The following is a 110,793-nucleotide window of genomic DNA, read 5'->3' on the forward strand; positions in this document are numbered from 1 at the left end:
AGGATCTTGGTGGTGATCGGCGACGGGCCGCGGCACCACATGGGCATGTCGACCTTGGTGAACTCCGAAAAATCGGTCGCCGGACCATCGACGACACCGGCTTTCACACCGGCCATTTTCATGGTGTTGGTGATGACGCCGCCCCAGCAGGCGTGGCGGGTATCACCGCAACGGTCGATGAGGACGATATCGCCCGGACGCACGAGCTGCGTCAGGTAATGAAGCATGGTCGAATCCGCGTTCGGAATGCGCAGGGTGACGGCGGTGCCCGCCACGCGCTTGCCCGGAAGGACGGCCCGGATTTCAGGATCGACGAAGCCGGAATGAAGCACGTGACCGATCGTTGCGACTTCGACCTTTTCTAGAAGCTCGATGATGTCGGCGCCGATCTGTTCCGGCATGGGGTTGACGATAAACATCAGGTCTTTCTCCGATCAGAGAACATGGTGGTTCGCCACCGGCACGTTGGCACGCACCTTGGCCGAATAGTCGAAGTCGAGGGCGGCCCCCGCAGTTCCGACACTGTCGGAGCATTGCGCGACGATGTGGCCCCAGGGGTCGATGACCATCGAATGACCCCAGCAGGCCTTCTTGCCGCCCGCATGGGTGCCGATCTGGCCGACAGCGAGGAAATAGGTCTGGGTTTCGACGGCGCGGGCGCGAGCCAGCACTTCCCAGTGGTCCTTGCCTGTCATCAGCGTAAAGGCGGCCGGCAGAACGATGACGTCTGCACCCTTGTCCCGCAGGGCGCGAAACAGTTCCGGAAAGCGGATATCGTAGCAGATGCCGCAACCGACCGTCTTGTCGCCAACCTTGTAGGTCACGACCTCTTCGCCGCGGGCAACGGAATCGGATTCGCGGTAGCTGATGCCGTTCGGCGTATCGACGTCGAACAGGTGAATCTTGCGGTACCGGGCAATCTGCTTGCCATCAGGACCAAAAACGAGCGTCGAATTATAGAAGCGGTTGCCTTCCTTCTCGACGATGGAGCCGGCATGCAGCGTGATCGCGTGCTTTCTGGCCAGATCCGAAAGCAGCGTATAAATCTCGCCGCCGGGGAATTCCTCCCCGCTCTCATGCATTTCCTGAGGATTATCTCCAAGAAATGCGAAGTATTCCGGAAGAACGACAAGATCAGGATTATCCGACTTGACTGCCTTCTCAATTAAATCGGCAGCAATCTTAAGATTTTCCGCCTTGTCGTTCTGGGTATTCATTTGAACAAGTGAGACTTTCACGTTGCTCTCCTCTCATGTTGCGAGGAGAATTAAGGACGGGAACTGTTTTCCTGACAAACGGAAAAACTCTATCGAAACCCATAAGATAAGCTTATAGATTAATCATTTTGCGATGCAGCATAAAAATTAAGCTGCAACGGTCATCCATTGCGTGGTGGTTTCACTGACGATTTCCGTCGCCATGTCGGCGATGGCGCGGGCAATCGCGTTGTCGCCACGCTCCTGATAAACCGTGTGGAAAGTGAGGGGCGGCACCGGCGGCGTGATGTCGAGAATGCGCGCTTCGCCCGATTTGATGATGCCGTCCACCAAAACGCGCGGCAGCGCCCCCACGCCAACGGCCGTGGCCACAAGACGTGTCATGATCGACAGCGAATTGGAATTATAGATGCGGCTATCGGACAAGCCGTGGGAATCGAGAAGCGCGCGCAATGCCTGGTGCGGCTGCGACCCGGTCGAGAAGGTAAGCAGCGGAAAATGCGCGATATCTTCCAGAGTGACGCCGGTTTCCGGCAGCGGCAACTCAACCGCGCCGACCCAACAGGATTCGAAGGTGCAGAGCGGCGAGTTGTAAATATCCGCGGCCATGATCGGCCCCATGATGAAACCGACATCCACCTCGCCGTTCTGGATGCGCTGGGAGAGTTTCAGGCTGGTATCGATGGTCAGATCGAGGCTGACACCGGGATATTGCTCGTTCATGCGGCGGATGAGAAGCGGCAGCCAGGCATAAACGATCGTATCGGCTGCACCGATGCGCACCGTGCCCCTCAGCGCCTCCCGGTTACTGACGATCTGCCGGAACTCGCCGGTGAGGTTGACGATCTTTTCGGCATGTTGCAGTGCCAGACGACCGGCAGGCGTCAGGTTGACGCAGCGCACATCGCGGGTGAACAGCACCACACCCAACTCACGCTCGAGGGCGGCGATGCGGTTGGAGACCGACGCCTGGGTCGTGTGCAAACGTTCCGCGGCTGCCGAAAAGCTGCTCAATCGGGCAGCCCAGAGGAAAGTTTCGAGAAATCGCGTATTCATGAGGTGACATCTTCTCGCACGGCTTCGCGATCCAGCCCTGAGTCTCTGGCTTCGTCTTGCCCTTGGCCTTTGTGGTTCAGGGGCAGTATGTCCGATGCGCGCGCCCATAGGCAAGCGATCAAAGCCCGCACCTCCCTTTCTCACGGGATTGCGCCGGCGTCGTTTGCAGAGCGGAAGAATAGCCTTGAGGCGGCGGGATGACGGGAGCCAACAGACGCCCGCCATCCCTGATTGATTTTAGTGCCCGCCCGGTTCGGTTGGTACCGGCGTATTGAGAAGCTGCTGCTCCCAGAGATAGGCGATGCCGCTGCCGCCGAAATGCTGGATGAGAATTTCGGTCAGTTCCTCGACGTGCTCGGTGCGCGCCCAATCGCGCTGCCATTCGCCGGCGAGTGCCATCACCGTCATCACATTCGCGCCGGCCGCGATCATGCGCTGGATGGCAACCTCATGAGACTCCTTCGAAATTCCGCCCGATGCATCGGTGATCACGGTCACGTCCCAGCCTTCGCCGGCGGCCTGGATGACCGGCATTGCGACGCAGACCTCGGTCCACAGGCCGGCAATGATCAGCTGCTTACGGCCGGTCGCCTTGACGACGTTGACCACATTCTCGTCCTGCCAGGTGTTCACCCAGGTGCGATCGATGACTTCCTGGCCGGGGAACACGTCGGTGATCTGCTTGAAGAGAAGTCCGCCGCGCGCCGCGATCACGCTGGTGAGAACGGTCGGAACATTGAAGGCTTTTGCCAGCTTCGCCAGCGCGGTCGTGAGGTTGACCACAGCCTGCGGATCGTGGCTGTTGAGGTTTGCGAGCTGATAGGGCTGATGATCGATCAGAACGAGGACGGAATCTTCAGGGCGGAGAAGTGAATCGAGGCCGTTACGGAAGGTCATGGGTTCATCCTGTGTTGGCTGTTTATTGAAGCGCGCTTGCGCAAAAGGACATGCGACCCGTCTGGGGCGGTGCCGCGGGACGAAACTTGTCATTGCTGTTTATGATGCGGTAGTCCTTGTCCCTGCCAAGCTGTGTCGCAGAATGGGGAACGCTGAGTGGATATCGAAGATATCAGGACATTCGTCGAAGTTGCCGATGCGGGAGGCGTCACCCCGGCCGCATTGCGGCTTGGCATCTCCAAGTCGGTGGTCAGCCGGCGGCTTGTGCGGCTGGAAGCGGAGCTTGGTGTCCAGCTTCTGGCCCGATCCACACGCGGCGCTTCCCTGACAGAGGCGGGCGCAACCTTCCGGGACTATGCGGCTAGGATTTCAGCCGAAATCGATGCGGCGAGGGATACCGTTCTTCCGGCTGGCGAACTCCGCGGCCGCCTGCGGATTGCTGCGCCGCTCTCTTTCGGCCCTACGCATTTCGCGCTGGTGATTGCGCAGATGGCGCGCCGTTATCCTCAACTCCAGATCCAGACCTGTTACACTGATCGTTTCGTGGATCTGATCGCAGAAGGATATGATTGCGCAATCCGGGTTGGCAACCTTCCAGACTCCAACCTTGTCGCCAGACGCGTCGGCCCCCTCTACGGAATTTTCGTCGCCAGCCCCGACTATATCGAGGTTCATGGTTCTCCCGAAACACCGGAGGAACTCGTAACCCATCAGGCTCTCATGCAGGGAACGGAAAGCTGGCAGATAATGGATGGAGACAAGGTGGTAACCGTTCGCCCACAGGGCCGCTTCAAGGCCGATAACGGCGCCGCCCTCGCCGTCGCAGCAGCGGCCGGATTGGGCATCGCCGTGCTGCCTGAAGACCTGATCAAGGATTATCTGGACTCAGGCAAGCTGGTGCAGGTCATGAAACGCCACCCCCCGCCGCCGGCGGGAATATTCGTCGTCAGACCGCCCGGGCAGCATCCTTCAAGAAAGATCCGGGTGCTGACCGAAATGCTGATCGAGTGCTTCGACCATGGCCCGGCGAGGGCATTCCGCTCCAATGCCGGGGGAAGCCCCCCGGCCGTTACCTGACCGGCACATTTTCAGAACCGGGCCGCGCTATCTGTCACACAGCCACTGGCTTTGGAAGAACCAGATCCGCGACCGTATATGTGTGAAACTCGCTCTTGGAGACGGTGTCCAGTTTCCGGAATTTTTCGACGAATTGCGGATCGGAAAAGAACTCGTCGACATTGCCGGTTCCCTGAATGGCCTCGACATTGACGACAGTCTGCCCGTCCGTGCTTTTCGCGAGGCTGCTCCAGAGGAACCCTTCCTTTCGTTCAGAAACATAGTGGACGACATCCTGAATGATGGCGAAGGCTTCGTCCTGCTTTCCCGGATGGGCATGAATGACGTTGACAACGAATGTCGTGGGGGCGGGAGAGCCCGCAAAAGCGGCGATAGGTTTCGTTTCCATGAATTATCTCCTTTTGAAGCGCCGGGCCATTTCAGCCGCGACGACCTCTAGATATCGGAGGAAAAATACCGGATAAATGAGCTTCTATTCTCAACATACCGGACAAAAATTCTTTAATTGCGGAATCATGGACAAGCTCGGAACCCTCGGCATATTCATTCAGGTGGCAGAAGCGGGAAGTTTCGTGGCCGCCGGACATCGTCTCGGCATCTCCGGATCCGCCGTTGGGAAAGCCATTGCACGTCTGGAGGAGGAGCTGGGCGTAAGGCTGTTCAATCGCTCAACCCGCAGCATGGCCCTGACCGAGGACGGAAGTTTCTTCCTTGATACCTGCCGGCGCATCCAGTCCGAATATGAGACCGTCCAGGCACAGCTGTCGAGATCGCAGGCGGTCCCGCGCGGGCAGCTTCGCGTGAGCCTTCCGCTGGCAGGCATGCTTCTGATGCCGACGATATCCGCCTTCATGGAGGCATATCCCGAAATCAGCCTCGACCTCGATTTTACCGATCGTCTGGTTGATGTCATCGAGGAGGGATTCGACGCCGTCATCCGAACGGGAGAGATCAGGGACACACGGCTGATGAGCCGCAAGCTCGGCACGTTCAGACACAGCATCGTGGCCGCGCCTGACTACCTCGAGGCCCATGGACGCCCGGAGATTCCGGAAGATCTTGTCCGGCACCGCTGTCTCCACCATCGCTTCGCCAATTCCGGAAAGCTCGAGCCTTGGCCACTGGTTCGCGAAGGGCGGGAAATCAGGATCGATCTGCCGGTCGCCACCGTTGCGAGCACGCTGGAACCCCTGATCTATCTTGCGGAACGATCATTCGGGATAACATGCCTGCCCTCATTCGCCGTGGCCTCCGAAATCGCTCAGGGGAAACTGGTATCATTGCTGGACGACTATATGGCAGACACAGGCACCTTCCGTGTCCTCTGGCCGACCAATCGATATCTTTCTCCAAAAGTCAGAGCATTTGTGGACTACATGGCCGCCAATCTTTTCGCCCGGTAATTACACCGACAGTAAGGGTGACCGGCACCGGATCGACAATATACGGAGGTCAGGATCAGCGTGCCGCGACCTTTTCCTGCAAAAGCCGGATGGCAAGATGCTGGAGCAGAATGATCGTCTTGGCATCGCGAATATCGCCGTGGCCGATCATCCGCATCGCCTCGGGCAAGGCGATTTCCAGCACGTCGATGTCTTCGCCCTCGTCCGCTGAACCACCACCTGCCCCGACCTTATGTTTCTCGGCATATTCGCCGTAGAAAAAGGCCAGATATTCCGTGACCGATCCGGGGCTCATATAGATATCGAACAGATGCGTAAGTTCGGAAACCTCATAACCGGTTTCCTCCATCAATTCCGCACGCATCCGCGTTGCCGGGTCAGCACCCTCCAGCAGCCCCGCCGGTGTCTCGATCAACGATTCCAGACCGCCATTCAAAAGCACCGGCAACCGGAACTGACGGGTCAGCAGGACAGTGTCGCTTGCCGGATTGTAAAGCAGGCATGTCGCACCGTTGCCGCGATCATATGCTTCCCGGGTCTGCCGTTGCCAGCTTCCGTCCCTTAGCCTGAGTTCATACTCATACTTGGTCAGCCGCCCCCAGTCATCTGCCAATACGCGTTCGGAAATAGGGCGGTACACACTGCCATTCATCAAATCACCTCGTTTTCATCTGTCTTTTCAAAGGCCGTGCAACCGGCCTTCGACATGCGTGCGCGTTTCGCCGCCAACCCATATCTGGCCGGCATCATCGCGCGTCAGGTAAATGCGGCCCCGGCGGCCAAGGCTCGTCCCCTGCGCCGCGACATAGTCCTCACCAGCCACGCCCGTCGCGAACAACCATTGCGCCAAAGACGCGTTGAGGCTTCCGGTAACGGGATCTTCGACGATGACGCCCAGATGATCGCTGAAGAAGGCGCGAACTTCAAATGCGGTTTCTCCGCCTTCCGCGTGAGGGCCAACCACACCGATATCGATGTGGCGGGACCAACTGCGGGCCGGCTTGATGCCAAGCACCTTTTCGGCCGATGCCAGCCTGAGTCCCAGCCAGCCGGGGCCATTGTCGACCCAGGCGGCATCGATGATGTCGCTAGCCTCGATCCCCAGGAGTTGTCGCGCCTCTTCCAGTTCGGCCGGCGTCGGTGCGCCGGAACGGATCAGCGGCGGAGCGGCAAAGGAAAGCCGTCCATGCGAGCGCCGGATCGTGACGAGCCCCGCGCCGCATTCCTGAACAATGGCGGCTTCATTCCTGGGCATGCCATTGGCGCAGAGCCAGGCATGGCAACTGCCCAGTGTGGGATGTCCGGCAAAGGGCAACTCCCTGTCCAGCGAGAATATCCTGACCCGGTAATCGGCCTGTGGGTGGGTGGGTCGCAGCAGAAAGGTGGTTTCGGAAAGGTTGAACCATCGCGTCAATCGCTGCATTTCATCCGTCGATAAAACATCGGCACCGCTGACGACCGCCAGCGGATTGCCGGAAAGCGGCCCGGAGCCGAATACATCAATCATATGGATATCAAAGGTCATGACACGGTTCTTTCGGTTAGGATCGATTGGCAATGGGGACGGGCGGCCTGTCAATGCTGCCAGAGAGGCGATTTCAGCCCCGCGGCGGCAAATACCGATGGCCGCCCGCCCGCCGTAAAGTGTGGATTTCAATCAGCCTCGTCATAGCCTATGTTACACTTACTGTTTATTGAAATAGTGTATCGTGACACTTTTACCGAAGGTGCGAGCGTGCTGCTGCAATCCCCGTGGACTCCCCGTCTTGCAGACATTGAGGCGAATGCCGCAGAACGGCTGGTGCTTGCTCTTGCCGACGACATCATCGAGGGGCGGCTGACAGGCGGCGACCGCCTGCCCGCCCATCGCGATCTCGCGTGGAAACTGGGGGTGGGCCTTGGCACCGTGACAAAAGCCTATTCCGTTCTCGAACGGCGCGGGCTGACACGCAGCGTCAAGGGCCGGGGAACATTCGTGGCGCTGCAGGAGGCGCACAGGGATCGGCAGTTCGACCTCTCCTCCAATGCGCCACCGGCCATGCTCAACGCCCGCATTCTGGCGAAGACGCTAACGGGGATCGCGCGCAGGATCGATGCGGATCACATCAATCTTTATGCTCCACCCGCCGGACATCTGGAACACCGCCGCCTTCTGGCCCGCTGGCTCGAAACGCTGGGTCTGACCGTCGATCCGTCACATCTGGCGCTGACGAGCGGCGCCCGTCAGGCGCTGGCCCTGGCTTTCGATCTCGCCTGCGGCCCAATGGGCCTGCTCCTGACCGAACGCATTACCTATCCCGGTGCGATCGCACTGGCCCGGCGTAACGGATACCGGATGCAGGGTGTTGAAATCGATGCCGAAGGCATGGTGCCGGAGGCGCTTGCCACAGCGCTCGCCAGCACGACCTCGCGTGACGGCACAGCAGTCTATCTGACGCCGACGCTGCACAATCCGACAACCGTCACCATGGGCGCGGCGCGGCGGCAGGCCATTGCGGATATCTGCCGCCGGGCGGGCGTATGGATCATCGAGGACGGTGTTTATGCGGCATCGGCCGAGGCCTTGCCGCCGCTCGCCTCATTGGCTCCTGACATCTCGTTTCATGTGAACGGGCTCTCCAAGTCCCTTGGCCCCGGCTTGCAGATCGGCGTGCTTGCATTGCCGGCCGGGCTACACGACACCGCCGAAGACCTTCTGCAGGACATGCCGATGGCCCCATCCGCACTCTCCTGCGCGGTGGTTGAGGATTGGCTGATCTCCGGCATCATCTCGTCAATCCAGCGGGATTTACGCCACGAGGCGAGGCGGCGCTCCAGCCTGGCCGTTTCGCTGCTCGGCACGAACCGGCTTGGCTCGCATCCCGATGCGTACAACGTCTGGCTGCCGATGGAACGCGACGACGCCCATCGTTTCGCATTCGCCGCTGCGGCGATGCGCATCAAGCTGACCCCTCCGGAATCCATGCTGGTGAACCCCGACGATCAGGCGAGCGGTATTCGGCTCTGCCTCGGCGGCCCGTCATTCGATGATCTCACGGAGGCGCTGACGCTTCTGGCGGGGCTGCTGAAACGTTGGCCCTGAGGCCATCGGCAAATAAACGACAATAAGAAAACTGCATGGAAGCGACCGTATATGATGAGTGATCACCCGCCTGTGCCGGACCAGAATGCTTGGAACCCCTGGAGCCCTGCCGAACTCTCCCGGCGACTTAACGGCGTATCGCGGCCATGGTGCGTTGTCGGCGGCTGGGCGCTCGATCTTTGGCAGGGGAGCAAGACACGCGAGCATGACGATCTCGAATTCACGATCCTGCGTGAAGATTTCGCTATCTTTCGCCGGAAACTGGGTGACATGGAGTTCTATACCGTCAACGATGGCCTTATCGAACCGCTGCCGGCGGATCAGCATCCGGCTCCCGAGATTTTCCAGATATGGTGCTTCGATCGCCCTGCCGGGTGCTGGCGTGCCGATATGATGATCGAGCCGGGAACGAATGACACCTGGGTTTACAAGCGAAATCCGGAAATGACGCGGCCGCGGATCGAAATGGTGTCGCTGACCGCAGACGGCATTCCTTATCTCAATCCCTCCGCCGTGCTTCTGTTCAAAGCGAAGCACAGGCGCCCCAAGGACGAGGACGATTTCGCAAGAGCCCAGCCAAAGCTACCTCTTTCGGAACGCCTTTGGCTGCGAGACTGCCTCGACCGCCTCCACCCGGGTCACGATTGGGCACATGCAATGCGGCAGCCGGGCACGGACGGCTCGATATTCTGAAAGAAAACGGCGAATGGTCCGCTGCCGCACCTGCCGCCGTCGACCGCAGCGTCCTCGACCATATCGACAGCCTGATCGATGTTTATGAAGACCGCCGCATGAGCGCCGCTGATGCCGCCGGGGCGGCAAAAAAGCGACCGTGAGATTCCACCTGAAGAATATCTACGCGAAGCTTGGCGTCAGCCGGCGCGGCATGGCCGTCTCCGTCAGCAAACATCTCAAGCTGACCGACCGCGAATGATACCGACATTTCCCCGTCGGGAAGCAGGATGAGGAGGGTTCCAATCGCGACGCCTCACCGCTTTCCCTCACCAAATTTCTCAATCGTGAAATCCAGAAAACTCCGAAGCTTGGGCGTCATCTGTCGATCCGACGCATAAAGTGCATGTAAGGCACGCGGCGGCGGTTCATAGTCAGGAAGGAGGCGGACCAGCTTTCCTGCCGACAGTTCATTGGCAACAAGCTCGTATGGCTGAAAAAGGACCCCCATGCCGGAGAGCGCCGCAGCGCGCAGCGCTTCGCCGCTATTGGCGCAAAAGCGGCCTGTGATTGCAACCGTCACGGGCCCTTCCGGCCCAATGAAGGACCAATGGGTGCGAAGCGACGAATGCGAAAAGATCAGGCATTCATGCTCGGTCAGGTCCTGCGGGGTCTGAAGGCGGCTCGCGAAGGCCATATAGGCAGGCGCAGCACAAAGAACGAGGCGATAGGGCGCAAGCCGCTTCGCGATAAGACTGCTGTCGGGAAGATCACCTGCACGAAAGATCACATCGAAACCCTCCTCGACCAGATCTACATTTCGGTTGGTGAGGTTGATATCCACCGATACCTCCGGGTGCCGCCTGAGATATTCTGAAAGTTCCGGTGCAAGCGCGTGACAGCCAAAGGTGACGGGAGCGCTGATGCGAATCCTTCCCCGGGGCTCCGACCGCGTCTCCGCCATCAGCGCTTCCGCCAAATCCATTTCCGCAAGAATGTTTTTCGCCCGCTCGTAAAACACTTGCCCACTGTCGGTAAGGCTTTGCCGGCGCGTCGTCCGGGTCAGCAACTTCACGCCCAATCCGTCCTCCAAGGCGCGTATCTGCTTTCCGGCCAGTTGCGACGACATCCCCAGTTCCTGCGCTGCCGAAGAGATGGACCCAGCTTCAACAGCCTTTACGAAGACTTTCATAGCAGCAAGCCTGTCCATTAAAAATGATCCGTTTCAATTATTGAAATTATATAGTTATATTATCCATTATGTTTCATGATTACAATATGCCTGACGCTGTCCTCATCCGGCGTCTCACAAAGTCAGCATCACCTAGAAGAAAAGGCATAAGACCATGCAGACTGCCCCTGATACAACAAGCGCCGCCACCCGCTCCGGCGCGCAGCAACCAACCGTCGTCCTTGTGCACGGAGCATGGGCCGACGGATCAAGCTGGAGCCGGCTCATCTCCCTGCTTCAGGCAAAAGGTGTGAATGTCGTAGCCGTTCAGAACCCGCTGACCTCCCTGGCAGACGACATTGCGACCACTCGGCGCGCGCTTGACAAACTGCAAGGCTCGGTCGTGCTTGTCGGCTGGTCATATGGCGGAGCCGTGATCACCGAAGCCGGTCAGAACGACAATGTGAAAGCACTCGTTTATGTGGCGGCCTTCGCACTCTCCGAAGGCATGTCGGTCAACGAAACGGCCAAAGACTATCCGCCCCCTTCCGGCTTCAACCACGTGCAGGCAGACAAGGATGGCTTCCTGACCCTGACCCTGGAAGGGGTGCAACAGCACCTTGCCCAAGACGTCGCGCTTGAACAAACCGAGGTGATATTCGCCACGCAGCATCCGACCCACGCCGGGAATTTCGACGGCAAGGTGTCCGTCGCCGCTTGGACCACGAAGCCTTCCTGGTACGTGGTGTGCGAGCAGGATCGCATGATCCAGCCAGAACTTCAGACCGCAATGGCACAGAAGATTTCCGCAAACGTGACTACTCTGCAAGCCGGGCACGCTCCGCACATATCCCGCACGACGGAAGTCGCGGAGGTCATCTTCGAGGCGATTGCCAACGTCGCCAAATGAAGTGCAGTACTCAAAGCCTGCCCGGAAACGGTGCAGGCTTTGTTTGTACCCGGCAGAATTGCCGGCGCAATCGAGCGCTCAATCGGCTCGACGACACCCTGATGGAAGGGGCCGAGCCCCTGACGGGCACAATGCCATTGTTGCGCTCCTCGCATATCAGCGCAAAGCCGTGACCGCGACGCGCATTCTATTGCTCAATAAATCAGCCGGGAAGAGCGGTTGTTGCCGGCATGTCCTGCTGCGGCCATCGCTGCAGTGCCTCACGTCCGGCCTCGGTCAGGCCGTAGACCCCTCGATCGAGCCGTTCGAACCAGCCATAAACATTCGCAAGCAGGATCTTCCCGGCATCCGGTATGCTGGACCTGACCTGTCGCACGTGCATCGGCCCCGATGCCAGCGCCAAGGCACAGCCAAGCGCCTGCTGGCGGTACGCGGTCATGATCGGCGCCCGTGTGCTCCCGCCTGCTGTCGGATCGCCGCGACGCTTCAGGTGTTCACGCATGAGCCGCGACCGCCGTTTCGGATTGGTTCGCGGCATCGGCGATATCGAACCAACGATCATGCTGACCTCGCCGGTATCGGCGATACCGAGCATGCCGATCCCGAGCCTGCGGCAAAGATCGCGGTAACGCCTGTCGGCCTCGCGGCCTTTACCCTTGGCCGAGACCCGAGCCGCGATCCAGACTTCATCGGCGATAGCCGCGCGATCGACGGCCTGCAAGATGAGTTCCAGATTGAAACTCAGTTTCAGTTCGCAAATCACGACAACCGGCGGATCGCCGTCGCTCAGGCCAACGAGGTCGCAACCGCCAACTTCGCCTTTGACGGTGTATCCCGCCTTTTCAAGAAAGCCTTTGATGGGCAGATAAAGCGATGTTTCCATGTGCCTGCAGGTTCAAATGAATATCCGTCCCCAGATACATCGATACACCTGCAAAGGACAACCTTTGGCGCGCGGTTACAGCTTGTCGGCAACCTGTTCGTCAGACCTGATCCAGCGAAAGGGTCAGGTCGGCGATAAGATCGTCGGGATGTTCGATCCCGATTGACAGCCGGATCGTCGAATCGAGAACGCCAATCCGCTGGCGGACATCGGCAGGAACGCCCGAATGCGTCATCGTTGCGGGATGAGACGCAAGAGACTCCGTACCGCCAAGGCTTACCGCGAGTTTGAATATGTTGAGCGCATTGAGGAATTTGAAAGATGCGGCCTGCCCACCGACGATATCGAACGAGAAGGTCGATCCCGCGCCGGAACATTGAGCGGCAAACACCTTGCCGACCGCGGATACCGGATCGCTGAACGACAGGTAATGGATTTTCTCGACCTTGGGATGCGCGTTCAGGAATTCCGCCACGACCCTGGCGTTGCTGTCCGCCCGCTCCATCCGGATTTGCAGCGTCTCAAGGGAACGTCCGAGCATCCAGCACGAATGGGGATCGAGCTGCGTGCCGATTGCTCCACGCAATGCCTTCACCTGTTTCATGACATCCTTCCGACCGAGCGCGGCCCCGGCAATAAGGTCGGAGTGCCCGCCGACATATTTCGTCAGCGAGTAAAGCGAGATATCCGCGCCATGTTCGATGGGCCGCTGGAACACGGGGCCAAGAAGCGTATTATCGCAGGCGATGATTGGCCTGTGCCCCTGCTTTTCGCCAATCACGCCGGCAACCCGGCTCATCATCGCGATGTCGACAATGCTGTTTGTCGGATTGGCGGGGGTCTCGATGAGGATGACGGACACCCTGCCTTTCGCCATCGCCTCCTCCGCCGCGGCCATCACCGAGGACTCGCTGACACCGTCGGCGAAACCTACGGCCGATACGCCGAAATTATGAAAGGTTTTCGCCAGCAGTGTTTCCGTGCCGCCATATAGGGGCTGGGAATGGAGCACGGTGTCGCCGGGACGGACGAAGGCGAAAAGCGTCGTCGAAATGGCGGACATGCCGGAGGAGAAGAGCGCACAGCTCTCCGTGCGTTCATAAACGGCAAGACGATCCTCGACGATCTCGCTGTTCGGGTGGTTGAAACGCGAATAGACGAGGCCCGCCCCCCTGCCCTCGGGCGGCTCCTTGCGCCCGGAGACATAATCGAAGAAGTCGCGCCCGTCCTCTGCCGACTTGAAGACGAAGGTCGATGTCAGGAACACAGGAGGCTTTACGGCGCCCTCGGACAATTCCGGATCATAGCCGTAGTTGAGCATCTGGGTTTCGGGATGAAGGGCGTGGTTGCCAATATGGGTTTTGGACGGATGCGGCGCGGTCATTTCCGATGATCCCTCAGCTGGCGTTTAACTGTCTGCAGGTTACACGCATTGAAACCAAAATACCTTGCATTCTGAGGCGCTGATATGTCTGATGAAGCAATATATTGCGGAGAATGGTCATTTATGTCGCAGAAAATTGCAGATCCGATCGACAGGCGGATCATCAGGGAATTGTCTGCGGATGCGCGGATCACCAATAACGAACTCGCAGAACGGGTCGGACTGTCGGCATCCGCGTGTCTGCGGCGGCTTCGACGCCTGGAGGAAATGGGTGTTATCAAAGGGTATTCCGCGATCATCGATCCGGCAATCGAGGGATGGACCATGACCGCCCTTGCTTCCGTCCGCCTCAGCCGCCAGCACGATGACGAAATCCGGATGTTCGAGGCGGCGGTTCTTGACTGGGACGAGGTTCTCGAATGTCACCTGGTCACGGGCACGAGGGATTATATGCTCAAGGTCATGTGCGGCGGGCTGGAGGATTACGAGCGTTTCATCAAGGACAAGATCGCAAAGCTTAAATGTGTCGACACCATCGAGACCAGCTTTGTCATGAATACGATCAAGGCGCGGCGCATCTGAGCTTCGCGCCCGAGGCGGCAATCCCAGCTCTCAACCATCTCGACCTGCGTCTGAGAGGCCGAGATCGCCCTTGTTTCGTTATGCTCGGCTGCGCGTCGAGCATGCCGGTTCCGGCCCGCTGCCCATCGGCGCTAGTCGTTGCTGATTGCTTCTAGCCAGAGGCCGACGGCGACCGCGCCCGCATCGGGATGTCCGACAGCCCGCTCGCCAAGATAGCTTGCCCGCCCGAGCCGCGGCATCATGGACGCTGTCGCCTCGGCGCCCGCGACGCCCGCCGCCGTGGCGGATCGCCAGGCCTCTTCCGTCGAAGCTCCCGCGGCGAGTTTATCCCGGAACGTTTCGGCCGCGGGATGAAGCGCATCTATCATCGTGCGGTCTCCCGGCTTGGCACCACCGAGTTCCGAGACTGCGGCAACGGCCGCCGTAAATGCTTCCGCCATCTGCCGGGCCGTCGGCTGTTCAATCCCGGCAAGATGACGCGAAGCGCGCATCAGGCCCTTGGCGTAAAAGGGGCCTGAGCTTCCGCCGATCGCCTTCCGCATGGCGTTTGCCATCGCCATCAAGCCGTCGGAAACATCTCCGAAGCTCGTCTTCGGCAGCGCAAGGATTGCTTCGGCACCCCGGACCATGCTTGTGCCGAGGTCACCGTCGCCCGTAACACTGTCCAGCTGCGTCAGTTTGGGCTCCGCCGCGATCATGGCTTCGGCAACCAGCCCTGCGGCGGACCGTAGTCGTTCGCCGGCTGCCGTTGTCTTGCCTTCCGCAGTCATGATCTGCTCGACGCCCGCCGAAGGCAAAACCCGCTCGCGGTTCACCGCGCCGCCGCGCGGCCATGCACCGGCATCGGTCGGGGCATCCATGAGATTGAGCGCTGCGTCATCCACATGCAGGACCGACAAAGAAAAACCCGGCATGTCCAGGGCGGAGAGAAAGGTTCCGGCCCATACCCGCTCCACCACCACGCCCTTTGCTTCAAGGTGCGCGACCGCGGATCGCGCCACGACCGCAAGTTCCATTGGCGGCGTTGCTCCCAGCCCGTTGACCAGAAGAGCAACCCGGTCTCCGCTCTTTAGCTTGCCATCGGCTTCGATCGTTTCGAGGACCAGCTGCACAAGCTCGTCCGCCGATGCGACAGGCATCCGCCGGACGCCCTGCTCGCCATGAATTCCGAGCCCGACTTCGATTTCAGCCTCGCCAAGAACGAAGCCCGGCCTGCCGACGGCAGGGAGCGTGCAGGAACCCAGCGATACTCCCATGGAGGATAATCTTCCGGCGGCTTCCCGCGCGATCCTCGCCACCTCATCAAGGGGAAGACCCTGCTCCGCAGCCGCCCCGGCAAGCTTGTGAACGAACACCGTACCCGCAATACCCCGGCGGCGATCGGCGGGAACCGTGTCCTTCAACGCAACGTCATCGGCAACGACCACGATCTCGACCGGAATTCCTTCAGCCCTTGCCAGCTCGGCCGCCAATCCGAAATTCAACCGGTCGCCCGTGTAGTTCTTGACGATAACCACAGCCCCGGCGGGTCCGGCCGCCGCCCTGATACCGGCAAGAACCGCATCGGTGCTCGGCGAGGTGAAGACATCGCCTGCCACCGCAACGGTCAGCATGCCCGCGCCGACATAGCCCGCATGCGCTGGCTCATGACCACTGCCTCCGCCCGACAGGACCGCCACCTTGCGCTTTTCCGCCTCCGGAAGGCCAGACCGGATAACGACGTTCTCATCTGCAAGCAGGATCGTCGCAGGGCTGAGGGCCACCACGCCTTCGAGCATATCCCGCACGACGGTGGCTGGATCGTTGATGAGCTTCTTCATGCCTTACTCCTCGATGCGGTTCGTCAACTGGCGGGGGACGCACATGTGCCCTGCTGACCGTGAACAAGCACGATCTGCCGGCCAAATTCAAGTTCCCGCAATTTGAACGCGGGGTACTGGAACGCATCTCTTGCGAGGGAAACACAGGTGCATTTCCGCCATTGCCTCTCGCGACGGAGGCGCTATCATGACTGTTCTTCAGGACGGTAAGCTTTGGGAGGAGCGATACGTGAGACGGATGTGGCCAGACGAACTCGCCTTTTTGCTGGACGATGCCGAAGAGGTTGACCTGCATATTCCATTGGCAGCACATGACGATGGTTCGCCCGGAAAAACGATATCCAGAAAGGCCTTGAAAACCCGTATCAGCCAGCAGGATTTTGAAAAGATCTGGCCTCTCGCAGAGGCTCGCTACAGGCTGAACGGCCGGTTCTCGGGTAAAGCGATCACGCTGATCGCCAACAACCCCCATTACCAGCAATGGCATCCCTCCGACGGTGGCAGCGATGAGAGTGTGTCCGCTAGCGGCCAGAAATACACCACGTCCTATGTGATCGTGCACTTTCTTCTGGACGACGTTAGCGAACCCGTCGAAGCCTGAAGCCCGGGGAGCCGGATCTGCCCGGCATTGCCCGAGCCGCCTCGCCTGCCATAGGCAGGCGTTACGCCGATGCAAATCCGTTGGCCATCAGAGCCCGTAAAAGCGTTCACCGTTCAGGGCCCAGATATTCTGTTGATCGGCTCGGGTCAGGGAAGACATCGCCTCGCCGAGAGTTTCAATCCACGCGGAATAATCGGCGACAAGGTTGACGACCGGCCAGTCGCTTCCAAAAATAAGGCGCTCTGGCCCGAAGATATCGATAACGGCCTCGATATAGGGCCGCAGGCGTTCGGGGCTCCAGTCGGGACCGTCTTCGGTGACGATGCCGGAGAGTTTGCAATGGACGTGTTTAAGGTCGCGGAAATTTTCCATGTCGCGCCTCCACGGCTCCAGCGCGCCGCCGGCAATATCGGGCTTGGCCATGTGGTCGATGACGACCGGAAGATCGGGATAACGTTCGATGAATCTGAGCGTATGAGGAATGTGCCTCGGCTTGATCAGGGCATCGAACCGCAGGCCAAACGCCTGCATTGCCCGAATGGCGGGGTCGAGTTCGGGTTTGAGAATCCAGTCGTCCTCCGGCAGGTTTTCAAGATAGGGGCGAATGCCCTTGAGCCTGTTGTGACGGGCCCATGTCCCAAGGCGGGCAACGATCTCGGGATCCATAAGGTCGAGCCAGGCAACGACGCCTTTGATGAAGTCGTGACCTTCGGCCAGCCCGAGAAGATAGCCGATCTCATGATGGGACGCGGCGGCCGCCACGACGACCACGCCCTCGACGCCGTTTTTCGCCATCAGCGGCAGGGCGTCGCGCGGTCCGTAATCGCCATAGAGAATTTTGCGTTCGGGGCTGAGCCAGTGCGAATAGTCCGGCTCCATGGCCAGCGTCCAGAAATGCATGTGGCAATCGATGCGGCGCATAGTCATCCTCCAATCGTCGCTCTTCCGAATTTACTGTGACAGCGCCAGCGCGTCGAAGCGGGGCCACGCGTCCTCCGGCGCCGGCGTGGCAAAAATCTCCGCGTTTCGCCTGAGACTGGAAGGCTTGGCGGTGCCGATCAGCACGCTTGCCGTCAGCGGGTTCCGCAACGGGAAGTGCATGGCGGCGGCGGCGAGCGTCGTTCCCGCCTGCGTCGCCACGGCCTCCATCGCCCGCACCTTGTCCATGATATCGGGCGGGGCCTCGGTATAGTTGAACGTCGCGCCCGGCTGCGCGCCGGTTGCGAGGATGCCGGAATTGAACACGCCGCCGATGATCAGCTTCGTGCCGGCCTTTCGGCAGCGATCGAGAAGTTCCGGCTCGGCCGAACGGTCCAGCAATGTGTATCGGCCGGCCAGCAGGATCGCGTCGAGCGAAAACCGGTCGATGAGGTTAAGGCAGGCCGGAACCTCATTGACGCCAAGCCCAATCGCCTTGACCGCGCCAGAGGATTTCAGCTCTGTCAGCGCCCTCGCCCCGCTTTCGAGGAACGAGGCGAAATGGCGCGCATAACCCTGCTCACCCAGCGTCGTGACCTCAAGGTCGTGGATGTAGAGAATATCGATCGCGTTCAGCCCAAGCCGCGTCAGGCTGTCCTCATAGGAGCGCATGATGCCGTCATAGCTATAATCGTGGACTTGCGCGAAGGGCAGCGGCCGCACGAAGCCGTATTCGGGAACCTCGCTTTCCGGCACCGGTTTCAGGACCCGGCCGACCTTGCTCGACAAAACGAACGACCCCTTGGGCTTGCCGCGCAGGAAATCGCCCAGCCGCCGCTCGGAAAGGCCGTGACCGTAATGGGGTGCGGTATCGAAATAACGGATACCGGCCGCCCATGCCGCCTCCAGCGTTGCCATCGCATCCTCGTGGGACACCTCGCGGTAGAGATTACCGATGCCGGCCGCGCCAAATGACAGGGTGCTGAGGCTTAAGCCCGTGGAACCGAGTTCGCGGCTGTTCATGCCCTTGCCTCCTCGCGGTCGAGTTGACGGGCGACGGCGCGCGCAACGCCGCGAAGCTCGCCCAGCCCTTTCATCCGGCCGATATAGGAATAGCCGGGATTGGTCTTCTTGCCGATATCGTCGCCAAGCAGATGGCCGTGATCGGGCCGGAAGGGAATGGAAGCGCGGCCCTCCCCGGCAGCGGCCCGGCGGCGCTCTTCGCGCAGCAGCACCTCGATGACCGTCACCATGTCGGCATCGCCATCCAGATGATCGTCCTCGAAGAACGAACCGTCCGCCTCGACGGTGACGTTGCGCAGATGCGCGAAATTGATGCGCGGTGCGAATTCCGCCGCCATCGCCGCCAGATCATTGTCGGGGCGCGAGCCGTAGGAGCCGGTGCAGAGCGTGATGCCGTTATGGGGGCTGTCGACGGCGGCAAGGATGTTGCGCACATCCTGCGGCGTGGAGACGACGCGCGGTAATCCGAACAGCGAGAATGGCGGGTCGTCGGGGTGAATGCCGAGCAGCACGCCGTATTCCTCGGCAACCGGCACGACTTCCTTCAGGAAGGCGACCAGGTTACCCTGCATGGTGGCCGCGTCGATACCTTTGAAACTATCCAGCAACGCCATGATGGAGGCGCGCGTCTGCACCAGCGCCCCACCCGGCAGGCCGGCGATGATATTGCGTTCAAGCAGCAGCTTTTCATCCTCGCCCATTGCCGCAGCCCGCGCCTCGGCCCTGGCCAAGACAGCGGGATCGTAGTCATCCGCCGCCTTGGGACGTTGCAGGATGAACACGTCATAAGCGACGAAATCCGTCATCTCGAAACGTAGCGCCAGCCCGGTGCCACGACGGGTGCGCCAGCGCAGGTCGGTACGGGTCCAGTCCACCACCGGCATGAAATTGTAGCAGACGACCGGGATGCCTGCCCGGCCGAGATTGGCGAGCGTATCCTTCCACCGGGCGATGGCCTTCGGTGCGTCTGCGTCGCCGCGCTTGACGCATTGCTCCATCGGGATGGATTCGCAGACAGACCACGAAAGTCCGGCGGCTTCGATCATCGCCTTGCGGCGGGCGATATCCTCCGCCGGCCAGGACGTGCCATCAGGGATTTCGTGAAGCGCCGTTACGACGCCGGATGCGCCTGTCTGGCGAACGTGCTCGAGCGTGATCGGGTCGGTTTCGCCGTACCAGCGCCATGTCTCCTGCATTTTTCTCTCCTCAACCTGTCATCATTCCGATGGCGTTCAGCGCGCCTTTCGTCCGGATTGCGTGATAAGCGGCCGTCAGGGCCGCAACGAATTCCGGTTCGGCCCGGCATTGCCCGCCGAACACCCGGTCGAAACTGAGAAACCGCTCGATCACCGCTTCGGCGGGCAGGACATCCTGATCGGGAGCCGCCCAGCCGTTGAAGACGGGGTCCTGAATGACGATCGGCTCGCCCGCCTCGTTGCGGGCGGCGCAGGACCGGATCCATAGCGCAAGCGCCATCATCACCGCACCATGTGCGCGCCTGTCGCCGCGAAGCTCCATCAGCGGCGCAAGAATACGTTGCGGCACCTTCTGCGACGCATCCGAAGCGATCTGCACCGCCCGATGCCGCAAGGCGGGATTGGCGAAGCGGCCCCGCAGGCCCGCGGCATAATCCGCGCCGCTGACGAGCGGCGACAGTGTGGTCGCGACCTCCCGCCAGTAGCGGTCGATGAAGGTCCGCACCCGCGCCTGCGCATAGACGTCGGCAACGGTCGCAAGCCCGGCGACCTGGCCGATGGCGGCAATGGCCGTATGGGCGCCGTTCAGCATTCTGAGCTTCATATGCTCGTAAGGTACGACATCTTCGACGAATTCGACACCGGATGCCTCCAGTTGCGGGCGGCCATGCGGAAAGCGATCCTCGATCACCCAGCGAAAATACGGCTCGGCAACGACCGGCCAGGCATCCATGATGCCAAGGCCATGGGCGACCGCAAGCCGGTCGACACCCGTCGTGGCCGGCACGATACGATCGACCATCACGCAGGGGCATGAAACATTGCGGGCGACATGATCCGCCAGATCGGGGTCGTTTATTCTCGCAAATTCCACCAGCAGTGTTTGCAGCACCTGGCCATTGGAAGGAAGGTTGTCGCAGGACAGCAGCGTCAGCGGCACCGACCCCTCGGCGCGGCGGCGGCGGACCGCCGACAGCAGGAAACCGTATATCGAACGCGGTGCTTCCGGGTTTTCGAGATCGTGGCGGATGTCGGGATGGTCGCGCATGAGCGTCCCTTCCGACAGGTTGGCGAGGTAACCCTTCTCCGTCACCGTCAGCGTCACGATCCGCACCTGCGGGTCGCACAGCCGGTCGACAAGCCGGGCGGGGTTTTCCGGCGCGACCAGCATTTCGAGGATGGAGCCGATGACACGAAACCTCTCGTCCCGGCCGTCGCGTTCGCAATAGGTATAAAGATTGTCCTGCGGTCCGATGGCGTCGCGGGTGTCGGGGCTGCGCAGCGACGCGGCGACGATGCCCCATCCCGTTTCACCACGATTAAGGCAATCATCAACGAACACCGCCTGATGGGCGCGATGAAAGGCGCCGACACCCAGATGCACGATGCCGGGCGTGACGCCGGCGCGGTCATAGGCCGGCAAGGCGATGGCGGCCGGCAGGGCGGGAAGGGCAGCCTGACAAAGACGGGAATTCGACATGGCACAAACTTTCAATCGAGGTGAAAAACCGGTTCCATGAAGGCCCACCACTCGCCGCTTCTGCGCGTGTCGAGCGGCTTCTGGCACGGTTTGGTCAAATTGTACCAACGCTGGGAGACGGGATCGGCGTCAATGCTGCGAGCAGCTTCGGCATAATCGTCGCCGTCATAATCGAAAGCGCCGAACAACAGGTTTTCCGGCTCCTTCAGGAAAATCGTGAAGTCGCGGATGCCGTTTGCCGATATCACCGCCAGCACCTCCGGCCAGACCTCGGCGTGAAGCTTCCGGTATTCCTCCACCATATGGTCCTGCAACCCGATCACCATTCCGTAGCGCATGCCTGTTTCCTCAGCCGAATTGCAGCCCGCCATTCATGTCGAGCACCACGCCCGTCATGAAGCCGGAGAGCGGCGAGGCAAGGAAGCGCACGGCATGGGCCACCTCCTCCGGCTCGCATAGCCGGCCCACAGGAATGGCGGCGAGCTGCCGGTTTCTGTCTTCCTCGGAAAGCTGTTCCATGATCATCGGCGACACGACGAAGGCGGGCGCGACGGCGTTGGCGGTAACACCCGAAGATGCAAGCTCCCTCGCCACCGAGAAGGTGAGCCCCGCCAGAGCGGCCTTGGAAACCGCATAGGCGGTGCCGGCCGTCAGCCCGCCCGATTTCGCGGCATAGGAGCCGATATTGACGATCCGGCCCCACCGGTTCGCCTGCATGGCCGGAGCGACCGTTTGGCTAAGAAGGAAAGCGGCGTCGAGATTGACGGCCATCAGCCGCCGCCATTCCTCGAGCGTTGTCGCGGCCAGCTTGTGGGGTGACAGAATACCCGCATTGTTGACGAGAATATCGATACGCCCGTGACGCGCCAGCACATCCTGTACCGCAGCGACGGCACCTTCGGGATCGGCGAGATCGGCAGCGACGGGCTCGCATTCGGCGCCGAGACGTGCCACAGCCGCCGCATCGCGGTCAAAGGCCAGCACATGCGCGCCGGCGGCGGTCAATGCCGTGACGATCGCGCTGCCGATACCGCCGGCCGCGCCCGTGACCAGGGCCACCTTGTTCTTCAGCTCCATGAATTTTCTTCCTATACGATTAAGCCGTCAGGTTTTTCCGTTGTTCTTCCGACATGCGTTCGACAGCCACGAAGATCATGTCCAGATGGGTTATCAACGCCTGCTCGGCGCATGCCGGGTCGCCGCGATCAAGCGCATCGACCACCGCGAGATGTTCGCGAATAACATCGGGCAAACGCTCCGCCGTCTGCCAGGACCGCTGGAACCTCGTCAGCGGAACCTTGGCGGCAAGGATCGCCTGCCAGACGCCCTCGCGGCCGGCAAAGGTGCCGAGCAGATGATGGAACGCTTCATCGGCCCGGAAAAATCCGTCTCCATCTCCAGCGGCGATGAAACGCTCCTGTTCGGCCACAATATCCCGCATGGCGCGGCTCATCTCCGGCTTCCAGAGCGTTGCGACCTCGCGCAGCAGGGCAATTTCCAGGGAGCGGCGAATGAAGTGACTGTCCTGAAGTCCGACAAGGCGGATCGGCGCGACAAAACTGCCGACCTGCGGATAAACGTCCACCAGCCCCTCCTCCGAGAGCCTCTGAATGGCAGCGCGCACCGGCGTGCGCGACACCGAAAACTGGCGGCAGATCGAATTCTCACTGATCTGGCTTCCCGGCGCCAACCGCACATCGACGATTGCCTGCCTTAATACCGCGTGCACCTGATCGGTCGCGGAGCGGTGGCGATCCAGCACCAGATCCAGACCTTCGAGCCCTGTCTCGCCGAGCGTGGTGCCCGGACCGCCGGGCCATGACGCAGCATTGGAAGGAAGTTTCATATGATGCCCTCGAATTGAACGGAAGATTCCATTTGCAGCTTGGATACAAGTATTATAGTGTCCCAGCCACGATGGCAAGTGGGCAACGGAAATTCCACCCTGGCCATCGCGTCGCGCACAAAACGCGCACCTTGGAGGAGGTTTACGGGAATGATGAAAACAGGAATGACACGCGCCCTTTGCGGCCTTTTGCTTTCCGGCATGATCGGGAGCGGCGCCGCCGGACTGGCCCATGCGCAGGACGATACGTCGATTGCGCTGGTGCCGGGTGGGCCTCACCCTTATTTTGCCGCCTGGGAACAGGCGGGAGCCGATGCGGCCAGGGATTTCAAGCTCAAGGCTGCGGACTACAAGGTGCCGCAAAAGTGGGAACTTTCGCAGCAGAACCAGCTTCTGGAAAGCTCGCTCGCCCAAGGCTACAACGGTTTTGTCATATTCCCCGGCGACCCGGTCGGCTCGGTCTCCACGGTGGACGAACTGTCGTCCAATGATGCGCCTGTCGTCGCCGCCGGCGGCTGCTTCAAAGATCCGTCGGCAGCAGCCTTCTGCCTCGGCACCGATACCGGTAACTCCGCTTATCTCGGCACGAAGGAGTTGATCCGCGTGATGGGCTCCGGCAAGAAGCGCATCCTGCATCTGACCGGCTTTCTCGTCGATCCCAACACCCAGCTTCGCATCGACGCCGTGAAGAAGGCCGCGGACGAATCCGGCAATGAGGTCGTTCAGGTCATCGCCGATATCGACGCCCCCGAGCCGGCCGAAGAAAAGATCAACGCTTATCTGGCCGCCCATTCGGGCGAGGTCGATGGTATCATCGCCTCGGCGTGGGTGCCTTCGGTGGTTGCCGCCAATTCCCTGCGCAGGATAGGCGACAAGCGCATCCGCATGGTCGCCATCGACCATGACGAGGTCGTTCTGAAGGCGATCAAGGACGGTTTCCTCGACGGAACGATGATCCAGAATCCCTATGGTCAGGGTTATGTCGGCTCCTTCGCTGTCGACAAGCTGCGCTTGGGCTGCAAGGTAAAGGAGAACGCACCGTTCAAGTCGAATGCGCTGACGGCCAGGTTCATCGATTCCGGCACCGCCTTCATCGATGCGGCCAAGGTCGACACTTATGTCGATACGATGCGCGAAGGAACGAAAGCCCTGCTCGCCAATTTCGAGGCGACTTACCTCGATTGCAAGTGAGCAACCCGATAACGGACGGGAGAGGCAACAACGCCTCTCCCGTCCCGCCCGGTATCGCATAACGGCCTGCCCGTTTCGGGGGCAGGCCGTGCGCATCGCGAGAATTTCGAGGAACGTTCCATGTCGTCGCATGACATACCAGCCGCCGCGGAAGACATTCACAAACGCCGCCCTTCTCTTAGCGCGGGCATGCCGCTCAGCCGCATCTTCGTATCAAACGAGTTCGGCCTGATCCTGCTCATCGTCGTCTTCGCTATCGTCTTCGGCCTGACAGCCAAGGGATTTCTCAGTCCTTTCAACCTGTTCACACTTGGGCGCAGCGCCGCCATCAACATCATGATCGGCCTGTCGATGATGACGGTCATCGTTACCGGAGGGCTGAGCCTTGCGGTGGGCGCGATCGGGGTCTGCGCGGCCATGCTCTGCGGTTATGCGATCGAGGTGCTGCAACTGCACTGGACCGTTTCGCTGATCTGCGCGATGGCGCTGGGCGCCGGCCTCGGCTTCATCAACGGCTTTGCCGTGGTGCGCACCGGCCTTCACAGTTTCATCATCACGCTTGCGACCATGAGCATCTTCTTCGGGACGATGATTTTCCTCACCCGCGCCGAGGCCTATCGCAACCTGCCGTCGCTGTTTGGCAGCTTCGGCAAGATGAAAATCCTCGGCTATGTCTCGCCGCTGCTCATCGTCACGCTTGTCGTCGCGATGGTTCTCGTCTGGCTCTATCGCCGCAGCGTGCTCGGCCGGGAGATGCTGGCCGCCGGCGCGCGGCCGGAAGCGGCGGAGCTTTCCGGCATCCGCGTGGGCCGGATCACGGTTCTTTGTCACATGCTGTCCGGTGCGCTCGCGGCAATCGCGGCGCTGATGCTGGTGTCGCGCAATGGCGCGGCCATTCCCTCCATGGCGGGACAACTCGGACAGGACTGGCTTCTGCCGGCTTTCCTCGGTCCGGTGCTCGGCGGCGCGCTGCTCAATGGCGGCAAGGCGCCGGTACTTGGCACCTGCCTCGGCGCGACGCTCGTCACATTGCTGACCAGCGGCCTGCTGTTGCTCCAGCTGGGTGAATTCTGGGTGCAATCCTTCCTTGGCCTGCTATTGCTGGTCGCCGTCTTCATGGACAAGGCGCGCCGCAGCTATCTCGCTTACCGCAATCTCGTGTGAGGAGACCGTCGTGAAAAGTTCATTTCTTTTCCGTCTCACCAGGGCCGACTGGTTCGGGCCGCTTCTGGCCGTGCTGATCACGGTTGCGGTCATCCGCAGCTTCAGCCCGAACTTTCTTTCGGCCTTCAATATCCAGATCCTGCTGCTGGCCGTCGCCATCAACGTGCTGATCGCCTTCTCGCAGATGATCATCATCGCCATCGGCCAGATGAACCTGTCGGTGGGCGCCATCGGCGGACTTTCCGCCGTCGCCTTTGCCGGCATGGTCGAAGTATGGGGCGTGCCCGCGCCCTATGCCGCGATTGCCGCGTTGCTGGCGGGCATGGCCTGCGGCGTGCTGAACGGTGTGCTGATTTCCGTCACCGGCATTTCGGCCTTTGTCATCACGCTAGCGACGCTATCGATCTATAAGGGCATCAATCTGGGCATCACCCGCGCACAGCCGTTCTACGGCATTCCCGAAAGCGTGAAGGAACTGGGCACGGCCACCTTGATCGGCCCGGTGCCGATGCTGCTTCTTCCGACCCTGATCGCCGCCGGCGTGTTGTGGTTCCTGCTCGCACGTCTGCCCGCCGGCCGCTTCATCCTTGCCGTGGGCGGCAACGAACACGCGGCCTCCCTTTCTGGCATATCCGTGCGCCGTACCGTGATCCTCGCACATGCCATTTCCGGCATACTTGCGGCCAGCGCCGGCATGTTGCTGGTGGCGCGGCTGCAGATCGGCCAGCCATCGATCGGGGATGACTGGCTGATCCTGTCCTTCGCCGCGCCCGTCATTGGCGGGGCGGTTCTGGCCGGCGGCCATGTCAGCGTCGCGGCAACCTTTCTCGGGGTCGTCATCGTGGCGCTGATAACACAGGCGCTGGTGCTGTTTTCCATCGATCCATTTCTGGTGCAGGTGGTGCTTGGATTGCTGATCCTCGCCGCCGTCGGCGTTAACCGGCTGCGTCAGGTGCGGCTTGCAGGCCGGAGGGCGTAACATGAACATTTCCCCCATTTTCGAGGCGCGCCGCATCGAGAAAGTCTTCCCCGGTGTGCGGGCGCTCGATGGCGTTTCGCTGTCGCTGCTGCCGGGCTCCATCCACGCACTGCTGGGTGAGAACGGCGCCGGCAAATCGACCCTGATCAAGGTGATCACCGGCGTTCACCGCCCGACCGCCGGACAGCTTCTGCTCGGCGGCGAGGAGGTCCATTTCTCCAGCACCCATGACGCCATCGCCAAGGGTATCGGCGTGGTGCATCAGGAGCGCAACCTCATTCCACGTTTTTCCGTCGCGGAAAACATCCATCTGGAGCGGCTCGGCAGCCACGCATTGCGGCCGATCAACTATGCCGAACTTAATCGCAAGGCGCGCCGCTGGCTCGACGAATTGCAGTTCGATATCGATCCGGCAACCCCGGTTTCCGAATTGTCCGTCGCGAAGATGCAGCTTGTCGAGATCGCCAAGGCGCTCTCGCTGCAAAGCCGCGTGCTGTTGCTGGACGAGCCGACCGCCTCGCTGACATCAGGCGAGACGGATACGCTCTTCACCATTTTGAGGCGTCTGCGCGACAACGGCGTCAGCCTTGTTTTCGTCAGCCACAAGCTGGAGGAAGTGCAGGAGATTTGCGACCGGGTGACGGTGCTGCGCGACGGCGTCAACGCCTGCGAAAGCCGCCCGATGCAGGGGCTGGGCCGGCAGGATCTGGTCCGGCTGATGATCGGGCGCGGTGAAAACAGCGGGAGCTGGCGCAAACGTGATGTCGGCGGAAATCCGGTGGCGCTGCAACTGCGCAATGTCGCCACCGCGATCGGCCATCGCGGCATCGACCTTTCCGTCCGCAAGGGCGAAATCCTCGGTCTCTATGGCCTCATCGGCGCCGGGCGCACCGAACTGGCCAAGGCGATCATGGGCCAGATCGCGGTCACCGGCGGAGACGTGCTGATCAACGGCGAGCCGACCCGCATCACCTCCGTCGCCGATGCGATCCATCGTTACGGCCTCGGTTATGTCAGCGAAGACCGCAAGAAGGAGGGGCTGGTTCTGCCCCACTCCGTTCTCGCCAATGCGGGCATCGTCATCTGGCGCAAGCTTGCGGGTTTTCTGGGCGATCTTTCCGACGCCAGCGTGCAACGATCCGTCCTCCCCTTTCTGGAACGGCTTGAGGTCAAGACGCCGAGCCTCGCGCAGACCGTCGGCAATCTTTCCGGCGGCAACCAGCAGAAAATCAGCGTCGCCAAATGGCTGGCGGCGGGGGTGAATATCCTGATTGTCGACGAGCCCTCGGTGGGCATCGACATCAAGACCAAAGCCTATCTGCACGATCTGCTGCGCGATCTCGCCAATCAGGGCACGGCCGTGGTGGTGATTACCAGCGATATGCCAGAGATGGTGGCACTCGCCGACCGGATCGTCGTCATGAATGACTACCGCGTTCAGGGCGAGGTCGAGAATACCGGCACTTACGACACAATGAGCTATGCGATCATGAGCCTCATCCATCGCGAAAAGGAAGCCGAGCCAGCCTAAGACCAGAGTCCCGGATCAGCGCCGGGAGTCCAGATCGCAGCCTTCGTCAAGCAATCCCATCACCCGGTGACGCCTGGCCCGATGACGCGGCGCTGTTCCATAAAATCTTTGACTCTTGCCAATGCCTACGTCCATCGCCCTATTCACGGCATTCCAGCTCAAACGCTGCTCCCCGAGACGTCATACGAGCATTTCCGACAACAACTTTTCGGAGAGTAAATCTACTATTGAGAGTATCTTTCTGATGCCGTAACCTCACGCAGAAATTGTGCTGGTCTCGCCTGCAATCGGTCAGGCGCAAAGAGGAGGTTATCATGCCCGCTTTAGCCCATGGACTTTTTCCGGTTGCCAGACCTCCGCAATTAAGGACGAAAGCGGATGCTCAACCTCCGGCCCTGCCCGCGGCCTGGCAATGCACCGCCCTTCTGCATTCCTTCAGCCCGCCACCGCGCAACGACCCGCAAACCACACCATTTTACCAGATGTGCATTGCGCATATCAGCTTCATCGCCAATCAGGTCATGTCCATCTGCGTGGTGGGGCTCGACTACGGTACCTGGTGGTACAGGATCACCCCGCAGGGCACACAGCTATCCACCAACAAAGGCGCGACCTGGACCGTGGTCGACATGGGCTGGACGCTGCCGACGCAGAACTGGCTGAACAATCAGCCATCCTACTTCCAGACCGGTTACCTGAACTGGATGGAGGCCCAGGAAGTCGACTGGTGGAAACAGCCGGTTCCCGGTTCGAACGCAACGACATGGATGTGGTTCGACACGGCTTCGCAATTGCCGTTCCGCCTGATGTTCGGCGCCCCGCCATCGTCTCCGGCCATGGGAGATCCCGGCCAACTTGCCTTTTTCCAGAATTTCTCCTTCACCTATTTCCCGAGCTTTGCGCCGGCCTCATCGCCAAATGTCGATACCTGGGTCGACCCCGTGATTGCCGGTTTCCAACCCGGCAACCCGAACAACCAGAAACTGGTCGTCTGGAATTCCTGCTTCTTCATGACAACCTATATGACCCCGGTCGATTCCAAGAGCATGCCTTTACCGACCGTCGTTCTGTATCAGTGGAAACCGAATGAGGGTTACCGTGTGGCGTCCGATCGCGGGCAGGCCACCATCATGTCCTATGAATATAATCCGAGCGCCGGGTTTCAGGATCAGGTGGCCATGCTTTATGGCGTCGCTCCATCCGGAACCACGCCGCCTCCGCTTGCCGGCAGCGGCTATATTTACAACGAGACCTTCTTCCTTTCGCGCGGCTATCCTTTCCCGATCGTCTGGTCATGCGACAATATCGGGCTTGGGCAGGAGCCTCCGGACTGGGCGCGCATTCCCGCCGTGGACGGCACCATCCATGCTTCGATCCACAACAACCCGGCCCTTTCACCCGGACAGACGACCAATATCATCTCGGTCCTCTTCCCGCCGACGAAGGAATATCCACAAGGGCGGTATCTCTGGACATGGTATAGCCCGTTTCCAGGATCGGACGGCACGCGCAGCCGGCCGGTCACCTTCATGGAATCCGCATCGACCATCGCCGAGGGCGGCACCAGCCTCGCTCTCGCCGATTATTACGACTATCAGGAATCACCCGTCTGGTTCCCGCCCGAATTCTTCGACCTTCCGGCGCTCTGCTTGGCTAAACCCAAACCGGGAGCACTAAAGGCGAGCCCGCCGAAAGGTGCCGCAATTCGCGGGACCGGATCAAAATGAGTGTCTCTGTTTCCCTTTCAACCAAAGGCTTGTTTCAGGCAGCGGCAAGGGCGGGCGGATCTCTGATATTTGCCCTTGCCTGCTTCTTTGTCGGCGCAACCGCCAGCGCGCAGGAAATCTATTCCGAGGACAAAAATTTTCCGGAGATCGGCAGCTTCAATCTGCAGAATGTCAGCTGGATGACTTTGTCGCCTGCGGGCGATCAGCTTTACATGGTGCAGAGAGGCCCGCCTGCGGTCTCAATCTGGACGCTCGATGGCCGGCTCGTTTCGTCATGGTCGACGGAGTGGCTCGGCGAGCCGCATTCCCTGACCTTTCAAAAAGCCGCACAGGGGAAAATATTTGCCTGGATTACCGATATGGCGCCGCCCAATACAGCCGGCGGCGCATTTGGACATTGCATCAAGAAATTCACGCCGGACGGCAATTATCTCGGCAGCATCGGCGTCTGCGGCGCCAACAGTCAAGGCAGTGGTCTGGATCCGGTGCAGTTCGACAAGGTCACGGATGTCGCCTTTGACGGCAACGGTTTGATGTGGGTCACGGACGGCGACGTTGGCGGATTGAACAACCGCGTCCTTTCGCTTGATCCCGAAACCGGCAAGGTTCTGCAGGTCTGGTCGGCACCGGGCAACAAGGCCGGATCCGGCCCCGGACAATTTAATCTGCCGCACGCCATCACAACGGATCGCTGCAACCGGGTTTTTGTCGCCGACGCGCTCAATAACCGCGTCCAGATCTTTGAGCAGAACGGAAGATTCCTCCAGCAATTGCAATGTTTCGGCACTCTCGGCGTCTACGGCCTGGCTCTCGGCAATGACACGGCAACATCCGCTCAGCTTTTTGTTTCCAGCAGCACAACGACCTTCACTGGCGCGGGCAACGTACAGATTTTCCCGGTCAGCACCGATTGCAAGGCACCTTTACCCGTCGAAAAAGGATGTCAGGGCGCAGCGAACATAGCCATTTCCCTGCCACAGGGAACATCCGGATCGGCCCTTCACAATATTGCGGCTACCCGAGACGGCGAAGCGTTTTTTATCGCTCCTCTGGGCGGCAACCTGCCGCCCGAGAAATGGATCCGCAATTAACCCGATAGTTGGTTCCAAATAAATCTGGCACCCGTCGGATCGACAGAGGGCCCATGCAAAGTTTTGGTTGACCTCTTCGACGGCAAGGCCACAATTAAAAGCCAAGACGGAGGGAAAATAATGGATCAACCACGCCGATGGCGGCATATGGCAAGCGCGCCGAAAAATGGCGATCGCATTCTCGTTACAATCCGCTCGTCCGAACAAGGGCCGTCGCAGGTAGACCTTGCGTATTGGTCGAAGGGTGACCAGTACGGTTCAGAAGGCTGGCGTGCTTCTGACTCGTCGCCGGGGCGGATCATCGCGTATTCGGAGCCGGAATTGAAGTGTTGGATGCCGATGCCCACGGCCGATATCGATAGCCCATCGATGCCCACCCCCTGGGAAGGCGACGACGACCGGGAGCTCGATGGGTCTGGCATCTGAGGTTTCCTGCCGTACCATATCCGGATGGGCGCGCTTGTTTTCTGAAGTTTTCAGAATGTCCCATGTGAGCTCGTTAATTTTTGAAGCTGCACGGCGTAACGTGTATGCCGCCGCTCAGGGCGCCGATCTCGACAACGGGAGAAGGCTCCCTGTCCAATGGCGAAGAAGCAGAACAGCCCCGGCAATACCAGGGCTGTTCGATCAAACAGGCCGGAGGAATTCTGCCTCCGCTAGAACGCGTATTTGAAACCGGAAATGCGCTCAAGGTCGTCAAAAAGAGCGCGCCAGGCAACCGGATCATCCGCATAAGATGCGGTATGGGCCTCAACAGGATTGCCACGCAGTTCCAGAAAGCCGCCGGGACCGTAATAACCGCCGGGCCGCGCATTCGGCAGGGTCGCGGCCATGAGCGTGGACCAGGCACCTTTTTCCGACGTCTGCAGGAGAGGATACGTCAAAATACCGGCGATCTTGGTGCTAAAGGTCGTGGCAGCGAAGAGATTGGTCCTTGCGCCACCGGGATGGCTGATGGTCGAGAGCAGCCGGTCGCCGCCACGTCGCTGCAGCTCCCGGGCGAACAGGACATTGGCAAGTTTCGTCTTGGCATAGACGCGCATCGGGACGTAATTCGTTTTATTCTCGAAATCGGTTATCGGCCCTGGCTTGAACATTTTATGTGTGCCGGATGCAACCGTCACGACGCGGGGACGGGCCGCCTGCAGCAGCGCAGGCAAGAGCAGGCCGGTCAGCCGATAGGGTCCGAAGACGTTTGTCGCGAACTGCAATTCATGGCCATCTACGCTAACCTCGCGCTTGGGAAGGCCCATGATACCGGCATTGTTGATCAACATGTCGATCGGGCGACTGTCTTCAAGCTGGCTTTCGGCAAAGCTTTGCACGGACCCGGGATCGGAAAGATCCAGCATACCGGAGCGGACTTGAGCGGTTGGAATGACCTCGCGAATTCTCCTGGCTGCATCCTCGCACTTTGCTTCGTTGCGCGCCGCAATCGTCACCTCCGCACCGGCGCGGGCTAGTTCCAGTGCCGTATACCAACCAATACCGCTGTTGCCGCCGGTAACGATAACGCGCTTCCCCGCCTGCGACGGAATGTCGACAGGGGTCCAAACCTTACTCATCTTCAAATGCTCTCTCTGGGTTAACGTATTGCGGCTATCCGCATCATTGTGTACGTTGCGACAAATATAGTTCATAATGTCAATATTGAGCATACAGGCGTCTGGGTCAAGGGCAACGGCGACTTATGTTGACAAAAAGCATGAAATTCGTCACGAAGGCGCATGGCACCGAAAATCACCCCAGAAGAAGCGGCGACGCGTCGTGACACGATCCTGCAGGCTGCACGATGGTGCTTCTTGAATTTCGGGTATTCCAAGACATCATTGGACGATATCGCCAAGCGCGCCGGCCTATCCCGGACACTGCTCTACAGGATTTTCAGCGACAAGGAGGATATTTACACGGCCGTGTTCCGCCACTGGCTTATCTCACGGCATCCGCGTGCGCGCGAGGCTGCAGCAACGACCGGAACGCCCCAGGAACGCCTGTTTGAAGTGTGCCGCATCATGATGATCGAACCATGGGCCGACATGACGGGTGCGCCCATGGCGGGAGAATTTTTCGAGGTATGCGAGCGTCTCGATCCGGAGGTCGATGCGCTTCACCGCACGGTAGCACATGAGTGCATCGCGGCGATACTGGACCATGATAAAGCGGCCGAAGTATTCCTGTTGGCGTTGGATGGGCAAATCGGAGATGAACCGACTGTTCCCGTCCTTGAACAACGCGTAAGACTGCTGGTGGACAATTTTGTTCGCGGCTAACGCCTGTCTTCAACCCGAGCAGTAACACGAGTTCAGACGCGCTCTTCAAGCAGGCTGAGAACATCTCGCCCGCCATAGAAAATACCAAGAATGTGGATCATGTCGCCTTACACAATAAAGGCAACGCTCACGCGTCAGCGATAGCCGATAACGCGCAGCCTGGAAACCGTGCCTTGCCGCAGCCTCCCACGCTCGGGAAGAACGGGATCAGGCGAACGCTGTGACCTTCAACTTTCAGGGAACGCTATCCTGCCCTTCGATCGCCACGGGCCCTTATGCGGCGCTCAAGTCGTCCAGCTCCGTCCAAAGGGGATAGTGATCTGAGCCTTTTGCCGTTTTGTCAGCCCAGCAGCGTCTTACCTTTCCTGCCTGCGATGCGGAAACGAAACAATGATCGATGCGGCCCCCTTGCGGATGGGTGCTGCCCTCACCTTCCTGGTTTCCCCCGGCAACCCAGGCATCGGCAAGCCCGTCGCGATTGACGAGGCGGCCGTATTGGCCCGCCTGCGGTCCGATCATGCGGGCATATTCAGCGCTGTCGGCGGTGAAATTCATGTCGCCCATCACCACCATGTCGCGCGGCATCGGCGGCATCGCGCCCTCCGTCCAGCCAGCGGCGGGATCGGGATGGCCGCCACACCATGCTCCCCCCTCCGCGGGCGCCCGCGCGAAAATATCGAGCATGGCCTCCACCTGCGGCAGGCGGGTCTCCGCGCAGAGATGGCTGAGATGGACGCTGTAGACGCGCAACGCCCCTTCACCCACCGCGATCACCGTTTCCAGCATGCCCTGCTGGATCGAGTGCTGCGTCAGCGTCGCGAATTTCGGCAATGGGAAATTGCGGCTGGAAAGGATCGGAAAACGCGACAGGACCATGGTGCCGAACTGTCTGCGGCGGGAGACGAGGCGTCCCTCGCTGCCCCGAAAACTCGCATCCATGTCGGCATTGGCGCCATAGACCCAATAGCGGTCGCCAAGCGCATCGGCGATGACCTGCGGCTCATCGACCATGCCGGAGCGCGCCCAGTAACGGTCCACTTCCTGCAACGCGATGATATCGGCATCGCGGATTTCATCGGCGATGCGGGCAAGGTCGTAGCGCCCGTCGGCGCCGAGCCCGTACTGGATATTGTAGGAAACAAGCTTCATGCCGCGATCCTCCCGCGTGCTTCGGCAAAGAGGTCGGGACGATCGAGATTGATGTAATCCACGCCGGCTCCGGCGATCTCGAGATGCGTGGCCGGATCGTCGCCGCCGTAATAGACCATGACGTCCAGTCCGGCAGCACGGCAGGTGTCGACAAGACCCGGACGCATCATCTGCGCGGGCGTGATCTCCAGGATCGACGCATGATGCAGCGGCCCCGCCAGCGACGGCGATTTCGCCATGTCGAGCGTGATCATCTTGCGAAACTCGGGAGCAGCGGCATGAAGACCGTCGCGCATCTGCGCGCTGAAGGAGAAATAAAACGTGTCATCTACCATGCCGAGATCGCGAACGAGTGCCGCAAGTTTGACCGGGTCGCAAAGCTTCAGCTCGATATAGACGCCGCAGCGGCCGCGCAGATGCTCCAGATAGGCATCGAGGCGCGGCACGGGCTCGCCCGCGAATTCCACCCCGAACCAGGCGCCCGCATCGAGCCTGTCGATCTCCTGCGCGCAGGCGTGACCGATGGGGCCGGTGCCGTTCGTCGTCCGCTCGAACGTCTCGTCATGCAGCACGTACAGCACGCCGTCGGCGCTTTCGCGAACATCGAGTTCGATGTAATCCGCCCCCTGCTTCAGGGCCAGATCCGCCGCAGCGAAGGTGTTTTCCGGTGCAAAGGCGTTTGCGCCGCGATGGGAAACGATCAGCGTCATTGGGCGACCTCCGCCGCATGGGAAGATTGGAACGCGGACGGCACGGGCTCATGGATGGTCGTGGTGATATCGGCGTGGAGGCCCGGAAGCCGGTTACCCTCGGCATTAAAGAACAGCGTGCGCTCCGCATCAAAGGTGAGGCCGGCGGCTTCGCCGATCGCGAAGCGCGCCTTCTCACCGGCTTCCAGCGCGTGCAGACGGCCAAACGCGGTGTCCAGCGTGTAGAATATCTCGCGGCCCATCGGCTCGATCAGCGATACTTTGCCGGTCATCGCCGCCTCCGCCGGTGCAATCATTGCGATGTCCTCGGGCCGCAGGCCGAAGGTGATATCGCCGCGGTAGGTCGCGGAAAGGTTCATCACCCGTTCGCCGACCAGCACCGTGTCGACACACGCCTCGCCCTTGATCAGGTTGATCGGCGGCGAGCCGATGAAGCCGGCGACGAATATGTCGCGCGGGCTGCGGTAGAGTTCGTCGGGCGTACCGGTCTGCGCGATGCTGCCGTTGTTCATGCAGATGATCCGGTCGGCCATGGTCGTCGCCTCGATCTGGTCGTGGGTGACGATTAGCGTGGTGATGCCGAGGCGGGCCTGGATCGCCTTGATCTCGGCGCGCATGGCGATACGCAGCGTCGCATCGAGATTGGAGAGCGGCTCGTCGAGCAAAAGGATGTTCGGCTCCTTCACCAGCGCGCGGGCCAGCGCCACACGCTGCTGCTGGCCGCCGGAAAGCTGTCCGGGACGGCGCTCGAGCAACATGTCAACCTGCACGAGGGCCGCCGCCTCGCGCACCCGCCTGTCGGCTTCGTCCCTCGGAACATCCTTGAAGCGCAGCGGAAAGGCGATGTTCTGCTGCACCGTCAGATGCGGATAGAGTGCATAGGACTGGAAGACGATGCCCACATTGCGGTCGCGGGCGTCGACGCGATTGACGGTGTGATCGTCGAAGAGGATCTGTCCCGAGGTCGGGGCATAGAGGCCCGCGAGCAGGAACAGCGTCGTCGATTTCCCGCACCCCGAAGGACCGAGGATGGCGACAAATTCGCCGTCGTTGATGGTGAGGTCCATCGGCCGAAGCACCTGGGTCTGGCCCCAGCTTTTGGTGACTTTGTCGAGTGTGATCTTTGCCATTCTCTTATCCCTTGATCCCGCCGAAGCTCATCTGGGTCAGGTATTTTTGCGTGAAGATGTAGAGGACGAGCGCCGGCAGCACGTAGACGACGCCAACGGCGGCGACGAGGCTGTAGTCGACGCCCATGCTGTCCTCCGAAACGAAGAAGAGGTAGAGGCTCATCGTCAGGCTGGTCTTTTCGATCAGCAGCGTCTGCACAAAGACATATTCCTCCCAGCCGCGCAGGAAGGTGAAAGTCCCGACCGCGATCAGCCCGCCGACGACCTGCGGCAACACCACCATGCGGAAGGCCTGAAAACGCGAGGCGCCGTCCGTGATCGCGCTCATCTCGATGTCCCAGGGAACGGCGTCGAAGAAGCCCTTGAGCACGAAGATCGCGAAGGGCAGTTCGAGCGCGCACAGGACAAGGATGACGCCGGAGAGCGAGTTGAGAAGACCCATCCAGTACATCTGGATGAAGATGGCCACTGTCAGCGCCAGCGCCGGAAAGGCGTGCAGCAACAACAGCCCGCGCAGAAAACTTTCCCGCCCGGCGAAGGAAAAGCGCGACAGCGCATAGGCGGCGGGTGCGGCAACGACTGTCACGATCAGCGTCTGCGCGCCGGCAAAGGCGAAGGAATTGCCCATCGCCGACCAGACCGATGGCATGAGGCCGATGCGGCTCTGGCTGCCGCGCTCGGCCGCTACGCTGGCGGGGTCCCAGAGAAAGGCAAAATTTTCGACAGTCAGGTAGGGGCCTACTCCGACAGCGAAGCCGGCGACCGTTGCAAGCATCACCCCCCACCGCAGCCGCCTGGCTGTCTGCCCGTCGGGGGCGAAGAGGGCGATGGCGATCAGCGCGAGATAGCCGGCCGCAGCAACAGCGAACAGCCGCCAGAGGATGGCGGTTCCATCGCCGCCCTTGTCCGTCAGCGAGATCGCCAGCAGCCAGAGGTAAGGAAGGACGATCGGCAGCGAAATGACGGTGAGGAAGCCGATGACGATGGCCAGAAAGCCGGTGCGGTTCCAGAGCGTCCGGCGGGCCAGGCGGCTCCAGTCCGTGGCTTTTCGGTCCGGAGCCCCTGCGATGGTGGTCATGGTCATTTTACAATACCTCGATTTTCGGGGCCGTGAAGCTCTGCTTCATGCCGGTCATGCGCCATTGCAGCAGCGTGACCGCAACGCCGATCACCATCAGGCCGAGCGCCAGCGCCGCACCATAGGCATAGGCGCCGCTTTCGAAGGCGCGGCGATAGACGTACAGCGCGTAGGTGGTGGAATCGTAGACCGGTCCGCCGTGGGTAATCAGCAGGATGTATTCGTAGGTCGTCATCAGCGAGAGCGCCTGATAGATGGTGATGAAGCGCAGCGGCGGCAGCAGCGCCGGCAGCACCACATGGCGCAGCACCGACCATTCGCCAGCGCCATCGATGCGGGCGGCGCTGAACAGATGCGACGGGATGGAACGGATCGTCGAGGTCATGATGACCATGGCGAAGGAGGCGCCGACCATGCCGTTTGCGATGACGATCAGAAGCAGCGGCTGGTCGTTGCGCAGATTGAGCAGCGGAAAGCCGAGCGCGCCGCCGATCTGGTTGATAAGGCCGTAGGAGGTCGGATCGGCGACCCAGATCCACAACACGCCGTAAAGCACCGCCGGGCTCATGCGCGGCAAAAGCCACAGACCGCGGAAGAAGGCGCCAAGCCGCTCCGGCACCGCCGTCGTCGTAACCGCAAGGATCGCCCCGAGGCCGATATTGAACAGGAACAGCGTGGCCGTCACGTAGATGAACGTCGTCATCAGCACCATCGGCAGGCGGCTGTCGCGGCCGAGCATGCGCATGACGTTATCGAAGGTGAATTTCTCCACCTTCAGATTTGCGCCCATATTGGTGAAGGCGATGACGACATCGATCAGGATCGGCGCGATGAAGAAGACCGACAATATGACGATCGCAGGCATCAGATAGAGGATGGGGCGGGCGGGCCGGTGGTGTCTTGGCGGTCGTGACATCATGGATGGGGTCCTGAATGCCGAAGGCAGGCGGAAGCTCGGGCCCGCCTGCCTTCGCCGATCGTCAGTTGGAGAGCGCGTCGCGAATTTCCACCTCGCTGCCGAACTGGACTTCCAGCTCGTCGGCGATGAATTCGACGGCCTCGGCAGCGCTCATGCGCCCGGTCTCGACGGCCTGGAGGCCGCTGAACAGCACCTTGTTATAGCTGCCAAACTTGGTGTGGTTGGGTACGAATTTGGCGTGCACCATCATCGGCGATGCAGCTTCGAGTGCCCAGTTCGCCTTGTAGTCCGGCATGGCAGTCTGGGCGTTGCTGATGGCGGTGTGGTAGGAAGAAACGGCGTGCTTGGTGTTGAAATAGGGAAGCGAGGCGAGCGCCACCAGATCGGCAGCGATCGCGGCATTCGTTCCCTTCGGGTTGATCGCGTAGGCGATCGGGTGCGACAGGTTGGCGGGTTTTCCGCCCTTTTCGGCGGCCGGCGCCGGGATCCAGCCGATCTTGTTGAAATAACCCTTGCCGTCCGTCGGCCAGGTTGCGCCGAGCTTGTCGCCGACCTGCCAGGCAACAGCCCACACGCCCTGATGGAAGACAAAGGCCTTTTCCTGCTTGAAGGCGGTCTGGATCGCCTCCCAGCTCATCGCCGTGTTGTCGACGGGGGTGACACCTTCCTTGGCGTTGCGCTCATACCAGGAGAGGGCCGCTTCCATTTCCTTCTTGGGGAAAAGCAGCTTGCCGGTTTTCTCGTCGGTAAACTTCACGCCATTCGACGCGAAGACCATCAGATAGTCGATACCAACATTCGGGCGATGCAGCATCCCGTACTGGGCGGCACCCTTTTCGACCACTTCCTTGCTGAGTGCGGTGAAGTCGTCGAGCGTGAACTCACCCGTCTCGACCCTGGCGGGAATGGCATCGATAAAGGCTTCGTCCTTGCCGATCTTGCGCAGCATGTCCTTGTTGTAGAAGAACATGCGGATCTCGGCGTCCTGCGGGATCGCGTAGACCTTGCCATCGGTGCCCTTGACGGAATTCCACAGCACCGGCAGCACATCGCCATAGACCCATGGCTTGGCGGCGATTTCCTCATCCAGCGCCTTGGCGTAGCCGTCGGTCGCAAACTGGCCGATCCATTCGTGCGGCAGCAGATAGATATCCGGGCCCTGATTGACCGCAAAAGCCTTCAGCGTATCGAGAGCGTAGTCGTCCCAGCCCTTCTGGCCGCTGTTGTTTGCCTCGATCACGATCGTCTTGTCGATGCCGGCGGCCTTGTACTGGCTGTTCAGGATAGCGGCGGCGTCCTCGATGTTGGTGATGCGCGCAGGGCCATTGCGATCGGCAAGGGTCCACAACTTCAGCTTGATTTCCTCGGCATTTGCAGCCGATGAAAGGAGGGCGATAGCGGTCGCTGCGAGAGTCAGGGTTCGAAACATGATTACCTCACTTGGATTTGGTGGAATAACGATGGTTGAGTAATTAATTAAGTTGCTTACTTAACAATCGAATGACAATCCTGTGGTGGCACGTGATTTTTTTGAGACATCGAAAATGCTGAATGAAAAAACTGATTTAATGGGACTGAGCGGCAGCCATCAGCGGCTCATCCACCTTCTGCGGCGCTCGGCGCCGGCGTCACGGGCAGAGCTGGCAGCCCTCTGCGGCCTCACCCCGGCAGCCGTCAGCATGCTGATCCACGAGCTGATGGTGCGCGGCATCGTTGTCGAGAGCGGGCGGCGGCAAGGTCATCGGGGGCCACCGCAAATCGATTTGCGGCTTTCACCGGACGCGGGCTATGCGCTCGGCATCCATGCCGACTACTATTCCGTCTATCTGACGCTCCTCGATTTCTGCGGCACGCTCCGCGGCGAGCACCAGATCCGCAACAGCGCCGCAACCTTCGATAACGTTGCGGCGACGATTGCGGAAGGCGCGGAGGCGCTCCTGTCGCGAACCGGCATATCCGCCGCCGACCTGATCGGCGCCGGTTTTGCGCTGCCCATCCGTTTCCGCAGCACGGAGCCCGCCCTCGATCTGGCCGAGGACGTAGGCCGATGGGGCGGCATCGACATCGCTGCCACCTTGTCGGATGCGCTGGGCTGCTCCGTGATCGTGGAAAATGACGCCAATGCCGCCGCCATCGGCGAGTTGACGGTCGGCAACCCGGAACACCACAAGAGCTTCTTCCACCTCTATCTCGGCAGCGGTATCGGCGGCGCGGTCGTTCTCAACGGCAATCTCCATCGCGGCGCCATCGGCAATGCCGGCGAGATCGGCGCGCTGCGCCCCCGCTCCATGTGTCGGCCGTCATTCGACGACCTTGCCGCCTGGCTCAAGGCCGACGGCGTGGTCCTGCCACAGGGGCGAGACCCCGATGAATGGGAGACCGTGCTGGCCACCGCACCGGAAAGCGTGGAACGGTGGCTGCAACGGGCCGGGCCGGAAGCCGCGCGCCTCGCCTTCGCAGCCGGCGCCATTCTCGATCCGCCCGCTATCTATATCGGCGGTACGCTTCCAAAAAGTGTCCGCCGCGCCCTGATCGGATGGATGGATTTCTCGCAGCCGGCGCTTTTCGACGGCGCCACGCTTGGCCAGCCCCGCATTCTTCTGTCGGAAATCCCGGCCACGAACAGCGCCGCCCTCGGCGCGGCAGCGCTCGTCCTGCACCATATGACTTCGCCGCCCTAAGCCGTCGCTGAAATGCGCCGGCGACAAGCCGCGGCAGTCACGCAACGCGGCGGCTACGCAAGTACGGTATCCCGACCCTGTCCGCATCAGCGCCGGTTCCGGCTCTCCCGGCGTGTTCCCTATTTACGATGACAACCCAGCTGTGTTTTAATCCCGGCATCATGGTAGGGAAACCAAGGTATTTCAGGGTATCCGCCCTTCAGGCAATATGCCTCTTGCTTAGTGTTTCTGTCCTTTTTCTCCTGGCCTCCTGTGCGAGGCCAGGCCAAGCGGCCCTGAAAGTCGTAAAGCCGGCGCAGGGCGCGATACAGCAGACAATTCTGGTCGTAACGACACGCGAACCCGACAGGCTGGGCAATAACGGGTTTACCAGCGAAAGGTCGCAAGACCCTACCTATCTCCGTGTGGTCGTTTCGGTTCCGCCGGGGCATCGGCCGGGCATGATCGAATGGCCGAACGGTATGCCGAATGCTGCGTCTTCCTTCGCCGTGATCGAAAGCAAAGTCATTTCACACGAACAATTCGTTGGTATGGCTGCCGCCAATCGCTCGGCATTGGTCTTTGTCCACGGCTACAACAACAATTTCCAGGAAAGCCTGTTCAGGCTCGTTCAAATATCCGCCGATGCCGATGTCAGAAGCATGCCCATATTGTTTGCCTGGCCATCCCGCGCGAATTTCTCAAGCTACCTTGCGGACAGGGATTCCAGTAATTTCTCACGCGATGAACTTGTCCAGACGCTGGAGGATCTCGGCAACGGAAAAGTCGAGACCACGATTTTGGCCCATAGCATGGGAAGCTGGCTGACCGTAGAGGCCCTGCGGCAACTGCGCCTTCAATCCAGCAATCGTGCGCTCGGCCAAATCGACCAAGTGATACTGGCCGCGCCCGATGTCGACATCGATGTTTTCCGAAAACAATTAAAAGTCGTGGGCAAGCTGAAAAAACCAATCATCGTGCTGTCGACACAGGACGATCTGGCACTCGCGACCTCACGCTGGCTCGCGGGCGCCTCGGCAAAGGTCGGGGCGCTCGATATCGAAGATCCCCGCACCATCGCACTGGCCGAAGAACGCAATCTTCAAATCATCGATATCAGCGATGTCAGGGCTCAGACGAGGATAAGACACGACAGGTTTGTCACGCTTGCAACCATGTTTCCCAGAATACCCTTGCGGGCCTTGACGGGCGGGAGGGTCGGAACAGGTACGCTTTCCGCCGCGTCGGCGAGTTCGGAAGATGGACGTATCCTGAGACAGGCGATTGAACTGCTGGACGAGGAGAAAGATCTGGCGCCACCACGCAAATCCGCCGTTTCAACGCAATAAGGAGAGAGGAGAGCGACATGGAAAGACATCGCAGATTATTTCTTCAGCTCATCGGCACATTGATACTTGTACCAGGTGCAGCTTCCGCGCAGACAGCCGGATCGCGTGCTCCCGTGGGCAGGCGCCCCCCGCCGCCGCCGAATCTGGAAGAAAAAGCCCCACCGCCCCGGAAAGGCTATCGATGGGTTCGCGGAAGATGGGTGTGGAGCATCCGGCGCAGCCGATATGTCTGGGTGCCCGGACGCTTTCAGCGCTACCGGTCATAGGACGAAGACCGGCCATCAATGTTGACCCCAAATCGAGGCTATATCACCTATGGCCGATGGGCGTTGCTGCGCTTTATTTTCTCCTCGGCATCCCGACGGTGCGCGGCGCCGACAAGAGGCAGGAGTTGCCAGAGCGCGGAAACGCCTATCAACGTATAGGCAATCCGGGCGAGGATGGCACCGGGGCCTCCTAACAGCAGCCCGACAGGATCGAACTGGAACAGGCCGATAAGAAGCCAATCCAGTCCCCCAATAACAATGAGGGTCAACATAATGACGTTCAATGTACGCATCTTGCCAATCCTATTCAGGTGACGTTTTGACCAAGACTAGGCAAGATAATGAAGGGCTGTTTGCAGCCCTGTACTCCCACCATATTCTTGTCGGCATCGCTTCTGACGATCGTTTGACTCTCAGCCGGAACTTGCGGTTTCGGGGCCTGAAAGGACGGTCGCGATCCATTTCGTAGAGGCGGCCATCGAACAGAAAACGATGAAGGCGATCAAAATCGGAACCCCTATGAACGCTCCCGCCAGCCCCCACATGAAACTCCAGAAGAACACAGCAAATATGACCGCAAAAGGAGATATGGCCAGGGATGCGCCGGCCAGCCTCGGCTCAAGATAACTGCCGATGATGAACTGTATGATGTTGAGGCTTGTGAATATGAGCAAGGCAGGTTGCCATGTATCGAACTGGGCAATGGCAAAGAGGGTTGGCAGGGTGGTCGCCAACAGCGGCCCCAGAAACGGAATGTAGTTGAAGGCAAATGCGATGACACCCCAGGCCGCAGCCAGTTCCAATCCCGCACCGATAGACAGGAGCCATACGAGCAATCCCGTGAGAATGCTGGCGAAGGTCCGCACCAGCATGAAACGGCGAAATTTCATGGCGATGATGCGGTTCGCGTCAAGAATGATCTGGCCGTAGGGCTGTGCGGCCGGCAACCGCAAACGCACGGCGAAATCCCCGACCTCCAGAAGCCCGAGCATGACGAAGATCAACACCAGCACGGCAAAACCACCGAACCGATTCAACCTGCTCACTGTTCCCTGCATGACGGACAGAAGCCTGGAAACATCGAACCAATCCGCAATCGGCCCGGCTATTGCAATGCCATGTTGCTCCAGCCAGTCCACAGCCGCCGAATAAGCGACCTGCAGACGGTCCGCATTCGTGAACAGCCACTGTCCCAACCGGCTTAATCCCCAGGCGAGCGACGAACCAATCACGGTGATGAAGCCGATCGTGATGATAAGCGTGATCAGCAGCGCCAGCAGACGCGGGAGCCTCGTCTGCAAGGCGACCTGGCAGGGCCACACGATCGCGATGATGAACAGGGCGAAAAACAGAGGCGCAAAAACCGACTGTGCCACAAACAAGAGAGCAATAACGAGAATGCCGGCAATCAGCATACCTGTCATCGGCCTGCGTGGCGCTTCCGGCATTTTCCGCTCCTGATAACTGCCAGACGCCTTCGGTACCGGCATGAATTGATTTCAAAGAATATTCTTATGGATGCGGCCATCCTTCATGATGAGGGACAGGGACTTCTGAGGATCTTCCAGCAGACCGATATCATCAAGCGGATTACCATCGACGACAATAATATCTGCCAATGCTTCCGCTTCGATAACCCCAAGCTTGCCGGGATAGGGATTGCGGAAACTGGAAAGCGCCAGCAATTCGGCGTTGCCTGATGTCGCCATCTGCAGGATTTCCGCGTTTGAGTACCAGTTACTCAAATGTGTCAGCATGAAGTTCTGACGCGGCCTGAGCTGGGGCGAAAACAGGACATCGGACCCCCAGGCCGTCTTGATCCCGTACTTCCGGGCAAATTCATAGATTTTCGGCGTACCGGCAAACAGTTGCTGTATACGCTCCAGCCCCGGTCCGCTCTGCGACGCGGCGTCCTCCATCGTCAGGAAAGGTTGCGTGCTGAGCCATGCGCCCTTGTCGGCGATCATTCTCGCCGTATCCTCATCGATCAGATGCGCGTGTTCGATACAGGCAACACCCGCAGCCAGCGCACGTTGAACCGCCCGAGGTGTATAGGCGTGAGTCGCGACATAGGTGTTCCAGTCGCGGGCGACCTCGACCGCTGCCCGAAGCTCTTCCTCGCTGAATGTCGTCATGTCGAGCGGACTTCGGGGAGAAGATACCCCTCCGCTTCCCACCATCTTGATCTGCGAGGCTCCCTGGAGCAATTGCTCCCGGACCCGCAACCGGATATCGCCGATACTGTCGACAATTGCCGATGCGCCCATCAATTCGCTTGAGCTTAACTTCGCTCCATCCCTTGGGATTTCCGTCAGCAGACGTAGATCGCCGTGACCGCCTGACGTCGTTATCATTGCCCCGCACGGGAATATGCGCGGGCCAGAGATGATCCCCCCGTCCACGGCCTGCTTGAATGAAAATACGGGCCCGCCAAGATCGCGCACTGTTGTGAAGCCGCGCAGAAGCGTCCGCTCGGCTTCAGCAGTCGCCGCCGCAAAAATGATGCCGGGGTCACCCGCCAAAAGGATATTGAGGGGAACCGCCGCAAAAATCGTATGCCAATGAGCATCGATCAAACCCGGCAGCAGAACACCATTGCGGCAATTTATGACAGTCGCATCTGCCGGTGCGGGATTGTTGGCCGAGTCAATCGCGGTGATTTTGCCATTCTCAACAAGAACCTGCACACCCGTCTGGACTGTACTCGATTTGCCGTCGAAAAGACGCACCTCGCGGAACACGGTTTTTGAGGGAGCGTCTTGGGCAGCGGAGGGCTTCGGCATTGCGCTTGAAAGCGCCGCAGCTCCAAGACCCACCAGGAATCCGCGTCTCGACAAGGCTTCCAGCCGACGCGAAACGATCTGCAGTGAAGGATTGAAGCAGGCGCACCCGGAATTATGGACCAGATGGCTATATTTCTGTCCGAAACTTTGCATGAGGCTTGGTCTCCCCAATAGGGTTACCCGCCATCGCTATCATGGCGGCATCCCGATACGGCAAATCAGGGAGCGCGGTTGTTTCCTACGCGCTCCCGGCAGTTTCGTGAAACACCTCAATAGTCGACGGCATCACGGACAATCGGGCACGTCATGCAATGGCCGCCGCCGCGACCGCGCCCAAGCTCCGCACCCGTGATCGTAATAACCTCGATACCCTCCTTGCGAAGCAGGGTATTGGCGTAGGTGTTGCGGTCATAGGCGTAGACGACACCGGGTGAAGCACAGACGAGGTTTGCACCACTGTCCCACTGGGTTCGCTCGCGCATGTAGTCGTTGCCGCCGGTCTCCACCACGCGCATCTTTTTCAGGCCGAGGGAATCCCTGACAGTCTCAACAAAGCTGCCCTTGTCCTTGTGCAGCTCCACCCCGCCATTGCCATCCGGGCGGAAGGAAAAGGCCTCAATGCCATTGACGATATCCGGATAGAGCAGGACGCAATCGCGGTCGGCGAAGGTGAAGACCGTATCGAGATGCATGGCCGCGCGCAGCTTGGGCATGGCGGCGACAATCACGCGTTCCGCAGCCCCCTTCTCGAACAATGCGGCAGCGACCTGACTGATGGCCTGTCGGGACGTTCGCTCGCTCATGCCGATCAGGACATTGCCTTTGCCGATCGGCATTACGTCGCCACCCTCCAGCGTTGCCAGTCCCCAGTCCTTGGTCGGGTCGCCCCACCAGACATTGACGTTCCCCGCAAAGTCCGGATGGAACTTGTAGATCGCCGTCGTAAGGATCGTTTCCTCATGACGCGCCGGCCAATAAAGCGAGTTGAGAGTGACGCCGCCATAGATCCAGCATGTCGTGTCACGCGTGTAGAGCGTATTGGGCAAGGGTGGCAGAAGATATTCGTTAACACCCGCGGCATCGCGGATCAGTGCGAGCTGCGCCCCGCCGAGGCTGTCGGGAAACTCATAGGTCGACAAACCGCCGATCAGCGTTTCGGCAAGTTCCCGGTCTCCCAATCCCTCGAGATATGACCGGACCTCATTGATGAGCCCCAGCCCGATCTGATTGGGCACAACCTGATGATCGAGAATCCAGGCCTTTGCTTCCGGCACGGCGACGGTCTGCGCCAGGAGATTGTGCATCTCCAATACCTCGACACCTCGATCGCGCATTTTCGTCATGAAGTCGAAATGGTCGCGCTTGGCATTTTCAACCCACAGGACGTCGTCAAAGAGAAGCGCGTCGCAATTGCTCGGTGTCAGTCGCTGGTGCGCTCGGCCGGGCGCGCAGACCATTACCTTGCGCAGTTGCCCAACTTCGGAATGAACGCCAAAAGCTGTCGTTTGTGTCATGACCTTCGCCTCTCCGTTTAGGGTGTGATGATACCTGTCAGCAAACCGTAAGCCCCAACCAGACCTCCGATGAGCGTCACTGCAAACACGATGAGTTCAGCCGGCGTGAACAATGTGAGCTTCTGCTCGCGTCGCGCCCAGAAATAGAGAACCGTGCCCGGAACGAACAACACCGCAACGAGCAGGACATATTTCAAGCCGGCGGCGGCAAACATGAAGAGCGTGTAGACAACGGCGACCCAGGCGAAGAACTGATCGCGCCCGCGTTGTTCCGGTGTCGTCTCGTAACCCTCACCCCGACGAGCCAGCAAAACGCCATAGCCGGCAACGAGAAGATAGGGCAAAAGCGCCGTCACGCTTGTCATGTCGAGCATGACGTTGAATGCATCTCGCGACCAATAGGTCGAAATGACGAAAAGCGAGACGACGATATTGGTGAGCCAAAGAGCGTTGGCCGGCACCCTGTTGCCATTCTGTGCAGCGAAGATTTTCGGCATGTCCTGCGACTTGGCTGCGGCAAAAAGCACTTCGGCACAAATGAGAGACCAGGCCAGATAGGCACCGAGAACGGAAACCAGGACACCAATGGAGATGAAGACCGCACCCCAATGCCCCACGACCGCTTCAAGAACGCCCGCGATGGAAGGCTGCTGAACCGCCGCAATGGATGATTGTGGCAAAACGGCATATGGCAGCAGGGTTACGGCAACCATGAGCCCCGTAACGCCGACGAAACCGAGGATGGTCGCTGAGCCGACATCGGACCGTTTCTGGGCGAAGCGGGAATAGACGCTCGCCCCCTCAATGCCAAGGAACACAAAGACGGTGATCAGCATCGTGTCCCGCACTTGGGCGATCAGCGATTTAGCCGGCATGTCTGCGCCACCGAAAAAATTCTCGGAGAATTGCGCGTAGTTGAAGAAGACGATCAGCGCCACGATGAAGACCAGGATCGGGACAATCTTGGCAACGGTGACGATCGTATTGATGAAGGCTGCCTGCTCCACGCCTCGCAGGATCATGAAGTGAAACAACCATATGCCGATAAGCGAAACGATGATCGCCGTGGCACTGCTTCCATCACCAAAGATTTCGGGGAAGAAGCGTCCCAGGGTGGAGCCGATCAGAACCCAGTAGAAGACGTTGCCAAGGCAACTGCCGAGCCAATAACCGAAGGCGGAAAGGAAACCCATGTAGTTTCCAAACCCTTCCTTCGCATAGGCAAAAACGCCGGAATCTATATCGGGCTTTTTCTCGGCGAGAGCCTGAAAAACCCGCGCGAGCATATACATGCCTGTCCCGGCAATGGCCCAGGCGATTATCGCGCCGAAAGGTCCCGTGGCAGATCCGAAGCGACCCGGAAGATTGAAGATACCCGCCCCCACCATGGAGCCGACAACCATTGCCGTTAGCGAAAATAACGTGAGTTTCTGTTGCGGCGCTGCCATAGACCTACCCTCCAACCAAAGTATAAATCCAGATTCAAGCATGCAATAGACAAGAAAAATCGCGCAGTGAATCATATATTCACGGCAAAAACCCTATATAGTCATGTATCCTTTTGTAATACTAAATATAACTGCGAAAAACCCGAAACTTAAAATCGCGAAAACAATCAATTCCACATGGTTAAATATCCCAACACCCTGCTCATTCCTTGCCATGAGGAAAAGAACGGTGCCCGGAACATAGATCAAGGTTGTCAGAAGAAGATATTTCACCCCTGCCGCATAGATAAGTCCGGAAGTATAGATCAGGGCCAGGAGTGACTGTATCGTTTCAGCACTATTGCGCCCGACCTGTGCGAAAAGGGAATCTCCCTGCAAAGCCGTTTTCACTCCAAACGCCGCGACGAGAAGATACGGTACAAGGATCATGGAGCTTGTCATTGCGACGGCGAGCATGAAGGCATAGTCGGAAAACATCGACACGATCAGGAACAGCTGCACGATAATGTTCGTCAGCCAAAGCGCATTGGCCGGAACCCCGGAACTATTTTCCCGAGCCAGAAACCTTGGCATGGTCTGATGCGTGGCGGCGGAGTGGAGGATTTCCGCCGCCAGCAGCACCCAGGCGATGTAGGCGCCGGCGACGGATATGACCAAACCGATGCTGACGAAGATCGCCCCCCACGGCCCGGTGACAGCCGCCAGCACCCCTGCCATCGACGGGTTGCGCAATTGGGCAAGCTCTTCCTTCGGCATCACCCCATATGAAAGCAGCGTGATGGCCAGCATCAGGGCCAGAACGAACAGAAAGCCGCCGACCGTGGCGGTGCCGACATCGGTGCGTTTTCGCGCATATCTCGAATAGACGCTCGCGCCCTCTATCCCGACAAAAACGAAAACGGTGACCAGCATGGTGTTTCTGACCTGGCTGGCAAGCACCCCCAACCCGGCCTCATCCGCACCCCAAAAGCTTTCGCGAAAGGTCTTCCAGTCGAAGGCCAGCAAAACCAGCAGAAGAAACACGAAGATCGGCAGAAGCTTGGCGATTGTCACCACCGTATTGAGAGCCGTTGCCTGCCGGATACCTCTCAGGATCAGACTATGAAACACCCACAACAACACGGACGATGTGGCAACCGCAACCAGCGTGTTACCGTCACCGAAGGCCGGGAAAAACAGACCAAGCGTCGATTTCACCAGTATGAAGTATGTGACGTTTCCAAGCAGCGCCGCTGCCCAGTACCCAAGAGCCGACAAAAAACCGAGATAGTTGCCGAAGCCTTCCCGTGCATACATGAAGATACCCGCATCCAGATCCGCGCGCCGCTGCGCCAGGGTCTGGAAAACGAGAGCCAGCATAAGCATGCCAATTCCGGCAATGGTCCAGGCGATAATCGCGCCAAGCGGGCCCGTAGCCTTTCCGAATGCCTGCGGCAACGAAAATATCCCCGCGCCGACCATCGAGCCGACAACCATCCCGGTCAACGTCACCAGCGATAACTTTGCTTCACCATGTACGGCCATCGCTCATTCCCCCTCGCCAACCTTGGTGTGTTGTGGTCGTGCACTCCCTCCGAACCAGGATGACTTGATCCTCTCCCGCATGGTCTGAACGAGGATGTATAGAAGTGGGATGATCAGGATACCGACCAAGGTGCCAACCAGCAGACCACCAAAAATGGAGACGCCGATCGCCTGTCGGCTTGCCGCCCCCGCCCCGGTCGCAAAAACCAGTGGAAGCACACCAAGCACGGAGGCCATGGCTGTCATGAAAACGGGCCGGAAACGCTGGAATGTTGCCAAACGAGCGGCCTCGGTGATCTCCAGCCCCGCCTCTCGCCGTTCCTTGGCAAATTCAACGATCAGAATGGCATTTTTCGCCGCCAGTCCTATCAGGAGAACCAGTCCGATCTGTGCGTAAACATTCAGATCCAGGCCCGTGATCAGAAGGCTGAACAGCGCCCCTGCTGCTGCTGCACATACGGAAAGTATGACGGCTAAGGGCACCGACCAGCTTTCATATTGAGCGACGAGAAACAGGTAGGTGAAGACTATTCCCATGATGAGCAGGGCTGCGGTTTGCGCTCCGGCCTGCCGCTCCTGCAATGCCAGCCCGGTCCATTCGAAACCGAACCCCGCGGGAAGCGTCTCGGCAGTAACGTTCTCCATCGCAACCAGCGCGTCTCCCGTGCTCACGCCGGGACCCGGCTGGCCGTTGATCGAAGCGGCGGGAAAAAGATTGTACCGGTTGATGGAACTTGGGCCGTATATCGTCGAAACGGACGCCACCGCCTGTATCGGCACAAGTGCATTGCTTGAAGACCGCACCCTGAGACGCTGGATATCCTCGACACGAGACCGGAATTGGGTGTCGTTCTGCAACCGCACCTGAAAGACGCGGGAAGAGAGATTAAAATCATCGATATAGGCGGAACCAAGCTGTGCCTGCGCGGCACTGAAAATTGCCGCCGGTGACACGCCATACAATTCGGCCCGGTTCCGGTCGATATCCATGAACAATTGTGGAGAGTCTGCCGAGAATGTGCTGAACACCCCGGCGAGTTCGGGCGATTGATTGGCCCTGCCGATGAGACCCCGCATGACCTGGGCAAGTTCGCCTGGCTGCTGCCCATCCCGCGCCTGCAGCCGGAAATCGAACCCGCCGGTGGTGCCCAGTCCAGGAATTGCTGGTGGATTGAAAGCAACGACTGACGCGTTGGAAAACACGGTAAAATCGCGTCTCAGCTTCGCCAATATTGCATCGGCGCTTTCGTCCGGGCTCCGCTCGCTCCATGGCTTCAAGGCGGCAATCACCATCCCGGCATTCGACCCGCCTCCTCCAATGAGGCTCATGCCTGAAATACCGATGACATTTTCAACGCCGGGCGTGTTGCGCAGGATTGTCTGGACCTGCGACACCGTCTGCTGCGTCCGCCCGATCGCCGCAGCATTTGGAAGCTGGATATTTGTGAAAAGATAACCCTGATCTTCCGAGGGAATGAAGCCTGTTGGCAGCACCCGTACCAACGCATAGGTCCCCGCGAAAATTCCCAGGATGACCAGAATCGAAATGGCGACGCGCGTCGACAGTGCCAGGAGCATCCGGATGTAAAAATCTCTGATCCAGCCCAGTGAGGAATTGAACCACTCAAATATCTTCGGCCGGTGCGTCGCCGGCGGCTTCAGCAGCATGGCGCACAGTGCCGGACTGAGCGTGAGGGCATTAATCGTCGAAAAGCCGATCGTCACCAATATCGTGACGGCAAATTGCCGATAGAGCTGTCCGGTTATTCCCGGCAAAAAGGACACGGGCACGAATAACGCCCCAAACACAAGCGTCGTTGCGATGATCGGGCCGGTAACCTGCTCCATTGTTTTGAGCGTCGCGTCGGTAATCGACAACCCGTCTTCCTGCATGACGCGCTGCGCATTTTCCGCCACGATGATCGCGTCATCCACCACAAGGCTGATGGCCAGAACCATTGCGAACAATGTAATCGTATTTGCCGAATAGCCGATGAAGTAGAGAACGGTAAAGGCTCCGATCAACGAAACCGGAATCGTAAGCGTTGGAAGAATTGTCGCCCGCCAATCCTGCAGGAAGATATATACAACGGCGACCACCAGAACGAATGTAATGGCAAGGGTAATTACGATCTCTTTGATCGTTGCATTGAGAAAATTTGTTGTATCGAAAACAACCGTATAAGCGATGTCTTCGGGAAACTGTTGCTGTAAACGTTCCAGTTCGGCCCTGGCGGCCTGCGATACCGACAATGCATTCGCATCAGCCGATTGATAAAGAACGATCGTCGCGCTCGGCCTGCCGTTGAAAGTCGATACAGTGTCATAGGACTGCGCACCAAGCTCAACCCTCGCCACGTCACGCAATCTCACGATTGCACCATCGGTATTGGTTCGGACAACGATGTTCCCGAATTCCGAAGGGTCGCTCAATCTACCCTTTGCCAGTATGGTAAGTTGCAGTTGCTGTCCATCTGCGGTTGGTGGCGAGCCAATCTGACCCGCTGACGCCTGAGCGTTCTGAGCTTGAACCGCGGCGCTCAGATCGGCTGCGGTAACACCGAGTGCCTCCATGCGATCGGGATTCATCCAGATGCGCATGCTGTAGGCGGGACCGAAGACGCCAGCATCTCCAACACCCGAGATACGCGCCAATGCATCTCTGATGTTGATCGAGGCATAGTTGCTGACAAAGAGCTCGTCCCTCGTGCCCTTCGGCGAGTAGATCGCAACCCCCATCAACATGCTTGACGACCGGCTTCTAACCGTGACGCCTGTCTGCGAGACGGCCGCAGGCAAACGCGGCGTTGCCGTTGCCACCCTGTTTTGCACGTTGATCTGTGCAATTTCCGGGTCTGTCCCGACAGCGAATGTAACGGTCAGCGAATAGGTGCCGTTGTTGGTGCTGGAGGAAGACATGTAAAGCATGCCTTCAACGCCATTCACCTGTTCCTCAATCAGCGCGCCGACACTTTCAGCCATGACATTGGCGTTAGCGCCGGGATAGGTCGCGGAAACCTGTATTTCGGGGGGCGTGATCGGCGGAAACTGCGTGACCGGAATCTGTGTCATCGCAAGTGCGCCGGCGATCACCATGACAATCGCGATCACCATCGCAAAGCGTGGAAGCCGGATGAAGCTTCCGGGGCTCATCATGGCTTCGTTCCAGCACTACTGATATCGGCGGGCATCACCTTGAGCGACATGCCTTCCGCGACGCTCTGGAGATTGCCTGTGATAAGCCGTTCACCGCCAACGAGGCCTTCCTCTACGATCCAGTTCCCCGACATTTCGCCGTCAGCCTTGATGCGGCGCAATTCCGCGCGGTCGCCCGTACCGGCGAGCAGCACGTATTTCCCATCTCGATCCTGCTGCACGACCTCCTGTGGAACCACCGGTTTCATGAGAGGTTCTCCCTCACTCACGACAACAGTCACGAATTGGTTCGGCAAAAGCAAAGCATCCGGGTTCGAAAACAGCGCCCGCACCGCAAGCGTTCCGGTCTGCATATCAACCTGATTGTCCAGAAACTCGATTTCACCCGTCTGAATATAGATTTGGCCGTTGGACAAACGCAGGTTCGTCTTGAAGTGTTTGGCGAGCTCCTCCTTGGAAGCTCCGCCGGCTGCGGCGCGCAGGTCGAGAATAGAGCGATCACTCACCGAAAAAACGACACGAATGGGATCCATCTGGACGACACGGGCAAGCGCTGTTGTCGTATTGCCCACGAAGCTACCCACCGAAACATGTGAGACGCCTATTCTTCCCTGGATCGGCGAAGAAATCCTCGTGTAGCTGAGGTTCAGCTTGGCTTGGTTCACCCTGACATCGGCCGAGCGCAGACTGGCAATTGCGGAATCGCGTGCAGCCTGACTTTGCTCAAGCACGGCCTGGGAAACGCTGCCTCTCGCAAGCGAAAGGTTTCGGTTCAGGCTCTGTTCGGCATTGACGAGGCTCGATTGCGCGGCCTCGCGCGCAGCCTCCGCATCGTCCAAAGCCAGTTGATAGCCTTCTTGTTCGATCACGAACAAAGGCTGGTCTACAGTGACCAGCTGCCCTTCCTGAAATATCCTTTGTTTTACAAACCCCGGCACCCTCGCGAGGATATCAACCGAATTTGCCGCTTCCACGCGACCAACAAATTCGTATCTCGGAGAGACATTCATCAATTGTACTGGAAGAACCTCTACGCTTTGAAGTGACTGTGCGTTGAGATCAAAAGAAATCGCCGAGAATAACAAAGCCCCGCAAAGCCATCTCAACCTTAGGATAAGAATAAAGTAATATTGACGCATTCAACTCACACTCTACCACTCTAGCTGGCGAGTAACTCGCCGGCTATCTACTCGGACATAGAGTCTATGCGGAAAACCGCAGATGCACGTTGAAAACTAAGGAATGCAGGCAGTTGGAGCCGCATTCATTCACAATTCCATCCACTGATGTATTAGCTGTAACGTAAAAAAAGCAAGATACAACTCCAAGAAGTAACGAGTTATTTCCCCCTCTCGAGAGAAGAGCTTTCGCCTTTCGTTGCCTCTACATCGCCGGGAGAACGGTGTGCAGATGCCGTCGCTATGATTTTCATGGCAGCCGCGAGGAGCAGGATGGAAACGGGTAACACCAGCGCATTCCAGTCAGGCATCTCCTCCAGTTCTGCTACCAGCGTCACGAAATGCACGACGAGATAAAGAATGATCATCTGAAAGAAGAGATTTTTGAGTTCGGCGACGCCTTCAATGAGCATCCAGCGAGGCAGTTGCGCTCTCCAGTGTGCGGTTGGGCTGGCGACAAAGCCGACCGTAATTGCGCAGCCGAAAATCACGAGGACGATAGCGAATAGAAGCTTGTCCACGCCTTGCAATACTGCGGCGACGATTGCCTGATCCGGATTTACGCGCATCTGGACAAAGGCGTTGCCAATGGCCAGCAATCCTTCCCAGAACATAAGAAAAGAAGCTGCGATCACGCCAATGGACGCAAGCCCCATGACATACCGAAGGCTGAGCAAAAATGACAACATTGCTTCCTCTCCCCGATAGCGCTTGGAAACACACTGAAACGCCAGTTTCCGCATCTCCGTTTCCGGCACTGTGCCTCAATTGTCAGCGGAAGGGCAAGAATGCATGCCCAGGTCGCTATAATTCAGAAAAACTGGAAACCAATTTGTTTCCATCTTTCAGTTTCAGTCCCGTTTTGTGCTAAAACGCTTTTCGGCAATCTGGAGTTTCAATTTACAGTGCACTCAAAATCGATCGGTGACACTCGTGATAAACGACTTCATTCCCTGGCTTTACGACACATTGTCGATCTCGGCTCGCCTGATTGCCGCTGTCGTGTTTGGAACGGTCATTGGCCTTGAGCGACAGTGGCGACAAGGCGCAACCGGACTGACAACCCATGCACTTGTGGCTTTTGGCGCCGCAGCTTATTGCGCATTGCCGGCTATTCTGGAGGTCAATGAAGACATTCGCATGGGCGGACAAGTCGTCACGGGAATAGGCTTCCTTGGTGCTGGTCTGATCATGCGCGACGGACTTAATATTCGCGGCTTGAGCACCTCGGCAACCGTATGGGCGACCGGCGCAATCGGTGTTCTGGCCGGCTATGGAAGATTGTTTGAAGCCACCGAAGCCACGCTCCTTATCCTGCTGATCAACATGGCCTCCCCGAAATTGGTCCGACTTGTGGAGCGCTTCGTGCCTCATCGTCCCGTTGCCGCACAACAGCATACGATCGAGGTTCGTACGGCCCCTGAAAATGAGGCAGAGGTCCGGGCGCGTCTGATGGCGCAGACCGGAGATCATCAACTGGCGGTAAAGTCGCTTGCACGGCGCGTCAATTCGACTGATCAAACAATTACCATTGATGTCGTCATTTCAGGGGACGTGATCGATAGCGAAGTCATTAGCGCCCTTGTCCAATCGCTCAGCCTGTCTCCGACCGTCCTGTATTGCGCTTACAGATAATTTTGATACAGCGGCTCACCTCCCGTATCCGCCATATGTCATCTGGCTTGATAGACCGTCTTTGCCTCGCCAGTTTCAAAACGCCTGTGCAAACCATCCGATTCCGCAGCCAAGTTTTCGAACACATCCTTCATTATCGAATCTCCTCGAAGCCTCGGCGTTCCAGCTTGGTGAGTACTGCGATTGGAAATCTTAATCCCGTTACGCCGATTTTGGCTTCCTTACGGCGCCCTGACGAGGCCTTAAATCCCCGGCCTGCCCGAACGTAAAAGCCCGCTTGGTAGCGGGCTGCGTTTTTGGTTGCGAGGGGCCTGAGCGCACAGAGACTTGTAAATTTACGCCCAGCCGCCTTTGCGCTCTTGTGAACGGCGAGGTTATCAAGAATGACGACGTCGCCCTTCTTCAGCGTCGCTGCGAATTGTGTTTCGACATAAATATCGAAGGCCGCCCGCTTCATCGCCTTGTCCACGACCCAGGGAGCGGTCAGCCCATCGCACCGCAGTACCGCGATGAAGGTTTGTGTGCCCAGTACCCGAAAGGGGCGTGCGCTTTGAGGGGTTGCCCTTTGCGGCTTCATCCGCGCAGACGCGTCATCTTCGTGGGGACCGAGGTTTCGTCGATAGAGACCAGACCGCCTGGCTGCTCGCGCATTCGGGGCTGGCGGGATTGCTGCCATGCCTGCCGGGCCGCAGCGACGTCAGCACGTTCGCATTCCGACGTCGGCAGCGCTTTTTTATATGTGAAGCCAGGCGGTGGCAAGGCCACCGTGGTTTCCTACCGATTTCCCAGTGGTAGGCTTTCCCGTTGGCGCTCCCGCGCATCGAGATGGCCGTGGTTTCCCTACCGATTTCCCAGTGGTAGGCTCCGCGCCAAGCGACGGATTGGCTGTTTCAAGCCGTGGTTTCCCTACCGATTTCCCAGTGGTAGGCTTTTCCGCTCTTGGCATTGCCAGCATTCGCGGCCGTGGTTTCCCTACCGATTTCCCAGTGGTAGGCTTTGGAAGCCGACGTACGCGGCCTGCGCAGCAGCCGTGGTTTCCCTACCGATTTCCCAGTGGTAGGCTAAGCGGAACGACCGGTGCGCGACAACCTCGGCCGTGGTTTCCCTACCGATTTCCCAGTGGTAGGCTCTCTCGTTGCTTGATTGTGTCGTGACAGGGGCCGTGGTTTCCCTACCGATTTCCCAGTGGTAGGCTGCAGGGGCGGTTGCCGTCTTTGTCTATGACGCCGTGGTTTCCCTACCGATTTCCCAGTGGTAGGCTCGCAATGAGGATGCACCCCGCGATAAACACGCCGTGGTTTCCCTACCGATTTCCCAGTGGTAGGCTACCTTCGATGTAAGCAATTGTTTCAACTCTGATTTCCGTCCTTTTGCCGGGGCGGAAATCAGAGGAGGACGAGCTGTTGGGCTGCAGCTTTCTCGGTTTTGGTTGATTCGCCAATCAACAGCCTCATACGTGCATATTGTCGCTCGGTAACGGATAGTGTACGCACGCTTCCTTTCGTGGGAATGCTCTTCATCACCCTGGCCAAGTGTTTATCCACAGCTTCTTCACCCCTGATGATACGTGCATAGACAGACAATTGCAGCATGATGAAGCCATCGTCTTTAAGGAATTTCCGGAAACGGGTGGCGTTGCGCCGTTCGGTTTTCGTGCCGACAGGAAGATCGAAAAATACGAAAAGCCACATGTAGCGAACCTCTTCAGCTTTCATGAGATCACGCGTTCATCAGCAAAGGACGGGAGAGCAAGAAGCGTCGGCGTACTGTTTGCGATGCAGCGGACGAAGCTTTCAGCAGCCTTTTCCGTTGCCACCAGAAGGCTAACCTTTTCGCTCGAAACCAATACATCGGTCATCAAGATTCCAGCCATGGCGCGCCGATCGTCGATTGTCAGGTCCTCACCGGGTAGCCGTCCCTCAAATCTGGCGTTGACGAGCCGATCGACAAACGGGCGGAATGGCTCGAAAATATCGTCCGCTAGGTTGAAGGCGTTCGTAACGCTGGCATGGTTGAGGCCGAAATTCGGTAGAAGGCCATGGCAAACGAGCGCCCGCGCAACGCCCGCTCTCAAGACGGCATAACCGTAATTCAACAGCTTATTGCGCAAATCCGCCGCGTCTTCGCGAATGAAGTTTTCAAACAACGTCCTCCAATATTCCCGTGCCGCCCGCGCCTCGATATTCTGCGGATCGCCGGAGCCGACGCGTTTGCTCATCGCCATCAACGCCTCGGCGTCATGTCCGGCCATGGCCAGATGGTGGGCCTGATTTTCGATCTTGCGAACGATGATCCGCTGCCAGCATCTTTTCTTGAACGGCTCGGAAAGAGCAACCTGGGCAGCCGCCACACCTGCCTGCCGGTGATGCTGGAGAAAAGGCAGCATCACGCCATTGGGCGTATGGCGCTGATCCGTCGATACGATGACGATGCCCGCCTCCATGCAGGCGGAAAGCAGGGTCGATGTCAGCGACGCATGGGCGGCGTCAAGTACGATATAGGCCAGATCCTCGAGCGGGATGCGCACTTCGCCGTCGTCCTGCGCAACGACGAGCTGCCCGTCTGCCGTATTGAGCCGTGAGGGTCGGCTCAGATGCACGCCTTTCCACGCCATGTGCGGGTTTCCTTCGCCACGTTGAATGTCCGGCCAAGCCGGTCGACGGTGAGTTTCTGCAGGCTGTGAAGGGTGCGGGCGCCGATCCCCTTGCGAATATTGGTCTGGTCGATGATGCTCGACAGGATGATTGCACCGGTGCTCCTGTCCAGACCGCGAAAATAGCCGAGATTGCCGTCAGCCTGCCCCTCAGGAAAGAACACCGTGCCGCTCTGATCCACCACTTTCAGCAGGGTCATGGGCACCATGGACCAGAGAAATTCGTAACTCGGGTCCATGACCGGCCACATCTCTTCCGGTTTATTGGCTGTTACCGCCCGCATCGGCGGGCTATCCAGCATGGCAATGTCATGCGGATAGACAGGAACCCAGAAGAACTGCCAGTTTCCCTTGGCGTTCGCCTTGCGGAACACGTCCACCCTTGCCATTTCGCCGCGGTCCGCCGTCCCGGGCGGATTGTTGTGCCCGCCGCGATACAGAAGCACATTCACCTTGCCCTTGCTTTCCACGCTGATCTTGCCGATAGGATCGCCCTTGGGAGATTTCGGCAATCTGTCCGACTCCCTGGGTTTACCGGCCACGATCCATTCCCGCAGACTGGCAATGGTGGCCGCGTTACGATCGGGATCCTTGATCTTTTCGAGATCGGCCAGAGACAGCTTCTCTATGGCCTTTCGACCATAAACCTTCTTTGTTCCATCCTCTTCGACAATCTGCTGGATGGTCGCGTCATGCGCCTTGCCGCGCGCCCGGTGCCGCGGCGCCCGCGCCACGAAGGCGCTGCCGACATGCTCCAGAACCTGTCCGTGGAAGCCCGACCAAGGCTGGCCGATGTTGCGCAGGAGGTCACCATTCTTGTCGCCGCGTTTTTCCAGCTCCTGGATCTCGCGCGTCGCCCGGTTGAGCAACGATTCCGTGGTTGCGGCAACGATGGTGGCGTCAAGCGCATGGTGCCGGTCATCGGGAATGCGGTTGCCATCCCCATCCTTCTTGATCCATTGCAACCCCCAGGCACGACGCAGCCGGTCGGTCAGTGCGCCGGGCCGGGCAAAAACACGCCGTCGAAGGTCGCCGTTCTCGTCCCGGATGTCGGGCAGAACCTGTTTGAGAGCCTCGGCCAATACCCGGCAGGCCCAGCGCGTATCGTTAAGGTTGCTGTTGCGGAACCGTTCCTGCACCTCGGCTGCATTGCGAAGAGAATAATTGCGGCGCTTCAGTCCCTTCATATTGGGAATTTCCCGCAATCTCGCCTCGAACGCTTCCCATGCCTCCGGCGTCTTGTCGGCGAAAAACCACTCATAGGGCGTTCGCCCCTTCTTGTCCTGGTTAGCCTTGGCGGTACAAAGCGTCTTGTTGTGAAAGCTGTCGTCGCCGAAACGGCCCCAGGGAAGAATGTGATCGACCTGAACGGTGTTGTTGCCGTCCAGCAATCGTTCGGCCGCAATATATTCGTCGGTGTAAAGGCAGCGGCAGTTCTGCTGCTCCCAAAGCTCGAACCGCATCAGTTCGTCAATGCCGCGCGCACCCGCAAGCGGCGCGCGCCCAAGCTTTTCGGCGAAGATTTCGCGCAGCTTGTCCTTCTGCCTGTTACGCTTTTCTATCCCGCGATCGATCTTGCCGCGCTCCTCGATGGACTTTCCGACATCGCGGGCCATTTCCACATGGATACGGTCGGGTAGGCCAAACTCCTCGACCAGCGCCTTGATCTGCTTCAGGGCTTCTATGATCGCCTTGCGCGCCGTCGGACTGCCGATCAGCGATGCGGAAACCCGTTCCTCCGTCAAAATACGCGCCAGCGCCAACTTGCCGACTACCGGCTGTCCGTCTTCGCCCTTGAGATCGAAGGCATGGCGTTCGCGGCTTACCGTATGGTCGTATCCAACCATGGCGCAGGCCTTGTCATAGGTCAGCCCCTGTAAAAGACCGGGAATGATAGCGCGGGCGGCCTTGGCCGAGAGATGCCCGGCGCCGCTGAAACCGTCGAAATCACCCTTTTGCGCCGCCGCCACGATCGTGTTGCGAAGGTCGGCATCCATGGCGATCCCCGCCAGGCCAAGCTTGATCTGTTCCATGTCGTGACGAAAGGTCACGACCTGCACGATCCGGTCAAGAATCTCCGGCCGCGAGCGGAGGGATTGCCAGCTCATCTCGCCATGGTTGCCGGCGATCAGCTTGCGCAGCCGCGCCGTCCCGTCGGCGGCATCCCCCGACCGGGCGACGACATCACGCTTGCTCTCCTCATCCGGCTTCGCCCCATCGAAACGCACATCCGCGGGCAAACCGAGCTTTTTGCGCAAGTTCGCGAAAGTCACTTTTGCGGTCGCCCCGAAATCGGAAGAGGCCTTGCCGATTTCTTCCACGCTCAGCCGCCGCGACCCACCACCGGGCTCGATCAGCGACAGGGTGTTCAGCCGGGAAAGAAAACGGAAAAGCTCAAACGACGGCGCGCGACGCGACGCACGCTTTTCGTCGCGCTCAAACAGGCAATCTCCGACCATCGCTTCGCTGTCCTGCAAAGAGCCTGGAAAGAAAGCGATCCGGCAGAACTCCTCTTCAAGCGCCTCGGTCGCCAAATCCTGTCCCATGCGCCGTTGCGCTCGAAAAAGCTGCCGGACTTCGGCAGCAAGATCATCACGCAGCAGGGAACGGCTATAATCGCCCTCACGGTTGCGGAACCGGCGAACCTCCTCCGTTCCACCGTCTTTTTTCGGCGTCAGCCGCAGGACATAGGCGTCATCTTCGAACAGCATGCGCGCCGGCGTGGCGTAACGGGCAAGTTTTTCCTTGGTCCTGGCGCTTTCGGCCAGCATTTTCCCGTCCTCGTCCGCCGCATTTTTCTTCGCGCCCTTGGCGGTGGATTTGAAACCGCGATGCCGGGCGATATGGCCAAGTGCGATCGCGAATTCGGCGCCGGTCAGCACGTGGTCCAGCCCACGGTTCCTGAAGCGCCAGGGATCCGCATGGGCGATCGCAAGTGCGTTCTTCTCCGCATTCGGCAACAGCCCCGCCTTGGCAAAAAGCGCGCGGATCTCGTTCATCCGCTGGCGCCGCCGCTTGATGACACGCCGTTGTCCGCGAAACAGCCGGCGCATTTCCGTTTTGAGCTTCGAGCCCATCTGGCTCTTTTCTTCCGGGGGATCGAACATCCAAACCCCGGCGGCTACGACCCGACCGGAGGAATTTTGGTCCTCGGTATTCACGAAGATTTCGATGACCGACCAGCCGATTGACGCAATACCAATATCCAATCCCAAAACACGCATAAACCCTACCCTCTAACCACCAGTAGCAGTTGAATTGGATTGACATGGGGAAGGCAAGCTCATTAAATGGCAACGGGAAATCGGTAGGGAAGCCACGGTAAAGTGGTATTCCACTGAAGGATTATCCCCGATGGCGGAAACGCTATCGGGGAGATTCCTTTTAAGACGCATCTGCATATCACGCATGTCATCTCCCTGTCTGTTCGCGCTCAGGCCGGACGACGAAGCTGGCTTGTGCTATTCTTTTGCTTGCTCTCCCCGGTATTTTCCCTGTCAACGGCAGCCTTGTCGATGGACGGCCGTATCGCCTGTCCGCCGGCAATAGGCAGCAGCAATTCCGGTTGCGTCCGCAAATCCTCAACTGTCCTTCCTTTGCTCCTGCGCTTCGCCGGCCGGCTGGCCGCGACCTCCTCGACCGATTCCCGTTCAAGATTGAGCTCCAGCAGTTTCGCCAGAGCCGCTTCCTCGGAAATATCCGCTGGCCAGCCGTAAGCTAAAGCGACAGCCGCATCCAGATCATCATGTGCATCGATCAACCATTGCGGCCGCAGATTGTAGAGATTGGTCAAGGTCCTCTCCCGTAAAGCCGCCGCAGCCAGGACATCTTTCGGCAGGACGCGGTCGGGATAGCCCGCCACAACTTCCGGCTCGGTGAAAACCAGATCCGCGGGGTTGAGCCAGGCATTGCGAAGCGCATCGAGCCGGTTCGCCGTAGCCGCGATGGCAATCGCGCGCGGGTTACGCTGGTAGCGTTGCGCCGGAATATCCGGCGTAAGGCCTTCAGGGAATGGGAAGGTTTCGAATGTGGTCGTCGGCGTGTAACGCGGATCATTTCCAACACCAAGGAATGTCCCCATCTTTAACGACCACGTCTCGTGAAATCGCGAATGAAGCAAGCCGAATGTGACTGCGTCACCGCGAGCGATGGCGATAGCCGCACTATCGGCCAGCACCTGTTTTTCCATCCACACAAACAGTCGATGCTTTGCCACTCTAGGCGTCGCTATATAGCGTGTTAGTGAAGACAGGTTTGCAAGCATCGCCGGACGCGGCTCCACATGCCGCCACCAGCGTTCGCGATAGGCGTCACGCCGATTTTTCTCACGCTCCGGCAGCACATGCGCGACCAAAAGGCCGAGATCCCCCTCATCCAGTCGCAAAGACCGGCGCTGGTCGAACAGGCCGCCGTTGAACCAGGCGATCTCGCTCAGATCGAACTCGCCACCTTGCTCCATCGCCTCGAAAAGCTTGTCCAGGTAAGCCTTTGCTCCCTCCGGCTTCTCTAGCGAACGCTTTAATAATTTGCTGAAAATATTGTCGGGCAACAATTTCACGCTCTGCGCAAAAAAAACAGAACACGAGTTGATTGACGAAATGGGCAATCTCCTCAGCGCTACCCCGGCCCTGGAGCCGCAACGCGATGGTTGAAAACGTGTCAGCGGCTTCAGTAGTGACGGCCGCACGGGTTTTGACCGGCTTCAGTTTTTCCGGATCGAAGAACACATTCCGTAACATCTCGCGGGGGGCCGGCTCGGCAAGATCCGCCAGCCGAATTTCGTAGGTGACCGGAACGGTATTGGTCCAAGCCGTATGGATGCGAAACCGCTCAATGTCGCATACGACATGCAGCGGTGGACTGTCCAGCGCGGCGGCATAGCGCAGAAGCTGAAGCAACGCCTCGTCGAGATTGCCGTTCTTACGCTTGTACTCCCAGGCAAAGTGATCTTTCTTCCAGACATCGGCAAACCCTTTGCCGCCACCTGTTTTTGTGGCGCCTTTTTCGAAAACGAAGCGTTGGCCGAAGGGATCCGATTGGCTGGGCGTGGGATGATCGAACATGGCGCAGAGATCAAGAAAATGCTCTTGAGAGGTCTGACGTTCGTTAAGTGAAGCTTTGCTCCATTTCCGGATAAAAGACACTGGAGTTATAGGCGTGGATACGCCATCATACAAACTCATGATGCACTAACCTCACGCGATACCATCAGCGAAGATTACAAAAAGCAAAAAAATTTACAATGAAAATTAGTTTTTATAATTAATACGTAATATTTCTATATAATTACTTTGTATATCGACAATATCGAACAGGAAATAAAAAATTAATAGTGTTTTTTGGCGTCATGAAATATATTAAAATGATATTTTAAGCATGAGCGAATAAAATTGAATTTCACATTCAATAATTTTGGATAAATTCCACTTTACACGCCCATTCAAGTTAAACTCGCATACTCACCTGACGCCCGTTTCCACGATAAGTAACAACAACACGCTCCTTTAGGGCGGCGATACCCGCTTGCCGGTACGCTGCACGCGCGCTCTGTCGCGCCTCAAATTAGCGAAGAAACCTTTCTGCGGCATCTCCTGCTAGACATCATCAGCATCACGATCAGGGGCCCTGCGCCTAACAACCTGGGCGATATTTTATTGTCCACTACATTTTATTATTGAATTTTGGAAGCGCCCGGATTAAAAAGCAACCAAGCCTAAGGGTTTTAATCGATGGTAAATCGATAACCTCACGTTCGTGCTGGATCTGACTTCGTCACTCTGAACGAAGCAACTGCCGCGATGAGGATGGTTAGCTCCACATATGCAGCCACCTAAATAAAGTATCTCCGGATAATTTCATCAGGCGTCCAGTCAGTATATTTGCGACAGCAGTGCATTGGATCGAAATTCTCGGCAGGCGGCAGCGCGTTTTACGGGCGCACTCATGTCTGACCGGCAGAATGGAGTGGAAAATGCCGACAGACGAAATGCTGATCCTCGTCGACGGGAACGATATCCCCGTTGGTTTCGACACCAAGCTCGACATTCACAGACGCGGCGCCCTTCACCGCGCCTTTTCTGTGCTGATTTTCGACGGCCGCGGTCGCCTGATGCTCCAGCGGCGGGCCGGACGGAAATATCATTCGGCAGGATTGTGGACCAACACCTGTTGCGGCCACCCCCGTCCGGGAGAGGAAACCGGCCTCGCCGCGAAACGACGCCTGCGCGAGGAAATGGGGTTCGACTGCGACCTCGGCAAAGTTGCCACCTTCACCTATCGCGCCCTGTTGCCCAATGGTCTGATCGAGCACGAATATGACCATGTCTATGTCGGCCGGTTCGATGGCGAACCGGAGCCGGATCCCGCCGAAGCGTCAGAGTGGTGCTGGCTGGACACGACGGCGTTGCGGGAAGCAGTTGCCGCCAGACCGGACGATTTCACCATCTGGTTCCGGGAAATGCTGGCCCGCGCGCCACACGACGGCATCGAGCATTGGCGCACGCTCGCCGTCGCGATGCGACCGGCCGGCGAACTGGCGCTCCACCCCACCGAAATCGCGGCGCGACCGTCATGAACCGCGCGCCAGCCACCATCGACACGCCCGACCAATTGCGTCGGTTGAGCCGTCGGCACCTTTCGACGGTTGCAGAGGACCTGCGGGCCTTCGTCCTGCAAAGCGTCGCCTCCACCGGGGGGCACCTTTCCTCCAATCTCGGTTCGGTCGAACTCACAGTTGCGCTCCATTATGTCTTCGACACGCCGCGCGACCGCATCGTCTGGGATGTCGGCCACCAGTCCTATCCGCACAAGATCCTGACCGGCCGCCGCAGCGCCATGAAGACGCTGCGCCAGACCGGCGGCATGGCCGGTTTCCCGGTCCGCAGCGAATCCGAATATGATGCATTCGGCACGGCCCATTCGAGCACCAGCATCTCCGCGGCGCTCGGCATGGCGCACACCGCCGGATTGAGGGGCGAGGATCGCCACTCCATCGCCGTGATCGGCGACAGCGCCTGTAGCGGGGGGCTGGCCTTCGAAGCGCTGAACAATGCCGCGCTGGATCGCAACCTCAGGCTTCTGATCATCCTTAACGATAACGACATGTCGATCTCTCCGGCCGTGGGCGGCTTGCGGGCGCATCTGGCCGACGTATTGGCGAGCCGTGGCTGTCGCCGCGCGGCCCCTTGCTCCAAGGCCGCATTGGAGCCGACAAAACGCGCGCGTAAAGACAAGGGCTTACCCGGCCCGGCTCCGGGAGGAACGCTGTTCGAAACACTGGGCCTTGCCTATACCGGGCCAATCGACGGGCATGACCTCAATGCGCTCGTCACGGCGCTCCGGCGCCTGCGCCACCGCAAGGGCGCGCAATTCCTGCATGTCGTCACCCGCAAGGGCTATGGTTACCCGCCGGCCGAGCGCGATCCGATTACCTATCACGGTCCCGGCAGGTTCGATCCCGCCCTCGGCATCAAGCCGGCCGATCCCTCACGCCCCTCCGCGCCCAGCTATACCCAGATCTTCGGCCGCTGGCTGTGCGACGAGGCGGCGCGCGACGAGCGCGTGGTCGCGATCACCCCGGCCATGCGCGAAGGATCGGGTCTGGTCGAATTCCAGCGCCGTTTTCCCGATCGCTATTTCGATGTCGGCATTGCCGAACAACATGCGGTGACCTTTGGCGGCGGACTTGCGGCGGAAGGATACCGGCCGGTGGTGGCGATCTACTCCACCTTCCTGCAACGCGGCTACGACCAGTTGATCCACGACATCGCGCTACAGAGCCTTCCCGTCACCTTCGCGCTGGATCGCGCCGGCGTGGTCGGCGCCGATGGTTCGACCCATATGGGCGCCTTCGATCTTGCCTATATGCGCTGTGTGCCGAACCTGGTGGTCATGGCGCCCGCCGACGAGGACGAATGCCGGCAGATGCTGCATACCGCCCTTCTGCACAACGGCCCGGCGGCGGTCCGTTATCCGCGCGGAACCGGCCCCGGCGTGACGCCGCGCGAGGAACTCATCGCACTCCCGCTCGGGATCGGCGAAGTGAAACGGATGGCCTCGCCCCGGTACGGACCGCGTGTCGCGATCCTGGCGTTCGGGTCCATGGTGGCGCCGGCCTGCCTCGCCGCGGAACGGCTGGATGCAACCGTCGCCAATATGCGCTTCGTCAAGCCTCTCGACCGTGCGCTCGTGGAACGATTGGCGCGGACCCACGATGTGCTGGTCACCGTCGAAGAAGGCTGTATCGCGGCCGGCGCGGGAACGGCCTGTCTGGAGGCGCTGTCGGCCCTGCGGCTGACGCGGCCGGTGCTGCAACTCGGCCTGCGCGACGCCTTCGTGCCGCATGGCGATCCGGCGGCGTTGCTGTCGGCGGCCGGTCTCGACCCCGACGGCATCGAAGCGTCGATCCGGCATTTCATGGACGGTTTCACGCCCAGCGCCGTCAACGATATTTTTGCCGGAGCGGTCACCGAGGCCCAGGGCGCCGTTCACAGTATCGCTCCTCCCCTGCCAACCCCTCGTCGTGGAGGATTGCAATGAGCCAGCTTAACCTCAACCATAGCCAACGCGCCGACAGCATTGCCGGGTTCGTTCCCTTTCGCGTCCTGCGCGGCGCGGACACCAACGCCTATGAAGACAAGGTCGTCTACACCTATCAGGACAATCCCGAGGATTGGCGCAAGGCGATCGGCGACTACCTGATGTTCCAGTTCGGCGTCTATGACGATCCGCTATCGACGCCGCCGATCTCACTCGATGAATCGGGCATCAAATATTTCGATCGCCAGCTCAAGCTGGCCGGCGTGTGGGACGATGACCGCCGGCAAATGGGACGCATCCTCGATATCGGCTGCGGCTGGGGTTATATCCTCAAATATCTCACCGAGCGCTTTCCGGAATGCGAACGCTTCGACGGCGTGAATGTCAGCCGGTCGCAGCTTGAATATTGCGCGAAATTCCACGCTTCGCTCGATCTTTCCGACCGGATCAATCTCTATCTGTGCAACGCGCAGGATATCGACCTGCTGCCGGATCAGACCGTGCCCTATGATCTGGTGATCATTCGGGGCGTCATTTCCCATTTTCCCAATGAGCTTTATGAGCGGGCGATGCGAAAGCTCGCCACCCGCGTCCGGCCCGGAGGGCAGGTGATCATATCAGACAATCTCTACAACATCCCGCCTGACGACTATCAGTCGGACACGGTCGACGACGTCGACCGGCTGGCGTGCAAACATCGCAAGACGCCCTCTTATTTCCGGCAGGTGCTGGAAGAGAGCGGCTTCATTGTCGAGGATATGCGCGTCTTGCCGGCCAATATCGACGTTGTGCGCTGGCTGATGGATTCCAAGGCCAATATCGAGCAGCACTTCACCTCGGCCAATATTCCGCTGCCCCTGGAGGAATTGCGTGTGCTTGCGGAGAACTGGTCGATCGCGCTGATCAAGAACAAGGTTTCCACCTATAGCGTGATCGCGAAAAGGCCGGGGGCGTAAACAGCGCCGTCATCCACAGTCACGAGAATCGTGAAAAACATCCGGAGACCCTTATGTCGAACGATCAGGATGTATTCGCCTCGGGAATTATTAAATTCGGCGATAAATTACATTACCCCGAACCCAATTTCGTTCTCAAGCATCTGTATCATCCCGATACGGAGGTTGCGCTGGAAAAGGTGCGGGCGGCGGATTGGCCCTGCATCGAGGCGTTCTACAAGAACAAGCGGGCGGCTGAGACCTATCATAATCAGCGCCTGCCTCTCTGGTTCTCCCTGGCCTGCCCAACGGCATTAAGCGATCGGGTCTTCTGGACGATGCAGATGGGGGATCTGCTGACACTGATGGATGATCATTTCAGCAATCCTCATGTGATCAACAGCCCCGACAGGCTGCAGGAAATCGAAAAAATCTATATCGCCGCTCTGGACGGCATCCGACCTTCCGATCTCCATCCGGTCGGGCAGCTGTTCCACGACAACATACAGCATATGCTGAATACGTTGTCGCTCAACCCGCCCGCGCGCCAGCGATTATACGATGCGGCGTACAAGCTGATCATGGCTCTTTCGCATCCCCTCGTCCGCCATATTCAGACGCTCACGCTGGAAGAATATCTGGTCTTCCGGAGATATGACGTCTTCATCGACATATGCGCCACGATCATCGAATTCGCCATCGATGTGGATATGGGCGACGCCCTGGAGACGAGCGAGGATCTGCGTCAGGCAAGGCTTGCCATGATGGACGGGGTCTTGATCACGAACGACATCGGCTCGTTTCGCAAGGAATTTTCCAGCAACGAAGCGATGAACAGTCTCTGGGTATTCGTCTATCAGGAGAAACTGGATGTTCAGGGCGCGCTTTACCGGGCCTTCGAACTCACACGCCAGCTGGAACAGGACCTGATCGCCGCGCGCGACCGCGTACTCGCCTCGCCGCTTGGCGGGCGCACTGACGTCCAACGATATCTGACCGCTTTGGAATACATGTTTTCGGGCAATATCGAATATAACAGCATCTCGCCACGCTATATCGGCCCCGACGCGAAGGGAGCCTTTCATTCGGGCGAGATCGTCCTTGAGCAGTTCAGGATGCCTGTGCACATTGCGGGGGAAAATTTTCTGGCGGATGAATGACGCCCTCCCTGTTCTTTCATCCATGCTGAGTGAGAGTTTTCCGGCGATTTGACGCCCCACCCCGGACGCCGCCGAGCGCTAGGAAGCCATCATTGTCAAGCGCCCAGTTCGGGCGGGGTCAACGTGCGCTACATTCCGCTTGAGGTGCAAAGCTTGTTCGGGGGCAAGATTGTCTGGGGCCTGCCCGCGATCGTCTGGCTGGCGGCTGCGGTTGCCATGATCCTTGGGGTCGTGTTGAGGCTTACGAGGTTCGGTCGGCATGTCTATGCGATGGGATCGGATGAAGAAGCGACGCGCCGAGTAGGAATTGACACTCCGCAGCTGACAGTGCAGACCTTCGTTCTGATGGGTGTCTTGGCCGGCATTGCACCAATCGTGGACGTAGCCCGTTTCACCACAACTTCGATTGGCGGCCATACTACCGACAACCTTGCCGCAATTGCGGCCGTTGTGATCGGCGGTGGCAGCCTTTTCGGAGGGCGTGGGACCATCCCTGGAACGCTGGCAGGCGATTCATTCCGGTAGTCCTGCAGAACGGCTTTATCATTAATGGCGTGCAACCCTTCCGGCAAAGCGTTGTCATCGGTGTTCTTCTGATCGTTGCGGTTGGCCTTGATCAGGCACAGCGAAGCCGCAGCTCCGGTCAATAGAGAGGCAGAAAGTGACCCGTTACGGACTTGCAATCGGAAAGCCCGCATTCGGCGTCGTGATTGACCGTCGCATGTCGGTCGCCGTTCAGGTGTTCGACCTGATCCGCCGCGAAATCATGGATGCCACCCTGTCTCCCGGCGCGTCCCTATCTGAACACGCCCTGTCACAGCGCTTCGGTGTAAGCCGTACTCCGATCCGAGAGGCTCTGTTGCGTCTGGCGGAAGATGGATTGGTCCAGATCGTGCCTCAGGTGGGAACCTTTGTCACGCACATCAGCCTTGCGAAGGTCTATGAGCGCAGTTCATCCGCGAGGCGCTGGAATGCGCCGCAACGCGGGTGGCCGCTAGATCAGCGCACCTAGATGTGGCGCTTCTGGACAGCATCATGGTCCGGCAGAAGGCGGCGGCGAGCGCGGGCGATGTCGATGCATTCTATGCCGCAGACGAGGATATGCACGCGGGCATCGCCGTGGCTTCGGGTATCCGCTCGCGTGGGCGGTTGCACTCAATGAAAACCTGCAACTAAACTGGTCCGCGATACGGTTCCAGTGCTGGTTGCGTTGCGGCTGTTCCAACTAGAAAGCTGGATCAACGCTCTGTCACGGTTTTTGGAAGTCAGGGTGCTCAAGACGATGAGTTCGGTGTCTTCAACTGCCACCATCAGACCCGACCGCGATCATTCATGCTGCCATACAGTGCTAGTACACCACCATCCACGGTTTATCCTTCTACCACTATAATCGAAAACCGCGAGAGTCTGTCTTGACACACCTGCAGGATGCCTCGATTGTGGCGGAAAATGGGTGAAGTAGAGCTTGCCGATGCCAGAGCATACCCCTCAACAAGACCAAGTTTCTGACCTATCCCTTGGGAGTATATTCGCAACTAACCAGTTTGAATCGCGAGACGAGGTAACCCGTCTTCTAGAAGAAATGGCGCAAGCCGTTCCCAATAAAGACGACAACGCAACGCTGCAAGCCCGCCGACGCATTCGGGCAAGAAGAGCGAAGTGGGCAGGTGCTGCCGTTCTCATAACCGCCGTTGCACTTGCCGGCGGCGGCGTAGCTTCGGGTATCATCCGCCTACCCGGCTCCCCTATCACCATCTCGACTATCACCAATGCCGTCGATCGTGCGCGAGTTCAGTCGATTATGGGCTCGCTTGACCGCCGTGAAGCCTTAATTGTGAAGGCCGAGGAGAGGCTGAGGACCGATCGTGGGGCGCTCGACGAACAGATATCTTCCGCCCGCGCAGATCAGCAGCGCATTGCAACTCAACAAGCCGACCTTGAGCGTCAGAAGCGAACGCTTGCTGAGGCACAGTCCGCTCTGAGCAGGGAAAGGACCGAACTACAAGCCGGGCAACAGAGGCTCAGCGCGGACCAGGCAGCTCTCGCAGAGGCAAAGACGGACCTGGAAGCGGCACGACTGACTTTCCTACAGCCAAGCCAGGCGCCAGCTGCATCGGGGTCATATAATCAGCCGCAGTTGCAACCGCAGCCTAACGCTCGTGCTCGCTTTGTTGCAATGGCTATCGATCGAGGGGCAGACATCGCCGTGGGCTGGGGTGAAGACCTACGATCCGCCACCCAAAGCGCACTGAGAGACTGCTCGCGCTTTTCAGGGGGAGACAGATGCAAAATCGCAATTAGCGCAAGTGACTGTATCAGCATCGCAAGGAGTGGAATCAACGGCTGGGGAACTGGTCGTGGCCCTAACAGAAATGCGGCCGCACAAGCTGCGATACGAGAGTGCTCAAGGACTGGCCTCTTCGGATGCACCGCAGCACGTCAAGAAACCTATTGCCCATAAAATACGGAGCCGAAATGTCTGTGTCATCTGAAATCCAATTTGCTGAAAACCCGGAAGACCGCGTCCCGGTTATATTGATTGTAGACGTGTCTCCATCCATGGAGGACAAGATTGCTGAACTGAATGATGGCTATTCGGGTTACATCGCCGACCTGCTGGCTGATCCACTTGCATCCCTTCGTGTCGAGCTTGCCATCGTCACATGCGGGGACGGCAATCGCTTCATTCCGTTCGATAGAGCAGAAAACCACCGCCGAGAGTTTCAAATCGACGCGGCAGGATCGACACCATTGGGCGGAGCAGTCACGATGGCGCTCCACGAGCTTGAACTGCGCAAACAGGAATACAAGCGCAATGGCATCAACTACTATCGGCCATGGCTTTGGATCATGTCGGATGGCGAGCCAAATGATGACAATTGGCGTCAAGCTGCCGCGAATGCCAGGAAAGCGGAAGAGGACAAGAAGGTCAGCGTCTACTGCGTCGGGATTGGTGATGCACAGGGGATGGTGGAGAACCTTCGAGAATTTTCGCCCACGCGCACAGCCAAACTCGATAAGCTAAAATTCCGGGAAATGTTCAAGTGGCTTTCCAATTCCCAGAAGAAGGTATCCCAGGACAAGGCTACGGGCGCTGCGGTCCAACTTGATCCGGTCACTGACTGGGCAACGGCATTTAGATGAGCGAACGCAATGTGGCTTCCAGCTGAACTCAGTGTACGTGGCAAGGGCCACGTAGTCACAGGAAAACCATGTCAGGATGCGTCACGCAGTGCCACCTGCCTGGATGGCAAATGGCTTGTCGGCGCCGTCGCCGACGGTGGGGGCTCCTTGGCGTATTCCGACATAGGCTCGCTGATTGCCAGCGACTATGTCGTCGCCTTGACTCAGGAATTCATTGAGAAGACCAATATCGATGAAATGCCTGCCGACGAACTGCGGGAAGTCGCTCACCAGCATTGGCTCCAGACGGCTGTGCAGATCCGGGAGCTCCTGAAACACGAAGCGGCAATCGAGGGAAATGATGTCGGCCAGTACGGCACGACGCTCATCGCGTTTGCAATGAGCAAAAACCGGCTCATTGCGTTCCAGCTTGGTGACGGCTTCCTAGTTGTTGATGGTACCAGTGATGAAGACCGCCCCTACCAATTGATATTCGAGGCTCAGCAGACCGAACACGTGGGGGAAGTAACCTGGATCACCAGTTCTGCGTGGCAACGCGAAGCTCGTTCGTCGGTCCGAGAGGGCGATTTCAATTTTGTGTGCGCGTCCACCGATGGGCTAGAAAAGGTAGCAATTGTTCAGAGCTCCCAACAGCCGTTCGGGAGTTTCTTCGGGCCTCTGATGAAAAAGGCAAGTGAGTCGTCAGACGCCCATGGTTTAAGGGATGTGTTGGCCTCGATCCTGAATATGCCTTCGCTCGATCAGAAGACCGACGATGACAAGACATTACTTGTGGGCCTGCGACTTTCATGAGCAAAACCGGAGCACTCACAAATACTCGATACACCGCTGTCGACCGAGACGGCCGGTCCACCAGCGTCATTCTGCAAAATCTCATTAGTGAGAGCGGGGAAGGCGTTTTGTACTGGACTGACCAGGCAGATATGGTTGCGAAGCTCTATCATAATCCAACCGCAGCAAGGGTAGAGAAACTTCATCTTATGCTTCGCCAGCCGCCCATAGATCCGGCAGCTCCTAACAGGTCAATCATTTGGCCGACAGCGACACTGCGAGACAGCGGAGGCTCCATCATTGGCTTCGCCATGCCGGGCGTGAAGCATGGTCTCATCCCAAGGTCACTTTACGTTCCGCTGGAGCGGAAAAAGGAAGCCCCTTCCCTTGACTGGTATCATCTGCTCCAGGCAGCGCTTAACGTTGCGAAAGCTTTCCAGTCAATCCACGACATGGGTTATGTGATCGGAGACGTGAAGTCGGACAACTTGTTGATCACGCCAAGCTTGAGAGTCTGTCTCGTCGATACCGATTCATTTCAAGTTGTTGATAAGGCCACAGGGAAGATCCACCCTTGCCCCGTAGCGTCTGCAGATTTCGCTCCACCGGAAATGCAGGGACCGAACAAGGCTGTACTAGCAACCAAGGAACACGACAATTTCGGCTTGGCCATAATCATTTATTCGTTTCTCTTCACCCGGCACCCGTATAGTGGCGGAATCCTTCCGGCCCAGCACGAGGCCATCCAAACAGAAGATCGAATCGCAAGAGGCCTATGGCAATGGAACAAGCGAGTGCCCCTTCCCCCACATAAGGGTTCAATTCCGCTTGAAATCGTGCATCCGAGACTGCTCGAACTCTTCAGACGCTGTTTCGACGACGGCCACAGCAACCCATCCATCAGGCCGCAAGCTGGGGAATGGGCGAAAGCCCTACGGGAGGCCATTACTTCGGTAACATGGTGTGCAAAGGAACCCCTCCACGTTTACTCCAAAACCTATGGAAGATGTCCTTGGTGTGAACAGAAGACTGGCGGTCTCGACATCTTCAAGGGCGGAAAAGAAGCCAAGAGCCGATCCCTGAAACTACTTCTTGATGAATTCGATGTTTTCATCAAGAGAGGTGACCTGCCGGCTGCATTGGAACTCATCGATCACCACAGTGTCCTCAAAACGGACGAACGGACAGCGAGAGGCCGCGAAATAATAGGGCGAAATGCAGCTACAATTAGCGAATTTCGGCAGTTTTGCATCGAGATCAAGCAGGGCGCCGACGAGGTCAAGCTCATCAAGGATCTGAAAAAAAAGCCTGCCCTCCGTGCCATGGCCCAAGCAAACAACGATACCCGCCCTCATTTAAACAAGTTACTAAAGCTGTCTGCAATTCTCGATCGGTTGGATGCAGCCATTGAAAAAGCTGAGGGCTTTCGCACACGAAAAAGTATCGTCTGCGAAGAGGCAATCGTGAAGATCGTCCGGGAAAACATCGACGTCCTGTCCGCTCATAAGGGAATCCAGTCCTTTTATGGAGAAAGGCTCGTAGCGGCAAATCGCAAGGTTGTGCTAGTCCAATCTGTTCTAAAGGCGATAGCAGCAAATGACGCTGTCGCGATTGTCCAGCACGTCAAGGGGCATTGGCAGGACCTGAAGGATCTTATTGAGCTGCGATCTTATACCGATCAGATAAGCGATCTCGTCAAGGCAGAGGCGGTGGCTGAAAGTTTCGTGCAATTGTTTACGAGCGGTGATCCTGAATCTGCAGCGCGGACTTGGGAGCGAACGCCGGGGCTTGGCTCATCCCCTTTTGCAGACATGCCACGCCCTGATCTTAGGGGCAGAACGATCAGGGTAGCCTACAAAAGCATTCGAGAACCACGAACTGAAGTCGATGCCTCCGACATGACAAGCATGTTAGCGAATGTGGTTGCAACGGAACTTGCCGCAAACACAACACTCACACCATCGCAATCATCACAACCGCCAGTCACTGAAAAACAAGGTCCTTTCGATGCAAGACCACACATCTGATATCGCCGCGCAACAGTCGCCCCACGAGGTCGACAAAGATCTTCCGTCTCCCGACCAGGGCGCACCGATCACCGATGATAACGATTGGATCATCCTGGATACCCTACTGCAGTTTTCCACGAGACCTGACCTGCGCCGGCCATTTTCGGAATACACCGACACGGTTCGGGAAATAGTAGGTGCTGATCCATCACCGACATTTCTCCTGAAAGCGGCCGATATCGGGACAATTCCCGGCATGGATCATGATCACCGCACCGTGTTGCTCGCAGTTCTGTACGGTCTGTACGCAGATTACAGCCACGAAATGGGTGTACCATTTCTCTCCAGGCTCTTGCGGTCGGCAAATCAGTGGCATCCAACGGCGCAGCTCCAGCTGCTAGAGAAAGTAGTCTCTCTCTACGGCATTCGTGAAATCTCACTAGTGGACGCGGCAGAGATCCTACGCGCGATAACTTCGGCCTATCAGGGCCAGCGGGGATTGGACGATGAACAGAACACTCGCGATGTAATATTGGCGTTGCAGAGCATGGGAACATCACCGGCGTTGCCAGAAGAATGCCGATCAGTCATTCTCCAAGTGCGTGACGAACTCTGCAGACGCACCCTTCGCGTCATGTCCCTTTCAGCACTTCGTCGATCCATCCTGTTAAGCGCTAGCCAGGAAACAGGGGCGACCGGTGCCACACTTGCGGCAAAAATTGTCGATAATCTTGGACTCAAGCGCTTCGTTGAAGCTCCCCCATCGCTCGCGTATGTATCCTGCCTTCTCAAGTTGGTGACAGGCATTTCATTTTCTGAGGCCCGCGCCCTTCTGGTGTAGCTAGGCCCTCATGGCGTGCCGTTAGCCGGGCTTCGCAGGGCAGACGGCCCCTGAGACGAACGAGCCGGGTGCGGTAGCGCGGACTTTGGGCTACGAACGCCGATGACACTTGATGGTAGCGTTGCCGCGGCGAGGAGCTGCCGCGGGTCGTCGTAGTACGACTTGAATTCGGGTCGCTCAAAATAATACCATTTGCTTCCATGGATTGGCCGGTGATCGTCGATGAAGATCAGCTGCGTGTGCCTGCCGAGGCGGCGCACTTCATCTGGGGAAAGTAGAGGTCTCCCGTGCAACGCATGGCCCGTGGAAACGTCAACTGAGAACGCGGACGCTTGCCGTTGGGAAGGTGTTTCGGTCACAACCGTCTTTTGTCCAAGTTTCTCAGATATATGCTTTGCCGTTTCCAGATCCTGAACATTGAACGCCATGAATGCACCGCTGTTCGCGATAATCGTCCTCGTCTTTTCCTTGTATAGAAATTCTAACTGGCCAAGGTCTTGCACGATAATCCAAAGCTGGATCTTGAAACCAGCCAGAATGGTCAAGCCGTTCTCGAACTCCTCCATCCTGCCTAGATTGGCAAACTCGTCCAGAAGAAAAAGGATCGACTTGTCGGTTGGATTTGGGTAGGCTCGGCTGAGCGTTTTAACCGCCATGCCAGAGAAGATTCGCAGTAAACTGCGGCATTCGTTTAACCGGTCCGGCGGGATGATCAAAAAGAAGCTGGTTCCTTTTTTGCGTAGATCCTGAAAACTGAAATCGCTCTTTCTTGTTGCCTCGTCAAGTACACCACCGGGCGCCCAGCACAACATCTGGTTGTTGGCCGTTGTCAAAACGCTGGATCGCGTTTCGTCGCTCATGTTAAAGAACGAACTCCCCGCCGCCCTAACCGCGCTGTTCGGGTGCATGGACATATTTTGGAACATCGCATCCAGCTTATCTGGAGACAGCGTAAGCAATCGCTTGATCATCCCTATGTTCCGATCAGCGGGCGGCGCATTGTGCAACGTGAAAATTATCAAGGCGGCAATGAGGTTCCTCCCCTCCTGCTCCCAGAATTTGTCTCTATCGGATCCGCTATCTTCCAGGATCAGGCTAGCCAGTATCTGAGCATCGGTGAATTCGTCCTTCGTACCCTTTCGGACGAAGTCGAGCGGATTGATGCCTACCGAGACGAGCCTGTCATCGTATGGGGCGAAGACGTGCACCTGTCCGTATCCACGACGGCAACGTTGTGTGGCGAGGAAGTTTTCGCCCTTCACGTCGATGACAAAGACGGAACCCGGATAAAGAATAAGATTCGGGATAATGTGACAAGCGCCCTTACCGGATCGCGTGGGTGCCAATGTGATGAGGTGCCGGTCACCCTTGTAGATGACGGGTAAATCCACTTCTCCCGCGGCGGCCTGACCCCCAAGCAATATTCCGTTTGCTGAGCTGTCGGACTCAACCGTGAGGTCAAGATCAACAATTTCATTCGAGGTTAAGAACCGTGCGTCTCCGTATAGGTCACTCGACTTGAGGTCGCTCAGGGTCCGCTGATGCTTGCGTTTGTTGATCGCATTGAGAACGACTCTTCCGAGAAGACCCGTAAATGGAGAAAGACCGCTCATTTGCCCCGACCCAAATATTTCCCTGGCTGTATAATGCCACCGAAGTTGTTTTATGCAATACTTGCTTCTGGGCATAGACAAAGGGGTTACTGGTGGAAGACGACAAGAGAAATCCGTCGAAACGTCTGTCGAGGATAGCGAGCAAAGCTATAATGGGTGCCACGGTCTTAGGGGGTGCAGCGGCTCATGTCGGAGGCCTTGCAGAGGACTATCGTCTGGATCGAGTCGATCTCAACGCGGACCGGTCAAGCCAACGGACGGCAAACAACCATGATCTCTACGCAATTCAGCAAGAGCAGGAACTGGAGCGACGTAAACTAGAGCGTGAGAGAGCCGGAACCGAAAAAGAGCGCAGCGACCGCAAAGGGCGTGAAACCGACCAAAACCGGCCTATGACACTGGAAGAACGCTCTCAGGCTAGAGAAGCACGCCGCCGGGCTCAACCTGATCGAAAGCGTTGAAAAAACGCCTCACCCGGTTTGGCAGGCGCAGCACCAAACCGACTCCATAGTTCGGATCGCTCTGAAGTTGCGGCCAGCCGAATTCACCTTTGCCAGCTTCACAGCCCGAAGGCCGAGAAATTTATTTAGGTTCCGTGGATCATAGCATCTGGGTGCACGGTTCCTTTCACAAGCTGACAGCCCAAAAGGCGAAGACGGCAAGATACGAGATGGCCGCCGAAATGCAGCGTTTGCCAGCAGGCGATTATTGACAAGCCGTGCTTAGCCTATGATGGTATGGTGCATGAGTTAGAATCGAGTCGGTTGCCCCTTTCCACGGACAGATCAGCTCTTGATGGGAATCGAACTGGCCGCCCTGTTGTTAGAAACAGTCCCCCGCCTCCAATTTCTCAAATCACCACATTGGCATGACCACGGCAGGATGACCGATTCGGGGCGGAGAACGGACTATCCGCTGGTGGACGCATTTGCCGGATAGCTGTCGTTCAGTAACGGACCTCAAGCCAGGCGTCCGACCCTGCTCGTTCGCGCATGCAGGACGGCCGTTTGGCCATGCTCAGAGGTTTTCCTTGTAGAAAGGGATCAGCTTCGCCAACGCCTGTCCTACCGGTTCCGGTTTGTCATAGAGGTCATAGTGCGACCAACCCTCTACGACGACCAGTTCCTTCTTCTTCGAGGCTGCGCGTTCGATGATCTCACAGCCATCGCGATAGGCACCGAAGGCGCCGACCTGATCACCAACCACGACGCAGAGAGGTTGGGTCAATAGAACTTCGGCGAGATGGAAGGCATCCCAACCGACTGCTGCGGCCTGATGTGACAGGAGCGAACGGTTCAGACCATTCGGCTTCTGGCCACGCGGCGTGCGGTAATAATCAGTCGCCTCCAGTGGGTCGCGGTCGGTAACACCGGCAGCACGCGCTTCCTCAACGGAATTGGCCAGGAGATTGTCGACGTGGAGAGCCGCGCCCCGAGCCTCGGCGGTCCGCTGCTTGGCCATTGCCTCCAGTGCGCCGATTGGGTTGAGGCCGGTGAAATTGCCCCGCATCAGGCGACCATAGTTTGCGCCAGTGACCGTGCCGACCGCCTTGATACGGCGCTCGGTCATCGCAGCGTTGATCGAATAGCCACCGCCGCCGCAGATACCAAGGGCGCCGATGCGATCCTCATCGACATAAGGGAGTGTCACCAGATAATCGGAGACATGGCGGAAGTCCTCGACGCGCAGCGTCGGGTCTTCGATGAAGCGTGGCTCGCCGCCGCTGGCGCCCTGGAAGCTCGCATCGAAGGCGATAACGACGAACCCTTCCTTGGCGAGCGCAACACCATAGACGTTCCCTGAGGTTTGATCCTTGCAGCTTCCGATAGGATGCGCGCTGATGATGGCCGGATACTTCTTCGACTTGTCGAAGTTCGGCGGGAAATGGATGTCGGCGGCGATATCCCAGTACATATCGTAATTGCGGATTTTCACGGTTTCCATGATGCGATCTCCTTGGTTTCCGGATTAGGGGGTATTTCTACCGGCCGATTGGCCGGATCCGTCACATGAAGGCAGGCTTGTCGCCATCGGTATCGGGCTTGTTGACGCCGATGTTGCGGTTGCCCAGAGCGCCCGGCATTGCGGCCAGTTCAACAACCAGCGCCGCCACGCTCTTGCGTGCGATTTCAGTGCCCTTGAACGGCTCGTTGCGCTCGGTGGCCTCATAGTCGACCTCGTCGGCGTCAGTCAGCCACGCCGGACGCAGCACGGCATAATCCAGCCCGGATGCCTCAATGATATCCGCTGCCTTGCGATACGGCGGGAAATACTCGCCGATCTCCCGGTTGTTCCATTCGCCGAACTTGCCGGGCACTTCGTCGTAGATGCCGAGCGTGGTGCAGAAGATCAGCTTGCGAATGCCGGTAACGTTCATGGCGGCGATGATCGCGGCTGCCTGTGTATCGACGTCGCCTGCGAGGTTGGCATAAACAACATCCTGGCCGGCCATGGCGTCCTTTAACTTGGCAGCGTCGTGAACGTCGCCTTCGACAACGCGGGTGTTGACAGGAACCTTGCGGCTCAACTTCTTCGCATCGCGCAGGAACAGGGTCAGTTCGGTATCGTTCCGCTCCGCCAGCATATCGACGACATGCCGGGCGATCTGCCCGCTTGCGCCGAGGATCAGGATTTTCGTCATGCCGTTCTCCATGCCGTTTTTTGATGAGGTTAACATGCCTCCCTCGACGGCCCGGCAAAATGGGGGCATCCTTCAATGAGTTTGAAGCAGTAGTTCATAATGAGAGCCTATGGATCGCAATCTCCTTCCTGCCATCGCCGCTTTCGCGGAAGTCGCCCGGGAGGGAAGCTATACCCGAGCCGCCGGCCGGATCGGCATTTCCCCGTCGGCGCTGTCGCAAGCGATCAGGACCCTCGAGCAACAGCTCGGTGTCCGGCTGCTAAATCGGTCTACGCGCTCGGTTTCACTGACGGATGACGGCAGGAAGCTGCTGGCCCAATTCGAACCGGGGCTTGCCATGATCTCGCATGCAGTGGTTTCGGTCGGGGAGGCGCGCGATAAGCCGAGTGGTGAAATCCGGCTGAACGCGCCGCGTGTCGTCGCACATCATTTCGTCGAGCCGCACCTGGGAGAGTTCGCCCGCCGGTATCCTGAGGTGCGTGTTGAACTATTCATCGATGATGGTCTGGGAGACATTGTGCGGGAAGGCTGCGACGCTGGCATTCGTCTGCGCGAAAGCGTGACGGACACGATGGTTGCCGTACCGATCACGCCACCTTTTTCCCTGGCTGTCGTCGCTTCACCGGCCTACTTTGCCGCCAATCAGGCTCCAAAGCTGTTCGAGGATTTGGCAAACCACAATTGCGTTGGCTTTCGCCAGTCGAGCAGCGGGGCTGTTTTTCGCTGGGAACTGACGGACCCTCGCTTAGGCGAGGAGCGGCTGTTCCAGCCTGTCGGAACATTTGCCACCAACAGCGACGACGTCATGCTGAGTGCCGCGCTCCAGGGTATCGGCCTGGTGATGCACCTGGACTTTGCCGTCCGTCAGTATCTGGCTTCCGGCGCATTGGTGCGTGTGATGGAGGATTGGTGCCTGCCTTTCGAGGGCTTCAATCTCTATGTACCATCCCGCGACCAGATGCCGGCCAAGCTGCGCGTCTTCGTCGACTTCCTCATCGAAAAGCGACGGCAGCTAGAGCGGTAGGCGCCTTGCGTCAGCCGTGTTCTTCGAAAAGAGCGGGCTGCCTCGATTTACAATCGTCCGTTTTCCACCCAATTGACCGACATCTTCGCCTTGAAAGGATTTGGACCTCAGACCAGTCTTAGTGACATCCTATGCAATTGAAATTATTAGAAAATCTGTGGCAATCTGGCATAAAAGTTCGCTCGATGGAGGGCATCGACCTTCGCAAGCCGGACCAGTACTTCTGTCGGAACGCTGGACCGGCGCCAAATGTCATCGACAGACGCGAAAGGGTTGTTCACGCGCGCGGTCACGAGCCGGGCTGCTTCCAATATTCGGATCGTTCCCAGCGATTTCTGTCGCATGCAAAACACATGGGCGTCAGTTCTTTTTCGGTGAGAGTTACTGTGCGTCACCCCATCCGCTCGGACGCATAGCTGCCCGGGCTTGGCGGGAAGACCACGGTGCGGTTGCCGTTGATGAAGGTGCGGTGGTGGATATGGGCGTGGATGGCGCGGGCCAGCACCTGGCTTTCAACATCGCGGCCGAGCGAGACATAGTCGTCGGCTGACTGTGCGTGGGTGATGCGCACCGTGTCCTGCTCGAGGATCGGGCCTTCATCGAGATCGGCGGTGACGTAGTGCGCCGTCGCGCCGATCAGCTTCACGCCGCGCTCATAGGCCTGCTTGTAGGGGTTGGCGCCCTTGAAGGAGGGCAGGAAGGAGTGGTGGATATTGATGATCTTGCCAGACATCTTGCGGCACAGGTCATCGGAGAGAACCTGCATGTAGCGCGCCAGTACGACGAGTTCCGTGCCGCTGGTCTCGACCAGGTCCATCAACTGGGCCTCGGCCTTCGGCTTGTTCTCCTTCGTCACCTTGATATGGTGGAAGGGAATGTCGTGATTGACCACCACTTTCTGGTAATCGAAATGGTTGGAGACGACACCGACGATGTCGATCGGCAGCGCACCGATCTTCCAGCGATAGAGCAGGTCGTTGAGGCAATGGCCGAAACGCGACACCATCAGCATCGTCTTCATGCGCTGGCCGTCCGGATAGATATCCGCCTCCATGCCGAATTTTTCCGCCACGGGCTGAAAACCTTCCGTGATGGCCGGGAGGGACGCGCCTTCCTCGGAGATGAAGGAGACGCGCATGAAGAACTTGCCGGTCTCGAGGTCGTCGAACTGCGAGCTATCGACGATGTTGCAGCCTTTTTCCGCCAGATAACCGGAAATCGCGGCAACAATGCCACGGGTCGATTTGCAGGCTACGGTCAGAACATAGGATGTCATTCGTTTTTCCGTTGTTGAAGCAGGTTCATTGGATTGTGTCGTAGGCAGGAATCTCTGCAAATCAAGTCACGACGCGCGCCTCCTCACTCAACTGGCCGTTCATCCAGTCGGCACCGGCACGGATACCGCCGAGCGGAAAGACGTGTATCTGCGCAATGCGGCTTTGTGGATGGGCCGCCTTATAATCCGCTATATCCGCCAGGACTTCCGCCGGTTCGTAAGGCTTCAGAAGCTGGCTGAGATCGAGTGCGCGCCTTTGCAGCACGGCAAGCGATGGGCCAACGCCGCAGGCAATCGCAAATCTGATCAACGTCTGCAATTTGGTCGGGCCGGCAATGCCGACATGGATCGGCAAGCCAATACCGGCTGCGGCTATGCGCTCCGCCCAGGCGATCACGGGACGGGCGGCGAAGGCGAATTGTGTCACGATGGCCATGTCCGCATCCGTGCGCTCGCAATAGTCCTGTTTGAGGGCCAAGGCTTTATCGACGATGCGGGTGGAACCGTCCCTGTCAATCGCTCCATTGCCTTCCGGATGTCCGGCGACGTGCAGCCGCCTGAAACCGTGACGGTCGAACAGGCCGGTCTCGAGAAGCTGGATGGAACTGTCGAAATCTCCCGCCGGCGTGGTAACACCACCGCCGAGAAGCAGGGCCTCCTCCACACCGGCCTCATTTTTATAGCGCGTGATCCATTCTTCCAGCGTCGCCAGATCCGCAATGAGGCGGGATGGAAAATGCGGCATGACCGGAAAACCGGCTTCACGAAGACGCCTTGCCGTCGCCACCATGTCATCGATCGGCGTTCCCTCTATATGGGCGACGTAAACCCGCGTGCCGGCCGGCAGCAAAGCCTTGAAATCATCGATCTTTGCCGCCGTTCTCGGCATCACTTCAATGGAATATCCGGAAACGATATCCTTCAGATGGGCCGTATCGGGAGATTTCTCCCCGCGTCTACCTTTCAACAGGTCCAGTAGTGCCACCATGTGTCCTCCGGGATGTCTGAAGAGAATGCGGCAGGCTTGCCGGACCCGCCAGCGCATGCCGAACTCCATGAATTACTGAAAGATTTTGATATCCGGAGACCTCTTTCATCGGGCACGCCGCAATGAAAGAGGTCACGATTTCAAAATCCGCAGAAGTTTGGGCGAGACCGCTGGTGGATTAAATCACCGCACGCAGCTTTTCCTGCGCCGCCTTGGAGTATGGAATGGACGAAACCCTCGCCCTGATCGTCGTTTGCGCGTGGCGTTCGACATGCGGCTTGCGCGAACCGCCGTTCACTTCTCCCCATGTCAGCACGACCTCGGTGCCGACATCCGCATAGGCCTCGTCTATGCCGCAAAGCGAGATCATGTCGCGCTCGTTGATGTTGTAACCGCAATATTGCGACATGCCGATCAGCCTGCCGTCTTTCGCACGGACTTCATCGGCCTGCGGCCAGCCGAAATAGGCGGTCGGCATATCGATCGCCTTGTAGATCGGGCCATCTCCTAGTTGAGAGGCGAATATCTTGAGAACATCTTCCTTGTTCCATTGCAGCGCGCGCTTGACCCGGCGCGGCTGCTTGAGCTGCGCTTCCAGCGCCTCCCGGCCGATAAAATCATGGTCGAATTTCACCAGCCGCTCATAACCGAGCGCCCAGGGAGTCCAGTAATAATCCTCGATATTGCTGGTGTAGAGGCTGCCGCCGAGCTGCATATTCGCTTCCCAGCTATCGGCCGGAAGCCATTCGCGGTAGGAACGCAGTTCCTCGCCGGAATAGATGCCGGGCAGCGGATAGGGTATCCAGCCATCCTCGAGCGGTGTGCTGTAATAGGTTCGGGTGCCGGCCTGAAGCAGGCCGTATTTTTCGCCCGCCTTGAGGATAGCGTCGCGGACGATATCCATCTCCGCGAAGGCGCCGGATATTTCCGCGCCGGCATGGCCCGCCATGCCGTGGCGCAGCACATGCACCCTGCATCCGGCAATGGTGACATAGGCCGTATGGAAGAACTTGATTTCCGGCCAACCGCCTTCGCAGATTTCTTCAAGAATATCGCGGGCATTCGGCCCTTCGATCTGGAAACGATATTTCGTGCGTTTGCCGTCGGGGCTGTAGGGTGTGGTCGGATCGAAACGGAATTCGACATTATACCCGCCGGTCTCGCCATTATAGCGAACCCAGTTCAGAACCGGCATGCCGCTGATGAGTTCGAAACCCTCATCCTCGCCGTAATAGTTCAGGATGCAATCGCCGATATGATGGCCGCGCGGCGTGCAGGCGATATATTGCTTGGCGCGGCCGGTGGAAAGATTGGCGAACGAGCAGGGGGAAAGGTCGCTCAGAAGCTTTTGCGCATCCGGACCCTTCACATAAAGAACCGGCATATGATGCGATTGGTTGAAGAGAACGGCGCTTTCACGCCAGGCCCTCTGCTCTTCGCGCCAGTTGCTATATTCCGGTGCGATCAGCGTCGCAAAAAGGCTGGTCCGCGATTTGTGATACTGGGAAATCGTATCGTTATAGAAATAGTCGACCAGGTTCTGTTTCGAATCGATCAGTTCTTGCAGATTTTTCATGGTATCAGCCTTCCTGTTCATGATGCTTGATATGGTTGCCGCGCAAGTGCAGGCGGTTCTGGTGCAGGCGGGAAAATTGCGTAGGCTCCGCCGCTCCGACCCGGACCGGTGCCACGGCCGGGGCGGTTTCAGTCATGCTGGAATGCCGGCGATTACTTCACGGCGGGCATGTCGCAGGCGGAAACGTAAGGGTCCTCGCCCCGCTCCATTGCGATCCGCGGCGAACCCATGCGCCATTTGCCTTCCGGCCCCGCTTCCACCTCAAGGGCGTAATAATTATCGAGCGGCATATGGTTCTTGCCGAAAGTCAGCTTGCCGCGAACTGACTTGAAATCCGCCGCCTCCAGCGCGGTGCGAAGGGCGGCCTTGTTCTCAAGGTCTCCCTTGGCGGTTTCCACGGCGGATTTGATAAGCTGGATGGCGTCATAGGCGGCGGCCGCATAATTCGAGGGATCCCGCCCGTATTTCTGCTGGAAGTCGGCGACGAAACGCCGGTTTTCGGGCGTATCGAGATCGGGATACCAATAATCCGTCAACATGGAGCCGAGCGCACCCGTCGCATTGCCTTTCTGAAGCGCCGGCAGGGCGATCTGGTCGAGCGTATAGACGGTATAGAGCTTTACCTTGCCCTTGAGGCCGGATTGCTCGAACTGGGTCATGAAGGCGGCGGAACGACCGGGATAGAAAGCAAAGAGCGCTTCCGCGCCGCTCGCCGCCACCTTGCTGAACTCGGCGGAGAAATCGAGCTGCGGATCGTCACCCCATTTGGTGAAATCCTGGCCGACGACCTTGCCCTTGAAGGTATTGAGCAGACCTTTGACGACATCCTGCCCGGCGGCGTAATTCGGCGCCATGGTATAGATCGCGTTGACACCGCGCTTGTTGAGTTCTTCACCGAGCGCCATGGACATCACGTCGCCCTGCCCGCGCATGCTGTAAAAATTCGGATTGCACAGCTTTCCGGCCATGTCGGACGGCGCAGCATTCGTGCTGATGACGATCGTGCCGGAATCGAGCGCGCTTTTGCGCGAGGCGAGCAAAACATTCGACCAGATATAGCCGGTGATGAAATCGACCTTGTCCTGGCGCACGAGCTTTTCGGTCTTCTGGCGGCCGACATCGGGCTTCAGGGCATCGTCCTCGACCACAAGCGCGATGGGCCTGCCGGCGATCTTGCCGCCCGCATGATCGACCGACAGCCGGATCGCATCTTCTACATCCCGCCCGATGACGGCAGCCGGCGTCGTCAACGTGGTAACGAGGCCGATCCTGATTGGCTCCTGTGCGGATAATGGCTCTGTGAAGCTAAATAGGGCGGCAACGGCCGCGAGATATTTGATTGTCATTTTCCCCTCCGTGCCGGCTCCTCTCCGGCTTCATTTACATACCGCTTAATCGGTATGTTTTCAACAAAAAGATTCTCTGCTATGGAAAGTTTCGTCTATTGAATACGGGAATAGCTCCGGGATTTGCGACGGAGCAGAGTGCGAAGATGGCGAAAGCAAGAGCCCGCAGGGGCGCAACAGGATAGTGGCATCAGGCAATGCAGAAAAAGCGACGCACACAGGCTGAAAGAAGCGCCGAAACGAAGGAGAAAATCCTGCAGGCGACGATCGACCTGCTCTTCGAACAGGGCAATGCACGGCTGACGACGGCGCTGGTCGATGAGCGGGCTGGCGTATCGAGCGGCGCGCGGGTGCATCATTATCCCGCCAAGATCGATCTGGTCGTGGCCGCGACCGGTCATACTTACGAGCTTGCCGCACAACTCGGCCGCCAGCGGGCGCTCTCTGCGCGCAACTCGCCGGAGCCTCTCCGGGAATATGTGAAGGATTGTCTGTCGATCTATTTCGACTGGCCATTCATCGCCGCGCTTGAGGTCGTCATCACCGCGCGAACCGACGAGGTGTTGATGGAACGCCTGCGCCCGGTTCTCGAAAATTTCCACGGCGCCATGAAGGCGACATGGATCGAGACATTCGTGGCGACCGGTTACACACCGTCCGAAGCAGAAGAGGAACTCGCTTTGACGCTCAATCTCATCCGGGGAATGGCCGTCAATAAAATCTGGAAAAGCGGCGATGCGGCCTATGCGCCATTGCTGGATGCCTGGTGCGCAGACCGCGCCGCGCGACGCAAGACGGCGGCGGCGCTCAAGGGATAATTGTGGGCCATTCGCTTTGCGACGGCCGGAAGCAAATTCCGCCGGCATTCGACCCGAATGCCGGAACGGATCAGACACTCAGATATTGCTTGACCGTTTCTTCCTCGGCGCGCAGCTTCTCGGGTGCGCCCGTCCAGACGACGCGACCCTTTTCCACCACATAGAACCTGTCGGCGACGCCAAGCAGCCGCTTGATGTGTTTGTCGATGACGACGATGGATTGCCCCAACTCCCGCAGGCAGGCGATGCAGTGCCATATCTGGTCGCGCACGACGGGTGCCAGTCCCTCCGTCGCCTCATCGAGAATAAGCAGCCGTGGGTTGGTCATCAGCGCCCGGCCGATTGCCAGCATCTGCTGCTCTCCTCCGGAGAGAAGATTGGCATAGGAACCGTTTCGCTCGGAAAGCCCCGGAAAAAGCTCGTATATGCGCTCCACCGTCCAGCATAGCGGCTCCGCCCGGCGATTGGCGGCCGCCACCTTCAGATTTTCATGCACGGTGAGATTTGGAAAAACCTGCCGCCCCTCCGGCACCAGGCCCAACCCCGTCCGGGCGACGCGGGCGGTCGAAAGGCCATCGAGCCTTTTGCCCTCGAACTCGATCATCCCGTCCCATGCCGGTAGCAAGCCCATCAGCGCCCGCACGGTCGTCGTCTTGCCCATGCCGTTGCGGCCCATGAGGCAGACCACCTCGCCGGCATCGACCTCGAAGGACATGTCGAACAGAATCTGGCTGCGGTCGTAACCGCTCGTCAAATTGCGGACTTTCAGCATCAGGCATCCTCCCCGAGATAGGCTTCCCGGACCCGCGTATCGTTGCGGATGTCTTCCGGCGTTCCAACGGCGACGATCTCGCCACGCACAAGCACGGTCACCCGGTCGGCCAGTTCGAACACGGCCTCCATGTCGTGCTCGACCAGAAGTATGGTGATGAGGCCCTTGAGGCCGGCGAGAAACCGCGTCATCGCCCGGCTTTCCTCCGAGCCCAGCCCGGCCATCGGTTCGTCGAGCAGAACAAGGGCCGGATTGCCGGCAAGCGCGATGGCAAGCTCCAGCATGCGCTGCTCGCCATGGCTGAGATCGGCCACTTTTCGCGACATATCCATGCCGTTCAGGCCGATGAGCGCAAGCATCTGCGCCGCACGCGCCTGCAAATCCGCATTGCGGTCGACCCGACGCCAGAAGCGGAATGCATGGCCATCGCTTGCCAGAAGCGCCAGAATGAGGTTTTCCCCCACGCTCAAATCCCGCACCAGCGTCGTGATCTGGAACGACCGCGCCATGCCGAGCCTCGCCCGCTCATGCGAGGGGCGGTTGGTGACATCGACGCCGTTGATGAGCACGGCGCCGGATGTCGGCAGGATTTCTCCGAAAAGCTGGCTGATCAGCGTCGTCTTGCCCGCGCCATTGGGACCGATCACCGCATGAAGCTCGCCCTTGGCGAGCGACATGGAGAGATTGCGGGTGGCGTGCAGGCCGCCGAAAAATTTTTGCAGATTGCGAACATCGAGCACCGCGTTCATGCGCGCCTCCCCGAACAGATGAGACCGACGAGACCACCCTTGGCGAAAAGCACGACGGCGATCAGGAAAAGACCGAACCAGAAGTGCCAGTAGACCGTCAGTCCGCCGAGAAATTCCTCGATCAAGAGAAAGACCAGCGCCCCGACGACGGGACCGGCGACCGTGGACACGCCGCCGACGATGACCATGAAGATAAGCTCGGCGGAACTTGTCCAGCTCATCGATTCCGGTGTCACGAAACTCGTGAAATTCGCATCTAGGAAGCCGGCAAGGCCGCAGATCACACCAGCGGCGATATAGGCGGCGAGGCGATAGCGATAGGGATCGAACCCGACCGCCCTCACCCGCCGCTCATTGCCCTTCGCCGCCTTCAGGAGCAGGCCGAAATCGGATTGGCGGATACGGGCGAAACCCAGCATCACAAGCGCCAGCACCGCCAGCACCACATAATAAAGGATGGACCTGTCACCGAGATCGACCACCGTGCCGAAGCTGCTCGGATAATTGATCGTCAGCCCGTCATCGCCGCCGAACTGTCTGAGGCCGATCATGGTGAAATAAACCATCTGCGCGAAGGCGAGCGTGATCATGATGAAATGCACACCGCGCGTTCTAAGCGCGACGAGGCCGGTCAGACAGGCGAAAAGCCCGCTGACGCCTACCGTGACCAGCAACTGGATGACACCGTTGTCGATGTCGAAATCGGCGAGGATGCCGACGGAGTAAGCGCCGATGCCGAGAAAGGCCGCGTGACCGAGACTGACCAACCCGCCGAGGCCGATGATGAAATTAAGGCTGACGGCGGCAATGCCGAGGATCATCGCCCGCAGCAGCACTTCCACCCAGAAGTCGTGGCCGAGCGCCGCAAGCACTGATGGCGCCACCGCCAGCAGGAGAAGGACAGCAATCGCCGTCAGCAGATCGCGATCCACCGCCCTGCCCGCTGCAGTCTCCCGCGTTGCTGCCGGCTGTGTCGAGGGAGTGATTACCGAAGTGGTTTCTGTCATCACATCACCTGCTTGCTGGCGGGAAGAGGCCCTCGGGCCGGAATATCAACACCAGAGTCATGGTGAGATAGATCAGGATGGAGGCGAGCGACGGACCCGCCGAAGAGGCGACTTCCGGCGGAAACACCGCATTCAGCAGCGACGGCAGATAGGCCCGCCCAAGCGTATCGATCAGCCCGACGCCCAGAGAGGCGATAAAGGCGCCGATGATCGAACCGATGCCGCCGATGATGATCACCACCAGCGCCAATATGACGATCTGGTTGCCCATGCCGATCGAAGCGCCGGTGATGGGGGCCACCATGATGCCGCCGATGCCGGCCAGAACCGCGCCGATTGCGAACACCAATGCGAAGACCATGCGCGTTTCTATGCCCAGCGCCCGCGCCATTTCCTCGTTGGAAGCAGATGCCCGCACCATCATTCCGACCCGTGTGCGGGTGATGACCTGCCAGAGCGCAATCGCCACGAGAGCCGCGACGATAACGATAAAGAGGCGATAGGACGGCAGGGTGATGCCGCCAAGCGCGATCTGCCCGCTGAGCCAGGCCGGCAGGGGAACCGACAGTCCTTCCGGCCCCCAGAGATATTTCACCGCCGTGTCCGCGCAGAGCACAAGGCCGAATGTCGCCAGAACCTGGTCGAGATGATCGCGCTTGTAGAAATGCCGGGCAATCAGCCATTCGGCGATGAAACCGGCCGCCAGTGTCGCCGGCAGGGCGATGAGCATGCCGACCACAAAGGAATCGAGTGCAATGGCGACGGTGGCGCAGATATAGGCGCCGATCATGTAAAAAACGCCATGCGCCAGATTGATGAAGTCCATGATGCCGAAGACCAGTGACAGGCCGGCGGCCAGCAGAAACAGGATCAGTCCGAGCTGAACCCCGTTCAGAAGTTGATTGGCAAACAGGATAATATCCATTTTCTCCTCCCAGAGCCGTGCCGCCGAAACGTTGTCTCACCCCTCGTTGCGGCAGGCTTCCACATAGGGATCGGTCAGATCTTTCATTTCGAGACCGTCCGACCTGAGGCTCCAGACACCGTTCGCATCCGGTGCGACTTCAAGGCTGAGATAGCGGTCGATGGGGAAATGATTGCGGGCAAGCTTGTAGCGGCCACGCACGGAGTCGTAATCAGCCTTGGCGAGCGCCGCACGCACCGCATCGGTCGCGGAGATATCGCCGCCCGCCTGCTCCACCGCCGCTTTGACATAGGGGATCAGATCATAGGCGGCGGCCGCGTAATTCGAGGGCACGCGGTGATATTTCGCCTTGAAATCGGCAACGAAACGCTGGTTGGCAGGCGTGGCGAGATCCGGCGACCAGTAATCCGCCGAGCTTGACCCCAGAACCGCATCGATCTTCGCTTCCTGAAGCTTCGGCAGCGCGATCTGGTCCATGGTATAGACGCTGTAGAGCTTAACCTTCTTGCTCAGCCCCGATTGTTCGAACTGGCGCGCGAAAATCGCGGCGCGGCCGGGATAGAAGGCGAAAAGCGCGTCCGCGCCCGATGCCGCCACCTTGGCGAACTCAGCCGAAAAATCGAGCTGCGGATCATCGCCCCATTTGGTGAAATCGCGACCAGCCACTTCCCCGCCAAAGCTGCTTTCCACCCCGGCGGCCATGTCCTTGCCGGCGGTATAGTTGGGCGCCATCACATAAAGCTTCTTCACCCCGCGCTCGTTCATGACCTTGCCGAGCGCAATCGGCACCATGTCGTTCTGGCCGCGCAGCGAAAAGAAATTGGGGCTGCAAAGCTTGCCGGCAAGCTCGGAAGGCCCGGCATTGGTGCTGATCAGAAACTTGCCGGAATCGAGCACCGATTTGCGCGCCGCCATCAACACATTGGACCAGATGAAACCCGCGACGATATCGACGCCGTCCTGGCGCACCAGCTTCTCCGCCTTCTGGCGGCCGAGTTCCGGCTTTAGCCCGTCATCTTCGAAAACGACCTCGATCGGATGACCGGCGATCTTGCCGCCGGAATGTTCGACGGCGAGCTTGACGGCATCGACCATATCGTTGCCGATGGATGCGGCGGGCGTGGTGAGCGTGGTGATGAAGCCGATCTTGATCGGCTCCTGTGCACCTGCCGTTCCGCTCATGAGCAAGGCGGACAGAGCCGCCGCTGCGATACGTTTCATTGTGTTCTCCCTCCCTGAAAACATAATTTCGTTATTCGTTATCCGGCTGATTGACCGGCGCCGCCTTGCGGAACGCCTCCAGTTCCGAAAGCGCCTGCCCGATCCTGCCGATATGCGGATAGGCCTCCATGTCCACATCGAAACGCCTGTTGTTGACGAGCTGCGCCGCAAGGCAGATATCCGCCAGCGTCACGCTGTCGCCGTGGCAGAACCGGCCGGTTTCCGGCTCTGTCGCAAGCCGGCGCTCCAGCGCCGCGAAGGTCTCGGCCACCCAATGCCGGAACCACGCCGCCTGCGCTTTTTCGTCAGCGCTGAAATGCTCCTTGAGATAGGCCAGCACCCTGAGATTATTGATCGGATGAATGTCGAGGGCGATCATCTGCGCAAGACTGCGCACACGCTGACGCCCTTCGGCATCCTTCGGCAGCAAAGCCGGCTCCGGAATTTTCTCCTCCAGAAATTCGATGATCGCGAGCGACTGCATATAGGTTTCGCCATCGGTCCAGGTGAGCGCCGGCACGAGGCCCTGCGGGTTGAGCCTGAGAAAACGGTCGGACCGCTGTTCACCCTTGCGCAGGTGGAACGCTTCATAGTCATAGTCCACCCCCTTGAGCGCCAGCGCGATCCTGACGCGATAGGAGGTGGAGCTTCTGAAATAATTATGCAGGATCGGCCGGTTCATGCGGCCTTCCCCGCGCGCCGGGCGGCGGATGCGGGCTCCACGATCTCGATGGCGATCTCGCCCAGCCCGTCGATACCGCCAGTTACCCTGTCTCCCGGCACAATCGCGCCGACACCCGCAGGCGTTCCCGTCATGATGATATCGCCGCGCTTCAGCGACATGGAGCGCGACAGGATGGAAACGATTTCCGGCACATCCCAGATCAGCTCGGCAATATCCGCTTCCTGCCGGCTCGCACCGTTGACCGCAAGCCAGATCCGCCCCTGTGACGGATGCCCCACCTGCGAGGCGCGACGGAGGGGCGCGATGGGAGCGGAAAGATCGAAGGCCTTGCCCCAATCCCAGGGCCGTCCCTTGTCGCGCGCCGCCAGTTGCAGATCGCGGCGGGTAAGGTCGATGCCCACGCCATAACCCCAGACCATATCGAGGGCCGCTTCCTGCGGCACATCCACGCAATCCTTACCGATCGCCACGACAAGCTCGATCTCGTAGTGAAAATCCTCGGTCTCCGGCGGATAGGGTATCGTGCTGCCATTATCCACCACGGCGTCGGCCGGCTTGGTGAAAAAGAACGGCGGTTCCCGGTCCGGGTCCTTGCCCATCTCACGGGCATGGGCGGCGTAATTTCGGCCGACGCAGAATATGCGCCGCACCGGGAAACGGCTCTCGCTGTCATGGATGGCAATGGATGCCGGGGCCGGGGGATCGAATTCGAAATCGCTCATGGGTTTTCCAATCTGTCCTTTATCCGGGTCTGAAAGCCGCAAAAGCGGCGTCAGACCATCTCGTGGTCCTGTCGGGACCAGCGTGTCCTCAATGGACGCGCTCAGCGCTCAGATCGATTTTCCGCAGGGTCTGCCGGTCGATCTTGCCGGTTCCCGTCTTCGGCAATTCCTGGAAGAAAATGACGCTGCGGGGATATTTGTAGGGCAGCAGCGTCTTCTTGACGTGTTGCTTGAGCGTCTCGGCGACGCTCGCCTCATCCGCATCCGGCTGCTCGAGAACGACGAAAGCCTGAAGCGTCATCCGCCGGTCGGCCATTTCAACCGCCAGCACCGCGCATTCGCGCACCAGCGGGTGGTCGGCGAGGCAAAGCTCCACTTCCAGCGGATAGACCCACTGGCCCGAAACCTTGACGAACTCATCGGCGCGGCCGAGGAAATAATAGAACCCGTCAGCATCGCGCTTCATGCGGTCGGAGGTGTAGATCCAGCCATCGCCGCGCATGGTTTCAGCGGTTTTGTCGGGTCGGCTCCAGTAAAACGGCGCGTTGGAATCGCCGCGCACCCATAGGACACCGCTTTCGCCATCCGGCACCTCATTGCCATCGGGATCGCGCAGCGAAATCTCGTAACCCGGCACACGCAGCCCGGCAGCGCCCGGCCGCCGCATCTCTTTCGTATTCGAAAGATAGATATGCAGCACCTCGGTGGAGCCGAGACCTTCGACAATGTCATGGTCGGAAAGCACCCGCCAGGCTTCCGCCACCTCATTGGCCAGCACTTCCGCCGCCGAAAGGCAGAGTTTCAGGCTGGAAAGATCGGCCCCAGCCGCCTCCGGTGCGTTGATGAGCGACGTATAGAGCGTCGGCAGCCCGAAGAAATGTGTCGGCCGATAACGTCGGATCGCATCGAAGACCACATCGGCCTTCGGCTGCCCCGGAAGGAGAATACTGGTCGCCCCGACCGAAAAGGGAAAAGTCAGTGAATTGCCGAGACCATAGGCGAAGAAAATCTTCGGAACCGAAAAACAGATGTCGTCGGGCGAGATATCCAGAACATGATGCCCGAAGGATTGCGCCGTAAAAGCCATGTCGTGCTGTAGATGAACGATGCCCTTCGGACGCCCGGTGGAACCTGAGGAATATTGCCAGAAGGCCATATCGTCACGCCGCGTCGGCGCCGCTTCAAGCTCCGTGCCGGCATCGGCGAGGAATGTCCTGGCTTCGATCGCCGGCACCGGGCAATCGGCCGGAACCGGGCCGTTCGTGACGACCACCTTTTCCAGCAGCGTATCGGTGCAGGCGACAGTGTCGAAACGGGAGGCGAAAGCGGCATCGACGATGGCGATACGTGCCGAGGAATCCTGAAGATAGAAATTCAGGAGGTCGGGCGGCGTCAGCGTGTTGATGAGCAGCGGAACGAGGCCGGCCCGAAGCGCACCGAACAAAGCCGCCGGACAGGCGGGCGTGTCATCGAGAAACAGCAGCACCCTGTCGCCATGGCAAAGACCGGCTTCAATCAAGGCATTGCCGAAACGGCAGGCATCGGCACAGAGCTCGGCATAGGTGCGGGTTCCGGCTGGGCCAATCACGGCCGGATGATCGCCCCGGCCGCGCTCCAGATTATCGAAAAGAATGGCGCTGGCATTGTAGATTTCCGGCACGAAAAAGCCGATTTCGAGACTGCCGGCGGCATTGCGTGGCACCCCGTCTTCGGGTGGCTGCGGCAGGGTTTCGTAAAGCTTGGCCTGAACGGTCATATCTTCCTCCTTCAGGCGGCCGGGCGCGGACGCGAGGCGTCGTAGCGCTGCATGAAACGCGGGGACATCGACCGCAGCCGCTCATCGTCGATACGGCCGGAGCGAGTGATGTAGCTATGGGCGAAATCGACCGGCGAAAGGCGCATATGTTTTGGAACATCCGCATACCAGCCGGCGCTTTCACGCGCGGCCCGCACCAGCTTTTCCACCACCGGCTGCCTTTCGGCCTGATAGTGCTCAAGGGCATCGCGCACATCGCCAGGATGCGCCTCGAGCGCCTTTACCAGCGCCAGAACATCCTCGAGCGCCAGCCGGGTGCCGGATCCGATGGAATAATGGGCCGTGTGTAAGGCGTCGCCGATCAACACCATGTTGCGATGCGACCAGCGCCCGTTCCATATCCACGGGAAATTGCGCCAGGTGGACTTGTTGGCGACTAGCCCGTGGCCATCGAGCGTTTCGGCGAAAATCGCCTCGCAGCGCGCCTTGCTGTCTTCGGGGCCGAGCCGATCGAAGCCTGCTTTCAGCCAACTTTCACGATCACACTCGACGATGAAAGTGCTCATAGTCGGCGAATAACGATAGTGGTGGGCATTGAAAGCGCCGAATTCCGCCTCGACAAAAGTCTGCGTCAGCGTTTCGAAGCGCTTGGTGGTGCCGAACCAGACGAATTTTTCATCGAGATAGGTAAGCGACGTCTGGAAATCGCCTTCAAAGGCGCGGCGCACCAGCGAATTGACGCCATCGGCGGCAACGACAAGGTCGTAACCATCGAGTTCCGACACCGACTGCACTGTCGTTGAAAACGAAAGCTCCACACCTGCGGCGCGCGCCCTTTCCGTCAGCAGCAGGATAAGGTCGAGGCGGCCGATGGCCGAAAACCCTACGCCATCCAGCGCAACACTCTCACCACGATGGACGAGGGTGATATCCGACCAGGTCTCCATGCGGGCCGTGACAAGGTCCTCCGTTTCCGGATCGTCGGTACGCAGGAAATCCATGGCCTTTGCCGAAAACACGACACCGAATCCGAAAGTCGCACCTTCCGGATTGTGCTCGAACACCTTCACGACGTCGGCCGGATGCCGCCTTTTCCACAGACCGGCGAAATAAAGCCCTCCCGGCCCACCGCCGATAACAGCCACCCGCTTCATGCGCATCCTCCCTCACGCAATTGCTTTTCATCAATCTAGCGGATATTACGTATAGTGCAATAGATTTTATGGAGCGCAACGAATGAAAACCTTCGAAACGGAAATCACGGTGGAATGGGGGGATTGCGACGAGGCGGGCATCGTTTTTTATCCGAACTATTTCTATTGGCTGGATTGCACCTTCCAGAGGCTGCTGCGTTCGCAAAATCTGGGGCAACGGCAGAACAGGGCGGAATTCGGTGCGGTGACGCCGCTGGTGGATGTCGGCCTTCAGTTCAAGGCGCCGGCCCGCTATGACGATACGCTCCGCATCGAGGCCACCATCGTGGAATGGCAGGAACGCAGGTTCCGTATCGCCTATCGCATTTTTTCCGGTGAAAAGATCATCGCGGAGGGTTATGAGGTTCGGGCATGGGCAACCATGACGGATAATGGTCTCAAGGGCGCGCCCATATCCGAGGAATTCAGGAGGCGAATGCAATGAGCGACGAGGACGATGTCGACAACGAGGCTTCGGGCAATGGCAATGCCCGCGGCGGCATTCAGGCTCTCGATGCGGCCCTGACCGTGCTGCATGCGCTTGCCGATTTCGAAGGGCCTGCCGCATTGATCGACATCGCCCGGGCGGTGTCCATGCCGTCCAGCAAGGTGCATCGTTATCTCGCCAGTTTCATCCATGCCGGTTTTGTCCGGCAGACCCAGCGATCCGGCCGTTACGAGCTGGGGCCGTTTGCGGCTTCTCTCGGCATTGCCGCGCTCGGCCGCAGCGATTTCGTCAATCAAGCTGCCGATGCGCTGCCGGACCTCGTGGAACAGACGGGCCTGACGGTGCTGCTTACCGTATGGGGCAGCCAGGGCGCGACCGTGATCCGCTGGTGCCGGGCGCCGAGCCCGATGGTTACATCCTTCGGCCTTGGCAGCAGCCTGCCGCTTCTCACCTCCTCGAGCGGCCGAGTCTTTCTCGCCTTTCTGCCGCGCCACGTCACCGCCGCCCGCCTTTATCTCGAGGTCGAACGAGCGATGGATGCGGGTCTCTCCTGGCCCGACCTCGATCTTAGCGGCGCAAGCATCGACCGGCTGGCGGAAACCATTCGCGCCGATGGTTTTGCCAGCGTCGACGGCCGCTACGTCCCCGGCCTTCGGGCGGTGGCGGCACCCGTTATCAACTGGCAGGGTGAGGCGGAAGCTGCCGTTACCTTAATCAGCAACTCCGATCAGATCCTGTCGGCGGATAATCCCGCCGTGCGCCAGCTGCTTGATTTTACAACAGCCATATCCAGCCGGCGGCAATGGCCTTCACCGAAGGCCTAAAGCGCGTCGCGTTTAATCTCTTTGTTTTATGCATGTCGTTATCCCGAAACCGCTGCACACTTCGGGCGACATGCATTAGGGCCTCTCCGGCCAGAAGGGCGGATCTGCAATTCCACCGTCGAAAACGAGGCTGCGGCGCGGGCCGCGTCCCGTCAGCCAGCGAAGCAGGTCAACGGCCGGCCCGCTGACCGAGTTTTTGCCTGAGCCGATGACGATGGAGCCCACCCTGTCCGTCGGCTTCAGCATCAATGAAAACGGCTGGCCCGGCATGTTCAGCGTCTGTGCCGCCTCTCGAAGAAGGCGATCCACCACTTCGGATGGGACATCCAGCAGGGAGGCCCCATTGTCGAGATCGACGGCGCGGAGCCATATTTCCCGGGTTCGCAGCCAGGGTGTCTGAGCGATCTCGACAAGACCGCCATTCAGCGGCTCCACCTGCGCCCGCCACCCCGCCTCATCCAGATCGCGCCACTCAACATCCAGATGCACCTGCGAATGTTTGAAAAGATAGCGCAGCGCATGGGCCGGCAGGCTTGCGCCGAAGGCGATATCCTCGTTCTGCGCTTCCGGCTCTTCCAGCATTTCCCGTCGCCGCCCAAGGCGCGCCGCCTCGACCAATCGGGCAAGCGCCCGTGCCTGAAAACCGACATGGGCGATCACGTGTCGCCTGGTCCAGCCGGGAACGAGCGAAGGAAGAGCGAGTTCGCCATCGGAGAGTTCGTTCAGTTTTCTCGCAAAATAAGCAGTTCCCAGCCGTGCATATCGCAATTCGGCGGCCGGCGCCGCAGACGAATCGTAACGGGCGCCAGCCCCCAGACGTTGGCGCAGTTCCAAACGCGCATCGGTGAGATCAGAAGACATCGTCCATCCCTCCCGATCGCGTCACCGGTCCCGCTCTTCCACATGGGTGCGGGCGAAATGAAGCCGCTCCATGATCGGCGCATCCGAAAACCGGAAAAGATCGAACTGGCTTTCCGCCCGCAGCGACCATTGCACCCAGGACGGCACGACGAACATATCGCCCTTTTCGAGCCTGTGTTCCTTGCCGTTGAGCACGACGGAGCCCCTGCCGTCGAATAGCTGAAAAACCGAAGAACCCACCTCGCGCCGGCCGGGCGTGACGGCACCTTCCCGCAGGCGATGAAACTCCGCCCGGATGGTCGGCATGACGTCGCCGCCGGTGGTGGGGTTGATGTAGCGCACCGCCGCATGCCCCGGCCCCATGGTGGCCGGCTGCCCCTCCTCCTCCAGCAGAAGCTGCTCTGTCAGGGCGCGGTCGGTATGTTCCCAGCGATAGGCGCCGATCGGCGAGGATACGGTTGCCGCAAGGCCGGAAAGCGGCCGCAGGCCTGGGTGACACCAGAGCCTTTCGCCGCGCGAAAATTTCGGCGTCGCATAATCGGTGACGCGGTCCGACCCGAATTCAAAAAAGCCGACATCGTTCTGGTAGGAAAAGGGGATGTCAAGCCCGTCGATCCAGGCCATGGGGTGGTCGGTATCGTTGTGATGGCCATGAAAATGCCAGCCCGGCGTCAGCAGAAAATCACCCCGGCTCATCCGCACCGGGTCACCATTCACCACGGTCCAGACCCCTTCGCCTTCGACGACGAAGCGGAAGGCATTCTGTGCGTGGCGATGTTCCGGCGCCGTTTCGCGCGGCCCAAGATACTGGATCGCGGCCCAGAGCGTGGGGCTGATATAGGCCCTGCCGCCAAGACCCGGATTGGCAAGCCCGATCGCCCGCCGCTCCCCGCCACGCCCGACCGGAACGAGATCGCCCGACCGTTGCGCAAGCGGGTAGAGCCGCGACCACTTCCACACATGCACCACGGCCTTGGGGTTTGGCACCACCGGCATCAGATCATCGATCTGGGTCCAGAGAGGTTTTAGGTGCTCAGACTCGAAATCCGAATAGAGCTGCCGCAACTCTTCTGTATCCTCCGGTGCCATCACGTTACCTGTGGTATCAACTTGCATTCACCCCTCCTCATTGAACAGGCCGCGCCGCATGCAACACGGCACGATCAAGATTATAACGCATGATAGAATCAATTGCATATCATGCAACAATAATCTGGGAGAGCGAACAGCGGGCGGCTTCCTGGAGCGTTGGTCTGAGACCAAGTTGATAGCCAAGGCTGTTGCTCTGGCTCAGGAAAGGCTTCGACTTCGCCCGTGGCTGGACCGTCACCGACCAGAATGATCTGCTTGCCCAGCTTTTCGGACTTCAAGAGCTTAGCAAAACAAAAATGGCACTGTCAGGGGTTAACTGCGGCCTGGGGAAATGCTTGCTACAAGCCCGATTTTTCCTTCATCAGACAAAATACCGGCATTCCAGTATTGACCAGACATCCGCGTCTTCGCAGCGATTCCCGCGCTTGGTTCATGTTATTTGACGACGCGTCGCAATCCATGTTCATAAAAAGGGTTTACGAAGACGAGACCGAAAAATTGATGGTCGACGGTGGGTCCAAATCCGCAGAAGGAGTCACTTTCCACAGGTGGGCTCCCGACTGCTTGCCGCATATCAGCGATCAACGTCACCAATTTCTCGCGGCCAAGCGCCCTTTTTCGCTGAGCCAAGACCGTTGTGGTATGTCCCCCGTCGGCATCTGGCACACGCTCCGTGTAATCCTGTTGGGCGTGAGGCCGTGCAGGTTCGAATGCCCGAAAGAGTTTGCCTTGAAAGGACTCGAACTTGCGCTAACGGCGGACCTGTATCCTCCCGAAAGAGATGAGCTGACTCATCATTCTTTTAGTGATTGAATCTCATTGGCAACCTTACTAACATGTTAGGTACATGTGTTGGAGGTCCGCTCATTGGTAGAGAAAAAGAAAAGGGATGGCCGTAGCCTGAGAAATGCGGAGGGGCACGTCAATCAGAGAGACCGCGCTTATTCCAGTTTCACGGAGCACCTTCTTTCCCGCCAGCTTCGCCCCGGACAATTTGTTTCGCAACGGCAATTGGTCGAGCTTACCCAGTTGCCGCTTGCGGCGATACGCGAGTTGATCCCCCGCCTTGAGGCCGAAGGGTTGCTGGTGACGGTTCCGCAGCGTGGCATGCAGATTGCGCAGGTCGATCTCAATCTGGTGCAGGATGCATTTCAGGTCAGGCTGTTTCTGGAAAAGGAGGCTGTACAGATATTCTCGAGGCTGGTTAGTGATGAGACGCTGGAGGCAATCCGGCAGGAGCACCTGGATGTCATCGATGCCTGCAACGCCGAACCGGACGCCAATCATGTCTCCAAAGCCCTTGTGGACAGGGCTCAGGAACTGGATTCGCGATTTCATCACGGGATGATCGATTCCCTGCAGAACTCGATCCTCACCAATATCTACCGTGTGAACGCGATAAAAATCCGGCTGATCCGTCAGGCGCATACGCAGCTAAATCCTCCGCTCGTCCTGCCCACCATGTACGATCATCTGAACCTTATCGATGCGATTGCCTCGCGAGATCCAGCTGCCGCCGCCGCGGCAATGGAGCAGCATATTCACAACGCCAAAAACCGCGCGATCGCACGTTAGCCGCCCTTCTGGCGGGGTCTTCCGGGCTGTTTCCCTGTGCTCAGGGCGGCCACGCCAGAGCCTGACGTCCAATGAAGTTGCTGCCGAATGCATGACGGCCTGGCAGGTTGAATGTCACTATCAATCAAAGTAACATGTTAGCTATTGCGGCAGTGAAATTTTCCTGCTAGCTTCCTCGTGTCTTGAGGGAGGAGATGCGGTCGCGCAGCAAATCCGCGCTGACTGGAAGAGAGAGATATGCGCCCGCATTCTTATCTGGGGCGATACGTCAATGAGGAAAATAACCGAGATTTGGGAGGATATGATTGACATGAAATTTTTCAGGAACAGTCTGGCGGCGGCGTCAAAAATGGCAGCCCTTGCATCATGCGTCGTCTTTACCGGTTCGATTGCGGGAGCCGCCGATTTCAACTGGCGTTCACAGGAAGGCCAGACCATAAATGTTCTCTTCACGAACCATCCCTGGCCGAATGCCATCAAGGATATGACCAGTGAATTCACGGAAAAGACGGGCATCAAGGTTCGCGTCGAGATTCTCAACGAAGACCCGATCCGCGCGCGTCTGTCGACGCTCATGCAGGCCAGGTCATCCGATGTCGATGCCTTCATTTCGCTGAAAATCCGTGAGGGTGCGGTCTATAACAAGGCTGGCTGGTATGCCGATCTCAACCCGCTGCTGAAGGATGCGAGCCTGACGTCGCCGGATTTCAACTTCGAGGATTTCGGCGAAGGGCTGCGCAAGAACGAGATTTTCGATGGCAAGCTGACCGGCGTGCCGATCAATGTCGAAGGTCCGCTGTTCTACTGGCGCAAGGATATCTTTGCCAAGTGCAACGTTCCGGAGCCGCAATATCTCGAAGACATTCCCGTCGCTGCAAAAACAATCTCGGAATGCGACAAGTCGGTCAACGCCTGGACGGCGCGCGGCGTGCGCAACGCCATCCCCTATCCGATGGCGTCTTTCGTCTTCAATCTTGGCGGCGACTTCAAGTCCGAAGACAAGACCAAGCCGGGCCTGTGCCAGGAAAAGACCATAGCCGGCCTGCAGATGTATGGCGATCTTCTAAAAACCTATGGCGCCGTCGGTGCTTCCAACCATTCTTTCCCGCAGGTCGTCGAGCTTCTCGGTCAGGGCAAGGTCGCCATGACGCATGAGTCCTCCAACGAATTCTCCAATATCGTCAAATTCCCCGGCCGCGCTGAAGACCTTGCCATCAAGGTGCTGCCGCCCGGCAAGGAAACCGGCATTTCCAAGCCCGTCGCCTTCGGCTGGGGTCTTTCAATGTCGAATTTCTCCAAACGCAAGGAGGCCACCTGGCTGTTCATGCAATGGGCGACGTCGCCGGAGATCGAGGCCCGTCTCATTCAGGCCGGTGTCGCGCCGCCACGCAGTTCGGTCTTTGACGGTGCGGATATGAAAAAATTCACTGACGAATTGCCGATCCGCAAGAGTTGGGCCGACGCCATCAGGCAAATCAGTAAGACCGGCACCGGCGACTACGCATCGCCCACCGACAAGGTGCCGCAGACCCGCGAGATCATCGGCAAGGTGGTTCAGGATTACCTGCTCGGCAACAATACGATCAAGGATGGCGCCTGCGAGGCGGACAAGGCCCTGCTCGCCCTGCAATAATTCGCCGGCTCCAGGAATTCCTCCCGGGAAATCCGGTTCCGTGCTGCAAAGTCCGGAGCCGGATCCCCGGCGGGAAATATCGCTCTCCCCAATCGTTGCGCAGGCCGCCGGTCAGTTTCACGGCGTGCGGTCTGGCGCGGCTTGGGGCGAGCAATGGTAGACACAAATATCATTTTCATGAGGGATCCCCGTGTGATGACCGCTCCGATGCCTTCCCGCATCTCCGGCCCCGGCCAGACCGTTCTTTCCTTTCGCTGGATGATGGCGCCCGCCGTGGCATTTGTCGGCTTGATGATCGTTTTCCCCATTCTTTATGCGATCTGGCTTTCGCTGCGCGAAAACTCGCTCGGCATGGACGACCGTTTCGTCGGTCTTGCGAATTATGTCGAGCTGCTTTCCGACGGGGAATTTCACAACGCCTTCATCCTGACATGGGTGCTTTATGGACTCGCGCTCGCCATGCAGATGGTGATCGGCACCTGGCTCGGTTTTACCCTCAACCGGGTGCGTAGCGCGCGCAATCTCGTTCGCACGGTTGCTGTCATGCCCTTCATGATGCCGCCGGTGGTCGTGGGCATGATGGCGATCGTCATTCTCGATCCGGCCGTCGGCGTTGCGAACTGGCTGCTCGGGGAGGTGGGGATCGGCCCAAGCCTCTGGCTCGCCGATCCCAAGTGGGTCCTTCTGACGGTTGCCGCCGTCGACACATGGCAATGGTCGCCGCTGATCGGACTTCTGGTTCTGGGCGGCCTTCAGTCCTTGCCGACGAAGGTGTTCGAGGCGGCGGAGATCGATGGTGTCATCGGCTGGAAGAGGCTTGTTCACATCACCCTGCCGTTGCTTGCACCGACGCTCCTGTCCGCCGCGATCCTGCGGTCGGTCGATCTGCTTCGTTTCTTCGACGTGATCTACATCACCACGCGCGGCGGGCCGGGCAATGCGTCGACCACGCTCAATATCTATGCATACCAGCAGGGCTTTGAGTTTTCCCGTTTCGGCTACGCCTCGGCCGGCATGATCACGCTCGCGGCCGTCGTCATGGTCACCGTCGTCGCCTTTTCCCGGCTGCGACAGGCCGTCGCCTGGTAAATCGAGGAGGAATTTTCATGCACGAACACGAGGCATATCAGCCTTCCCTTGCCGAAAGACTGCGCGGCGGCCTGAGCACCGCCATTCTGGTCATCGCCGCCATCACCCCGATCCTCTGGATGATCCTGTCGTCCTTCAAGGATCGTTACGAGGTGACGAAGCTGCCGCCGAGCCTCTTTTTCACGCCCACCCTGGACAATTACCGGCAGCTTTTCGAGCGCACGGAATTTCTGTCCAATACGCTGAATTCGCTCATCGTTTCGACGGGTGCGACATTGCTCGGCATCCTGCTCGCATTTCCGGCGGCCTTTGCTGTCTCCTGGCATCGCACCACATGGCCCGCGACACTGGCGCTGTTTTCGCGCATGGCGCCGGGCACGCTGTTCCTGCTGCCCTGGTTCATCATCTTTTCCGAACTCGGGCTTGTCGGCTCCTACACGGTGTTGATCCTGACCCATGCCGTCATCGCCATGCCGGTCGCCCTTTGGACGATGCTGCCCTATTTCGACGCCATGCCGCGCGAACTGGTGGAAGCCGCCCAGATGGACGGTTGCCGTCCGCTGTCGGTGCTCTGGCGCATCGTTCTTCCGGTGGTCATGCCCGGTGTGGTGGTGTCATCCATTCTCTGCTTCATCTTCACCTGGAACTATTTCCTGTTCGCTCTGGCGCTCTCCGGCTTCGACACCAAGACCGCCATCGTCGCGTCGTTCAATTTCATCGGCGAGGGCGTCACCAACTGGGGCGCGCTGATGGCCGCCGCAACCATGATCGCTCTTCCGCCGCTCATTCTTACCCTGCTCGTCCAGCGCCGCCTTGTCGCGGGCCTGTCCGCAGGGGCAGTCAAAGGATAATTCCATGGCCACTCTTTCCATTCAGAACGTCGTCAAGGCTTACGGCGCACACCATGTCATCCATGGCCTCTCCTTTGATATTGTCGATGGCGAGTTCATTGTCTTCGTCGGTCCTTCCGGCTGCGGAAAATCGACGCTGCTGCGCATGATTGCCGGCCTGGAGAATTTTCAGGAGGGTTCGATCTCCATTGACGGAACGGTCGTCAACAGGCTTCGTCCGTGGGAGCGGGATGTGGCGATGGTGTTTCAGGAATATGCGCTTTATCCGCATATGACCGTGGAAAAGAACATCGGCTTTGCCCTGCGGATGAACGGCGTGCCGGAAGCGCAGGTGAAGCAGCGCGTCGAAGACGTGTCGCGCACCCTGCAGCTTACCCATCTGCTGAAGCGGCGCCCGCGCGAACTTTCCGGTGGCCAGCGCCAGCGCGTGGCGATGGGGCGCGCCATGGTGCGCGGACCGAAGGTTTTTCTCTTTGACGAGCCGCTCTCCAATCTCGACGCGCAGTTGCGTGTCGATCTGCGTGCGGAAATCAAGCAGCTCCACCAGCGGCTCGGCAGCACCATGATCTATGTCACCCACGATCAGGTGGAAGCCATGACCATGGCTGATCGTATCGTCGTGCTGAAGGATGGTCACATCCAGCAGATCGGTGCGCCGCAGGAGCTTTACCGCAACCCGAGAACCCGCTTCGTCGCCGGTTTTATCGGTGCGCCGGCCATGAATTTCCTGCCCGTGCAGCTTTCGAAGGGTGTTGCAACTCTGCCGGATGGCACGCGTATCCCGGTTTCTGTCGAACACCGGGACTATGAAGGTGCAGCGGAACTTGGCGTGCGGCCAGAACATCTCTTGCTGGATTCGGCCCATCGCGCTTCGTCTTCCGCCACGATTTCCGGTCCCGTTCAACTGATCGAACCATTGGGGGCCGACACGCTCGCCTTGCTGGATATTGCCGGCAATCGGCTAAATTGCCGCCTGCCGGGCGATATGGCGCCTGTGCCGGGCGAAATCCTGACCGTGAGTTTCGATCCCGCTCGCTGCGTTCTGTTTGATCAGGCCGGCGCACGTCTTTAATTCCGATTTTCCGAGAGACACTGCAATGAGCAAGACCGTATTGGTAACGGCAACGAATTATTCCCGCTATTGCGCGGACGCCAAGGCGATGCTGGAGGCGGAAGGTATCGAAGTCATTGAAAACGGCTTCGGGCGACCGATGACATTTGACGAATTATCCGCAAGACTTGGCAATATCGACGCCGTTATCGCCGGTGTCGATACCTGGAACGACCGTGTTTTCGGCCTTGCCCCGCGGCTGAAGGCGATTGCGCGTTTTGGCGTCGGTGTCGATAATATCGATATCGATGCGGCCCACCGGCATGGCATCGCAGTGACGAATGCGCCGGGCGGCAATGCCAATGCGGTGGCCGAACTGACGCTCGGACTGATCCTTTCGGCAATGCGCCGGATACCCTACCTGCACGATGCCTTGCGCGGTGGCGCATGGGACCGTTTCGTTGGGCAGGAACTGATTGGCCGTCGCGTCGGCCTCCTCGGTTTCGGTAACATCGCCCGCAAGATCGCGCGCAAACTCTCCGGTTTCGACGTGGAGGTGATTGCTTACGACAAGTTTCCCGACCAGGCTGCCGCAACGAAGCTTGGTGTGCGGATGTGTGAGATGGATGAGGTGCTTTCGTGTTCCGACATTCTCGTGATGATGATGCCGAGCCTGCCGGAGACACGCCGTCTCATGGATGCCGGCCGTTTTGCCCGGATGAAACCCGGCTCGATTTTCATAAACACGGCGCGCGGCGCCCTTGTAGATGAGAAGGCGCTTTACGACGCCATCGCCAGCGGCCATCTTCAGGCAGCAGCGCTCGATGTCTATGAGATGGAGCCTGCCTTGCCCGATAATCCACTCTTCACCCTGCGGCAGGTCGTCACTACGCCGCATACGGCAGCGGAAACCTACGAAACCTACACCTCCATCGGCCGGATTACCGCCGAAGCCGTGATCGATGTGCTCGCGAACCGCCGGCCACGCAACCAGCTCTGATCCACCCCGGTATGGCTTCCGCATCGGAATGCCGGAACCACGAATGTTTGACAGGACGAAAACAATGACCAAGCGAATCGAAGGCATCATTCCCGTGATGATCACCCCCTTCAGGGGCGGCAAGATAGATTTTGAGGGTGTCGCCAATCTCGTGGAATGGTACATCGCCAATGGATCGGACGCGCTCTTTGCCGTTTGCCAGTCTTCTGAAATGATGTTCCTCACCCTTGAGGAGCGGGTGGAACTGGCTGCTTTTGTTAAGAGGGCCGCAGCCGGCCGCATTCCCGTCATTGCCTCGGGGCACATCAGCGAGGCGCTTGAGGATCAGCAGAAAGAGCTCAACGCCATCGCGCAGACGGGTGTTGACGGCATGGTGCTTGTTACCAACCGGCTGGATGCCCGGCAGGAGGGCGGTTCTAAGTTTCTCGACGATCTCGGCTGGCTCCTCGATCGTCTGCCTTCCGACCTGCCGCTTGGCCTTTACGAATGCCCGGCGCCCTATCGCCGTCTTATGACGGATGCCGAAATTTCCTTCTGCGCCAATAGTGGTCGCTTCGTTATCCTCAAGGATGTCTCCTGTGATCTTGAAACGGTCAAACGGCGTGTGGCGCTCACGGCGAATACGCCGCTCGCCATTGTCAACGCCAATGCGGCGATTGCGTTTGACGCCATGAAAGCGGGATCGCGCGGTTTCACCGGGGTCTTCACCAATTTCCATCCCGATCTCTACAAATGGCTGCTGACGGAAGCCGGCCGGCAACCGGAACTGGCTGACGAACTGTCGGTCTATCTGGCGCTCTCCGCCGTGGCGGAGCCTATGGGTTATCCCAAACTGGCGAAGATTTATCACCAGCGCCTCGGCACCATAAGCGAGATCGAAAGCCGTGCGGTGACGTTCGACATTCAGGAGCGTTTCTGGGCGATAGAGGCGCTGCTGGACAAGATCATTCAGGGAACCACCAACTTCCGGAAACGTATAATGGCAGCTCGATAACCGGCTCAGCCCCGCTCGTAATCCACCATTCACTTTTTACGCCAGGTTCTCGAAAGGAATTAACTGTTTCTCAGGACATCATCGGGATAGGTCTTCACTATCCGGCTTGTGGGTGATTTTTCGCTGCTAGTGAATGATCCGTCGTTCAGCAGCGGTTTTCCATGCCTCAACCCGGTCCCGTGCTGGCTGGAAGCGCCAGCTCGGTTCGCATCTACGCCGAGGCCGCATATCACTTCATCTGCAGGAAGGAAGATCGGGCTTGGTCTCTGTCGATATCTGACCGAGACGCACCGCAAACGCCGACCACTGCTGCCCGCCAAGGTATAAACAGTTGATGAAAGTCGAACCTTCGGCCCATCAATTTGTCATGAATTGATGGGCAAGGGATCGGTGCCTTCGCCTAGAATTGCTAGGTGTCGTCGATAGCTGAACACGCGGCCGCGCTTGCGGCCGGTAACTTCATCAACGATGCCCAATCGCTCCAGGTCGGCGAGTGCGGCGTTGACCGTTGGTGCGGACAGACCCGTTACCTGAACAATCTGGTTCGCCGTGTGAAAAGGATTCAGCTGGAAAAGCTCGTGAATACGAAGGGCCGACCCTGCTCTATCACTCTCCATGGTGATCCGCTCGCGATCTTCCTTGAAAAGATCGACGATCTGGGTAGCAGCCTCCAACGCTTGGTTGGCAGTGTCGGCGACGCCCGTCAGGAAGAACTCCAGCCAGGCTTCCCAGTTACCATGCTCGCGAACCTCTTGCAGTAGCCGATAGTATTCTCTCCGATGGGACTTCAGATAAAGGCTGAGGTAGAGCAGCGGCTTTCGCAAAACCCCGTTCATGCAGAGATATAGGGTTACAAGCAGGCGGCCAATACGACCATTACCATCGAGAAACGGATGGATCGTTTCAAACTGCACGTGCAGCAGGCCAGCTTTGATTAGCGCCGGTAACCGCGATTGGTCGTCATGCATGAAGCGCTCGAACGCATCCAAGCAACCGGCCATTTCAGTAACGGGTGGCGGTACAAAGAGGGCGCTACAGGGGTGCGTGCCACCAATCCAATTTTGCGAGCGGCGGAACTCTCCTGGATCTTTGGTACCTCCCCGCCCACTGTGCAGGAGCCTGGCGGGCATCTCACGGATCAGACGCAACGACATGGGCAACGTTTCCAGCCGCTGTAGACCATACATCATGGCGTCAACATAGTTGGAGACTTCACGGATATCATCAACCGGCTGCCCGGCTTGAGCTTCGGTCTCAAACCGCAAGAGATCAGAAAGCGTCGACTGCGTGCCTTCAATCTGCGAGGAAAGAACGGCTTCCTTCCTGACATACATATAAAGAAAAAGCTCCTGTCTCGGCAGCAGCATTGTGATACCATCCAGGCGTCCTAGCGCGCGCTCAGCCAAGCTGAGGCGCTCTAGCAATGAAAGCACATCAATCGCCGGCTCGGGCGGCAATGGTGGGGGACGAACGCCCACACTGTTTCACTGGCAGCGACCGTCTCGACGAAACGAGCCAGGCGGTTTTTGGATTGGAATCAGAGATAACCCAATATCAGCCGCGCCCCTTATTTAAGCAAGGCGCATTTCATTTAATTAAGCAACAGACATAGATAAGTGCGCTTAATTAACGCGCCGACATTGAACTCCTGAGCTTTGGTCCAGGCGGCACAGGCGCCTAATACGATGATTTGGCGCCATTAAAGTGACAGCCCGATACATCCTTTGTTAAAGCTCGCCTCATATTCCCGCTCGCCCTCGGCACTGGTGCCGAGAGAAACGGAATGAGCATGACCAAACACGACCTTTCATCACGTCATTTTCAGCGAAAAATTTCGGAATTCTGCGAGCTTCGCATCGCTCCAATCGCATCCAGGCGAGTGTTGGAGAATATACGGCCTTATCTGGCCAGTTTGATCATCTATCGGAAATCGCCCCCGCTTCTGAATGGCCATATCGACTGGACGATGATCAGTCAGGCCTGCGGGATCGAAGCCGAGTTGACGGCAGAACTGAAAAAGCAGCTCCGGCCAGGCCTGGATGCAATCATCCGCTGGCTCGGCGCACCACCAGTGGCCGAAGAACGACGACCGCCAAAACCGACAGTTAGCTCGGGCAAAATGGCGCCCGCCAGGAAGGCAGCTTCCGCACGCTCCGCCCGACAGCCACAACGCGCGGCGACCCGACGGCACCTTTGTCGGGTCTGCGTCAACATCGCGCGGCCCTGCACCAAAACCGATAAGCCCTTTCCCAGAAGCACTATTTGAAGCGACAGAAGATCCGGCGAGCTTTCAGGACGCATTGGTCTACCATATGCGTCGGTTCGGCGACACATATTGGCAGCTGTACCGCGCCGTTGTTCATCTGGATGAGACATTCGATAACAAGACGCTGCTATCCTGGATGCAGGGGGAGCGCGTGCCCCGCTCCGTTGCCAGCTTTAATATCCTGCGCCGCATTGAGCGGCGCTATCGGTTGCAGAAATGATATTTCAAAGACAAGCTACCGCACAAGGCGCGCTCGCTTTATGGTCATGATCTCGGCGATATCAGCCCGGCTGAACGGCGCAGGATTTCAGTGCATCTGCCAGATGACTTCAGCAGCCTGCCCTTTACCAAACGCGAAGAGATCCTCGATTGGGTGCGCCGGGTGATCATTTCCGGCTCTACGGAATATCGCCGCTATCAGGCGGCAGTCAGCAAGCAACGTTATGCCATTCGCTTTCCCGGTGTCACTTATGGCGGAATTTCTATAACACCCCGGTCCTTGGCATCTGCAGTTGGCGCCAATCAGAATCCAATGGTAGAAAACGATGATCCCGATTTACTGTCCGGGGATGCGCCGCCAAGGCTTGCAATGGAAATGGCAGACCTTATCCGTTTCAAAACCTCGACCCTGACTGCCATCGGCTTTCAACGGAATGGCGTCTGGGGTGAGGAAACGGCCTCTCAGAAGATAGAACATCTCGGCTTGATGTTCGGCGCACTAGCTTCCTCACCGAATGGCGCAGTAAGAGGTTTCGGCGTACCGCTTAGCCAGTTGAGCTTTGGCCTTCTCGTCTTCCCCGGTGTTTGGGACTGGTATCTGCAGTGGCGGGAACAGCGACGCGGTTTTTATACCAAGTGGGAAGAAGACATGCTGATGGTCGCCCAGGCTCTTACTCGCGCGGACGTCGGCTGGATACGGCAGCACCGGAGCTACTTCAGAACGTCAGACCGATTACAGGCTTGATTGAGCGGGAGGAAATTGAATTCGCGGCCCGTAACTGGCACGGTGCGTGCGACGCATTTCATCGGCATGCGGCCAACCGGTCGAAGGAAATTCAGCGTGTCATGCGCGTCCA

General features: G+C 58.8%; 100 protein-coding genes, 4 pseudogenes and 1 CRISPR repeat array (1 of these 105 running past the window's edge). Of the genes and pseudogenes, 45 read left to right on the forward strand and 59 right to left on the reverse strand.

What is annotated here, in order from left to right; all coding sequences use genetic code 11:
* The 4 genes from ACIQUH_RS10275 to ACIQUH_RS10290 form a co-directional block, all read right to left on the reverse strand.
* Positions 1 to 419, reverse strand: partial view of an RraA family protein gene (locus ACIQUH_RS10275; protein WP_003521976.1) — the 5' portion only. The gene continues 247 nt to the left of window position 1, outside the view; the window shows 419 of its 666 coding nt (coding positions 1–419); its start codon is at positions 417 to 419; its stop codon lies beyond the left edge, outside the window.
* 15 nt (positions 420 to 434) lie between these two features.
* Positions 435 to 1,217, reverse strand: a complete 783-nt coding sequence (locus ACIQUH_RS10280; protein ID WP_400814657.1) for a carbon-nitrogen hydrolase family protein — start codon at positions 1,215 to 1,217, stop codon at positions 435 to 437.
* Between the two features lie 147 nt (positions 1,218 to 1,364).
* Positions 1,365 to 2,273 (reverse strand): LysR family transcriptional regulator, encoded by a 909-nt coding sequence (locus ACIQUH_RS10285; protein WP_400814455.1) that lies wholly within the window; start codon positions 2,271 to 2,273, stop codon positions 1,365 to 1,367.
* 237 nt (positions 2,274 to 2,510) lie between these two features.
* On the reverse strand, positions 2,511 to 3,170 hold the full coding sequence (locus ACIQUH_RS10290) for a hydrolase (protein ID WP_400814458.1): 660 nt from the start codon (positions 3,168 to 3,170) through the stop codon (positions 2,511 to 2,513).
* Between the two features lie 156 nt (positions 3,171 to 3,326).
* On the opposite strand from ACIQUH_RS10290, the gene ACIQUH_RS10295 reads away from it, so the two are divergent.
* Positions 3,327 to 4,247 carry a LysR family transcriptional regulator gene (locus tag ACIQUH_RS10295; RefSeq protein ID WP_400814460.1) on the forward strand — a complete coding sequence of 307 codons (921 nt, stop codon included), beginning with the start codon at positions 3,327 to 3,329 and terminating at the stop codon, positions 4,245 to 4,247.
* Between the two features lie 34 nt (positions 4,248 to 4,281).
* On the opposite strand, the gene ACIQUH_RS10300 is transcribed toward ACIQUH_RS10295, so the two are convergent.
* Entirely contained in the window at positions 4,282 to 4,635 is a 354-nt protein-coding gene (locus tag ACIQUH_RS10300) for an antibiotic biosynthesis monooxygenase (protein ID WP_400814462.1), read from the reverse strand.
* 127 nt (positions 4,636 to 4,762) lie between these two features.
* Between ACIQUH_RS10300 and ACIQUH_RS10305 the strand changes: the two genes are divergently transcribed.
* Positions 4,763 to 5,650 (forward strand): LysR family transcriptional regulator, encoded by an 888-nt coding sequence (locus ACIQUH_RS10305; RefSeq protein ID WP_400814464.1) that lies wholly within the window; start codon positions 4,763 to 4,765, stop codon positions 5,648 to 5,650.
* Positions 5,651 to 5,705: 55 nt separating this feature from the next.
* On the opposite strand, the gene ACIQUH_RS10310 is transcribed toward ACIQUH_RS10305, so the two are convergent.
* Both ACIQUH_RS10310 and ACIQUH_RS10315 read right to left on the reverse strand, forming a co-directional pair.
* Complete coding sequence (locus ACIQUH_RS10310; protein WP_400814466.1) at positions 5,706 to 6,302, reverse strand: NUDIX domain-containing protein; 597 nt, start codon at positions 6,300 to 6,302, stop codon at positions 5,706 to 5,708.
* 27 nt (positions 6,303 to 6,329) lie between these two features.
* Positions 6,330 to 7,175 carry a PhzF family phenazine biosynthesis protein gene (locus tag ACIQUH_RS10315; RefSeq protein WP_400814468.1) on the reverse strand — a complete coding sequence of 282 codons (846 nt, stop codon included), beginning with the start codon at positions 7,173 to 7,175 and terminating at the stop codon, positions 6,330 to 6,332.
* A 150-nt stretch (positions 7,176 to 7,325) separates the two neighbouring features.
* Between ACIQUH_RS10315 and ACIQUH_RS10320 the strand changes: the two genes are divergently transcribed.
* Positions 7,326 to 8,732 (forward strand): PLP-dependent aminotransferase family protein, encoded by a 1,407-nt coding sequence (locus ACIQUH_RS10320; protein ID WP_400814470.1) that lies wholly within the window; start codon positions 7,326 to 7,328, stop codon positions 8,730 to 8,732.
* A 54-nt stretch (positions 8,733 to 8,786) separates the two neighbouring features.
* Positions 8,787 to 9,425 carry a nucleotidyltransferase domain-containing protein gene (locus ACIQUH_RS10325; RefSeq protein ID WP_400814659.1) on the forward strand — a complete coding sequence of 213 codons (639 nt, stop codon included), beginning with the start codon at positions 8,787 to 8,789 and terminating at the stop codon, positions 9,423 to 9,425.
* A gap of 295 nt (positions 9,426 to 9,720) precedes the next feature.
* On the opposite strand, the gene ACIQUH_RS10330 is transcribed toward ACIQUH_RS10325, so the two are convergent.
* Positions 9,721 to 10,614 carry a LysR family transcriptional regulator gene (locus ACIQUH_RS10330; protein WP_400814472.1) on the reverse strand — a complete coding sequence of 298 codons (894 nt, stop codon included), beginning with the start codon at positions 10,612 to 10,614 and terminating at the stop codon, positions 9,721 to 9,723.
* Positions 10,615 to 10,750: 136 nt separating this feature from the next.
* Between ACIQUH_RS10330 and ACIQUH_RS10335 the strand changes: the two genes are divergently transcribed.
* Positions 10,751 to 11,485, forward strand: coding sequence for an alpha/beta fold hydrolase (locus tag ACIQUH_RS10335; RefSeq protein WP_400814474.1), 735 nt, complete (start codon positions 10,751 to 10,753; stop codon positions 11,483 to 11,485).
* Between the two features lie 202 nt (positions 11,486 to 11,687).
* Here the strand turns inward: ACIQUH_RS10335 and ACIQUH_RS10340 are convergent, their stop codons facing one another.
* Complete coding sequence (locus tag ACIQUH_RS10340) at positions 11,688 to 12,368, reverse strand: DUF2161 domain-containing phosphodiesterase (RefSeq protein WP_400814476.1); 681 nt, start codon at positions 12,366 to 12,368, stop codon at positions 11,688 to 11,690.
* A 100-nt stretch (positions 12,369 to 12,468) separates the two neighbouring features.
* Positions 12,469 to 13,752, reverse strand: coding sequence for a cystathionine gamma-synthase family protein (locus ACIQUH_RS10345; protein ID WP_400814479.1), 1,284 nt, complete (start codon positions 13,750 to 13,752; stop codon positions 12,469 to 12,471).
* 123 nt (positions 13,753 to 13,875) lie between these two features.
* Here ACIQUH_RS10345 and ACIQUH_RS10350 point away from each other — a divergent pair, with 123 nt between their 5' ends.
* Entirely contained in the window at positions 13,876 to 14,334 is a 459-nt protein-coding gene (locus tag ACIQUH_RS10350) for an Lrp/AsnC family transcriptional regulator (RefSeq protein WP_400814482.1), read from the forward strand.
* A gap of 131 nt (positions 14,335 to 14,465) precedes the next feature.
* On the opposite strand, the gene ACIQUH_RS10355 is transcribed toward ACIQUH_RS10350, so the two are convergent.
* The gene (locus tag ACIQUH_RS10355; protein ID WP_400814484.1) at positions 14,466 to 16,154 is read right to left on the reverse strand and encodes a dihydroxyacetone kinase family protein; all 1,689 of its coding nucleotides are present in this window, start codon (positions 16,152 to 16,154) and stop codon (positions 14,466 to 14,468) included.
* A gap of 238 nt (positions 16,155 to 16,392) precedes the next feature.
* Here ACIQUH_RS10355 and ACIQUH_RS10360 point away from each other — a divergent pair, with 238 nt between their 5' ends.
* The gene (locus ACIQUH_RS10360) at positions 16,393 to 16,755 is read left to right on the forward strand and encodes a hypothetical protein (RefSeq protein ID WP_400814661.1); all 363 of its coding nucleotides are present in this window, start codon (positions 16,393 to 16,395) and stop codon (positions 16,753 to 16,755) included.
* 87 nt (positions 16,756 to 16,842) lie between these two features.
* Here ACIQUH_RS10360 and ACIQUH_RS10365 read toward each other — a convergent pair whose 3' ends face one another.
* Genes ACIQUH_RS10365 through ACIQUH_RS10395 form a run of 7 tightly spaced genes read right to left on the reverse strand, consistent with a single transcriptional unit; the run spans position 16,843 to position 23,218 of the window.
* Complete coding sequence (locus tag ACIQUH_RS10365) at positions 16,843 to 17,676, reverse strand: amidohydrolase family protein (protein ID WP_400814486.1); 834 nt, start codon at positions 17,674 to 17,676, stop codon at positions 16,843 to 16,845.
* A gap of 30 nt (positions 17,677 to 17,706) precedes the next feature.
* A complete protein-coding gene (locus ACIQUH_RS10370) occupies positions 17,707 to 18,696 on the reverse strand; it encodes an aldo/keto reductase (RefSeq protein ID WP_400814488.1) in 990 nt (329 codons plus the stop codon).
* Complete coding sequence (gene uxuA / locus ACIQUH_RS10375; RefSeq protein ID WP_400814491.1) at positions 18,693 to 19,892, reverse strand: mannonate dehydratase; 1,200 nt, start codon at positions 19,890 to 19,892, stop codon at positions 18,693 to 18,695. The genes ACIQUH_RS10370 and uxuA overlap by 4 nt, the downstream gene beginning before the upstream one ends.
* 10 nt (positions 19,893 to 19,902) lie before the next feature.
* On the reverse strand, positions 19,903 to 21,372 hold the full coding sequence (locus ACIQUH_RS10380) for a mannitol dehydrogenase family protein (RefSeq protein ID WP_400814493.1): 1,470 nt from the start codon (positions 21,370 to 21,372) through the stop codon (positions 19,903 to 19,905).
* Positions 21,373 to 21,383: 11 nt separating this feature from the next.
* A complete protein-coding gene (locus tag ACIQUH_RS10385; protein ID WP_400814495.1) occupies positions 21,384 to 21,710 on the reverse strand; it encodes an L-rhamnose mutarotase in 327 nt (108 codons plus the stop codon).
* A gap of 10 nt (positions 21,711 to 21,720) precedes the next feature.
* Positions 21,721 to 22,449: an SDR family NAD(P)-dependent oxidoreductase gene (locus ACIQUH_RS10390; protein WP_400814497.1), complete on the reverse strand. Its 729-nt coding sequence runs from the start codon at positions 22,447 to 22,449 to the stop codon at positions 21,721 to 21,723.
* A gap of 19 nt (positions 22,450 to 22,468) precedes the next feature.
* A complete protein-coding gene (locus tag ACIQUH_RS10395) occupies positions 22,469 to 23,218 on the reverse strand; it encodes a GntR family transcriptional regulator (protein WP_400814499.1) in 750 nt (249 codons plus the stop codon).
* 150 nt (positions 23,219 to 23,368) lie between these two features.
* Here ACIQUH_RS10395 and ACIQUH_RS10400 point away from each other — a divergent pair, with 150 nt between their 5' ends.
* From ACIQUH_RS10400 to ACIQUH_RS10430, 7 genes are all read left to right on the forward strand, one after another.
* Positions 23,369 to 24,409: a sugar ABC transporter substrate-binding protein gene (locus ACIQUH_RS10400; RefSeq protein WP_400814501.1), complete on the forward strand. Its 1,041-nt coding sequence runs from the start codon at positions 23,369 to 23,371 to the stop codon at positions 24,407 to 24,409.
* Positions 24,410 to 24,529: 120 nt separating this feature from the next.
* Positions 24,530 to 25,573: an ABC transporter permease gene (locus tag ACIQUH_RS10405; RefSeq protein WP_400814503.1), complete on the forward strand. Its 1,044-nt coding sequence runs from the start codon at positions 24,530 to 24,532 to the stop codon at positions 25,571 to 25,573.
* A 10-nt stretch (positions 25,574 to 25,583) separates the two neighbouring features.
* Positions 25,584 to 26,552: an ABC transporter permease gene (locus tag ACIQUH_RS10410; RefSeq protein WP_400814505.1), complete on the forward strand. Its 969-nt coding sequence runs from the start codon at positions 25,584 to 25,586 to the stop codon at positions 26,550 to 26,552.
* A 1-nt stretch (position 26,553) separates the two neighbouring features.
* Entirely contained in the window at positions 26,554 to 28,083 is a 1,530-nt protein-coding gene (locus ACIQUH_RS10415; RefSeq protein WP_400814507.1) for a sugar ABC transporter ATP-binding protein, read from the forward strand.
* 314 nt (positions 28,084 to 28,397) lie between these two features.
* The gene (locus ACIQUH_RS10420) at positions 28,398 to 29,810 is read left to right on the forward strand and encodes a hypothetical protein (protein ID WP_400814509.1); all 1,413 of its coding nucleotides are present in this window, start codon (positions 28,398 to 28,400) and stop codon (positions 29,808 to 29,810) included.
* Positions 29,807 to 30,901, forward strand: a complete 1,095-nt coding sequence (locus ACIQUH_RS10425; RefSeq protein ID WP_400814511.1) for a hypothetical protein — start codon at positions 29,807 to 29,809, stop codon at positions 30,899 to 30,901. The genes ACIQUH_RS10420 and ACIQUH_RS10425 overlap by 4 nt, the downstream gene beginning before the upstream one ends.
* Positions 30,902 to 31,021: 120 nt before the next feature.
* A complete protein-coding gene (locus ACIQUH_RS10430) occupies positions 31,022 to 31,327 on the forward strand; it encodes a hypothetical protein (RefSeq protein WP_400814513.1) in 306 nt (101 codons plus the stop codon).
* A 230-nt stretch (positions 31,328 to 31,557) separates the two neighbouring features.
* Here the strand turns inward: ACIQUH_RS10430 and ACIQUH_RS10435 are convergent, their stop codons facing one another.
* Positions 31,558 to 32,559 carry an SDR family NAD(P)-dependent oxidoreductase gene (locus tag ACIQUH_RS10435; protein ID WP_400814515.1) on the reverse strand — a complete coding sequence of 334 codons (1,002 nt, stop codon included), beginning with the start codon at positions 32,557 to 32,559 and terminating at the stop codon, positions 31,558 to 31,560.
* A 69-nt stretch (positions 32,560 to 32,628) separates the two neighbouring features.
* Between ACIQUH_RS10435 and ACIQUH_RS10440 the strand changes: the two genes are divergently transcribed.
* The gene (locus tag ACIQUH_RS10440; RefSeq protein ID WP_400814517.1) at positions 32,629 to 33,171 is read left to right on the forward strand and encodes a TetR/AcrR family transcriptional regulator; all 543 of its coding nucleotides are present in this window, start codon (positions 32,629 to 32,631) and stop codon (positions 33,169 to 33,171) included.
* A gap of 273 nt (positions 33,172 to 33,444) precedes the next feature.
* On the opposite strand, the gene ACIQUH_RS10445 is transcribed toward ACIQUH_RS10440, so the two are convergent.
* From ACIQUH_RS10445 to ACIQUH_RS10470, 6 genes are all read right to left on the reverse strand, one after another.
* Entirely contained in the window at positions 33,445 to 34,320 is an 876-nt protein-coding gene (locus ACIQUH_RS10445) for an endonuclease/exonuclease/phosphatase family protein (RefSeq protein ID WP_400814519.1), read from the reverse strand.
* Positions 34,317 to 35,030, reverse strand: a complete 714-nt coding sequence (locus ACIQUH_RS10450) for a glycerophosphodiester phosphodiesterase family protein (protein WP_269344489.1) — start codon at positions 35,028 to 35,030, stop codon at positions 34,317 to 34,319. The genes ACIQUH_RS10445 and ACIQUH_RS10450 overlap by 4 nt, the downstream gene beginning before the upstream one ends.
* Positions 35,027 to 36,160: an ABC transporter ATP-binding protein gene (locus ACIQUH_RS10455; protein WP_400814522.1), complete on the reverse strand. Its 1,134-nt coding sequence runs from the start codon at positions 36,158 to 36,160 to the stop codon at positions 35,027 to 35,029. Before ACIQUH_RS10455 ends, ACIQUH_RS10450 begins: the two co-directional genes overlap by 4 nt.
* A gap of 4 nt (positions 36,161 to 36,164) precedes the next feature.
* Positions 36,165 to 37,244: a carbohydrate ABC transporter permease gene (locus ACIQUH_RS10460; RefSeq protein WP_400814524.1), complete on the reverse strand. Its 1,080-nt coding sequence runs from the start codon at positions 37,242 to 37,244 to the stop codon at positions 36,165 to 36,167.
* Between the two features lies 1 nt (position 37,245).
* Positions 37,246 to 38,157: a carbohydrate ABC transporter permease gene (locus ACIQUH_RS10465; protein ID WP_400814528.1), complete on the reverse strand. Its 912-nt coding sequence runs from the start codon at positions 38,155 to 38,157 to the stop codon at positions 37,246 to 37,248.
* A 61-nt stretch (positions 38,158 to 38,218) separates the two neighbouring features.
* Positions 38,219 to 39,586 carry an ABC transporter substrate-binding protein gene (locus ACIQUH_RS10470; protein WP_400814530.1) on the reverse strand — a complete coding sequence of 456 codons (1,368 nt, stop codon included), beginning with the start codon at positions 39,584 to 39,586 and terminating at the stop codon, positions 38,219 to 38,221.
* Between the two features lie 115 nt (positions 39,587 to 39,701).
* Here ACIQUH_RS10470 and ACIQUH_RS10475 point away from each other — a divergent pair, with 115 nt between their 5' ends.
* The 3 genes from ACIQUH_RS10475 to ACIQUH_RS10485 all read left to right on the forward strand — a co-directional run bounded on the left by ACIQUH_RS10475 (position 39,702) and on the right by ACIQUH_RS10485 (position 42,432).
* Positions 39,702 to 40,838, forward strand: a complete 1,137-nt coding sequence (locus tag ACIQUH_RS10475; protein WP_400814532.1) for an ROK family protein — start codon at positions 39,702 to 39,704, stop codon at positions 40,836 to 40,838.
* 440 nt (positions 40,839 to 41,278) lie between these two features.
* A complete protein-coding gene (locus ACIQUH_RS10480) occupies positions 41,279 to 42,166 on the forward strand; it encodes an alpha/beta hydrolase (RefSeq protein ID WP_400814535.1) in 888 nt (295 codons plus the stop codon).
* A gap of 17 nt (positions 42,167 to 42,183) precedes the next feature.
* Positions 42,184 to 42,432: a hypothetical protein gene (locus tag ACIQUH_RS10485; RefSeq protein WP_400814537.1), complete on the forward strand. Its 249-nt coding sequence runs from the start codon at positions 42,184 to 42,186 to the stop codon at positions 42,430 to 42,432.
* A gap of 47 nt (positions 42,433 to 42,479) precedes the next feature.
* Here the strand turns inward: ACIQUH_RS10485 and ACIQUH_RS10490 are convergent, their stop codons facing one another.
* From ACIQUH_RS10490 to ACIQUH_RS10530, 9 genes are all read right to left on the reverse strand, one after another.
* Positions 42,480 to 42,725: a DUF378 domain-containing protein gene (locus tag ACIQUH_RS10490; protein WP_400814539.1), complete on the reverse strand. Its 246-nt coding sequence runs from the start codon at positions 42,723 to 42,725 to the stop codon at positions 42,480 to 42,482.
* Positions 42,726 to 42,845: 120 nt separating this feature from the next.
* Positions 42,846 to 43,880 (reverse strand): AI-2E family transporter, encoded by a 1,035-nt coding sequence (locus ACIQUH_RS10495; protein ID WP_400814541.1) that lies wholly within the window; start codon positions 43,878 to 43,880, stop codon positions 42,846 to 42,848.
* Between the two features lie 51 nt (positions 43,881 to 43,931).
* Complete coding sequence (locus ACIQUH_RS10500) at positions 43,932 to 45,368, reverse strand: amidohydrolase family protein (RefSeq protein WP_400814543.1); 1,437 nt, start codon at positions 45,366 to 45,368, stop codon at positions 43,932 to 43,934.
* A 116-nt stretch (positions 45,369 to 45,484) separates the two neighbouring features.
* Entirely contained in the window at positions 45,485 to 46,729 is a 1,245-nt protein-coding gene (locus ACIQUH_RS10505) for an arginine deiminase (RefSeq protein WP_400814545.1), read from the reverse strand.
* 17 nt (positions 46,730 to 46,746) lie between these two features.
* The gene (locus ACIQUH_RS10510; protein WP_400814547.1) at positions 46,747 to 48,177 is read right to left on the reverse strand and encodes a basic amino acid/polyamine antiporter; all 1,431 of its coding nucleotides are present in this window, start codon (positions 48,175 to 48,177) and stop codon (positions 46,747 to 46,749) included.
* A gap of 93 nt (positions 48,178 to 48,270) precedes the next feature.
* The gene (locus tag ACIQUH_RS10515) at positions 48,271 to 49,701 is read right to left on the reverse strand and encodes a basic amino acid/polyamine antiporter (protein ID WP_400814549.1); all 1,431 of its coding nucleotides are present in this window, start codon (positions 49,699 to 49,701) and stop codon (positions 48,271 to 48,273) included.
* A 3-nt stretch (positions 49,702 to 49,704) separates the two neighbouring features.
* Positions 49,705 to 52,857, reverse strand: coding sequence for an efflux RND transporter permease subunit (locus ACIQUH_RS10520; RefSeq protein ID WP_400814551.1), 3,153 nt, complete (start codon positions 52,855 to 52,857; stop codon positions 49,705 to 49,707).
* Positions 52,854 to 53,996, reverse strand: a complete 1,143-nt coding sequence (locus ACIQUH_RS10525) for an efflux RND transporter periplasmic adaptor subunit (protein WP_400814554.1) — start codon at positions 53,994 to 53,996, stop codon at positions 52,854 to 52,856. The genes ACIQUH_RS10520 and ACIQUH_RS10525 overlap by 4 nt, the downstream gene beginning before the upstream one ends.
* 200 nt (positions 53,997 to 54,196) lie before the next feature.
* Entirely contained in the window at positions 54,197 to 54,724 is a 528-nt protein-coding gene (locus ACIQUH_RS10530; RefSeq protein ID WP_400814663.1) for a YqhA family protein, read from the reverse strand.
* Between the two features lie 244 nt (positions 54,725 to 54,968).
* Here ACIQUH_RS10530 and ACIQUH_RS10535 point away from each other — a divergent pair, with 244 nt between their 5' ends.
* Positions 54,969 to 55,670, forward strand: a complete 702-nt coding sequence (locus tag ACIQUH_RS10535; protein ID WP_400814556.1) for an MgtC/SapB family protein — start codon at positions 54,969 to 54,971, stop codon at positions 55,668 to 55,670.
* 349 nt (positions 55,671 to 56,019) lie between these two features.
* Here the strand turns inward: ACIQUH_RS10535 and ACIQUH_RS10540 are convergent.
* From ACIQUH_RS10540 to ACIQUH_RS10565, 6 genes and pseudogenes are all read right to left on the reverse strand, one after another.
* Positions 56,020 to 56,417: pseudogene (locus ACIQUH_RS10540) on the reverse strand (transposase); the annotation flags it as partial.
* Between the two features lie 16 nt (positions 56,418 to 56,433).
* Positions 56,434 to 56,997: a CRISPR direct-repeat array (repeat unit 36 nt; unit sequence GCCGTGGTTTCCCTACCGATTTCCCAGTGGTAGGCT).
* Positions 56,998 to 57,055: 58 nt separating this feature from the next.
* A complete protein-coding gene (cas2, locus tag ACIQUH_RS10545; protein ID WP_400814558.1) occupies positions 57,056 to 57,385 on the reverse strand; it encodes a CRISPR-associated endonuclease Cas2 in 330 nt (109 codons plus the stop codon).
* On the reverse strand, positions 57,382 to 58,284 hold the full coding sequence (cas1, locus tag ACIQUH_RS10550; RefSeq protein WP_400814560.1) for a type II CRISPR-associated endonuclease Cas1: 903 nt from the start codon (positions 58,282 to 58,284) through the stop codon (positions 57,382 to 57,384). The genes cas2 and cas1 overlap by 4 nt, the downstream gene beginning before the upstream one ends.
* Positions 58,260 to 61,547: a type II CRISPR RNA-guided endonuclease Cas9 gene (gene cas9, locus ACIQUH_RS10555; protein ID WP_400814562.1), complete on the reverse strand. Its 3,288-nt coding sequence runs from the start codon at positions 61,545 to 61,547 to the stop codon at positions 58,260 to 58,262. The genes cas1 and cas9 overlap by 25 nt, the downstream gene beginning before the upstream one ends.
* A gap of 209 nt (positions 61,548 to 61,756) precedes the next feature.
* Positions 61,757 to 62,782 (reverse strand): type IIL restriction-modification enzyme MmeI, encoded by a 1,026-nt coding sequence (locus tag ACIQUH_RS10560; protein ID WP_400814665.1) that lies wholly within the window; start codon positions 62,780 to 62,782, stop codon positions 61,757 to 61,759.
* The gene (locus tag ACIQUH_RS10565; protein ID WP_400814564.1) at positions 62,694 to 63,506 is read right to left on the reverse strand and encodes a type IIL restriction-modification enzyme MmeI; all 813 of its coding nucleotides are present in this window, start codon (positions 63,504 to 63,506) and stop codon (positions 62,694 to 62,696) included. The genes ACIQUH_RS10560 and ACIQUH_RS10565 overlap by 89 nt, the downstream gene beginning before the upstream one ends.
* Before the next feature lie 788 nt (positions 63,507 to 64,294).
* Here ACIQUH_RS10565 and idi point away from each other — a divergent pair.
* The 12 genes from idi to ACIQUH_RS10625 all read left to right on the forward strand — a co-directional run bounded on the left by idi (position 64,295) and on the right by ACIQUH_RS10625 (position 75,721).
* The gene (idi, locus tag ACIQUH_RS10570; protein WP_400814566.1) at positions 64,295 to 64,897 is read left to right on the forward strand and encodes an isopentenyl-diphosphate Delta-isomerase; all 603 of its coding nucleotides are present in this window, start codon (positions 64,295 to 64,297) and stop codon (positions 64,895 to 64,897) included.
* Positions 64,894 to 66,861 carry a 1-deoxy-D-xylulose-5-phosphate synthase gene (dxs, locus tag ACIQUH_RS10575; RefSeq protein WP_400814569.1) on the forward strand — a complete coding sequence of 656 codons (1,968 nt, stop codon included), beginning with the start codon at positions 64,894 to 64,896 and terminating at the stop codon, positions 66,859 to 66,861. The genes idi and dxs overlap by 4 nt, the downstream gene beginning before the upstream one ends.
* The gene (locus ACIQUH_RS10580; protein WP_400814571.1) at positions 66,858 to 67,817 is read left to right on the forward strand and encodes an SAM-dependent methyltransferase; all 960 of its coding nucleotides are present in this window, start codon (positions 66,858 to 66,860) and stop codon (positions 67,815 to 67,817) included. The genes dxs and ACIQUH_RS10580 overlap by 4 nt, the downstream gene beginning before the upstream one ends.
* A gap of 53 nt (positions 67,818 to 67,870) precedes the next feature.
* Positions 67,871 to 68,956 carry a terpene synthase family protein gene (locus ACIQUH_RS10585; protein ID WP_400814573.1) on the forward strand — a complete coding sequence of 362 codons (1,086 nt, stop codon included), beginning with the start codon at positions 67,871 to 67,873 and terminating at the stop codon, positions 68,954 to 68,956.
* Positions 68,957 to 69,079: 123 nt separating this feature from the next.
* Positions 69,080 to 69,481 carry an ABC transporter permease gene (locus tag ACIQUH_RS10590; RefSeq protein ID WP_400814575.1) on the forward strand — a complete coding sequence of 134 codons (402 nt, stop codon included), beginning with the start codon at positions 69,080 to 69,082 and terminating at the stop codon, positions 69,479 to 69,481.
* A 136-nt stretch (positions 69,482 to 69,617) separates the two neighbouring features.
* Positions 69,618 to 69,968 carry a GntR family transcriptional regulator gene (locus ACIQUH_RS10595; protein ID WP_400814578.1) on the forward strand — a complete coding sequence of 117 codons (351 nt, stop codon included), beginning with the start codon at positions 69,618 to 69,620 and terminating at the stop codon, positions 69,966 to 69,968.
* A 2-nt stretch (positions 69,969 to 69,970) separates the two neighbouring features.
* Positions 69,971 to 70,132 (forward strand): hypothetical protein, encoded by a 162-nt coding sequence (locus ACIQUH_RS10600; RefSeq protein WP_400814580.1) that lies wholly within the window; start codon positions 69,971 to 69,973, stop codon positions 70,130 to 70,132.
* Positions 70,133 to 71,132: 1,000 nt separating this feature from the next.
* Positions 71,133 to 71,417 (forward strand): DUF4189 domain-containing protein, encoded by a 285-nt coding sequence (locus ACIQUH_RS10605; protein ID WP_400814667.1) that lies wholly within the window; start codon positions 71,133 to 71,135, stop codon positions 71,415 to 71,417.
* Positions 71,418 to 71,431: 14 nt separating this feature from the next.
* Positions 71,432 to 72,100: a hypothetical protein gene (locus tag ACIQUH_RS10610; RefSeq protein WP_400814582.1), complete on the forward strand. Its 669-nt coding sequence runs from the start codon at positions 71,432 to 71,434 to the stop codon at positions 72,098 to 72,100.
* A 9-nt stretch (positions 72,101 to 72,109) separates the two neighbouring features.
* A complete protein-coding gene (locus ACIQUH_RS10615) occupies positions 72,110 to 72,892 on the forward strand; it encodes a PP2C family serine/threonine-protein phosphatase (protein ID WP_400814585.1) in 783 nt (260 codons plus the stop codon).
* Positions 72,889 to 74,898 carry a hypothetical protein gene (locus tag ACIQUH_RS10620; RefSeq protein ID WP_400814587.1) on the forward strand — a complete coding sequence of 670 codons (2,010 nt, stop codon included), beginning with the start codon at positions 72,889 to 72,891 and terminating at the stop codon, positions 74,896 to 74,898. The genes ACIQUH_RS10615 and ACIQUH_RS10620 overlap by 4 nt, the downstream gene beginning before the upstream one ends.
* On the forward strand, positions 74,879 to 75,721 hold the full coding sequence (locus tag ACIQUH_RS10625; RefSeq protein ID WP_400814589.1) for a hypothetical protein: 843 nt from the start codon (positions 74,879 to 74,881) through the stop codon (positions 75,719 to 75,721). Before ACIQUH_RS10620 ends, ACIQUH_RS10625 begins: the two co-directional genes overlap by 20 nt.
* An 8-nt stretch (positions 75,722 to 75,729) precedes the next feature.
* On the opposite strand, the gene ACIQUH_RS10630 is transcribed toward ACIQUH_RS10625, so the two are convergent.
* The 3 genes from ACIQUH_RS10630 to ACIQUH_RS10640 form a co-directional block, all read right to left on the reverse strand.
* On the reverse strand, positions 75,730 to 77,334 hold the full coding sequence (locus ACIQUH_RS10630) for a type IV secretory system conjugative DNA transfer family protein (RefSeq protein WP_400814592.1): 1,605 nt from the start codon (positions 77,332 to 77,334) through the stop codon (positions 75,730 to 75,732).
* 1,017 nt (positions 77,335 to 78,351) lie between these two features.
* Positions 78,352 to 79,278, reverse strand: a complete 927-nt coding sequence (locus ACIQUH_RS10635; protein WP_400814594.1) for an alpha/beta hydrolase — start codon at positions 79,276 to 79,278, stop codon at positions 78,352 to 78,354.
* Between the two features lie 61 nt (positions 79,279 to 79,339).
* Positions 79,340 to 79,975 carry an SDR family oxidoreductase gene (locus ACIQUH_RS10640; protein ID WP_400814596.1) on the reverse strand — a complete coding sequence of 212 codons (636 nt, stop codon included), beginning with the start codon at positions 79,973 to 79,975 and terminating at the stop codon, positions 79,340 to 79,342.
* 109 nt (positions 79,976 to 80,084) lie between these two features.
* On the opposite strand from ACIQUH_RS10640, the gene ACIQUH_RS10645 reads away from it, so the two are divergent.
* On the forward strand, positions 80,085 to 80,999 hold the full coding sequence (locus ACIQUH_RS10645; protein WP_400814598.1) for a LysR family transcriptional regulator: 915 nt from the start codon (positions 80,085 to 80,087) through the stop codon (positions 80,997 to 80,999).
* Positions 81,000 to 81,390: 391 nt separating this feature from the next.
* Here ACIQUH_RS10645 and purU read toward each other — a convergent pair whose 3' ends face one another.
* The 4 genes from purU to ACIQUH_RS10665 all read right to left on the reverse strand — a co-directional run bounded on the left by purU (position 81,391) and on the right by ACIQUH_RS10665 (position 86,185).
* On the reverse strand, positions 81,391 to 82,275 hold the full coding sequence (gene purU, locus ACIQUH_RS10650) for a formyltetrahydrofolate deformylase (protein ID WP_400814600.1): 885 nt from the start codon (positions 82,273 to 82,275) through the stop codon (positions 81,391 to 81,393).
* A 61-nt stretch (positions 82,276 to 82,336) separates the two neighbouring features.
* The gene (locus tag ACIQUH_RS10655) at positions 82,337 to 83,263 is read right to left on the reverse strand and encodes a methylenetetrahydrofolate reductase (protein WP_400814603.1); all 927 of its coding nucleotides are present in this window, start codon (positions 83,261 to 83,263) and stop codon (positions 82,337 to 82,339) included.
* Positions 83,264 to 83,441: 178 nt separating this feature from the next.
* Positions 83,442 to 84,839 carry an aminomethyl transferase family protein gene (locus tag ACIQUH_RS10660; RefSeq protein WP_233283576.1) on the reverse strand — a complete coding sequence of 466 codons (1,398 nt, stop codon included), beginning with the start codon at positions 84,837 to 84,839 and terminating at the stop codon, positions 83,442 to 83,444.
* A 152-nt stretch (positions 84,840 to 84,991) separates the two neighbouring features.
* The gene (locus tag ACIQUH_RS10665; RefSeq protein ID WP_400814607.1) at positions 84,992 to 86,185 is read right to left on the reverse strand and encodes an ABC transporter substrate-binding protein; all 1,194 of its coding nucleotides are present in this window, start codon (positions 86,183 to 86,185) and stop codon (positions 84,992 to 84,994) included.
* 197 nt (positions 86,186 to 86,382) lie between these two features.
* Here ACIQUH_RS10665 and ACIQUH_RS10670 point away from each other — a divergent pair, with 197 nt between their 5' ends.
* A complete protein-coding gene (locus ACIQUH_RS10670; RefSeq protein ID WP_142780896.1) occupies positions 86,383 to 87,003 on the forward strand; it encodes a TetR/AcrR family transcriptional regulator in 621 nt (206 codons plus the stop codon).
* Positions 87,004 to 87,073: 70 nt separating this feature from the next.
* Here the strand turns inward: ACIQUH_RS10670 and ACIQUH_RS10675 are convergent, their stop codons facing one another.
* The 9 genes from ACIQUH_RS10675 to ACIQUH_RS10715 all read right to left on the reverse strand — a co-directional run bounded on the left by ACIQUH_RS10675 (position 87,074) and on the right by ACIQUH_RS10715 (position 95,994).
* Entirely contained in the window at positions 87,074 to 87,775 is a 702-nt protein-coding gene (locus tag ACIQUH_RS10675) for an ABC transporter ATP-binding protein (RefSeq protein ID WP_400814609.1), read from the reverse strand.
* Entirely contained in the window at positions 87,775 to 88,524 is a 750-nt protein-coding gene (locus ACIQUH_RS10680) for an ABC transporter ATP-binding protein (protein WP_400814611.1), read from the reverse strand. Before ACIQUH_RS10680 ends, ACIQUH_RS10675 begins: the two co-directional genes overlap by 1 nt.
* Complete coding sequence (locus ACIQUH_RS10685; protein WP_400814613.1) at positions 88,521 to 89,531, reverse strand: branched-chain amino acid ABC transporter permease; 1,011 nt, start codon at positions 89,529 to 89,531, stop codon at positions 88,521 to 88,523. Before ACIQUH_RS10685 ends, ACIQUH_RS10680 begins: the two co-directional genes overlap by 4 nt.
* Before the next feature lie 4 nt (positions 89,532 to 89,535).
* Positions 89,536 to 90,450, reverse strand: a complete 915-nt coding sequence (locus tag ACIQUH_RS10690) for a branched-chain amino acid ABC transporter permease (protein ID WP_400814670.1) — start codon at positions 90,448 to 90,450, stop codon at positions 89,536 to 89,538.
* Positions 90,451 to 90,492: 42 nt separating this feature from the next.
* Positions 90,493 to 91,677 carry an ABC transporter substrate-binding protein gene (locus ACIQUH_RS10695; RefSeq protein WP_400814615.1) on the reverse strand — a complete coding sequence of 395 codons (1,185 nt, stop codon included), beginning with the start codon at positions 91,675 to 91,677 and terminating at the stop codon, positions 90,493 to 90,495.
* A 31-nt stretch (positions 91,678 to 91,708) separates the two neighbouring features.
* Complete coding sequence (gene maiA / locus ACIQUH_RS10700) at positions 91,709 to 92,359, reverse strand: maleylacetoacetate isomerase (protein WP_400814618.1); 651 nt, start codon at positions 92,357 to 92,359, stop codon at positions 91,709 to 91,711.
* Positions 92,356 to 93,084 (reverse strand): fumarylacetoacetate hydrolase family protein, encoded by a 729-nt coding sequence (locus tag ACIQUH_RS10705; protein ID WP_400814620.1) that lies wholly within the window; start codon positions 93,082 to 93,084, stop codon positions 92,356 to 92,358. The genes maiA and ACIQUH_RS10705 overlap by 4 nt, the downstream gene beginning before the upstream one ends.
* Before the next feature lie 88 nt (positions 93,085 to 93,172).
* Positions 93,173 to 94,840, reverse strand: a complete 1,668-nt coding sequence (locus ACIQUH_RS10710; protein ID WP_400814622.1) for a benzoate-CoA ligase family protein — start codon at positions 94,838 to 94,840, stop codon at positions 93,173 to 93,175.
* Positions 94,841 to 94,851: 11 nt separating this feature from the next.
* Positions 94,852 to 95,994 (reverse strand): FAD-dependent monooxygenase, encoded by a 1,143-nt coding sequence (locus ACIQUH_RS10715; protein WP_400814624.1) that lies wholly within the window; start codon positions 95,992 to 95,994, stop codon positions 94,852 to 94,854.
* An 82-nt stretch (positions 95,995 to 96,076) separates the two neighbouring features.
* On the opposite strand from ACIQUH_RS10715, the gene ACIQUH_RS10720 reads away from it, so the two are divergent.
* Together ACIQUH_RS10720 and ACIQUH_RS10725 are read left to right on the forward strand one after the other, a co-directional pair.
* Complete coding sequence (locus tag ACIQUH_RS10720) at positions 96,077 to 96,478, forward strand: acyl-CoA thioesterase (RefSeq protein WP_400814626.1); 402 nt, start codon at positions 96,077 to 96,079, stop codon at positions 96,476 to 96,478.
* Entirely contained in the window at positions 96,475 to 97,305 is an 831-nt protein-coding gene (locus ACIQUH_RS10725) for an IclR family transcriptional regulator (RefSeq protein ID WP_400814628.1), read from the forward strand. The genes ACIQUH_RS10720 and ACIQUH_RS10725 overlap by 4 nt, the downstream gene beginning before the upstream one ends.
* Before the next feature lie 75 nt (positions 97,306 to 97,380).
* Here the strand turns inward: ACIQUH_RS10725 and ACIQUH_RS10730 are convergent, their stop codons facing one another.
* Together ACIQUH_RS10730 and ACIQUH_RS10735 are read right to left on the reverse strand one after the other, a co-directional pair.
* Complete coding sequence (locus ACIQUH_RS10730; protein WP_400814630.1) at positions 97,381 to 98,166, reverse strand: maleylpyruvate isomerase family mycothiol-dependent enzyme; 786 nt, start codon at positions 98,164 to 98,166, stop codon at positions 97,381 to 97,383.
* A 21-nt stretch (positions 98,167 to 98,187) separates the two neighbouring features.
* Positions 98,188 to 99,282, reverse strand: coding sequence for a cupin domain-containing protein (locus tag ACIQUH_RS10735; protein WP_400814632.1), 1,095 nt, complete (start codon positions 99,280 to 99,282; stop codon positions 98,188 to 98,190).
* 164 nt (positions 99,283 to 99,446) lie between these two features.
* Between ACIQUH_RS10735 and ACIQUH_RS10740 the strand changes: the two are divergent.
* From ACIQUH_RS10740 to ACIQUH_RS10780, 9 genes and pseudogenes are all read left to right on the forward strand, one after another.
* Positions 99,447 to 99,548, forward strand: a pseudogene (locus tag ACIQUH_RS10740) (IS6 family transposase); the annotation flags it as partial.
* Positions 99,514 to 100,071, forward strand: a complete 558-nt coding sequence (locus ACIQUH_RS10745; RefSeq protein ID WP_400814675.1) for a hypothetical protein — start codon at positions 99,514 to 99,516, stop codon at positions 100,069 to 100,071. The pseudogene ACIQUH_RS10740 and the gene ACIQUH_RS10745, both read left to right, overlap by 35 nt.
* An 87-nt stretch (positions 100,072 to 100,158) precedes the next feature.
* On the forward strand, positions 100,159 to 100,833 hold the full coding sequence (locus ACIQUH_RS10750) for a GntR family transcriptional regulator (protein ID WP_400814672.1): 675 nt from the start codon (positions 100,159 to 100,161) through the stop codon (positions 100,831 to 100,833).
* Positions 100,834 to 101,143: 310 nt separating this feature from the next.
* Positions 101,144 to 102,466, forward strand: coding sequence for an extracellular solute-binding protein (locus ACIQUH_RS10755; protein WP_400814634.1), 1,323 nt, complete (start codon positions 101,144 to 101,146; stop codon positions 102,464 to 102,466).
* A gap of 195 nt (positions 102,467 to 102,661) precedes the next feature.
* A complete protein-coding gene (locus ACIQUH_RS10760; protein WP_400814636.1) occupies positions 102,662 to 103,555 on the forward strand; it encodes a carbohydrate ABC transporter permease in 894 nt (297 codons plus the stop codon).
* Between the two features lie 17 nt (positions 103,556 to 103,572).
* Complete coding sequence (locus tag ACIQUH_RS10765) at positions 103,573 to 104,406, forward strand: carbohydrate ABC transporter permease (RefSeq protein ID WP_020812374.1); 834 nt, start codon at positions 103,573 to 103,575, stop codon at positions 104,404 to 104,406.
* A 4-nt stretch (positions 104,407 to 104,410) separates the two neighbouring features.
* On the forward strand, positions 104,411 to 105,478 hold the full coding sequence (locus ACIQUH_RS10770) for an ABC transporter ATP-binding protein (protein ID WP_400814638.1): 1,068 nt from the start codon (positions 104,411 to 104,413) through the stop codon (positions 105,476 to 105,478).
* A gap of 25 nt (positions 105,479 to 105,503) precedes the next feature.
* A complete protein-coding gene (locus tag ACIQUH_RS10775) occupies positions 105,504 to 106,457 on the forward strand; it encodes a phosphoglycerate dehydrogenase (RefSeq protein WP_400814641.1) in 954 nt (317 codons plus the stop codon).
* A gap of 64 nt (positions 106,458 to 106,521) precedes the next feature.
* Positions 106,522 to 107,451 carry a dihydrodipicolinate synthase family protein gene (locus ACIQUH_RS10780; RefSeq protein WP_400814643.1) on the forward strand — a complete coding sequence of 310 codons (930 nt, stop codon included), beginning with the start codon at positions 106,522 to 106,524 and terminating at the stop codon, positions 107,449 to 107,451.
* Between the two features lie 365 nt (positions 107,452 to 107,816).
* Here the strand turns inward: ACIQUH_RS10780 and ACIQUH_RS10785 are convergent.
* Positions 107,817 to 108,970: pseudogene (locus tag ACIQUH_RS10785) on the reverse strand (Fic family protein).
* Positions 108,971 to 109,234: 264 nt separating this feature from the next.
* Between ACIQUH_RS10785 and ACIQUH_RS10790 the strand changes: the two are divergent.
* Positions 109,235 to 110,793 (forward strand): annotated as a pseudogene (locus ACIQUH_RS10790) (hypothetical protein); the annotation flags it as partial.

This window comes from Agrobacterium sp. NPDC090283, assembly GCF_044769685.1.
GTDB lineage: Bacteria > Pseudomonadota > Alphaproteobacteria > Rhizobiales > Rhizobiaceae > Agrobacterium.

Excerpts from the sequence above, each read along its gene's own strand:
- ACIQUH_RS10280 (WP_400814657.1), bottom strand. The coding sequence starts at position 1,217 with ATGAATACCCAGAACGACAAGGCGGAAAATCTTAAGATTGCTGCCGAT.
- ACIQUH_RS10285 (WP_400814455.1), bottom strand. The coding sequence starts at position 2,273 with ATGAATACGCGATTTCTCGAAACTTTCCTCTGGGCTGCCCGATTGAGC.
- ACIQUH_RS10290 (WP_400814458.1), bottom strand. The coding sequence starts at position 3,170 with ATGACCTTCCGTAACGGCCTCGATTCACTTCTCCGCCCTGAAGATTCC.
- ACIQUH_RS10300 (WP_400814462.1), bottom strand. The coding sequence starts at position 4,635 with ATGGAAACGAAACCTATCGCCGCTTTTGCGGGCTCTCCCGCCCCCACG.
- ACIQUH_RS10305 (WP_400814464.1), top strand. The coding sequence starts at position 4,763 with ATGGACAAGCTCGGAACCCTCGGCATATTCATTCAGGTGGCAGAAGCG.
- ACIQUH_RS10310 (WP_400814466.1), bottom strand. The coding sequence starts at position 6,302 with ATGAATGGCAGTGTGTACCGCCCTATTTCCGAACGCGTATTGGCAGAT.
- ACIQUH_RS10315 (WP_400814468.1), bottom strand. The coding sequence starts at position 7,175 with ATGACCTTTGATATCCATATGATTGATGTATTCGGCTCCGGGCCGCTT.
- ACIQUH_RS10320 (WP_400814470.1), top strand. The coding sequence starts at position 7,326 with ATGTTACACTTACTGTTTATTGAAATAGTGTATCGTGACACTTTTACC.
- ACIQUH_RS10325 (WP_400814659.1), top strand. The coding sequence starts at position 8,787 with ATGAGTGATCACCCGCCTGTGCCGGACCAGAATGCTTGGAACCCCTGG.
- ACIQUH_RS10330 (WP_400814472.1), bottom strand. The coding sequence starts at position 10,614 with ATGGACAGGCTTGCTGCTATGAAAGTCTTCGTAAAGGCTGTTGAAGCT.
- ACIQUH_RS10335 (WP_400814474.1), top strand. The coding sequence starts at position 10,751 with ATGCAGACTGCCCCTGATACAACAAGCGCCGCCACCCGCTCCGGCGCG.
- ACIQUH_RS10340 (WP_400814476.1), bottom strand. The coding sequence starts at position 12,368 with ATGGAAACATCGCTTTATCTGCCCATCAAAGGCTTTCTTGAAAAGGCG.
- ACIQUH_RS10345 (WP_400814479.1), bottom strand. The coding sequence starts at position 13,752 with ATGACCGCGCCGCATCCGTCCAAAACCCATATTGGCAACCACGCCCTT.
- ACIQUH_RS10350 (WP_400814482.1), top strand. The coding sequence starts at position 13,876 with ATGTCGCAGAAAATTGCAGATCCGATCGACAGGCGGATCATCAGGGAA.
- ACIQUH_RS10355 (WP_400814484.1), bottom strand. The coding sequence starts at position 16,154 with ATGAAGAAGCTCATCAACGATCCAGCCACCGTCGTGCGGGATATGCTC.
- ACIQUH_RS10360 (WP_400814661.1), top strand. The coding sequence starts at position 16,393 with ATGTGGCCAGACGAACTCGCCTTTTTGCTGGACGATGCCGAAGAGGTT.
- ACIQUH_RS10365 (WP_400814486.1), bottom strand. The coding sequence starts at position 17,676 with ATGCGCCGCATCGATTGCCACATGCATTTCTGGACGCTGGCCATGGAG.
- ACIQUH_RS10370 (WP_400814488.1), bottom strand. The coding sequence starts at position 18,696 with ATGAACAGCCGCGAACTCGGTTCCACGGGCTTAAGCCTCAGCACCCTG.
- uxuA (WP_400814491.1), bottom strand. The coding sequence starts at position 19,892 with ATGCAGGAGACATGGCGCTGGTACGGCGAAACCGACCCGATCACGCTC.
- ACIQUH_RS10380 (WP_400814493.1), bottom strand. The coding sequence starts at position 21,372 with ATGTCGAATTCCCGTCTTTGTCAGGCTGCCCTTCCCGCCCTGCCGGCC.
- ACIQUH_RS10385 (WP_400814495.1), bottom strand. The coding sequence starts at position 21,710 with ATGCGCTACGGAATGGTGATCGGGTTGCAGGACCATATGGTGGAGGAA.
- ACIQUH_RS10390 (WP_400814497.1), bottom strand. The coding sequence starts at position 22,449 with ATGGAGCTGAAGAACAAGGTGGCCCTGGTCACGGGCGCGGCCGGCGGT.
- ACIQUH_RS10395 (WP_400814499.1), bottom strand. The coding sequence starts at position 23,218 with ATGAAACTTCCTTCCAATGCTGCGTCATGGCCCGGCGGTCCGGGCACC.
- ACIQUH_RS10400 (WP_400814501.1), top strand. The coding sequence starts at position 23,369 with ATGATGAAAACAGGAATGACACGCGCCCTTTGCGGCCTTTTGCTTTCC.
- ACIQUH_RS10405 (WP_400814503.1), top strand. The coding sequence starts at position 24,530 with ATGTCGTCGCATGACATACCAGCCGCCGCGGAAGACATTCACAAACGC.
- ACIQUH_RS10415 (WP_400814507.1), top strand. The coding sequence starts at position 26,554 with ATGAACATTTCCCCCATTTTCGAGGCGCGCCGCATCGAGAAAGTCTTC.
- ACIQUH_RS10420 (WP_400814509.1), top strand. The coding sequence starts at position 28,398 with ATGCCCGCTTTAGCCCATGGACTTTTTCCGGTTGCCAGACCTCCGCAA.
- ACIQUH_RS10425 (WP_400814511.1), top strand. The coding sequence starts at position 29,807 with ATGAGTGTCTCTGTTTCCCTTTCAACCAAAGGCTTGTTTCAGGCAGCG.
- ACIQUH_RS10430 (WP_400814513.1), top strand. The coding sequence starts at position 31,022 with ATGGATCAACCACGCCGATGGCGGCATATGGCAAGCGCGCCGAAAAAT.
- ACIQUH_RS10435 (WP_400814515.1), bottom strand. The coding sequence starts at position 32,559 with ATGCTCAATATTGACATTATGAACTATATTTGTCGCAACGTACACAAT.
- ACIQUH_RS10440 (WP_400814517.1), top strand. The coding sequence starts at position 32,629 with ATGGCACCGAAAATCACCCCAGAAGAAGCGGCGACGCGTCGTGACACG.
- ACIQUH_RS10445 (WP_400814519.1), bottom strand. The coding sequence starts at position 34,320 with ATGAAGCTTGTTTCCTACAATATCCAGTACGGGCTCGGCGCCGACGGG.
- ACIQUH_RS10450 (WP_269344489.1), bottom strand. The coding sequence starts at position 35,030 with ATGACGCTGATCGTTTCCCATCGCGGCGCAAACGCCTTTGCACCGGAA.
- ACIQUH_RS10455 (WP_400814522.1), bottom strand. The coding sequence starts at position 36,160 with ATGGCAAAGATCACACTCGACAAAGTCACCAAAAGCTGGGGCCAGACC.
- ACIQUH_RS10460 (WP_400814524.1), bottom strand. The coding sequence starts at position 37,244 with ATGACCATGACCACCATCGCAGGGGCTCCGGACCGAAAAGCCACGGAC.
- ACIQUH_RS10465 (WP_400814528.1), bottom strand. The coding sequence starts at position 38,157 with ATGATGTCACGACCGCCAAGACACCACCGGCCCGCCCGCCCCATCCTC.
- ACIQUH_RS10470 (WP_400814530.1), bottom strand. The coding sequence starts at position 39,586 with ATGTTTCGAACCCTGACTCTCGCAGCGACCGCTATCGCCCTCCTTTCA.
- ACIQUH_RS10475 (WP_400814532.1), top strand. The coding sequence starts at position 39,702 with ATGCTGAATGAAAAAACTGATTTAATGGGACTGAGCGGCAGCCATCAG.
- ACIQUH_RS10480 (WP_400814535.1), top strand. The coding sequence starts at position 41,279 with ATGATCGAATGGCCGAACGGTATGCCGAATGCTGCGTCTTCCTTCGCC.
- ACIQUH_RS10485 (WP_400814537.1), top strand. The coding sequence starts at position 42,184 with ATGGAAAGACATCGCAGATTATTTCTTCAGCTCATCGGCACATTGATA.
- ACIQUH_RS10490 (WP_400814539.1), bottom strand. The coding sequence starts at position 42,725 with ATGCGTACATTGAACGTCATTATGTTGACCCTCATTGTTATTGGGGGA.
- ACIQUH_RS10495 (WP_400814541.1), bottom strand. The coding sequence starts at position 43,880 with ATGCCGGAAGCGCCACGCAGGCCGATGACAGGTATGCTGATTGCCGGC.
- ACIQUH_RS10500 (WP_400814543.1), bottom strand. The coding sequence starts at position 45,368 with ATGCAAAGTTTCGGACAGAAATATAGCCATCTGGTCCATAATTCCGGG.
- ACIQUH_RS10505 (WP_400814545.1), bottom strand. The coding sequence starts at position 46,729 with ATGACACAAACGACAGCTTTTGGCGTTCATTCCGAAGTTGGGCAACTG.
- ACIQUH_RS10510 (WP_400814547.1), bottom strand. The coding sequence starts at position 48,177 with ATGGCAGCGCCGCAACAGAAACTCACGTTATTTTCGCTAACGGCAATG.
- ACIQUH_RS10515 (WP_400814549.1), bottom strand. The coding sequence starts at position 49,701 with ATGGCCGTACATGGTGAAGCAAAGTTATCGCTGGTGACGTTGACCGGG.
- ACIQUH_RS10520 (WP_400814551.1), bottom strand. The coding sequence starts at position 52,857 with ATGATGAGCCCCGGAAGCTTCATCCGGCTTCCACGCTTTGCGATGGTG.
- ACIQUH_RS10525 (WP_400814554.1), bottom strand. The coding sequence starts at position 53,996 with ATGCGTCAATATTACTTTATTCTTATCCTAAGGTTGAGATGGCTTTGC.
- ACIQUH_RS10530 (WP_400814663.1), bottom strand. The coding sequence starts at position 54,724 with ATGTTGTCATTTTTGCTCAGCCTTCGGTATGTCATGGGGCTTGCGTCC.
- cas2 (WP_400814558.1), bottom strand. The coding sequence starts at position 57,385 with ATGAAAGCTGAAGAGGTTCGCTACATGTGGCTTTTCGTATTTTTCGAT.
- cas1 (WP_400814560.1), bottom strand. The coding sequence starts at position 58,284 with ATGGCGTGGAAAGGCGTGCATCTGAGCCGACCCTCACGGCTCAATACG.
- cas9 (WP_400814562.1), bottom strand. The coding sequence starts at position 61,547 with ATGCGTGTTTTGGGATTGGATATTGGTATTGCGTCAATCGGCTGGTCG.
- ACIQUH_RS10560 (WP_400814665.1), bottom strand. The coding sequence starts at position 62,782 with ATGGAGCAAGGTGGCGAGTTCGATCTGAGCGAGATCGCCTGGTTCAAC.
- ACIQUH_RS10565 (WP_400814564.1), bottom strand. The coding sequence starts at position 63,506 with ATGAGTTTGTATGATGGCGTATCCACGCCTATAACTCCAGTGTCTTTT.
- idi (WP_400814566.1), top strand. The coding sequence starts at position 64,295 with ATGCCGACAGACGAAATGCTGATCCTCGTCGACGGGAACGATATCCCC.
- dxs (WP_400814569.1), top strand. The coding sequence starts at position 64,894 with ATGAACCGCGCGCCAGCCACCATCGACACGCCCGACCAATTGCGTCGG.
- ACIQUH_RS10580 (WP_400814571.1), top strand. The coding sequence starts at position 66,858 with ATGAGCCAGCTTAACCTCAACCATAGCCAACGCGCCGACAGCATTGCC.
- ACIQUH_RS10585 (WP_400814573.1), top strand. The coding sequence starts at position 67,871 with ATGTCGAACGATCAGGATGTATTCGCCTCGGGAATTATTAAATTCGGC.
- ACIQUH_RS10605 (WP_400814667.1), top strand. The coding sequence starts at position 71,133 with ATGGCTATCGATCGAGGGGCAGACATCGCCGTGGGCTGGGGTGAAGAC.
- ACIQUH_RS10610 (WP_400814582.1), top strand. The coding sequence starts at position 71,432 with ATGTCTGTGTCATCTGAAATCCAATTTGCTGAAAACCCGGAAGACCGC.
- ACIQUH_RS10615 (WP_400814585.1), top strand. The coding sequence starts at position 72,110 with ATGTGGCTTCCAGCTGAACTCAGTGTACGTGGCAAGGGCCACGTAGTC.
- ACIQUH_RS10620 (WP_400814587.1), top strand. The coding sequence starts at position 72,889 with ATGAGCAAAACCGGAGCACTCACAAATACTCGATACACCGCTGTCGAC.
- ACIQUH_RS10625 (WP_400814589.1), top strand. The coding sequence starts at position 74,879 with ATGCAAGACCACACATCTGATATCGCCGCGCAACAGTCGCCCCACGAG.
- ACIQUH_RS10630 (WP_400814592.1), bottom strand. The coding sequence starts at position 77,334 with ATGAGCGGTCTTTCTCCATTTACGGGTCTTCTCGGAAGAGTCGTTCTC.
- ACIQUH_RS10635 (WP_400814594.1), bottom strand. The coding sequence starts at position 79,278 with ATGGAAACCGTGAAAATCCGCAATTACGATATGTACTGGGATATCGCC.
- ACIQUH_RS10640 (WP_400814596.1), bottom strand. The coding sequence starts at position 79,975 with ATGACGAAAATCCTGATCCTCGGCGCAAGCGGGCAGATCGCCCGGCAT.
- ACIQUH_RS10645 (WP_400814598.1), top strand. The coding sequence starts at position 80,085 with ATGGATCGCAATCTCCTTCCTGCCATCGCCGCTTTCGCGGAAGTCGCC.
- purU (WP_400814600.1), bottom strand. The coding sequence starts at position 82,275 with ATGACATCCTATGTTCTGACCGTAGCCTGCAAATCGACCCGTGGCATT.
- ACIQUH_RS10655 (WP_400814603.1), bottom strand. The coding sequence starts at position 83,263 with ATGGTGGCACTACTGGACCTGTTGAAAGGTAGACGCGGGGAGAAATCT.
- ACIQUH_RS10660 (WP_233283576.1), bottom strand. The coding sequence starts at position 84,839 with ATGAAAAATCTGCAAGAACTGATCGATTCGAAACAGAACCTGGTCGAC.
- ACIQUH_RS10665 (WP_400814607.1), bottom strand. The coding sequence starts at position 86,185 with ATGACAATCAAATATCTCGCGGCCGTTGCCGCCCTATTTAGCTTCACA.
- ACIQUH_RS10670 (WP_142780896.1), top strand. The coding sequence starts at position 86,383 with ATGCAGAAAAAGCGACGCACACAGGCTGAAAGAAGCGCCGAAACGAAG.
- ACIQUH_RS10675 (WP_400814609.1), bottom strand. The coding sequence starts at position 87,775 with ATGCTGAAAGTCCGCAATTTGACGAGCGGTTACGACCGCAGCCAGATT.
- ACIQUH_RS10680 (WP_400814611.1), bottom strand. The coding sequence starts at position 88,524 with ATGAACGCGGTGCTCGATGTTCGCAATCTGCAAAAATTTTTCGGCGGC.
- ACIQUH_RS10685 (WP_400814613.1), bottom strand. The coding sequence starts at position 89,531 with ATGACAGAAACCACTTCGGTAATCACTCCCTCGACACAGCCGGCAGCA.
- ACIQUH_RS10695 (WP_400814615.1), bottom strand. The coding sequence starts at position 91,677 with ATGAAACGTATCGCAGCGGCGGCTCTGTCCGCCTTGCTCATGAGCGGA.
- maiA (WP_400814618.1), bottom strand. The coding sequence starts at position 92,359 with ATGAACCGGCCGATCCTGCATAATTATTTCAGAAGCTCCACCTCCTAT.
- ACIQUH_RS10705 (WP_400814620.1), bottom strand. The coding sequence starts at position 93,084 with ATGAGCGATTTCGAATTCGATCCCCCGGCCCCGGCATCCATTGCCATC.
- ACIQUH_RS10710 (WP_400814622.1), bottom strand. The coding sequence starts at position 94,840 with ATGACCGTTCAGGCCAAGCTTTACGAAACCCTGCCGCAGCCACCCGAA.
- ACIQUH_RS10715 (WP_400814624.1), bottom strand. The coding sequence starts at position 95,994 with ATGAAGCGGGTGGCTGTTATCGGCGGTGGGCCGGGAGGGCTTTATTTC.
- ACIQUH_RS10720 (WP_400814626.1), top strand. The coding sequence starts at position 96,077 with ATGAAAACCTTCGAAACGGAAATCACGGTGGAATGGGGGGATTGCGAC.
- ACIQUH_RS10725 (WP_400814628.1), top strand. The coding sequence starts at position 96,475 with ATGAGCGACGAGGACGATGTCGACAACGAGGCTTCGGGCAATGGCAAT.
- ACIQUH_RS10730 (WP_400814630.1), bottom strand. The coding sequence starts at position 98,166 with ATGTCTTCTGATCTCACCGATGCGCGTTTGGAACTGCGCCAACGTCTG.
- ACIQUH_RS10735 (WP_400814632.1), bottom strand. The coding sequence starts at position 99,282 with ATGCAAGTTGATACCACAGGTAACGTGATGGCACCGGAGGATACAGAA.
- ACIQUH_RS10755 (WP_400814634.1), top strand. The coding sequence starts at position 101,144 with ATGAAATTTTTCAGGAACAGTCTGGCGGCGGCGTCAAAAATGGCAGCC.
- ACIQUH_RS10760 (WP_400814636.1), top strand. The coding sequence starts at position 102,662 with ATGACCGCTCCGATGCCTTCCCGCATCTCCGGCCCCGGCCAGACCGTT.
- ACIQUH_RS10765 (WP_020812374.1), top strand. The coding sequence starts at position 103,573 with ATGCACGAACACGAGGCATATCAGCCTTCCCTTGCCGAAAGACTGCGC.
- ACIQUH_RS10770 (WP_400814638.1), top strand. The coding sequence starts at position 104,411 with ATGGCCACTCTTTCCATTCAGAACGTCGTCAAGGCTTACGGCGCACAC.
- ACIQUH_RS10775 (WP_400814641.1), top strand. The coding sequence starts at position 105,504 with ATGAGCAAGACCGTATTGGTAACGGCAACGAATTATTCCCGCTATTGC.
- ACIQUH_RS10780 (WP_400814643.1), top strand. The coding sequence starts at position 106,522 with ATGACCAAGCGAATCGAAGGCATCATTCCCGTGATGATCACCCCCTTC.